The sequence below is a fragment of the Anaerotruncus sp. 80 genome (assembly GCF_009936115.1).
Taxonomy (GTDB): Bacteria; Bacillota; Clostridia; order Peptostreptococcales; family Anaerovoracaceae; genus Senimuribacter; species Senimuribacter intestinalis.
In genome coordinates, this window is record NZ_QWES01000014.1 from 1 (window position 1) to 110125 (window position 110125).

Genomic DNA, 110125 nt, shown 5'->3' on the forward strand with positions numbered 1-110125 from the left:
AAAGTACAACAACTTTCCTATGCGTCCATTAAAGTGGCTTTCTCCTAAAGATACTTTATTTAATTTTTTGCATGACGCTGTAACATATGTTTGACAAACCTTCATATTTAGGAGAGACTGAGGAGTTTGGCTATTTCCACATGCTGCCTGCATAAAACTTACATGATAATCTCTCGCCCACGAACGGCGTTTTAGTAAACAGACTTCCATTTTATATAATTGCCTTCTATTACAATCTCCATCTTCTCTGCCTCATGGAGATAGGTCAGCATGGCCTTCACTGTAGTTCCGTTGAGTACATACTGCCCCAAATCAAAACAAAGGTTATATTTCTCAAAGAGGACCGCCATGATATCATCGAAAATCAACGCCTTGTTGGAGCAAAGATTCAGAATGTCGTCCATGATTTCCATAGCGTTATCAATATTTACCTGGGCAAGAGGTACGATATCCTCACAGGCTGCGCCGTGGGCTGGCACAAAGACTTTGGCAGAGATCCCTTTGACCATTTCCAATGTCTCCAGATATCTTCCCATATCAAATATATAAGAAATTCGGTATTTATCCAAAGTTTCCTGGCCTACAAGACAATCTGCCAGAAAGACTACATCATCGCAGGTTCTAAGTCCAAACTGCGCATCGGAATGACCAGGAAGTTCTATCATAGATAAACCTTCTGGAAGTAGTTCCTCTGTCAGTTCTGTAACCACACTTTCCTTTGCCATCAAAAATTTGTTCTGCAGTTCGTGCGGCGGACAGGAGCCGAAGAGAAACGCCGGCTCCAGCAGCGGCCGCGCCACGAAGGCGCGGTCGCTGCCACGGCTGCACACGGTGCAGCCGGTCCGCTGCTGTAGCAGTTGATTTCCACCAATGTGATCTGCATGAAAATGGGTATTGATTACCATCTTCAGCTTCCAGCCCTGCCCCTCGATGATGCGCAGGGCTTTTTTTGCGGCATCCTTATCATTGCCGCTGTCAATGAGACAAACCTCTTCTTGATTAATCCTGAAGAGTCCCATTTTTGCAGGGCACTCTATGTAATAAGTCCGTTCACCTACCTGTATCAACTCGTACATCTTAATCCCTTTCCTCGTTTATCAGCAGAGAAAATTTAACCTGTAATTTGATTATGGCTAAAAAATGTATAAAAATTTCTCAAGTTTGCGCAAAGTCCCTGCATTCAACTCTTAAAATCCTCTAAATCAACCCTGCATTTAAACAATTTTTACAAAATCCACACTGCTGCACAATCTTTCTTATACACTTTTCCCTATTTTTTTCATTTTCGGTTAAGATTTGCCGATTTCCTTATACATTTTCTCGCGATTTTATCGTTATAGGTTAAAAGCTTTGTTATTTTACCACCTTATACAACTCATCCGGCTCTGGCGGCGTGATTTCAGACCGCTCACCGTCTGCTCCAATCAGCACAAGCCCTGCCTCCTTGGCGCAAATCCGCCCAATACAGCAAACCGGCACACCTACCGCTGTAATCGCCTCCAGCAGCGCCTCCTTCTTCTCCGGCGCTGCAATGATCATCATACAGCCGCTGGAAATCAGCCGCAGCGGATTGATTCCAAAGTGGTCTGCGATTTTTCTTGTAACCGGCTGCACCGGAATGGCTTCTTCCCAAAGCTCTACACCAAGGTCTGCGATATGACACATCTCCCAGACTGCTCCCAGAATGCCGCCCTCAGTTACATCGTGCATACCGCCAGTTCCAATCTTTCCGGCAGCAGTGCCCTCTTTCACGACGCTTACATCGTCTAATAGCGATTTTGCATGTATTAGCTCGGATTTTGTCAGCACATCTGCCAGTTCTGCTTCAAAATCGCCTGCAATAATGCCAGTGCCCTCAAGCCCCGCCCATTTTGTCAGAAGCACATAATCGCCCGGGCGCATATCGCCCGCTGACTGGCAGCTGCCTGAAACTGCCCGACCAAAAGCAGTAGAGACGATAACCGGCTGATTCACCGCCGGCGTCACTTCGGTATGACCGCCGATAATCTCAACACCAGAAGCTTCTGCCGCTTCTCCCGCCTGCTCCATGATCGTTGCTACATCTTCAATGGTTGTTCCTACAGGCAGCATGACTGCCAGGGTAATGCCAAGGGGTTCTATACCGTTGCTGGCAATATCGTTGCAGGAAATATGAATCGCCAGCCGGCCAATTTCAGAAACAGCTGCTGTAATTGGATCAGTGGAAATTACACAATCATATGATCCGAAGTCGATAACGGCACAATCTTCTCCCACACCTGCACGAGTTTTCACTTCAGGTCTGCGGTAGGTAATCCTGTCCAGTACAATTTCCTGCAGTACATCGCTGTCCAACTTGCCGACTTTCAGTGGAGCAAGGGCCTGCGTTCCGCCAGATGCTAACTCTGCTTCCAGCGGCGATGCCTCTGCACACCTCGTCATTTTTTTAGCCGACCTCGCCAATTCGTCTTCCTTACACATCTTCTATCACCCCTGTTTCAATCCAAGTCTTGATTGTTTCTTCATCTATAATAGGAATACCAAGTTCCTTTGCTTTCTTGTTTTTTCCGGAAGTGGACTGCAGATCATTATTAATCAGATATGCGGTCTTTGCGCTGACAGAGCCTGCTACCTTGCCGCCAGCCCGCTGAATTTCTGCTTTCAGTGCATCCCGATTCTCATAGTGCTGCAAAGAACCTGTAATAACAAATGTCTTTCCTTCCAGAAAGTCTGCCGTTTCTTCTTCCGTCTCATCGAGACGCACCATGGCACGCACATCTTCCGCTTCCTTTCGCTTCGCCTCATCGTCAAAATACGATACATAGGCGTCTGCCATAATTTCGCCAATTCCATCGATTTCAATCAGTTCTTCACGGGTCAGTGCTGCAGCTTTGTCCCACTTGCGGCCGCAGGCTTTGATAATTACCTTGGCATTGGCAACACCGATGCCCGGAATACCCAAACTGTAAAGGAGCCGTTCCGGCGTCGTATCTCTCGCTTTTTCTATGGATGATGCCAAATTCTCAAAGGATTTTTCTCCAAAACCCTCCATTGCTGTGATTTGTTCCCGATACTGTTCCAGCGCAAACAGGTCCGCTAACTCACGAATCAGCCCTTTTGCAATCAGTTTTTCGATGGTCGCCTCTGACAAACCGTCTATATTCATTGCGTCGCGAGAAACAAACAATGTAAACCGTTTAATCTGCTTTGCGAGACATGCCTCGTTGGTGCAGTACAAGGTTTCTACGCCATTGTCGTTTTTCACTGTAGTTTTCTCTCCGCAGACCGGACAACTCTCCGGCACTTCTATATCATTACTTCCCGTCAGATTCTCTGCAATCTGCGGAATAATCATGTTTGCCTTGTACACCGTAATGGTATCGCCAAGTCCCAGTTTCAGATCCCGCATCACGCTGATATTGTGCACCGATGCCCTGCTCACTGTGGTTCCTTCCAGTTCTACCGGTTCAAAGATTGCCACCGGATTAATCAGACCAGTTCTCGATGCGCTCCATTCAATCTCCTTTAAAGTCGTCTCCGCAACCTGATCCTGCCACTTAAATGCAATGGAATCCCTTGGAAACTTTGCAGTAGTCCCCAGACTGCGGCTATAATCGATGTCATCCAGACTCAGAACCAGCCCGTCCGACGGCAGATCGTTATCTGCCACTGCTGCTTCAAAATATCCAACGGCATCTACCACATTTTCTGCGTCTACCATCCTGTATTCCACAACATCAAAGCCCTGGTCACAAAGCCACATCATCTGCTTTTGCCGGCTGCCCGCAAAATCTACGCCTGCAGCTTCCACCAGACTAAAAGCGAAGAAATTGACGTTTCGCTCAGCGGTAATGCGGTTATTCAGCTGACGTACAGAGCCGCTGCACAAGTTTCTCGGATTTTTATATTTAGCATCGGCATTCCCGATAGAAGCATTGATCTTCTCAAAATCGCTGTACTTGATTACTGCTTCTCCACGCAGAACCAGTCTGCCTTTATGCGGAATTTCCACAGGCACATTGGCAAAGACGCGGGCGTTGTTTGTAATCACTTCGCCAACATCTCCGTTTCCACGAGTCAGCGCCTTAACCAGCTTTCCTTCCTCGTAAGTCAGTACAATGGTAAGTCCATCCAGTTTCCAGGACAAAAGCCCCTTCTGTCCTGCAAGCCATTCTGCCAGCGCCTGTCTGTCCTTTGTCTTATCCAGCGACAACATTCTCTCCGGATGCCGCTCCTTCGGCAGATCCGAAAGCACCTCATATCCCACATTCTGCGTAGGACTGCCTGCCAGAATCATGCCGGTTTCCGCCTCTAAAGCTGCCAACTCATCGTAAAGCTTATCGTACTCAAAGTTGGACATCATCTCCTCAGCATCCTGATAGTACGCCTTGCTGGCTCTATTCAAAATCTCTATTTTCTCTTTCATTAAAGACTTTTTGTCTTCCATGGTCATTTTATCTCCTAAATTTTCTTTAGCGGAGCGATACCCTTCGCCATTTTTTTCTGTCCAGCAGCATCGAAAATAACAGTCATCGTCTTGTCATCCTGATCGATGACGAGTCCCTCTCCAAATTTAGCATGGCGCACTCTGTCTCCGATAGCAAAATCTTCACCGCCTGCCGCAGCGCTTACATTGGCACGGGTGGCTGCTTTTGCAAAGCGCAGCGCATCGTAAGGTTTCGGGCTTTCCTTTGCTGCATAACCGTCGATAGATCCGGTGGATACACCTAGACCGCTATCTCTTGACTTTCTGACATACACAGCGTCTCCCTCAAGGAGTCTCTTATCAACCTCCCGCAAAAACTGGGACTCTCTGGTATAGTCCGTCCGTCCGTAGAGTGTTCGCATAGCTGCGCTGCACAAGATTAGCGTTTCCTTTGCACGGGTCATGCCTACATAGCAAAGCCTGCGTTCCTCCTCCATACCTGTCGGCGTATCAAAGGCTTTGTGCCCCGGAAAAAGACCGTCCTCAAGTCCCGGCAAAAATACGACCGGAAATTCCAATCCCTTTGCGCTGTGCATGGTCATGAGCACTACTGCATCCTGACTCTCATCGTGGTTGTCGACTTCTGCCATCAGAGTGATCTTCTCCATAAACTCTTCGATGGTCGGATTCTCGGCTTCATCTTCGTAATCGTAAATAACCGATTTAAATTCCATCAAGTTTTCGATACGTCCCTCTGCCTCTACAGTATTTGCATCTTCCAGGGCTTTCATGTATCCGGTTTTTACAAGGAGGTTGTCATAAATGTCAGACACCCTAAGGTTCTCCCTCTCGGCTCTGCAAAGGTTGATACATTCTACCATCGCCTTGACGCCGGCGTACGCTTTTCCCGGAAGGGTGGAAAGCACCTCTTCATCAGACAAAGCCTGCAGCAGACTTTCCCCTCTGACCTTGGCAAATGCCTCAACCTTTTCCACTGACTTATCTCCCATGCCCCGCTTCGGCTCGTTGACTACTCGCTTAAAGGAAAGGTCGTCGTACGGATTTACTACAAGGCGCATGTATGCCATCACATCCTTGATTTCTTTTCTGTCGTAGTAACGCAGCCCCGACAGTACTCTGTATGGGATGTCTCTTGCAGTCAGTGCCTCTTCAAAATGTCTGGACTGAGCGTTGGTCCTGTAAAGAATGGCAAAATCACTGAACTTCCGCTCTCTGGTTTTCATCAGGTCGATCTGCTGCGCCACAAAACGCGCCTCGTCCTTTTCCGTGTCGGCGCGGTAATATTTGATCTTATCGCCAGCTTCCTTTTCGGTCCACAGCTTCTTACCTTTTCTGCCGTGGTTGTTTTCGATCACGGAATGGGCTGCCGCCAAAATGTTGCCTACGGAGCGATAGTTCTGCTCCAGCTTGACCACCTTTGCCTCAGGAAAGTCCTTTTCAAAATCTAAAATATTCCTGATATCCGCACCTCTCCACTGATAGATGCACTGGTCGTCATCACCTACTACGCAAAGATTGTGATGGCCCTCAGCAAGCATCTTTATCAGCTTATACTGAATATGGTTCGTATCCTGATATTCATCTACCATGATATAACGAAACCGATTCTGATACTTGAGCAAAATCGCCTCGTCCGCTTCAAAAAGTCTGACTGTGTTTAAGAGCAGGTCGTCAAAGTCCATGGCGTTGTTCTTCCTAAGTTCCTCCTCGTATGCCTTAAACACGTTATAAATAATCTTCGTCTTGAAGTTATCCTCCATGGTCTTTCGGTAACCCTCTGCGTCCACAGCTTTTTCCTTAAAAGAACTGATAATGCTGAGAAGATACGGCGCACCGAACTCCTTATCGTTGATATTCTGTGCCTTGATGATATTCTTGACGATAGTTTTCTGATCTGTGCTGTCATAGATGACAAAGTTATGATCATAGCCGATGATCTCACAGTGATACCGCAAAATCCGAAGACACATAGAATGGAATGTCATGATCCACATGTCCCTGCAGCTGCCTACTAAATCCTCTACTCTGCTCCTCATCTCAGCTGCCGCCTTATTGGTAAAGGTTACAGCCAGAAGGTGATAAGGGGATATCCCCTGCTCTATCATATAAGCGATACGCTCTGTCATGGTGCTGGTCTTGCCGGATCCGGCGCCAGCCAGAATGAGCAGCGGTCCTTCGATCATCATAGCTGCCTGTCTCTGTTTGTCGTTCAATCTGTCTAAACTCATCTATGTAAACTCTCCTTATTTTAAATGTTCTTTTATTCTACCACAAACAAACGTTCTATGCACGAAAATATTGACAAAGCCATGCAGCACTTTCCGCACACTGCCTGCTTTCAATGGTCATGGTTACATCTTGCCCGCAGTGCCTTGCTATTTCCTGCAAAACTTTTTTCATATCCATAGCCCCCTGATGAACAGGTCCATGGGAATCTGCCATTCCATCATTGTTATGCAGATGAAAATGCCCGATATAAGGTCCCAGCACGGAAAGCCAGTCAAAGATATCGTATTCCGGCAGGGTGCAGACATTGGCATGGCCTACATCAAGACAAATGCGTGCCCGCGGGTCGTCAAGTTCCTCTAACAGCTGCTTCATCATATACGGTTCATCTTCAAAAACATTTTCGATGTATATGGTAAAATCCTCCGGCTTATCTTCCAGAAACTTTTTCCAAAAATAGAGAGATTTCTCATGATGCCATTCCTTAAAATATAAAAGGGGCTGATATCCGCTGTGCACCACCATTCGATTTACCCCCAGCCTCCTGCACATGCTGTACGCCTCTTCAAGCCTGGTTAATCCTAACTCCACCGCCCTATGGTCGATAGATGCCGGAATAATCTCCGTAAAAGGGCCGTGCATAATTACAGTTTTTGCCTGCGAGTCAGATATTTCCTTTTTCATTGACGATATGGTATTTTCTTCCTGTTCTGCATCCAGTGCCTCCGATATACAAATGTCGTTGAGTTCTATGCCAAGACCGTATTTGGCAATAACCGCTGCAGCGTTTTCCGAAAATGTCGCAATACAAATTTTATCCTTCATCTCTTCTATGTTCCTTTCAAAAAATAGCTGAGGCAGGCTGACGATACCTGCCTCAATCCGTATGAAAAAAGAATGAAAAGCCGGTCATCCACGCTTCAAAAAAAGGGCTGTGGATAACCCACAGCCCGTATTTGCTGTACTCTTCGCGGAACTTCGGTTCACCGCCGAATCCGGAAATTCATCTCATGCAGGTCTCCTGACTTGGGGCTCAGCATTTCTTCTGCCTTCCCGGAAAACTCCAGTGGCACCTTAGAAGAAACTCCTCCCTTACAGTGGCGGGACCGTACAGGAATTGCACCTGTTTCCCTCTTAGCCTCCTGCGCATCGGAATCTATCGCAGAAGGAACATGAGATTGTGTTGAATTACAGTTTTATTATAGTGTATTTATGATGAAAAGTCAACGTAAAAACAGATTTACTTATCCCAAGCAGCCCTAAGCGGCTCTGCCGTCACAGCAGCTTAACCTATAATACACTTTTTATAAAAAAATGTATAAGACGATGGCGAAGTCTTAACCGAGAATAAAGAAATACGAAAAAAATGTATAACCTATTTAAACGCATTCGGTGCAAGTCTTCCCCTATACGCAAACTGCGTCGCAGCTGCCACTGATTTTACCGCAATCTATTACATTTTACGTAAGATTTTTTCAGTTTTTCTAGATATCTTGCATAAAACGCAAGATATTTAAAATCCCAAAGCAAAACTCTTATCTGCACTTATACACTTTTTACGCAAAATCAAGATTTAGGTTAAGTTTTCTCTCTGTTTTTCTCTCCGCATAATCCACATACTGGCACGATACATCAAGTCCTTCTCTATTCCACCACAACCTGATCGGTCTCGCAGATAAAAGAAGTCACCACTTTCACCAATTCTGACAGCGGCAGCTGGTGGCTGACGATTTCGTAGTGAACCCCCTCCATTGTAAAGGTCGCCACATATAAATCATAGGTGCCTGCCGGCGCATGGGTTTTCTCATCATAAGGCCCGTACTCCATAGCCCGATAGCCAAAGGTTACTTCTGTATCTCCAATGATGGAAACTTCCAGCCGGTCATCCTCACTGATCCACAGATAATCTCTGGTGAGCCCCCTTCTCCATGCGGTCAGCGTAAAGCCTTTCTCGGCGGCAGCATCTTCCGTCCACATCGGCATTCCGTCTGCGTAAAAGCCGTGATAAAAGTCCAGTGAAACTTCATCTAAATATGGTTTTTCTCCCAGCATAAACACTGTCTTCTTATCGTTGTTAGGCGATTCTTTTAATCCTTCTGGAATATATGCCGGCTGCAGATTCCTTCCAAAGTATGCGGCAACAGCCTCTCTATCCCAGACCTCTTCTATACAGTGATTGGGAAGATGAATCTTTCGATCGCCGCCAAGACCGTCAATTTCGTTGAGTGCTATGGCAGACAGCTGCACGTGCATCATTTCCGTCTCCGGCGAGACAACACTTCCTTTTCCGTGCAAAAACACGCCGATCACCGCGATGCAGATGCAGGCTGCCAGAACCCCTATACCTTTCAAAGACCTCGGCGGTTTCCTTTTGGCGTTGCGCTCCCATGTAAAAAGTTCCGCAACGCTTTCCTCTTCCAAATAACTCATCGCTGTAAGCAAATCTTTTCCGTTCATATTGATATCCCCTCTTCTTCCAAATAGCTGCGCAGTGCCTTCCGCATGCGGTGAAGCCCCGTCTTCACTTTACTCTGACTGCATCCCATAAGTTCCGCAATTTCTTCAATAGACTGCCCCAGCCAGTACCTGCGCAAAAACATCTGCCTTTTCGCAAGGGGCAACTGCCTTACAAAGGAATTCAGCAAAGCGCCAATCTCCTGACCTGTAATCCGGCGCTGTACAGCGCCGTCGGGAATGCACGCTTCCAGCTCCGCTGATAACTCTATCACTGTCATGTTTCGTTTCTTTGCCTGATTCCAGTCCAGTCTGTCAAAACATGCAAATCTGCAAATCTTGGCAAGGTAAGCAAAGAGATTGTCCGGCTTTTTCGGCGGTATGGCATTCCAGGCTTTCAAATAGGTGTCGCTGATACACTCCTCTGCGTCCTGATGATTATGCAAAATATTTTCTGCCAGATGCAGAAGTTTCTCTCCGTAAAGCGCCTCTGTCTGTGCAATAGCGCCTTGGTTCCTCTGCCAATATAGCTTTACGATTTCTTCCTCTGTCACAGTCTGCACCTCCCTTCACTTCTATAGACGTGAAAAAAAATTTCAGGTTACACAGATTCTATAAAATTATATCTCAAAGAACACGCTCTTTCTATATCAATCTTACAACAAACTTTTTAATATCCCTTGACAAAGGAAAAAAGTGGAGCTATAATATTATCATAATTTACCTACCGGTTTAATATGTTTTGCCAAGTTTTGAGGAGGGAATATAATATGAAGAAATTGTTACTGTTGTATCTGGATTTTTGCACAAGAAAAAGTGAAGATTTAGTAAACAATTATTTGACTCTGAAAACAGTAAGAACTTGGGATGACTTACTCGCAGATCTTTATAGCGGCGAATTTTCTTCCCTGTAACAGGTTCATTCCGATAGCTGCTGTGCACACAAAACCCGCTTTCATGCGTCTGTGCCAGCAGCTATTTTTCTATTGTAATATTTGATTTTGTCTCTTACACTGTCCTTCAAGAAAATCATATAAAATTTCTCAATTTCTTCTTGAAATCACCACAAAAATAAGTTATAGTTAAAGAGTCAAAAGTTAATGGTTTGCACACTTTTGAACGTTCTTTCTTAATTAAATACTAAATATCGCAAGTGAAAGACTCTGCCGCCACGCAGAGTCTTTTGCTTTCTAAAAGCCACAGAGGAAGGACTGGGTTCTCATGAGCGGCATGTATACATAAAAAACAGTAAACGACCCGCACATGCGGGTCGCTTCATTGAGCCGACTAAGTTTACCCTGCTCGCTATTTTGCCATTTTTATGATGCAGCCTTTCTTGTACAGGGCGATGCCGTATTTTAATATCGGTCGGTAGCCGTCTGCGGCAAGGGGCGCTGCATAATCCTGCGCCTCTATCTGCGCAAGAGCCTCTTCGCACTTTGCTTCCATCTCCGCAAATGTCCTTGCGGCTTTCAGCTCTATAATCATCGCTCTCCCCATAAACTTCTTTTCTTTCAGAATCAAGTCCGGTCTGCCCGTTCCGCTTTCCCTGTTGGAAAGAATCGAATAGCGCCCATTGTTTTTCAGAAGTCCTGTCAGAAATCCGTGATAGTAGCTCTCCGCATAGTCGAAGTAACTGATGGTGTCCATCAGCTGGGCAGAGATAAAGCCCGCGGCAGCCTCACAGTCGCCCTCCTCCAAGGCTTTGATGAGGGGGCTTCTATCAACACTTTCAATCTTCCTATCAAACCATTCTCTGATGCTTCTCTCATAAATTGTCGCGATTTCCTCATTTGGAATGGACATTTCGATGTAGATATCCCGGTTTTCTATCCTCTGACTTTTCATCTTCAGATATCCTGTAAAGAACAGAAAGTTCCACAGATTATCTCTGGAGGAATGTATATCGCCATAGGTAATTTCCTCGTGGACCGGTTTTTCGATGGTTCCTCCGTCCATAAGAATTTCCAGTTCTTCTCTGGTAATATCGTCGGCGTCCTCTATCAGTTCTCGCACGATACCGTTGCCGGAGGTATTGGACCAGTAAGGCTTTGTCGCAATCTCATTACCGGACCGGACACTCTTCGCATAGCTGAGAATGCTCCATGGGTTATAGATTTCTGTTTCTCCAAACAAATATCCATCGTACCACGCTTTTGCTTCTTCAAAGCTGTCCGACAGGCCGTAATATGCCAGCATATCCCGCACTTCCGCATCGGTAAAGCCAAAACAGCTGCTGTAATCCTTGCCGATAATGGAATTAATTTCCAGATTGTTCAGCCCTGTAAAGATGCTCTCTTTGCTGATTCTAAGACAACCTGTCACTACGCCCAGTTTCAGGTACGGATTGGTTTTCAGCGCTGACTCAAAGAGAGAACGGATAAATCCAATCATCTCATCGTAGAATCCTTCAAAATACGCATTTTCTAGCGGCACATCGTATTCGTCGATGAGTATGACCGCTTCTTTTCCGTGATAGTGATACAGGCACTGAGACAGAAAGCGCAGTGCATCGAGATAAAGCTGTTCGTCTTCCGTTCCGCTCATCAGAGCACAGAAATTACTCCGTTCTTCTTCCGTAAGTACATCTTCCTTGAGCACATACTGATGCCGGTTAAACTCCTCTTTAATGCGTTTTCTAAGCTCTCCGTATGCCAGCCGGTATTCCTTCTGCTTCCCTGATTTCAGCGACAAGGAAATCACCGGATACTGTTCCATATGGACAAGATATTTTTCTCCCGCGTCCATAATGGCAAGTCCTTCAAATATACTGCGGTTGTCGATTTTCTCACCTTCCGGTGTTCTTTCATCTTCAAAGAAGCGGCGAATCATGGAAAGGTTCAAGGTTTTTCCGAAACGGCGCGGTCTTGTAAGCAGAGTCACTTTACTGCCATCTAGTATTTCCTGTATCATCTGTGTTTTATCTACAAAGTACAGATTATTTTCTCTAATTTCTTTAAAATCCTCAAATCCAATGGGAATTCTTTTCTTATCCATCTTCGCCTCACCTCGTTTCTTCGTAGCTATAGTATACGTGAAAAACGGGAAAATCACAAGTAAGTTTTCTTTCTGCTGCATAGCCAAAAAGAGAACATCCCCTCGGACATTCTCTTTCCTTTTTCTTTCTTATTTCACTTTCACTTTTTTTACAGTACAGTACGCGCCATAGAGCTTTCCTCCCCCGCCATTATCTTTATAGGCGCGGATTTTTACATAATAGGTTTTTCCTTTTTTCAGGCTCTTGATGGTTTTCTGCACACTGGAAGCGGAAGCTGTTACGGTCTTCTTTCCCGTTGTGAACTTGCTGTTTGTAGCATAAACAATTTCATAGCCCTTTACCCCGGAAACCTTTTTCCACTTGATAGTCATCTGTTTGGTTTTCAGCGACTTCAGCGAGGAAATCGCCGTCGTTACCGGTCGCGCAATGGTCTTTCCGTCCTGCATATTGTAGAGGGAATTTTTCCCATCTAAAAACCTGCTGTATGCCGTCAGCCCATAATATCCCTGCGCCGTCGCAAGGCCATTGACAACCGGCTCATAGCCTACAGTGGATTTATTTACATGACGGAATCCGCCGCCAGTTGCATAATAGGTAAGCAGCGCATCCAGAACAGACTTACCGTTTTTAACAAAACGTGTGTCCTTGCATGGATCAATTCCCAGAGAGGTCAGAGCCACAATTACCTGTACACTGCTTTCCGCATTGGGAGTATTCAGCGTCTGAAACCCACCATCTGCCATCTGTTTTTCAGAAAGCACGGCAACAGCACGGTCGATGGCTGCGCCCACATCGGCCTGCGCCCGATACGGTGCCAACGCGGTCAATACCATAGCGGTAATATCCACATCAGCAGCATCGCCAGTCAGAGCAAAACCGCCGCCTTCCTTTTCCTGAGACAAGATGGTTTTAATCAAAAGTTCTCTGCTGGTCACCTGAGTAATTCCTTCAACTTTTGGAATTTCATAGTTTCCGCAGTCCAGCGCAAGCAGTGCCCAGACCGGTCCGTTGATTCCCTGCTTCTTTACCATTTCAAAATCCGCTACTTTCTCAAAGAGATTGTAGCCGCCGATATTGGTCGGATCTTTTCCCATAGCAGTCAGGGTTAGAATTACTTTGGAATACTCGCTGTATTTGCGGGCGTCCAGTACGCCTTTCTTATCTGCTAAAACCTGCGCAAGATTTTTACAGTATTTGTTATAGGTAGCATCTGTAACCGCCGCACCATTTCTGAGAAGCCCGATTAGTGCCCATTCGTCACCGTAAGTCGGATTGGTCAGTTTCTTTGTCATATAGCTTTCTGTCTTAGTCATGGCAGTCTTCCAGCTGACACTTGCCCCGTGGACAAAAGCCGCCTGAGAAAGCACCAAAGTGCATACCAGAGTCAAAGATAAAAGCATACTTAACAATTTTTTCATCATTGTCACTTTCTATCACTTTCTATTATTTCGCCACTGCGGAAACAGTATCGGACCAGTTTGTATAAACTGTCTTTCCGTCTACAGCTCTGTAGCCTCTGACTTTGTAATAGTAACGAGTGCCTTTCTTCAGGGATTTGGTGTTCTTATAGGATTTTGCTTTTGTAGTAAACATCTTTGTGAATCCACTGGACTTCTTAGTTGAACGATATACCTGATATCCGTCCACCTTGTAACCTACGCTCTTTTTCCACGCTAACGCAACCTTACCCTTGGAAGCAGTTGCTTTTACGCTAGTGATTTTAGTAGCCTTTACGCCTGCTGCAATCTTGCTCTGTACAGTTACTTTGCAAACCGGCGCAATGGTCGGCGCATCCACGTCAAAAGTTTCCCCTGTATTCCAGTCACTTGCAGTAGTCGGCACGATTCCCTTTGCGGAAATCACATAAGTCTTACCTACCTCAAACTGCGCTGGATCCATTTTAATGACAGCATTTCCTGCATCATCGGTCACAACACCCTCCAGTGCCACAAAGCCTTTGTCAGTGACAACACCAAGCTGTACATTTGCAATAGCTGCTGCCTCTCCGCCCATCATGCCGGAATATCCTTTCAGCGTCAGAGAAAGGTCTTCGCCTGTGGTAATATCAGCTTTCTTCTGGCTGAAATAAGTGTAATAGTCAGAGAAATGATCACCATCAGCGTTGATGGAAGCGACGATTCTGTCGCCATCTTTAATCTTTACGTTAGGAATGGTTTCTACCAATGCCGTATCGTTGACAAAGAATAACGTGTTGGTCGTTTCAACACCCCAAAGTTTGGAAACAAAAGGCCCCCAGTTTCCTTCTTCCATCTTGTAGCCGTCTTTACAATACGCATCATGGAATGCTTTCATAACTTCATCCACCGTTGCGTCAGCCGCAACCTTTACAGCTACGTCTGCCATAGGTTCTCCGTTTTCTGTAACAGCAACGTCACCGCAGTTGCTGACGGTCACATAAACGGTAGCGGTTTTCTCTGCTGCCCAGGACACGCAGCTCATTGCAGCTGCAGAAGACACTACCAATGTCAAAACCAGCAGCAAAGATACTAATTTTCTTTTCATTTCTTTTTCCTCCTCAGTGATATAAAAATTTACATTAACATTTTATAGACAAATTTATTTCGGCATACTGTCTCCAATATCCTGCCCAAGGTTACAGGTATACGCCCATACAATGGAATCACCATCTTTTAAAACGTACTCAGAACTTCCATAATTTGGGTACCATCCGTTTACCCTGTATTCCCATCCACTGGTGCTTCCGCCGTCAAACTCGTAGAGATAGTTGATTCCCTCCACATAGTAGGAGCCAAATGCCGGCGTATAAGAAGTTTCCAAGTGGATTTTCTTATCACGGCAGACTTTGTTCAACACATCAAATACGGTGCTTCCCTCTTTTACGGTCACCTTTGTGGTGGCTAAAATAGTGCCGTCTGCCGGTACATATGCTTCAAGTGCAGGATTTTCCAGCTTGGATAAATCCTCAGCTAAAGTATCGCAGCGAATTTCGATAGATACTGTAATGTCCTTTGCCTCAGGCTTTTTAGAAGGATTATCGCCGGAAGTATTTCCGCCGTTATTAGATGTATTTCCGTCGCTCTTCTTACTGCCGTTGCCGTCCTTACTGTCAGCGTCTTTCTGCGCTTCTTCCTCCAGTTCCTCGATATCTAAAGTCTTTTTCTTATCATCCTTGTGCATTTTTTTAGTAACGACTACGTAATCGCCTCCCTCAGAAACGCTGAATGCCGCCGTCTGGCTTTCTTTGTCCAGCTTAGCATCGGAAGTGTATTCTAAAGTGCCCTTTTCCAAATCCACTTTATAGGCATAAGCCTTTGTCTCCTTTTCCAGATACATCGGTGCGGTCACGCTGATTTTTCCGCCGAAGCTGCCGTCCTGATAGAAGGAAACCACCTGTCCCTGCAGTGAAAGTTCCGCAAGAATCTCAGAGATTTCACCGTAGTAAGGGCCTTCCTCCCGGGCGGTTAGATTCATGGTTACCGGCTTTTTCAAATCAGCCCCTGCAATGTTGTAGACCAGCTCTTTCTCCTCTTCAAATGCAACGCTGCGGGTTTCCGTGCCCTTTTCCTTTGCCAGCTTTTTCGCATCGTCAGCAGAGATCACATCGCTGTTTTCCGCCTTTTTAAAAGCCTTGACGTCCTCTTTCAGCTGCTCATAAGCGTCCTTTTCCGCATTGTATTCGCTGGCTTCATCGTCCGCTACTGCTTTAGCTTTTTCAATCTGCTGCGCAAATGCGAGCAGTGTATACGGCGCGTACTGCCCCTCTTCATTTCCTGCATTTGCCTTCTGCTCATCATAAAGGCTCTGCGCTGTCTCTATCTGCTCCTGCAAAGAATCGCCGTAGTCGGCTTTCTCCACGTCCATGTCTAAAACCAGATACGCAATGACCGCAATGACGATGACTGCCACTGCCGCCGCTCTGATTCGTTTCATTTTGACTTTTTTCTCAAATTCTTTATCCATATTATTTCACTTTAACCTTCTTCACCGTGCTGTAGCTTCCATAAATCTTGTTGCCTTTGGCGTCAGTTCTATATGCTCTGACTTTCACATAATATGTCTTGGCAGATTTCAGGCTCTTCACTGTCTTGGACAAAGCCGTCTTTGAAACAGACGCTGTTTTACTTGCTGTAAACTTACTGCTGGTCGAATAAACAATCTGATATCCGCTTGCATTTGTGACTTTTTTCCACTTCACAACGAAAGTCTTTGCCTTAGAAGACTTCAGTGAAGAAATCACCGCCTTTGCCGGCTTTGCCAGCGGCTTTTCGCCGTCTGTCATATCGTAAAGCGTGTTCTTTTTGTTTACAAATCTATCATAGGCGACCAGTCCGTAAAAGCCTTGCTCTGTTGCCATACCGTTAATAACCGGCTGATAGCCGTCCACCGCAGTATTTACATGTCTGAATCCGCCCTGCGGGTCATAGAAAGTCATCAGACCATCGATGGCGCTTTTTCCGTTCTTTACAAAACGTTCATCTTTTCCGGGATCAATGCCGAGAGCTGTCATCGCTATGATAACCTGTACGGTGCTTTCCGCATTTACAGTCCCCCACGAGCCAAAAGCACCCGTATCCTGCTGTAATCCTGACAGACACTGCACTGCTTTATCTACCGCCTTCTTTACTTCACTGCGACCGGTATACGGTGCCAGTGCCTGCAAAGCCATAGCTGTAATATCTACATCGGCCTTCTCTCCAGAAAGCGCAAATCCGCCGTCTGCAAGCTGCTGACGCAGAATTTCTTCAATCAGCTTATCTCTGGTAGTCTGCACCTTTACGCCTTTTACTTTTGGAATCTCGTAATTTTTGCAGTCCAGTGCAATCAGCGCCCAAATGGTGCCGTTGATGCCCTGCCATGTCACCTGATTGAAATCCGCCAGCTTTTCCAGCAGATTATAGCCGCCTACATTTCTCGGATCTTTTCCGATGGCGCTGAGCGCTAAAATCGTTCTGGAATACGCGGTATACTTCCTGTTGTGGAGCACGCCTTTGCATTCCTTTACGGTTTTCACGACATCATTGTAATAGTCGCCAAACAGCTTATCATTGAGATCCGCGCCGGAACGGGCCAGGCCCAGAATCATCCATTCCGTCCCGTAGGTAGCGCCTTTTTCAGCAAGCTGCTTTGTAATATACGTTTTTGTTTTTTCCAGTGCCTCATTATAAGGTGTATCACTGTCCGCCGCAAAGGCCAGACCTGTCATCTGCGACAATAGCAGACAAAAAGCAACCAATAAAGTTAAAAGTTTTCGTTTCATGATTTCCTCCATTATACGACTCAATTACTTATATATCCCGTACTTTATTTTAATTCTCTCCAGCTTCTTTATGATGCTGTTTCCAAACAGGAACACACACAGAGCCGCTGTGCTGGCGTGATAGAAATCGTAGGGCACACCGGAGATGTAAAGCACTCTCATTCGCTCGATGGAAAGCTCTGCGCCCGGAGCCCCTGCCGATGTTACCAGCGCGCATATATTCATAATTCCGCCGTAAATAACAAAGGTCGTGATAAAAGTAAATATCGCCAAAGTCACTCCGTCCACCGGCAGCCTCTTTCGCTGCAGTAAAATGCCGGCAAACAGCCCTAAAAATCCGAAAACATAAAGCCGCCAGCCAAAGAATGTTTCATCTGTGCCCGGCCAAATCTGATAGCACACATATGCTGCCAGTATGCCGAATATTACGCACAGTACCGGCCCCATCACCACCTTGAAGTGACGGGATTTCAGTTCATCCAAATCCACTTTGTTAAATGCCAGACCTGCCAAAAACCCCAGAATTCCCCAGCAGAACATCTGCCATGGCAGCCAGGGGCCCTGCCCCAAATAGAAGTTGCAGACAAATCTTGCCACAGCGCCGATGAGAAATCCCGCCTCCGGCCCTAGAGAAATTCCCGATATGATAATCATGGCCGTACCGATTTGCAGGGGCAGTGTAATGTGACAAAACAGCTGCAGCACCACGGTCAGCGCCGACATCATGGCGATTAGAACGATTTCCCTCGCTTTAGGTTTTCTCTTTTCAAAAACCATAAAGAAAGGCAGCATAGTATAGACCAGCAGAATCATGCTGACTACCATATATTTACTCTTTCCGAACTGCATTCCAATCAGGATGGTCAGCGGCATTGCAAGAAAAATCAGGGCAGCCGACACCAGCGTCCGTTTGCGGTGTGCTGCTTCCACCTGGGTTATATTGTAGCTTTTAGCCATGCAGCCACCTCCTCACAGGTGATACCGTCCGGCTTCCACTGACGAATAATCTTGTTTGCCGTCGTCGTGTAAAAACTATTGCCGGAGAAGAAGGTTTTCGGGTCTCCCATGGATACGATGTCGCCGTCGAAAAACATAGCGCATTGATCCGCATATTCCGCGCAAAATTCCACATCGTGGGAAACCATGAAAATCGTCACGCCGCTTTCCACCAGCTTCCGCAGAATCTCCGCCAAAGTCCGCTTAAAAAACGGATCCAACCCCTTGGTCGGTTCATCCAGCAGAAGAATTTTCGGCTCTAACAGAAGAATTTTTCCAAGCGCCAGCCTCTGCTGTTCTCCTCCTGACAAATCGTAAGGATTTGCTTTTCGCAGGTGCTCTATTTCCATCAGCTGCAGCATGGAGTTGACACGCTCTACTCTGCTGCTGTCAGATATTTTCATATAGTGCAGGGCTTCCAGCAGCTCCTCTTCCACGGTAATTTCCGTGAAGAGCGCCTGCGGATTCTGCGGCAGCATGGACATGACGTTTCTGTCAGTCTTCACCGTACCCCGCTGGGCTTTCAAAATCCCGGCAATCATTTTCAGTGTCGTGCTCTTGCCGGTTCCGTTTCCGCCAAGAAGGCAGTACCACTGATTTTCCTCTACAGAAAGATTCAGTCCCCGCAGCACCTCTCCGCTCTCTTTACTGTATTTAAACCAGAGGTCTTTCACTGTGATAACTTCTTTCCCCTTTGGTGCCGCCGGTGTCTCCTGCGGCGGTGCTGCTTCCACAGCGGCCTTTCCTTCCAGCAGTTCTACCGCCTTAAGCCTGCCCTCTCTGATGGTCAGCGGACTCTTCTCATCCGGCAGAACGCTTGAAAAAATCCTCATTACTGCCGGAAGTCCGTAGAACATCGGATGTCTTTCTGCCTCAGATTCTCCTGAAAGGAATTCTCCGATTCGTCCCGGCTGGTCAAAGGCGATTACATTGCCCTGATCCATGACCATAACCTTATCTGCCATAGGAAAGATTTCCTCAAGACGATGTTCTGATATGATGATGGTCGTACCAAGGTCTCTGTTGATTTTATAAATCGTAGATAAAAATTCCGAAGCAGCAATGGGATCCAGCTGGGAAGTCGGTTCATCCAAAATCAAAAGTTTCGGCTGCATCGCCATGATAGACGCCAGATTGAGCAGCTGCTTCTGTCCGCCGGAAAGCTCACTGACATTCTTGCGGAACCAGCCCTGAATATCAAAATAACTTGCCATTTCCGCAACCCGGCGTTTAATGGACGCATTGTCCATACCCAGACTTTCAAGGCCGAAAGCCAGCTCATGCCAAACCTTGTCGGTGACAATCTGATTGTCCGGATTCTGCTGCACAAAACCGATTTCTGTCACGCTGCGACGGTCTTCAAGGTCCGCTACAGGCTCTCCGCAGTACAGTACTTTTCCTTCCAGATTGCCGTAAGGAATCAAATTTTTCTTCAATTGTTTCAAAAGCGTACTCTTTCCGCACCCCGACTTTCCGCACAGCACAATAAATTCGCTGGGCTGTATGGTAAAGCTCACATCATTCAGGGCATTGCCTTCCGCAAGGGGATAGGAAAAAGTCACATGTTCAAGTCTAATTGTTTCCATTTATATTCTCCTATGATGTCGATAATCATTGGTGACGCCGCTAAAATTACATAACTAAGTAAAACAAGTGCTGTTGTCAAATCCAGCTGCGGAAATACCAGTTTCGGATAAAAGTACATATTGGTAACGCCCAGATAAGCGCCGATCAGCACAGGCGCTGCCGTCACCGCCATCAGTATCAGCATGGCGATATCTCTTCTGGAAAATTTGAAGAGATGAAAACTGGTTCTTCCTTTCAGCCCGTATCCTCTGGCTTCCATGGAGTCTGCACTTTCGATAGAGGCCTCTAAGGACCATGCAATCAAAATGGATACCTCTTTCAAAAGCTGTCTGGCGCGTCTGATTAAATTTCCCTCAGCGTGACTGCGTTTCATGCACTTCTGCCCCAGGGTAATTTCCGCAAAGCGGTTTTTGAGCAGAGGAATGAACCTGAAAATCATGGACAGAGTCAGCCCCAGCACAGGCGCGACTTTGCCGAAAAGATAAATCAGTTTATCCGCTGTAATAATCACATTGAAACAGGAAAACCACACCACAACGGCGATGAGCATAATCGCAGAAGCAAAGCCATAAGCGATGGATTCCGCCGTAATCCGGTTGGTGTTGATGTAAAACAGCACCGTTTCCCCGTTATTGTTAAAAAACATATTGATAATCACCATGATAAGAAGCATTGCCAGAGACACCGAAAGGTTCAGTTTCAGGCTTTTGAAACCTTTCAGCACAAAGGCGTAGCTCCAGGAGAACACCAGGGTCACCGCCAAAAAGTACGGTGAAATGGAGAACATGGTAATACCTATCACCAATGCAAAATATGTGATGTTGACCAGGGGGTGATAAGAGCAGAATTCTGCGGTTTCACCGAGCCCTTTATTCTCCATGGGCCTTCGCCTCCTTTAAGATTTTATAGTATTCTTCCGGCTTGATGTCAATCTGATACAGCGCATTGACCCAGGACCCGCAGACTTTGTGCAATCTGCTGCGTATTTCTTTCGGCAGTTCCCTTGACAGCGGCGGTCTTCCGATTTCCCGGTATAAAGCGCTCAGCTCCGCAAACATCGCTTTATCCTCGTCATGCAAGTTCAATACTTTGTAAAGACATCCCTGAGTTCCCGCCGTATGGCTGTGACGGTTCTCAGATTTTCTGTAATCAATATAGATGTTTTGAAAAGGGTTCTTCGCTGCAACAGGTCGAAGACCGATTTGAAATAAGGCATTCCGCCAGGAACCGCAGCGTGTGATCAGCGCTTTCTTTAATGACGGCTCCACGTCTCCATGAGCAGGACTTCTGCCCAGCTTATATGCACATGCTTTTACCTCTTCCAGCATAGCAAGATATTCCGGCTCTAAATCTTCAATTTTATATACGCACTTTTCGTTGAGCAATTGTGGGGTGACGCCAGCTGCCTTTAGTACCTCGGCCCAAAGCTTGTAATGTTTCTTCAAATCAGCGCAGACCTGCGGCATATCTCCCGGATGCGGAAATCTACCAAGCTGAATCGCCTTCTCTCGTACCTGCTGCAGAAGCGCATTCTTATGTGCCTCTGCAGCATCCTGTGCTTCCATAGATGCGCCGCCCTTTCCTGCTGCTGTAGAAAGCCCCGCTAATCTGAGTGCATAAGGCCACTTGCCGAATCTGCGCTTAATATATTCGCGCATAACCCAGAACACTTCCTTCTGCGAGGGTGTATGATTCAGTTCTCTTGCAATATCACGCAGAAACTGCAGTAATTCCTCCTCACTGAAACTTTCGTAAAGCATTTTTCCGTCTTTACTGCCCAGCGCATAATGCTGCCAGACAGAAGAATCTCGATTTCCCATATGATATTTTTTATCAGGCTGTCTGCAAAGCACCGTCAGCAAGTACTGCTTATATTGCGTTGTTTCTCTTTCAGCAATCAACTTACCTTCCTCCATATCACAAAATCGAAAAAAGCTGTAACACAAAAGTGTTACAGCCCGTTTTTCTGTAGGTTTTATTTGCTTGGCCAATAACCGTCAGCCTCTTCAATATTCCATGCAGGTCTTCTGGCTCAGAAATCATCACACTACTATCCTTCCCAACGTTTTACTACAAAACGCCAGTGGTTTCTTAGCAGCACTCCTTCCATACAGCGACGGCAACCGCGCAGGACTCACACCTGCTTCCCTCTTAGCTGACAACTCGTCAGAACATGAAATGGTTTCATTCAGTTGTTTCAAATAATTCATCTATAGTATAGCACAAGCGGAAAACTTTGTACAGTATAAAACGTTCCCTCCAAATCAGGTTACCATTTTTACAAAGTATTTTCTCAAAACGGACCTGACAACACGTTTCTCCATTGAGGCTGCCGTATGGCAAATTCATCACAGGTATATAAAATCGATTTTATCATAACTCTACTAAATGTCACTACCTCTGGCATTGCAAACTGTTTTATAAAAACTGACCATGATACCATTCACTATGAAATTACGCTCGTACGAAAACCCAAAGATTGCCCTTTCTGCGGCGGCTTGATGATTGAACACGGTCATAAAGTAAAGATAATCAATCATCCTGCTCTTAGAAACACAAGCGGCGTCATTGTCTACCGTGCAGACAGATATCTTTGCAAAGACTGCAAAAGAACTTCTTTCCAGGAAAAGGATTAACGAACAGAAAAAGAGCACTCTAGGCTGCCATTTCAGCTTGAAGTGCTCTTGATTTTTCAGTCTGCTGCCCATACGATAGTTTAGACTACCATAATGTTAAAGTGATAGCTCTTTTCTCATACAGAAAGACCGAAATTACTTCTTCCAGATTCTGTTCGCATATTTACACTGCTTCAGCGCAGTCTTCGCAACCAGTTTGCCGTCCTTATCATAGACTCTCAGCTGCGCTTTGTAATAGTACATCTGTCCCTTCTTACCAATAGTGTTGGTATAGGTCTTTGCGCTCTTTGTCAGTATGCTCTTGTATCCTGACGCTTTCTTTGTGGAACGGAAATAGGTGTATTTTACAGTGTATCCCATTTCTTTCAGTTCTTTGATTGCCTCTGTCGTTGCTTTATCTGCTTTTACAGTAACTTTTACGTTTTTCTTAGAGGTTCTTGCTGAACGTGCGGTCAGCTTTATCTTGGAGACGAGGCCTTTGACAGCTTCAGTCCCCGGATCCAGCGGTGTGTCCGGATCGTCAATGTCTGTATCTCCTGGATTTTCCGGATCCACAACCGGCGGTTCCCATTTAGAAGCATCCTCTTCCCTAGTATAATCATCTGTGTAATGTAAAACTATTACATTTCCGTTCTCCAGATACTGTTCGCTTACTCCGAATTCCGGATGTTTTCCGTTTATGGTATACATCCAGCCTGAATTCCTGCCGTTATCCATTTCTGCAAGAGTCAGGCTGCCCTTTGTTACAGCGGAAATATAATTGCCGCTCGGAATGGTAAAGCTGATATCTGTTCCCTCTACTGCTTTCTGAAGTGCATCCCAGACAGTTGCATTATTGCTCACACTGATTGTCTTTGTATCCAGCCATACTGACAGGTTATTCTGAGACAGGGTGTGTGTATCTCCCGCCTCTCCGTGGAGTGTATCGCCCAGAATTTTCACGCTGACAGTAATATCGCTGCCTGCAGGATTCATCACAGTTACGTTAATCACTGCGCTGACACCCTCGTATACCAGTTTCACTTCCTGGCTGCCTCTTCTTGATGAATTGAAGTTTTCTACTTTGACGTCACTTGGCTTCAGTTCCTTTGTTTCACCGGTGTGATATGTAGCAGTAATTGTCATGCCGTTAAAGGAGAATGTTTCACCAACAAAATACTCAGTTTTGTATTCGCCGGAAATCTTTAAATCAATTACAATCGGCTCCTTCTGGTCATCAGAATAAGTCAATCTTACAGCATCTGCGCCCAGCGGGTCATCAGTTCTATTGTGATTAGGCTTTGTAAATCCGGAAATGTTCGGTTTCTCGACAGATGTATCGACGTAAGTCGCACCGCTTTCTGTCTCATGTGTCTTGCAACTGGTATCTACGTACTGAACAAAACCGATGCCCTTTTCCGCGCCGCAATCACCAGCATAGTAATTTCCGGCAATGTTGTCGTATTTATTCAGGCTTGTCAGATAGCCGATTACACCGCCGACATAAGCATTTTCTTCCGTTGCGGAAACCGTTCCGGTAAATTTGTTCAATTTAAAGGTTCCGGTTTCCCAGTTCTGATTTACATAATAGTCTGCGCCCATGATACCGCCGACATAGTTCTTACCTGTAACGGTTCCGGAAGAAACGTTTCCTTCCACATAGATTCTTTTGCCGTTTGGTGCTGTTTCATTTACATATCCACCCCCGATAATACCGCCAGCCTGATTGCCGGAAGCAATCACAGTGCCGTCGAAGGTACAGTTCTTTACTACGCACGCGCCCATGGCATTATCTCTTGAGCCGACGATACCGCCGACATAGTTTTTACCCTTGACGGTTCCATGGTTGACACAGTTTTCAACGGTCCCCTGTAATCTACCTGCAAAGGCTCCTATGTTAGACTGATCTTCGGCATATCCGATGACAACATCTTTCTCAATGATACAATTTTTAATGGTCGCTACAAATCCAGCTGTGCATCCCGCAAAGCCGTTGGTCGTAATGTTTGCACCAAGGAGACCGGACTTCAATGTCTTGGTTCCTTCCACCAAAGTAACGTTATCGATTACGATGGCACTTCCCGATAAGCCAACGCCCTCGAAGTTATTTACAAGGCCATAGCCCTCAATTCTGCTTCCGTAAATCTTCAGATTGCTGACTTCTGCTTCCTGAACATAGCCGAGAAGTGGCAGACCGCCTTCCGGTACTGTGATCTGATGATTCTTGCCATCCAGCTTACCGCTGAACGGATACAGATTTACGCCATTCTGGATGTCATTTTTTCCATCCTTGGTTACACCCATTGGTTTCCAGTCAGCAGGCAGGGTAATATCCTTTTCCAGTGACAGATACTTATCTTTAAATGCGTATCCGATATTGACAAGTTCCTGTACAGCCTTCATCTGCGCCGCACTTTCAATCTGATAAGGATCTTCTTTAGTGCCTGCGCCTTTGATGCCTGCCTCCTCAAATTTCTCATCAACAACCTTCTGCATATCTTTCACAACGAATTTCGCAACGTCTGAAGCTGTTTCAGAAACATGCCCCTGCAGCAGATTCGCTGCGACACAGTAATAATAGAAAGTGCCGTCTTTGTCCGTAGGCGCATTGTACCAACTCTTAGTGGCTCCTTCTATCGGTGTGCCGCCTTCATTTTTATTCTCTGTATTCACATACCACTGATAGGTTAATTTTCCATAGTCATCTTTCTTTACGGATACACTGACTCTCCCTTTTGAAGCAGCATCTCCGACTCTCAAAGATTCGTTACCCTTCGGCTGCTTAGTAAACACTGGTTTTGCCGCAGAGTCTACCTTGATAAAGACGTAAACACCCGTTATATCTTTTCCTGCCGCATTCTTCTCTCCGGTTGTCGCATAAGATTCGTATTTTTTTCCCTTAAAGGTGCATGTGATTTCACAGGACCAGTAACTACCTAAATCATCTGCATATTTCGCATCCGTAAACGGCTGAATTTCCGTCACGTCTTTCGGTCCGAAGCTGCCGCCTGTTTTCGACTCTGCACCGGCTGTGGCGAAATTTCTATACCATTGATAACTGTACACTGCTCCCTCTACCGGATTTTCAAGCTTAACGGAAATTTTTTCCGCTTCAGCCCCCGGTGCGTACACAAAACCTTTATGAAAAGCATAGGAGTAATCATCTCCCAACTCATTACCAAAATTTTCCAATGTCGCTTTTGGTGTCGGATCAGCACTAACTACAATTTTTATGATATTGGAAATAGCAGTATTTTCCTTATTTTTTTCATTGGTAAACTGACAATAGTAGTAAGTTGTACCGATTTCTTCTGTAGATGGTGTATATTCCCTATCCTGTGCTCCTTCAATAGCAGTCGCACCTTCTGTAGAATTGATACTGTTCTTGTACCACTGATAACGCACTGCTCCGCTTGCGCTGGCTTTCGCTGTCAGCGCTGCCGCTTTATTTCCCTGGATGTAATCCGCAGATTTTGGCTGTTCTACAACGGTAGGCACATCCGTTTCAGGCTCTTTTTCATAACAAATCTGATAGATTGTTTCTGCATAGCGGTCAGAGGAAACTGTAATTTCTACATTCATGCGGCCGGATTCATCCCACTTTACAGGAATTTCACTTTCCTCTCCATTTGAAACTTCTATTCCATTTGCTTTAATCATGTATGACTTATTGTACCCAGTTGCTTTAATCTTAGTCGTTTCCGCATCCTTGTCAATATACGTATGATACTGCGTTTCATCCTGATTGAAGGCTTTATCCATTATACCTTCTACCGCCAGTTCTTTCAGGGTAGCATTAAGATTTGCTTTTATACTGTACTGCGCAACGATCCCCATGCTTCCCTTATAACGAACATGAAAGCATCCTTGATACAGCTTTGAGCGGTTTCCGGAGATCATACCAGACTCTCCCCGTACAGTTTTATTCAGCGCTTCGCCTGCAAATTCGTTGGTCGGCGCCTGCGGATCAGAAGAGAAGCTGCTATAGATATATACGCCTTTATTGCCGAGATAATCCGGTATGTCCACTTCATATCCGTCTTTTTTGCCATCCTGCAATGCAGGAGTCATTGTAAGCGGATTTTTACGTTCGCTAAAATCTTCCTCACTTCTATAAAGTTCCAAGACTTTCAAGGAAGGAGCATTCAGCAATTGTACGTTTATGAATGGCATGATAATATCTGCTTTCGGATTATATGCCGTTAGCCAGCAGGAATCCTCTGTCTGATTTAAAGTTACATTTTTGACTACTGCTTTACTACTTGCCGCAGCTCCACCAACCGGCGCAACTTCACCATTAGAGTCAATTACCCCCAGCTGCAGTCCTTCCATGCCCACGCCGTTAAGCATCCGCTGAGATTCTTCCTTTGCGCCAAACTGCGCCACATTGAATCCCCAGCAATGGATATCGAAAGGAACGTCTCTGAGCCTGCTCAGTGTATACACCGGCTTCCAATGTATCCCATTATTTCCTGATGTAGCATAGCTAGCGGAAACCCCTGTATACATATCCTTCTTTTCAGCAGAAGCATAGCGGAAAAATTCCAAACAGTCTCCTTCCTTGATTGCTGTGACTGCCGGCGTCTCACAAAGCTGTCTGTTGATCATAACACCGCTGTCTGTGGTTTTCTCACCAAAATAACGGGTTACATTGCCGTTCTCGTCTATCTCCAGCTTATCAGCTGCTGTCTCTTTAGTAAATTCTTCTCCATATTTCTCCATATGCGCTTTTACCAGCGCATCCAATACAGAAACTTCATCCTTCACGCTGTCGGCATAGCCGTAGGTCTCAGCAAGATCCGCATCTACCTGGGTATTCACCAGCGGCGCATGGAAAAACTTCTGATTCGCCTGTGAAGTAATAGTTACCTTACAGGATTTCTCTGCTTCCGCTTCGGTTCCATCACCTGTATCCGCAAATGCCATAGATGGCATCATGCTGAAAACAATGAGAAAGCTGAGAAGCAGCACAAGAGTTTTCTTCAAGTTTTGCTTTTGTTCTTTCATGTGTTTTTTCCTTTCTTGTCTTAGTTACCGCCTACAGCTTCCTGCTTTTTACAACAAAAAAGACTATAGGCATTTGCCTACAGTCCGAATTTACTGTATCTTAACCATGGATTCTTACGGTTACCTCGCCGCAAATCCTCATTTCATGCAGGTCTCCTGGCTCATGGATTATCGTCTCAATCTCCCTTCCCAGGTTTCCCCAGTGGTTGACTATTTCCAGTCTCAATCAAAACAATCCAACTACAGTGGCGGGTCCGCGCAGGACTTTCACCTGCTTCCCTCTTAGCTTTCTCATTGACATCTCCTGATAAACAAGGTGCGATTCCAATGGAAAGAACACAAAACGTTGTTTTTTATTTTAGTTTTTAATTATTGTTTGGAATTTCTTCCAATTGTATTATAGCCCTCTCCGAACAAATTTGCAATATCATTTTTTATTACTACATTATATAGATATTAATCTTTCCCTGCTGCGCCACTTTTTCTCAAAATTATACGCTTTCAGGTTGCAAGGTCTTCATACTACCTCAAATACAGCAAAGTCTACTAAAGAAATCACAGTATAACCATAAAACCCTGCAGGGCTTACCATGCAGGGTTTTCATGTTTTATCTTAAGCTGATGATTATACTAATTCTAAGAACACTACTTCAGCGCAATCGCCTCTTCTAGGTCCCAGCTTCAGAATTCTTGTATATCCACCGTTTCTGTCAGCATACTTTGGTGCAATTTCATCAAACAGCTTGCTTACTACGCTTTCGTCGTAGATGTATGCCAGCGCCTGTCTTCTTGCGTGAAGGTCGCCGCGCTTTGCAAGTGTAATCAGCTTTTCTGCTTCTCTTCTAGCTTCCTTAGCTCTGCAGTCAGTAGTAGAAATTCTACCTTCTCTGAGCAGATCAGTTACCAGATTTCTCAGCATAGCTTTTCTGTGAGCAGTAGGTCTGCCCAGTTTTCTATATCCTGGCATATCAATTCTCCTTTCACTTCGTTATTGTCTGTCTATGCAAATGATTAATCGTCGCTTGGTTTGAGACCAAGTCCTAATTCTTCTAATTTTGCTTTCACTTCGTCGAGGGACTTCTTACCAAGGTTTCTAACCTTCATCATATCCTCTTCGGTGCGTTCGGTTAATTCTTCAACAGTGTTGATTGCAGCTCTCTTCAGGCAGTTGAAAGAACGAACGGAAAGTTCCAATTCATCAATTGTCATTTCCAGCGCTTTTTCTTTCTGGTCTTCTTCTTTTGCAACCATGATTTCCATACCGTCGGTAGAATCATCCAGCTGAATGAAGAGATTCAGGTGTTCCTGCATAATCTTCGCTCCTATGGATACGCCTTCTTCCGGCGTGATGGAACCATCTGTCCAAATTTCCAGAATCAATCTGTCAAAGTCAGTGACCTGACCAACTCTTGTGTTCTCTACTGTATAGTTGACTTTTCTAACAGGTGTGTAGATAGAGTCAACTGGAATCACTGAAATCGGTGTGCTTTCTGTCTTGTTCTGGTCAGCAGGTACATAGCCTCTGCCTCTTGCGAGATTGATTTCCATTACAAGTGTAGCATTTTCTTCCAGTGTTGCAATATGCAGCTCAGGATTGAAAATTTCCATTTCGGAATCGCCAATGATGTCCGCAGCCGTTACAACTTTTGGACCAACCGCATTGATGATTACACGCTTTGTATTATCGCCGTTCAGTCTTACAGCAAGTTTCTTTAAGTTTAAGATGATTTCTGTTACGTCTTCTTTGACACCTGGTATCGTTGAAAACTCGTGAAGTATTCCGTCGATTTTTACAGAAGTTACAGCAGCACCCGGAAGCGAACTCAAGAGAATTCTTCTCATGCAGTTTCCCAGTGTTGTACCATAACCTCTTTCAAGAGGTTCTACGACAAATTTGCCGTAAGTACCGTCTTCGTCCACAAACTTAGTGATTGTTGGTTTTTCGATTTCTATCACTAAAAACCCTCCTTCTTATTCCAAGTAATACCGGTTTTATGCCGCTTGTTTACTTGGAGTACAATTCGACGATTAAGTGCTCTGCAACCGGAGTATCGATATCTTCTCTTGTTGGCATAGCAACAACTTTACCTTCTAATTTCTCAACGTCTACTGCCATCCATGAAGGTACAGTGATTGACATTTCTTTGATTTCCTTAAATTTAGGGGAGCTTGTGCTCTTTTCCTTAACTTTAATGACATCACCAGCTTTCAGCTGCATAGATGGAGCTGTAGCTTTCTTGCCATTTACTGTGAAATGTCCGTGAACAACCAGCTGTCTTGCTTCTTTTCGGGAAGATGCAAAACCTAATCTATATACTGCGTTATCCAATCTGGTTTCTAATAAGATCAGTAAGTTTTCACCTGTCTTACCCTGTTTTCTAGCAGCTTTATCAAATAAATTTCTAAACTGCTTTTCCTGCATTCCGTAGAATCTCTTAGCTTTCTGCTTTTCGCGGAGCTGCAGTCCATAGTCAGAAGTCTTCTTTCTGGACTGACCGTGCTGTCCGGGAGCGTAATTTCTCTTCTCAATTGCGCATTTGCCGCTATAGCATCTTTCACCCTTCAAGAAAAGCTTCTGGCCTTCTCTTCTGCATAATCTGCAGTTAGCGTCTGTATATCTTGCCATGTTATATTACTCCTCCCTTCAATTAGACTCTTCTTCTCTTTGGCGGTCTGCATCCGTTGTGCGGAATCGGTGTGATATCCTTAATCATAGTGATTTCAAGACCAGCTGCCTGCAGTGCTCTGATAGCAGCTTCTCTTCCGGATCCTGGACCCTTTACGTAAACTTCAACTGTTTTTAAGCCGTGTTCCAGTGCACCTTTAGTTGCTTCTTCAGCAGCCATCTGTGCAGCGTATGGAGTAGACTTTCTGGAACCCTTAAAACCCAGGGACCCTGCGCTGGACCAGGAAAGTGCATTTCCGTCCATATCTGTAAGAGTGACTAAAGTATTGTTAAAGGTGGATTGGATATGTGCCTGGCCTTTTTCAATGTTCTTACGTTCTCTTTTCTTTTTTCTAACTACCTTTTTAGCAGTTTTAGCCATTGTTTCCTACCTCCTTCTTATTTCTTCTTTCTGCCTACAGTCTTTTTAGGACCTTTGCGAGTTCTAGCGTTTGTCTTTGTTTTCTGACCTCTAACAGGCAGACCTCTTCTATGTCTGATACCTCTGTAGCTGCCGATTTCCATCAGTCTCTTGATATTCAGAGAAACTTCTCTTCTCAGGTCACCTTCTACAAGGTATTCTTCATCGATGATCTTTCTGATTTTACCAGCTTCATCTTCAGTCAGGTCTTTTACCCTTGTATCAGGATTTACGCCTGCTTTTTCAAGGATTACATTTGAGGTTTTTCTTCCGATACCGTAAATGTAAGTTAAACCAATTTCTACTCTTTTGTCTCTTGGTAAGTCGACACCGGCTATACGAGCCATACGTTTCCTCCTTCTCCTATCTTCCGTCACCTTCCAGGGGTGATACAGACAGGGGTTCTAATAACAATAAATTTTATCTTCCCTGCGGTCCTGGTCCTCGCAGGGGATTTAACGAATTTAATTAACCTTGTCTCTGTTTGTGCTTCGGATTTTCACAGATTACCATTACTCGTCCGTTTCTTTTGATTACTTTGCACTTTTCACAGATTGGTTTTACGGAAGCTCTAACTTTCATTTTAATTCCTCCTCCATATCTATGCGATTTTCTATAATTCCTGAGCGAAGTCGAGGGAATTTCAAACAAGATTTCCTTACAGCGAAGCTGCGAAAGATTTTATCTTGTCTATAATTCCCAGGGCGAAGTCGAGGGAATTATTTATCTCTCCAGATAATTCTTCCGCGAGTCAGGTCATAAGGGGAAAGTTCCACTTTCACTTTATCTCCCGGAAGGATTCTTATATAATTCATTCTGATTTTTCCTGAAATGTGTGCGAGTACTTCAAAACCGTTTTCAAGCTTCACCTTGAACATAGCGTTTGGCTGTGCGTCTACAACGGTTCCCATTGCTTCGATGACGTCTTTTTTCGCCATAAATACACCTCTCTCTTTACTATAAGGTAAGCAGTTCAGGCTCACCATCATTAATAACAACAGTATTTTCATAATGCGCTGCAAGCTTTCCGTCAGCTGTAACCACTGTCCAGTCATTGAGCAACGTTTCTACTTCGTAGCCGCCCTGACAAATCATCGGTTCAATAGCAAATACCATACCGCTGACCAGTCTCGGTCCTTTTCCCGCCTTGCCATAGTTAGGAATCTGCGGATCTTCGTGCATATCTCTTCCTACGCCGTGTCCTACAAAGTCACGAATCACAGAAAATCCTGCACCCTCCGCATGTACCTGAATGGCATGAGAGATATCTGACAGTCTGTTTCCCGCTCTTGCAAACTTGATGCCTTCGAAAAAGCTTTCTCTGGTAACATCAATCAGCCTTTGTGCTTCAGGTTCAACCTTGCCGATAGCGTAAGTTCTTGCTGCGTCACTGACATAGCCTTTGTAGGTCGAACCCACATCTACGCTGACAATATCGCCTTCCTGAATGATTCGATGTTTGTCGGGAATGCCATGCACGACCTCTTCGTTAATGGACACACATGCGCTACCAGGAAAACCACCGTAGCCTTTAAATGAGGGAATCATTTTGTTCTTACGGATGGTTTCCTCTACATAGCGGTCGATGTCCATAGTGGACATGCCCGGTTTAATAAAGTCTTCCAGCGTTTTTAGAATATAGCCGGTAACTTTTCCGGACTCACGCATTAAATCAATTTCCTGTTTGGATTTGATGATGATCATACTATTCACCTAAAGCTTTTACAATTTCAGCAAATACAGTGTCGAGAGGAAGCGCTCCATCGATAGTAACGACATTGCCTGCCTTTGTGTAGTAATCCACCAAAGGCTTGGTCTTTTCGTTGTATTCTGCGACTCTGGTTTCAACAGCATCAACCGTGTCGTCCGCTCTCTGGAACAGCTCGCCTCCGCAGAGGTCACAAATGCCTTCTTTTTTAGGAGGAATGTTTACGACATGGAAGGAAGCGCCGCAAGCCTTGCAGACTCTTCTTCCGGTAATTCTTGTAACCAGTTCTTCCTTTTCCACTTCGATATCAATCACAGTGTCAAGTTTCTGACCGTGCGCTTCTAAGAATTCATCCAGCTTTTCAGCCTGATAAACAGTTCTAGGGAAGCCGTCGAGCAGGAATCCATTCCTGCAGTCATCTGCAAGAAGTCTGTCCGTTGCTAAATCGATTACCAACTCATCTGGAACCAATTCACCTTTGTTCATATATTCCTGTGCTTTCTTACCAAGCTCTGTTCCGTTTTTGATGTTTTCTCTGAAAATATCTCCAGTTGAAATGTGTGGGATATTGTACTTCTCCACAATTTTCACTGCCTGTGTGCCCTTTCCGGCGCCCGGAGGGCCTAACAATACTGTTCTCAGCATTTGCTCATCTCCTCTTATTTCAGGAATCCCTGATAGTTTCTCATAACCATCTGGTTTTCCAGTTGTTTCATTGTATCAAGCGCAACGCCTACTGCGATAAGCAGAGAAGTTCCACCGAAGTGCATTCCCTTCAATGCTGGAACAAGTACGCCTAAGATTGTCGGCAGCGTTGCGATTACTGCCAGGAAAATAGCGCCTACAAATGAAAGTCTTGACATTACTTTGTTCAGATATTCAACTGTTGCTTTTCCCGGTCTGATACCCGGAATAAATCCGCCGTTTGCTTTCATGTTCTGTGCTACTTCCACAGGGTTAAAGCTAACTGCTGTATAGAAGTAGTTGAAGAATATAATCAGCAATACGTTAAATACTGCATATACCCATACACCCGGATTCCCCGCAGGTGACAGCCACTTAGTTACAAACTCAGTAAAAGCAGTGCCTGGGAAGAAGTATGTGATTGTCAGTGGGAACTGCAGGATGGACAGCGCGAAAATTACCGGAATTACCCCTGCCTGGTTAACCTTTAGAGGGATATGGGTGGATTGTCCGCCGTACATCTTTCTTCCTACAACTCTCTTCGCATACTGTACAGGAATTCTTCTGGTACCCTGCTGAATTTCAATAACGCCCAGAATAACTGCAACTGCAAATACTACGAACACCAGCAGTGTTACGATGGAAAGCGCTCCATCGTTATACTGGGTCCACAGACTGCGAAGTCCGCTCGGAATTCTTGCAACGATACCGCCGAAGATAATCAGCGAGATACCATTACCGATTCCATTCTCGTTAATCTGCTCACCCAGCCACATCAGGAATGCAGTACCTGCTGTGAGAACCAGAATAATTACTGCGAAAGAGAACCATGTCTGGTCGGTGATTGCTCTTCTGAACAGACCTACTGTCAAGCCAAGCGCCTGAATCAGCGCAAGGACGATGGTCAGATAACGAGTAATCTGCGCCATCTTCTTTCTTCCTTCCTGTCCTTCCTTTGCCAGTCTTTCAAAATAAGGGAAAGCCATGGTCAAAAGCTGGATAATGATGGAAGCCGTAATGTATGGTGTAATACTTAAAGCAAATATGGTGAACTGGCTGAAGGATCCGCCGGAAAACAGGTCGAACAAGTCGAACAATCCGGTTTCACCTGTAAACATCTGTGCCAGCGTACCTCTGTTAATGCCCGGTACAGGAATGTTGGATCCGATTCTAAAAACGACCAGCATTAACAGCGTGAAAATCATTTTGCTTCTTATTTCAGCGACTTTAAATGCCTGTGAAATAGTCTTAAGCATCTCCATCTTAAATCACCTCTGCCTTTCCTCCAGCAGCTTCGATTTTTTCAATTGCGCTCTTAGTAAATTTGTGTGCCTTTACTGTGATACCGATGTTCAAAGTTCCATTTCCAAGAATCTTGATTCCGTCTTTCACCTGTTTTACCATGCCTAATTCTTTCAACAGCTCAGGTGTAACTTCAGTACCAGCTTCAAATCTATTAAGATCTTCTACATTAACAATTGTATACTCTGTTCCAAAGATGTTGGTGAATCCTCTCTTTGGAAGACGTCTGTAAAGTGGCATCTGTCCGCCTTCGAAGCCAAGTCTGACTCCGCCGCCGCTTCTGGACTTCTGACCGTTCATACCTCTGCCGCCGGTTTTACCCTGGCCGGTAGCAGTACCACGACCTCTTCTTTTGCGGTTTTTAGTGGAACCTTCTGCCGCTCTTAACTCATGCAGTTTCATTTTACCTTGCACCCCCTATCTTACAGTTCTTCTACAGTAACAAGATGTGCTACTTTTGCTACAGCACCGCGAGTTGCAGGTGTGTCAGCTAATTCGACACTTCTATGCATCTTCTTCAGTCCTAACGCTTCGACAACTTTTCTCTGTTTAGGGGAAGCGCCAATTGTGCTCTTTGTCAATGTGATTTTTAACATAGCCATGAAACGTTCCTCCTTATCCTAAAATTTCTTCAGGAGCTTTGCCTCTCAGCTTAGCAACTTTTTCTACAGTCATCAGGCTCTTCAGACCTTCCAAAGTTGCATAAGCCATGTTTCCAGTGTTGCTGGAGCCGATGGACTTAGCTCTCACGTCTTTGATACCTGCAGCTTCCAGTACGGTACGTACAGAGGAACCTGCGATAACTCCGGTACCCTGTGCAGCAGGCATCAGTAAAACTTTACCTGCGCCGAAAATACCAACGTTTCTATGTGGGATAGTTGTTCCAACTGTAGGAACATATATTAAATTCTTCTTAGCATCTTCTGTTGCTTTTCTTACAGCTTCAGGAATTTCCTGTGCTTTACCAAGACCAACGCCTACATAGCCATTGCCGTCGCCGACTACTACAGTTACGCTGAATCTCATGTTTCTACCGCCTTTAACAGTCTTAGCTACACGTCTGATATTAACGATAGTTTCTTTTAAGTCAAGCTTGGATGCATCAATGATATTACGCATTCCTTATCTCCTCCTGTTAGAATTTTAATCCGCCTTCGCGAGCGCCATCAGCCAGTTCCTTCACTCTTCCGTGATAGAGGAAACCGCCTCTGTCAAAAGCAACAACTTCGATTCCTTTTGCCAGTGCTCTCTTTGCGATGGCTTCACCGACTTTCTTTGCAGCTTCCTTGTTTCCACCGTAACCGATTTCGGCTTTCAGTTCCTTATCAAGGGAAGATGCAGAAGCTAAAGTAACTTTGTTTACGTCGTCGATAATCTGGCAAGAAATGTTCTTGTTAGACTTGAAAACGCAAAGTCTAGGCTTCTCAGGAGTTCCGGATAAATTCTTTCTGACTCTTTCGTGTCTCTTAACACGTCTGTCGTTTCTGCTTTCTTTTGCCATTTTTCTTCACTCCTTTCCTTATTTAGCTCCAGCTTTTCCTTCTTTTCTGCGGATAACTTCGTCCTCGTACTTGATACCCTTTCCTTTGTACGGTTCAGGCATTCTCCAAGCTCTGATGTTTGCCGCATAGTTTCCGATAACTGCTTTGTCGATACCCTTTACTACTACAGTGGTAGCATCAGGAACTTCTGTTGTGATTCCTTCAGGGTCTTTCATTTCTACAGGATGAGAATATCCAAGGTTCATAACCAGTGTGTCACCTTTTTTCTCTGCTCTGTAACCAACACCGATCAACTGGAGTTTCTTCTGGTAACCTTCAGTTACGCCAACTACCATGTTGTTTACCAGTGTTCTTGCCAGACCGTGCTGAGATCTGTACTCTCTAGCATCGGAAGGTCTGGTAAATAAAATTTCGTTTTCTTTTACTTCTACGCTGATTAATTTGCTTACCTGTTCCTGCAGCTGACCTTTCGGTCCTTTTACTGTTACAAGATTGTTTGCATCTACAGTAACTTCTACGCCGGCAGGAAGTGCAACAGGTCTATTACCTATTCTAGACATAATTAATTACCTCCTACCATACATAACAGATGACTTCGCCGCCAACGCCAAGCTGTCTTGCTTTCTTGTCACTGATTACACCTTTAGATGTGGAAACGATTGCGATTCCCAGACCGCCCAGTACCTTAGGTACTTCGTTAGCCTTTGCGTAAACTTTCAGACCAGGCTTTGAAATCTTCTTAATTCCTGTGATAACTCTTTCTTTGCCGGCACCGTACTTCATCTGTACTTTGATGATGCCCTGCTTGTTATCGTCTATAACTTCGAATCCATTAATGTAGCCTTCTTCCAGTAAAATCTCTGCGATAGATTTTTTGATTCTTGATGCAGGGATTTCAACTGTTTCATGACCTACAGTATTGGCATTTCTGATTCTTGTTAGCATATCTGCTATTGGATCTGTCATTGTCATTACAGTATATCTCCTTTACTCTTGCGCGGTTCGAAGCGTCTAATCCTTTCTTTTTGCTGAGATCGGGGCGGTAAAATTCACCAAATCGGAGATTTGGGAATTTCTCGCACAAGACCTACCAGCGATTTCTTTCAGAAATCGGGTTAGGGCTTCGCCTTCGCACTGATTTAACGAATTCTTACCAGCTAGCTTTTCTTACGCCAGGGATTTCACCTTTATAAGCAAGCTCTCTGAAGCAGATACGGCAGATGCCGTATTTCTTTAATACAGAGTGAGGTCTTCCACAAAGTCTGCATCTTGTATAAGCGCGAGTGGAGTACTTCGGTTTTCTCTGCTGTTTTACTTTTAGAGATGTCTTAGCCATCTTAACCTCCTATTGCTTTTCGAACGGCATGCCCAGAAGCTCAAGCAGTGCTGCTGCTTCTTCGTCAGTCTTAGCCGTCGTCGTAAATACAATGTTCATACCTTTGATTGTGTCAACATCATCATAGTTAATTTCAGGGAAGATTAACTGTTCCTTGATACCCATGGAATAGTTTCCTCTGCCATCAAAAGAGTTTTTGCTAACACCCTTGAAGTCTCTTACTCTAGGAAGAGAGATGTTGAAGAACTTATCAATAAATTCATACATGTTATCCCCTCTCAGAGTAACTTTTGCTCCAACCGGCATGCCCTGTCTCACTTTGAAGTTAGCGATGGACTTTTTAGCCTTTGTTACAACCGGTCTCTGACCTGTGATCAGTCCGATTTCTTTTACGGCTGTTTCCAGAATCTTAGCATTTTCTTTTGCTTCGCCAAGACCCATATTTATAGTAACTTTCTCCAGCTTAGGTACTTCCATTACATTTTTGTACTGGAACTTTTCCTGCAGTGCTGGGAATACTTTTTCTTTATAAGTTTCTCTTAATCTTGCTGTCAAAATCGTCTCCTCCTTTCTTAGTCGATTACAGCTCCGGTCTTTCTGTTGACTCTAACTTTTTTGTCGCCATCAACTTTGTAACCAATCTTTACTGCTGCTTTTGCTTTTGTATCGTAGAACATTACGTTAGAAGCGTCGATTGGACCTTCTACATGTTTGATTTCAGCCTTAGCAGTTCTTGTCTGCTTCTGGTGCTTAGTCTGAATGTTTACGCCTTCTACGATGACTCTGTTTTCTTTCGGCATAGCTTTCAGGACTTTGCCTGTTTTGCCCTTATCTTTACCAGTAATCACAATTACTGTGTCGTCTTTTTTAATACGCATCTGTCAACACCTCCTTACAGTACTTCTGGTGCCAATGACACAATCTTCATAAAGCCCTTATCTCTGAGCTCTCTTGCAACAGGTCCGAAGATACGTGTTCCCACTGGGCTCTTGTCTTCTTTATCTTTAATGATTACTGCAGCGTTCTGGTCAAACTTTACATAGCTGCCGTCTGCTCTTCTGGCACCTTTCTTAGTTCTAACCACTACAGCCTTGACAACGTCACCTTTTTTAACGACGCCGCCTGGTGTTGCTTCTTTAACAGCACAAACGATTACATCACCGATATTCGCATACTGACGGGAAGTACCGCCCAGAATACGGATACATAAAAGTTCTTTTGCACCTGAATTGTCAGCAACTCTTAATCTAGTTTCAGTCTGAATCATGATTTGGTGCCTCCTTATTTAACTTTCTCTACGATGTTCACAAGTCTCCATCTCTTGTCTTTGGACAGAGGTCTTGTTTCCATAATTCTAACTTTATCGCCAATCTGGCATTCGTTGTTTTCATCGTGAGCCTTCACCTTCTTGGTTCTTTTTACAGCTTTGCCGTAAAGGGAATGTCTTACGAAGTCTTCGATTGCAACAACTACAGTCTTATCCATCTTATCGCTTACTACGATGCCGACTTTAGTCTTTCTTCTGTTTCTTTCAACTGCCATAATTTACATCCTCCTTTCTTAAGCCTGAACCTTTTCCAGTTCTTTTTCTCTTATGATAGTTTTCACTCTAGCGATGTTTCTCTTTACTTCTCTCATTTTAACAGGGTTTTCAAGCTGGCCTGTTACGTGCTGGAATCTCAAGTTGAACAGTTCTTTTTTCATCTTTTCCAGCTCAGCTGCGAGCTCGATTTCTGTCATTTCTCTCATTTTCTTTAATTCCATTATGCTTCACCACCCTCTGCTGCGTTTTCCTTGATGGCAAACTTACATTTAACAGGTAACTTGTGCATAGCAAGTCTCATAGCTTCTCTTGCCTGTTCTTCAGTTACCCCCTCAATCTCAAACATGACTCTGCCAGGTTTTACAACTGCTACCCAGTACTCAGGTGCACCTTTACCGGAACCCATACGTACTTCAGCAGGTTTCTTTGTTACTGACTTGTGTGGGAAAATCTTGATATATACTTTACCACCTCTTTTGATAGATCTTGTCATGGCAATACGAGCTGCCTCGATCTGATTGGAGGTGATCCATCCACATTCCTGTGATACCAGGCCATATGCACCGTAGGTAATTGTGTTGCCCTTGGTTGCTACGCCCTTCATTCTACCTCTATGAACTCTTCTGTGTTTAACGCGCTTTGGCATTAACATGGCTTTGTTCCTCCTTTCTTCAGTGCTTATTCTTCAGTAGCTTCTGCAGTTTCCACTGCTGCTTCTACCTGTGGTTCTTCTACTTTTTCTACCTTCGGAGTCTTTCTAACTCTTGGGTTTACAGCTTTCGGCGCTTCGTGTCTGTCGTTTCTGTCGCCGCGATCATTTCTCTTTCTGTCGCCACGTCTATCGTTTCTTCTTCTGTCGCCGTCTTTCTTGCCTCTTCTGTCTCTCTTTTCACGCTTTTCTTCGCGAACCGGGCTCTGTAATCCCTTGTCGAGGATTTCTCCGTGGTTAATCCATACTTTGATACCGATCTTACCATAAGTGGTGTCTGCTTCCGCAAACCCATAATCGATATCAGCTCGAAGAGTGTGGAGAGGAACGTTACCTTCGCTGTACTTTTCACTTCTAGCGATTTCAGCACCGCCCAGTCTTCCGGAGCAGAGAACTTTGATTCCCTTTGCGCCAGCTTTCATGGTTCTGCCCATTGCCTGTTTCATGGCTCTTCTGAAAGATACACGTCTTTCTAATGCCTGTGCGATGGACTCAGCTGTCAGCTGTGCATCGAGTTCAGATCTTCTAACTTCTTCGATGGAAATCTCTACTTCTTTCTTTGTCATTTTAACCAGTGCAGCCTTCAGTTCTTCAACGCCGTTGCCGGAACGTCCAATTACCATACCAGGTCTTGCAGTTAAAACGATGACTCTGATTTTGTTTTCTGCAGCTCTTTCAATTAACACTTTAGAAACGCCTGCAGCATATAATTTTTTCTTTACGTATTCTCTGACTTTGTTATCTTCAACCAGCATGTCTGCAAAGTTGTGCTTGTTTGCATACCATTTGGAATTCCAGTCTTTGATTACGCCCACTCTCAATCCATGTGGACTTACTTTCTGACCCATTCAATGAACCTCCTATCTTAGTCTCTTTCCTTCAGAGTCACGCCAACGTGGCTTGATCTCTTCAGAATGATTGATGCTCTACCTTGTGAACCGGCTCTCCATCTCTTCATTGTAGGGCCCTGATGAGCATATACCTCAGCAACGTATAAATTGTCCGGATTCATATCGAAATTGTTTTCAGCGTTTGCTGCTGCTGACTGAACAACTTTTTCAACGATTTCAGCACCTTTACCCGGTGTGAATTTCAGGATTGTTAATGCCTCCGCTAAGTCTTTGCCTCTAACCAGATCAGTTACCGGTTTCAGCTTGATAGGAGACATTCTTACGTATTTTGCAACTGCTTTTGCTTCCATTTCTTATCTCCTTTTCTTATCTAACCTTTGATGACTTATCTGCAGCATGACCTCTGTAAGTTCTGGTTGGAGCAAATTCTCCAAGCTTATGTCCTACCATGTCTTCTGTAACATATACAGGCACATGTTTTCTTCCATCATGGACTGCAATTGTGTGACCCACCATCTGTGGGAAGATTGTAGATGGTCTAGACCAAGTCTTGATAACTTTCTTTTCGTTCGCTTCGTTCATTGCTTCGATAGCTTTCAGAAGCTTCACGTCTACGAAAGGACCTTTTTTAAGTGATCTACTCATTTATCTATGCTCCTTCCTTATTTCTCATTTCTTCTCTTTACGATATACTGATTAGAAGCTTTGTTCTTCTTTCTGGTCTTATAGCCAAGAGCAGGTTTACCCCAAGGAGTAACAGGACCTTTACGTCCGATAGGCGCTCTACCTTCACCACCGCCGTGTGGGTGATCGTTCGGGTTCATAACAGAACCTCTAACGGTAGGTCTGATACCCATGTGTCTTTTTCTTCCTGCTTTACCAATCTGGATGTTGGAATGATCTGCATTTCCAACTTCACCGATGGTTGCTCTGCACTGAATCAGAACTTTTCTAACTTCTCCGGAAGGCAGTCTTACCTGCGCATATTTGTCTTCTTTTGCCATCAGCTGCGCGGCATTACCTGCTGATCTTGCCATCTGACCACCTTTGCCAGGCTTCAGTTCGATGTTGTGAATCATTGTACCAACTGGAATGTTAGCGATTGGAAGTGCGTTTCCAACCTTGATATCAGCTTCAGGACCGGAATAGATTACATCGCCTACCTTTAATTTTTCAGGTGCGATGATATATCTCTTTTCACCGTCTGCGTATACGATTAAAGCGATGTTTGCGCTTCTGTTTGGATCGTATTCGATTGTCTTAACAGTTCCCGGAATATCGTCTTTTCTTCTCTTGAAGTCGATGATTCTGTATTTTGGTCTTGTACCGCCACCTCTGTGTCTAACGGTAATCTTACCTCTAACGTTTCTTCCTGCATGTTTTTTCAGAGTTACTGTCAAAGATTTCTCAGGAGTTTTCGCTGTGATTTCTTCGAAAGTAGAAACGGTCATACCTCTCTGTCCAGGAGTCGTTGGTTTATATTTTTTAATTCCCATTCGTAGTTACCTCCTATATTACAGACCCTGGAAGAACTCGATTTCTTTGCTGGCTTCTGTCAAGGTTACAATCGCCTTCTTGTAAGCAGCTCTTCTTCCCATGGTTCTTCCCATTCTCTTTAATTTTCCGTCATAGTTCATAATGTTGACTTTTTTAACTTCAACACCAAAGATTTCTTCAACAGCCAGTTTTACCTGGGTCTTGTTAGCGTCTGTTGCAACTTTGAATGTGTACTTCTTTTCCTGTGCCTGGTCCATACTCTGTTCGGAGATAACCGGCTTGATAATTACGTCGTATGCGCTTCTCATTATAAGTACACCTCCTCAATTTTTTCGATTGCTTCCTTTGTTACGATGAAGCTTGTGTGGTTTACGATTTCGTAAACGTTCATGGTTCCTACCTGGGCAGTTTTTACGCCAGGGATGTTTGCTGCGGATCTAACAACGTTTTCGTCTTTTTCGGCAGTGATGATCAGTGCCTTTCTTGCAGCTTTGACATTCTCTAAAACCTTAACCATTTCCTTAGTCTTAGGAGCATCAAATTTCAGTTCATCGAGTACGATGATTTCTTTATCTAATACCTTTGCGGAAAGAGCGGACTTCAGTGCCAGTCTCTTTAACTTCTTAGGTACTTTATAGCTGTAATCTCTTGGCTTCGGTGCGAAAGCGATACCGCCTCCTACCTGTGAAGGGTCAGTTGTGGAACCCTGTCTGTGACGACCGGTACCTTTCTGTCTGAAAGGCTTTCTGCCGCCTCCTCTGACTTCGCCTCTAGTCTTTGCGGACTGTGTGCCCTGTCTCTGGTTTGCCAGATAATTTACAACAACTGCGTGAACAGCGTTAGCATTTGGTTCGATACCAAAGATTTCGTCTTTAAGCTCAATTGTTCCGGCTTCAGTTCCGGCCATGTTAAGCATTGTTACTTTTGCCATTTTATGCTTCCTCCTTTCTGAAGTCTATTCTATTTGTCCTGACCTTTGACAGCGTACTGGACTTTTACCAGACTTCCTTTGCCGCCAGGTACTGCGCCCTTAACCAGCATCAGGTTTCTGTCAGTGTCAACTTTTACTAAAACTACGTTCTGAACGGTAACAGTTTCGCGTCCCATTCTACCAGGTCCGGCATTACCCTTGAATACTCTGGAAGGATAAGTACCAGCAGCCAGTGCGCCGGCTAATCTCTTGTGCTTAGAACCGTGGGTCATCGGACCTCTGTGATGTCCGTGTCTCTTGATGTTACCCTGCGTGCCTTTACCTTTGGAAGTACCGGTGATGTCCAGTTTGCTTCCTTCTTCGAAATCAGCAACAGTGATAACCTGTCCTAATTCGTAAGTTTCGCCTTCTTCTACTCTGAATTCAGTCAGATGTTTCTTCAGAGGAGCACCGCTCTTTGCAAAGTGACCTGTCATAGGTTTGTTCACTCTGTGTGCTTTCTGATCTTCGAATGCAACCTGTACTGCGTTGTAACCGTCAGTTTCTACTGTCTTAACCTGTGTTACAACTTCAGGACCAGCTTCGATAACTGTTACAGGAATTACTTCTCCTGTTTCTGCGAAAATCTGGGTCATACCGATTTTCTTGCCTAAAATAGCTTTCATATTGTTTCTCCTTTTCACTTACATTGGATTGCTCTGGTGTGCAACTTGCCGCAGCGGCGCCGCATCTTGCGCCTGGGCTCTCACAGGTGAGCCTTTGGCAGCTTTTCCCTCTCATGCAATCTTACTAAGGGAAGGTCCCTTACTTTACTTGTCTTTTTCCGGCATTGCTGCGTTGCTGCTCCTTCTCTGCGATACTCACGCACTTAAGTGCGCTCCGTTTCTCGAAACTCACACGCCTTGCACTCCCGAAAAAATCCTGCGTAACTTTACTATTACACCTTAGCTGACTACAGCTTGATTTCGATGTCTACGCCAGCAGGTAAATCCAGCTTAGTTAAAGCGTCTGTAGTCTGCAGTGTAGCATTGGTGATATCGATCAATCTCTTGTGTGTTCTCTGTTCGAACTGCTCTCTGCTGTCCTTATATTTGTGAACAGCTCTCAGGATTGTCACGATTTCTTTCTCTGTCGGAAGCGGAATCGGTCCGGAAACGTCTGCGCCAGTTTTCTTGGCAGTTTCCACGATCTTCGCTGCGGACTGGTCTAATAACGCATGGTCATAGGCCTTAAGCTTAATTCTGATTTTCTGTAATTCGCTCATTTTTTCCTCCTAAAATTTTTTGTACTGTTTTCGCTATGCTTGTACAGGGGTTCTTTTCTGACCAGATGTTCTGTGCCTCGCGAATCTGCGCAGAACCCAGTCAAATGCCCACTTCTGTAACGTGTGCGGTGGAATTGCTTACTTTGCACACGGCTCCGTGCGTTTCTTTATTTTTCGCACAAAGCAAAAGTCGGCGAACACCTTCGCCCCCATCTGGTGGGGACAATTCTCTGTAGAAATTACCGGATAGCTCCGCAACTTCCTACTTCATCGCCTTAAGCAAGCCTTTTAATTATATATGAGGTTGGTAAAGATTGCAACCCTTTTTTAAAAAAACTTTTCACGATTTTTGAAGTTTTTTCATGATATGACACAGTGATTTCAACTGCTTAAACCCCATATCATTATACACTGATCCTGGCGTTTCTATTATGACAACAACCATCTTAGAATTCATTTTACCTGTGCTGCACTATTTTCCCTAAAAACACCCTGGAAGGTGAACTTTTTCCAAGTGAAAAAGCGGCATCCGCACCATGACCCTTGATTCAGCGTTATATGGTGCAGCATCAAGACTACACAAGCGCAGAAACGCAACATTGCCTTACATTTGCCTTAAAATGGTGGAGATTTTTACATTCCTAATTCGAGATTCTCTGCATGTATATCCGATGACTGCACTGCGCCATCGACTTAAACCCTGAAAATCCGCATCAAAAACTCACCTCCCGGTAGCGCCCGCAACTCTGCCGGACTTACAGCTTTCATGCGCAGAACCAAAACACTGTATGCCGCCATGCTGAGTAGGATACTGCATAAAACGCCCAAAGCGTTTCCCGCCCATGCGAAGACTATATTATAGGAGCCATACGCGCACAGACCCATAATCATAGCTGCCAGCATAGGCTTTACAAAGGTTTGCACAAAAGGAAAGTGTACACCAGTTTCCTTTTTTATTTCATGCAAGTTTAAAATCAGTGCAATCAAATATGCGCCACTTGTTCCCAAAGCAGCTCCCCTCACATGAATAGTGGGAATACCCACCAGCACATAGGTCAGCACCGTTTTCAGCACAGCGCCGACAGCCATATTGCGCACCGGTTTCATCTGTTTACCTACGGACTGCAGCGCTCCAGTTGTGGTCTGCACGATGGCAAGGAGTATCACGCCGATGGTCATAACCTGCAGAGTCGGCACAGCCTGCAGCGCATTTTCCCTCTGGTTAAAATACAGCAAAAGAAGAATTGGTTTGGCAAGAACAAAAAGACCTACAGCGCAAGGACACGCTAAAAGCATAGTCATACGCATACTAATTCGGATGTTTTCCTGCACTTTATCTTTTCTTCCCTGCCAAAAAAATGCTGCAATGGAGGGCACCAGGCTCACCGCAATTGCCTGCGTAAAAGTCTGGGGCAGTGAAATCAGTGTATCGCAATAAGCACCGTACTGATTATACAGGTTCAACGCCTCACTCGCTTCCCAGCCTGTATCTTTTAACCTTGAAACCACCAGTGTCGTATCAATGGCTGACATCAAAGGCATGATTTCTGCCCCGATTACGATAGGTACTGCAATCCAGGCAATTTTCTTCAGAATTTCTACAGTCGATTCCGACCTTAAACCGGCTTCGCCTGTAAGGCGTTCGGGAGCTTTTCCAAATTGTCTGCATCGTCTCCAGTAAATCGCACCTATTACGCACATGCCTGCCATGGCCCCCGCGACAGCGCCAAAAGTAGCGCCAGCAGCGGCGATATCCAAGCCCTCATCATATAAATAAAATCCCAGTCCAAGTCCTGCGGCTACTCGCACCACCTGCTCGAAAACTTCTGAAACCGCTGTAGGGCGCATATCCTGCTGTCCCTGAAAATATCCCCGAAAGGCAGCAAGCAGCGGTACGATACACAGCGCTGGCGCTATGGCCCTCAGAGAATTTTGAGAGCCGGGAATATCAATTACAAAGGCGATTAAATCTGCTCCGAAAAAACAAATGGCAAAAGCGGCTGCTCCGATTACCGCCATCAGTTTCAACGCTGTAAGAAAGACTTTTCTTGCGCCAGACCGATTCCCTACCGCAGTGCGCTCCGACACCATGCGCGAAACTGCAACCGGTATCCCCGCCGTTGCCAGCACTAAAAAAATGGCATATATCGTATATGCTACATTATAGTATGCCATACCCTCGCCCAGCTTGTTGGCAATAGGAATTCTAAGCGCTGCTCCCAGCAGTTTCACTAAAATTCCTGATATGCTCAAAATCACTGCGCCTCTTATAAAATCTCTCTTTCCATCCATGTTTTCTCCCAACCCTTTTATAGCTTTCTATTTAGTATATCAGAATAGACCATTTATTTGAACTGATATTTTATAGAAAGATAACAAAAGAAAAAGGACGTGATTCTCAAATTCAGCGAACCCCGTCCTATCTTTTTAATAATATTCCACTTTTGCCTGAAAGCGAGCCTTTGTATGTGTACATACCGGTCACTCACCCGGTGCTTCTATTCTATATTCTGTCGTATACTTTTTCCATAGATATCTCCGGATTTACTGCCGTCTTCGCTTCCATAGCAATAGATGCACAGGCGATGCCCATCTGCGCCGCTTCTCTGGCTGACATGCCTTTCACATGCCCCAGCAAAATCGCTGCAGAAAAAGCATCGCCGGCTCCAGTGGCGCTTAATACCCTCACCGACTTTGTCGCTGCGATCCCCTCGCAAGCGCCTTCTCTGTAATAAGCACCCTTTTCGCCAAGACTGATAAAGACCCTTTTTACACCCTGTCTGCAAAACCATTCTCCTGCTCTTGACAGAGAAATCTCATCAGTGATCTTAATACCGCTTAACAGTTCTGCCTCAATGCGATTGGGTTTTATGGTGTGAAAAGCTCCGATAATCGGCTTTACCCGTTCCGCCTTTGAAGCAGATACCGGATCCAGAAACAGAGGTACTCTGGCATGCTCCGTGATGTAGTCCAAACTCTCCCTCTGTAGATTGCAATCCACACCAACGATTTTCGAGCGATTCAAAAACTCCATCTTATCTTCCAGAAATGCCGGTGTAATCCGCTCCAAAATATCCATGTTGCAAATGGCAAGTTCCATATCATTTCTATGATTGAGAATAGACAAATACACCCCCGTGCTTTCACCCTGAATATGGTAAATATGATCTGTACCCACACCCAGACTTTCAAGCTGTTTTCTAGCACTTTCTCCCATAAAGTCATCACCTGTCAAAGAAAGCATGGCTGCATCGCCGCCCATTCTTGCGATATTCTCTACGATATTTCGCCCTACGCCTCCAAAGGACTGATTCACAAGCCCTGGATTGGAATCCGCCGTGCGAAGAGGCTGATAGGGAATCCCCTCAATATCAATATTGATTCCTCCGACTACAGTTATCTCTGCCATTTTCTTGCTGCATCCTTTCTGGTATACCTCTTATCAATCTGTAAAAATACTTCCGCCAATAAACTCTCTGATAATCGAGTTATTGACGATGATACTGTCATCCTCTATGGTTTTAAAGAAACGCAGGAATTTCAGCATGCGCACTGCATCTGCATATTCTGCTTCCTGGGGGCTTATTTCCTTCAGCAGCGGCTCTGCGTATTTCTTCAGAACTGCAATCTCATAAACATGATACGAATTAAACAGCACATCTGCCTCTCCGCTGTATGGAAAAATATTCTTGTCCTCACCCGCACGGACCTTTGGCCAACTTGCAATAGTGCTCTGCGCGTTGTGTCCTCTATACAGATTATCGCGCACCATACGCCGCAGCATTCGTTCATCAGTCGTTGGGATTCTGTTATGTGCATCGATATTAAGCTGCGTCAGCGGACTGATATAAACCTTAAACTTTTCTTCCTTCGGAATATAGGCAGTCAATTCTTCGTTGAGCGCATGGATGCCTTCAATGACGATAGGCTGATTTGCCTTGATCGATGTAATTCTTCTCCCGTATTCTTTATGTCCAGTCATAAAGTTGAAAGTCGGCAAATCCACCTTTTCGCCTGCCAGCAGGTCATTCATATTGCTGTTGAACAATTCAATATCCAGCGCCTGCAAATTTTCATAATCCCTCTCGCCGTGCTCATCGAGCGGCGTCTGCTCCCGCTCAACAAAATAGTCGTCAGTTCCCATATAAATCGGATCCAGACCATTCACCTTCAGCTGAATGCAGAGTCTGCGCGCAAAAGTGGTCTTGCCTGATGAAGACGGTCCGGCAATGAGAACAATCCGTTTATTCTGCTGTTTTATCATATCGGCAATCTCTGCAATTTTCTTCTCGTGCAGCGCCTCAGAAAGCTGAATCAGCTCTCTGTACTGACCATTTTCAATTTTCTCATTCAAATCCGCCACGTAGTTGACGCCCAGCAGTTTGTCCCATCTGGTTTGTTCTCCAAATGCCTGATACATCTTCGTTTCATCCACATAAGGCGGAATCTCTCCCGGATTCGATGGGTGCGGAAAACGCAGCAACACGCCGCGGCGATATTTCATCAGCTGAAAGAACTGAATATATCCTGTAGACGGCGCCATCAGCCCATAGAAAAAATCTCTGACATTGCCGAGGGAGTAGAACTTTACGTCCTTTAAATTAAGAGAAGCACCCATAATCTTCTGTTTGTCTCTGCGCCCTTCTCTTTCAAAAATCTCCATGGCTTTTTCTCTGGAGACAACCTCTTTCACAAAAGGCATATCGGCATCTACGATTTCCCGCATTCGCTTTTCGATCTGCGCAACCTGCGCCTCAGTCACAACTTCTGCTGTCTTAATTTCTGTATAGACTCCTTTATTTAAAGAGTTCTGTATTTCAACACGCACATTGCCCAGACAATCTGACACGGCTTTCAGATAGATTAAAGACAAGCTGTACTGATAAATCAGATTAGCAGCCTGCGTCCTTATATCCAAAAGTTCCACACGGCATTCTGTATCCAGCGCATAAGTCAGATCCTCAAATTTATTGTCTACCTTCGCCGCTATAATCGTATAAGGCAAGTCCTTCTCATAGCTTCGATAAATTTCCTCTATTGTAATCCCCTGTTCCAGTTCCAACATTTCCCACGGACCCCTTGGAACTGTTCTAAGATAAACCTTCATATTTAATCTCCTTCCTTGCGGCAGTACCGCAATCCTTCTGAGGTTATTATATCACACTCGCCTTTTATGTAAAAGCAAAAACACAAAGAGAGGGATTTCTCCCTCTCTCATCTGCTGAAATTAGCAACATGTAGGTTCGCATGTGTCGCCGCAGCTGCCACATCCGAAAGCGCCCGGATTGCAGAACAGCAGAACCAGTAATAAGAAAAAGAATAACAGACTATCGTCCATACCTCTTCTATTATTAAAACATGACATAATACATACCTCCTGTTTTAGTCGTTTGCTATATATTATGTGGTCTGCTTGTCATTGGTTCATGAAAAATCGACACGATCTGTAAGCTTAAAACGGAGTTGCATCGCTGACCTGCACAGGCGTCAAATCCACAGACTCTTGCTCTGTCTCAGTATCAGCTCTAGACTCCTCCACCTCTTCAGCTGAACACTGACACGGTTTCTGAGATGCGCATGACAAATCCTCACCTTCTGCGACTTCCGGTTCAGGCGGAAGTGCTGCTTCATAGCTTTCGGCATCAACAGCCTCTGCAATCGCACCTCTAGCCTCGGCACTCTGCTCAAACTGTTCTCGCTGACGATCTCTGCGCTGTTTCTCAAGCCTTCTGCCTTCTTCCACTGCCTTTCTCGTGTTATTGTTCAGATACAAATCCACCAGCTTTCGCATTTCTGCAGCATGAAGGGTAATGCCCTTACGCATGCGTTCATGATGAGGATCCCAATCGCGAAGATCATATTTAGCGGTAGCGCCATTCCAACTGATGATATTCAGCTCACGATTCCATCCGCTTTCAAATCTGGTGATAACTCCTAAATGTTCTTTAATTTCAAATGTGATATTTTTCTCTGACATTTCCATCTCTCTTTCCATGCCAGTTCGCCCATGTATATGCTACCATATTTTACATTTACTGTCAACTTCTTTGTCAGCATTTTATTTTCCTCTGCACACAAGCTTAGAAAATCAAATACTACTATTGCTGCGACTCAACTTGAATTACCACAATCTCTGGTCTATTGAACACTCTGAACGGGAAGGTACTGTTGCCCAGCCCCCTGCTGATTACCATAGTACTATTCCCCGATTGATGCATACCACTTGTCAGCTTCGGTAAAATTCCCTGCCCAGGCGCAAACAGTCCCTGTGTGAAAGGCAGTCGAATCTGTCCGCCGTGCGCATGCCCTGCAAAAATCAGATTGATACCAGGTACAGCATACACTTCCAAAAACTGCGGCTCATGAACCAGCAATAGTGTAAAAGCATTCTCACCTTCCCCCGCATCTGTCAGAAGCGCCGCAATACACTCCCGCACCAGCTGCCTATCAATTTCCGTATCAGAAACCTTCTCTCTACTGCACTTTTCTCCTTCACGTAAAGCGCCGCCGCTAATCTTCGCACGATAAATCGTTTCCTCTGACAGCCCTAAAAGCCGCATCTGCGGCGCACCACTTTTTGTAAAGGTTGTCGCTCTGTCCCTGAGCAGGACAACTCCCATTCCTTCTAACACATCGTACATCTGCGATATTTCCTCTGCAGGTAGCGCCAGCTCGTGATTTCCATCAACATAGTAAACCGGCGCAATCCTCACAAGCCCCTCCATCAATGTGATTCCCGCCTGATAGTCCGTATGATTTCGATCTGTCAAATCCCCTGTAAACACAATCAAATCCGGCGAAGCAGCCCTTGTTTTTTCTAAAATCCGTCTCTGTGCTTTGCCGAAATACTCACTCTGTAAGTCCGACAGATGTACAATTCGAAGTCCGTCAAGGGCAGAAGGCAGCGCCTTGTTCCAGTAAAAATATCTCGTTGTTTTTATGCTCTTTCTGCCCCACCAAAGAAAACCTCCGAGGAGCAAAAGCAACACTGTCATCACAATCATCTCAATCAAATCCTTTTTTCCTTATAAACAGCATTATACAAGAAAATAGATTTTGCCGCAACATCCGCACATAATACACAGCAAATCTCTTGTATACAATCCACATGCTTTATGATATACTGGTATTCACGTATTACAAACAAGGAGGGCAAAAGTATGCAGCAGTTACAACAGAACAATCATCCGAAACGTCTGAAGCTCATCGGGGACAGAGCGTTTTATAAGAAAGTGCTTCTTATTGCCGTCCCGATTATGCTACAGAACGGCATTACCAACTTTGTCAATATGCTGGATAATATCATGGTAGGACAGGTGGGTACAGAGCAGATGTCCGGCGTTTCCATCGCCAACCAGCTGACGCTGGTCTTTAACATGGCAGTGTTTGGTGCTGTGGCAGGTGCCGGTATTCTGGGCGCCCAGTTTTTCGGCAGCAAAAATAACGACGGGCTGCGTCATACCATGCGTTTTAAAATACTCTGCGGTGTGATTCTGACCCTACTTGCCGCATTGATTCTAATTCCCTTTGGCGGCACGCTAATCGAAGCGTTTCTCCATCAGGGAGAAAGCCATGGCGATCTTGCTGCCACGTTAACCTATGGCAGAAACTATCTTTTAATTATGCTGATTGGCATGCTGCCCAGCGCCCTGTCTCAGGTTTATTCCAGTACACTCCGCGAAACCGGGCAAACTATCGTGCCGATGATCAGCGGTATCGTTGCTGTCCTTGTTGACCTGGTCTTCAATTACATTTTGATTTTTGGAAAATTTGGTGCGCCTGCTCTGGGTGTAGAAGGGGCTGCTATCGCCACTGTCCTCTCGCGCTTTGTCGAGCTTGCTATTATCGTAGTATGGACACATCAACATACGGAGCAACTTCCTTTCATCAAAGATCTCTACCGCAGTCTCCATGTGCCGGCAAGACTTGTCAAACAGCTGCTGCGCGTCGCTACGCCGCTGTTTTTCAACGAACTACTCTGGTCGCTGGCGCTGGCTTTCCTGGCGCAGTGCTATTCCATGCTGGGGCTTGACGTCATAGCCGCAGAAAACATCGCCAATACCTTGAGTAATGTTACCAACGTAGTCTTCGCTTCTCTGGGCGGCTCTGTTGGCATCATCGTGGGGCAACTGCTTGGGGCGGGAGAACTGGAAAAAGCCCGGGAGGAAGACAATCAGCTCATCGCCTTTTCCATGTTCTGCAGCGTGATTACAGGAATTCTTCTCATCCTCATCGCGCCTCTGTTTCCGCAGCTCTATAATACTGCCCCGGAAATCCAGCATATCGCCATGCGGTTCATCCAGATTCAAGGACTGTCCGCGCCGCTGTTGGGATTTATCAACGCGTCCTACTTCACCCTGCGTTCCGGCGGAAAAACCATCATCACCTTCCTCTTTGACAGTATGTTCCTGTGGGTCTGCACCATTCCTGCGGTCACCATCATGGTTCGCTTTACCAGCCTGCCTGTGGTGCTGGTCTTCCTGATCGACCATTCGCTGGATTTGATCAAATGCGCCATCGGATTCGTCTTGGTCAAAAAGGGCGTCTGGCTGCAGAACCTGACCGGCGAGCAGGGCGAAAATCAGAATGAAAGTGAAAGTTGTGCAGACTAACCATAATCGCCATCGATTTGCACAACCCATCGCAAAACAATAAGTTCAAAGTTATGCAAATACTTGCTTGAATTCATCCCTTTGCACAACTTTATGCCAGTCAAATACCTTGAAGTGGTGCAGAACATGCTAATCTCTCGTAAATTGCACAACTATAGAAGGAAAAAAGGGTAAAAGTTTTGCAAATGAATGCTGCATCATAAAATCTGCACAACTGTATGATAACCAAAGCCCTTAAAGTTGTGCAAATCGGGTAGTTACCTTCTATTCCTGCACAACCACCTATCAAAAAACATAAAGCAACACAAAAGGCACAGCCCCAGCGGTGGTTCAAAATCCCACTAAAGGCTATGCCTTAATTTTTTCCTATTTCCGTACGTCAATTCCTTTCAAACTGTATCCTCTACAGCTCTATTTCCAGCTCCACTGGGCAGTGGTCGCTACCAAAGATGTCCGTATGAATCTTTGCATCCACAATTTTGTCTGCAATGCGCTCACTGACGAGAAAATAGTCGATTCTCCACCCCGCGTTGTTCTTGCGAGCGTTGAAACGGTAGGACCACCAGCTGTACACGCCTTCCAAATCGGGATATAGATAACGGAACGTGTCCACAAAACCTGCCGCCTGCAGTTTGCGCATTTTGTCCCGCTCCTGGTCGGAAAATCCGGCGTTGCCCCGATTAGTCTTTGGATTCTTCAGGTCAATTTCCTCCTTAGCAACATTCATATCGCCGCAGATGATGACCGGCTTCTTCTCATCCAGTTCCAGCACAAACGCCCTGAAATCATCTTCCCACTCCATACGGTAGTCGATTCGCTTCAGCTGATCCTGCGCATTGGGCACATAAACATTGACCAAAAAGAACTTCTCATATTCCAAAATCACAGCCCTACCCTCATCAGTATGCTTACCGAAATTAATCTGCACAGACTGCGGCGCTTCCTTTGCAAAAATAGCCGTGCCGGAATAGCCCTTCTTTTCAGCGCTGCTGAAAAATTCCAGATAATCGGGCAGATCTACTTCCGCCTGCCCTTCCTGCATCTTCGTCTCCTGAATGCAGATAAAATCCGGCGTAAGCGCCGTCATAGATTCTACGAATCCCTTGCCGAGACATGCCCTCAGCCCATTAACATTCCACGAAATTAGTTTCATCTCTTTGCTCCTTTATAATGTGCAAAGAGCACAAGCAATCTGGGCTGCAACCTTTGCATTGTTGTAAACAAGCTGAATATTCGCCTCAAGGCTTTCTCCGTCTGTAATTTCCTTTACCTTCGCCAGCAGGAACGGCGTCGTCTCTTTGCCGCTGATATTCTTTTCAGCGGCCTCTGCAATCGCCTCGTCAATAGCGCGGTTAATCGTATCTGCATCCATGGAAAACTCTTCCGGAATCGGGTTAGCAACCAACATGCCCGTATGCAGTCCACATTTTCGCTGTGCATCAAAGGCTTCCGCAACCGCTAGCGGCGTATCCAGTCTATAATCTACGGCAAATCCGCTCTTTCGGGTATAGAATGCCGGCAGTTCTTCCGTCCCGTAGCCGATAACAGGAACGCCTTTGGTCTCCAAGTATTCCAAGGTCAAACCCAAATCCAAAATCGCCTTTGCGCCAGCACAAACTACCATAACTGGAGTGTTAGCCAGTTCCTCCAGGTCTGCTGAAATATCCATGGTAGTTTCTGCGCCTCTATGCACCCCGCCGATTCCACCGGTTGCAAAAATTTTAACGTCTGCCATGTTGGCAATCATCATAGTCGTTGCCACGGTCGTCGCTCCGTCAATCTTTTGGGACAGCACTACAGGCACGTCTCTTCTTGAAGTCTTTACAATTTCAGCGCCTTTCTTACCCAAATATTCGATTTCGTCTTTAGAAAGACCGCACTTGAGTCTGCCACCGAGAATGGCAATCGTTGCAGGTACTGCACCATTATCTCTAATAATCTGCTCCACAGCAAGAGCCGTCTCTACATTCTTCGGATACGGCATGCCGTGAGAAATGATGGTAGATTCCAGCGCAACCACTGGTCTGTTACTTTCCAGCGCCTCTCTTACCTCTGGCGCAATATCTAAATACTTGTTCATTAAAACCCCCTGTTTATTATATTATCACAAGAATTTTTTCCTATTTTAAATTATAGACGCTTCTCCCTTTTTTTACAAGTTAATATTAGTATGAATCCTGCCGGAAGTGGTGATACTAAATGCAGGAGGTGAAGAACATGCGCCAAGCAGAAAAGAAAAAAGGAAAAGACAAAGTTGCTGCGGTTTTAATGCTTTGTTTCTGTCTCATCGCTCTCGTCTCGATTTTCACCATAAAGTCCAGCATAGACAAGATTGCAAAAAGTGCAGGTGATGTGCCGACAGCGACAGAAACACCGACAAAACCACAACTAGATGAGCAGACTGATTCCCCAACGGAAGAAGCACTCGATGAAAATGAAAATTCGGAAGAAACTGCTTCCAACATTCCAACAGTTGACAGCCAGAAACAGACAAAGAAGAAAACATCTTTTGCTAGTCCTATTGACATGTCAACAGCAAAAATTTCCAAGGAATACTCCATGGATATGGTGATCTACAACCTGACCTTAGACCAGTACATGACCCACCCCGGCCTTGATTTTGAGGCGCCGCAGGGTTCCGGCGTAAAAGCTGTGGCTGACGGCACCATCACGGAGGTTTACACCGACGACGCCTATGGCATTACCATCGAAATCACCCATCAGGGCGGTTACATTTCCCGCTACTGCAATCTGGCAACAGACAAGCTATGCGAGAAAGGCGATACCGTAAAGAAGGGGCAGGTCATCAGCAACATCGGCAAATCTGCGCTGTACGAATCCATGGACAAAGCTCATCTGCACTTTGAGCTTTTGAAAAACGGAAAAGTCTGCGATCCGACCAAAGTCATTTCTAACTAATCGCAGTCGAAAGAAAAAGAGCCATCTCAGGCTCTTATCTTTACATAGTTGATATTTTTCCCCGTCTTTGCGAATTTATCTTCGTATTCAGTGGTAATATTTTCTGCCGCAAACTCCGAAGCGTGAAGATCTCTGCTCATCTCTAAAATTTCCAGATTTTCCTCTTCAATCTGTTCCAGGGTAAATGTAAACAACCCTTCGTTGTCTGTTTTGAAACAAATGCTGCCACCGGCACAAATAATCTGCCGATACTGCTGCAGCCTTTTTCCGTAGGTAAGCCGCCTCTTTGCATGGCGATCCTTCGGCCACGGGTCACTGAAATTCAGATACACCCCCGCAAGTTCTCCATCCGCAAAGAATTCTCTAATGTCTTTTACATATTCCAAAACAAATCGTACATTGGCGATTTGATCTGCGTCCGCTTTTTCAAAGGCTCTAAGTACCACACTTTGGTGTCCCTCGATTGCCACGAAGTTTCTGTCCGGATACTTCTTCGCCATTTCTGTGATAAACTGACCTTTGCCACAGCCAATTTCCAGATAGATGGGGTTATGGTTTCCAAAAATTTCCTGCCATTTTCCCTTATTCGCAGCTGGGATTGGTACCGTAAACGCCCCATAAGCTGCCAGTTTATTGTCAATATCTTTAATCTTTCTCTGTCTCATATATCCTCTAATAAATCTTCATCAAAACAATGGCTGCCAGAAACAGCGCCATCAAAACCATCGCAGTATAATCTCTGCCCTGCATCTTCATGGCATGCATGCGCGTTCTGCCTTTGCCGCCTCGATAACACCTTGCTTCCATGGCCATTGCTAAATCCTGCGCAATGCGAAATGCGCTGATAAACAGCGGTACTAAGATTGGAATCAGCGCCTTTGCTCTGTTCAAAATATTGCCGCTCTCAAAATCCGCCCCTCTCGCCTGCTGCGCTTTCATAATCTTATCCGTTTCTTCAAGAAGCGTCGGAATAAAACGGAGTGCAATAGACATCATCATCGCAATTTCATGAGCGGGCACGCCGACATGCGAAAGAGGTCCTAAAAGCCGCTCTATACCGTCAGTTAGACCGATTGGTTTTGTCGTCAAAGTCAAAAGGGATGAGCCGATAATCAAAAGTACCAGACGCAGCGCCATAAATGCCGCCATATAAAGACCTTCTTTGGTGATTTTCAAAAATCCCCACTGCCACAGCACCTGCCCGCTTGTCATGAAGATGTTGAGACAAAAGGTAAAAATGATAATCAAAAGTATCGGCTTCAGTCCGCGCATAATAAAGGAAAGCGGTACTTTGCTGACCGCCACCACGGTGCCCAGCGCTGCAATACTGACCGCAAATCCGACAAAGCTGTCCACCAAAAACAATTCTACGATAAACAAAATCGTCGCAATAATTTTGATTCTCGGGTCTAATCTATGAATGGGGGATTCCACCCCGTAATACTGTCCAAGCGTAATATCTCTAATCATGATTTCCTCTGCAAATACTCATATATTGATTCTGTCGCCTCCTTGAGACTCAGAATGTTTTCTTCCACAGGAACGCCCTTTTCTTTGAGCTGGCACATCAGTTCCGTCACCGGCGGTACAGAAAGTCCGATTCCAGCCAGCCTGTCTCTCTGCGCGAAAATTTCCTTCGGTGTACCCGCCATGACCAGCTTTCCTTCGTCCATGACCAGCACTTTGTCCGACAGCGCTGCCACGTCCGCCATATTGTGGGAAACGAAAAGAATGATATTGTTCTGCGATTCATGCACCTGCTCAATCATAGAAAGTATATCCTTATGCGCCCCCGGATCAAGTCCCGCAGTAGGCTCATCCAAAATCAGCACATGGGGCTTCATGGCGATAACGCCTGCAATAGCTACCCGCCGTTTCTGCCCGCCGGAAAGCTCAAAAGGGGATCGATCTTTGATGTCCTCGTAGGAAAGTCCCACAAGCTCCAGTCCTTCCTTAACTCTGCTGTCAATTTCCTCCGGGGAAAGCCCCAGATTCTTCGGTCCAAATGCCACATCCAGCGCTACGGTTTCTTCAAAAAGCTGATACTCTGGATACTGGAACACCAACCCTACTTTTTTTCTAATATCCCTCATGCTGACACCGGGCTTCGTAATATCGATGCCGTCAATTTCGATGGAGCCGCTGTCCGCTTTCAAAAGTCCATTGAGGTGCTGCAGCAGGGTCGATTTTCCGGAGCCGGTATGTCCGATGACGCCGACAATTTCGCCGTCGTATATGTTAAAGTTAATATTGTCCAGCGCCTTCTGCTCGTCCGGCATACCTTTGGAATAAATATGGGATAAATTTCTTACTTGTATTGACATATGAATTCCACCAATCCTTCAGCGGTAATGATTTCCTTTGGAATTTTGATTCCGCGTTTTCTCAGCTTCTGGGCAAGTTCCACCGCAAGAGGCAAATCCAGGCTCGCTTCTCTAATCGTTTCTTCCTGTGCAAAGACTTCCTCCGGCGTGCCGTCAAGCAGCACATGTCCTCTATCCATAATAATGATTCGGTCAGCCTGCACCGCTTCGTCCATAAAGTGGGTAATCAGCACTACAGTAATACCCTCATCGTGGAGCTGTCTGATAATCTCCATGATTTCTTCTCTGCCTTTTGGATCCAGCATAGCAGTCGGCTCATCGAAAATGATGCATTCTGGTTTCATCGCTACTACTCCGGCAATAGCAATTCTCTGTTTTTGTCCTCCGGAAAGCATATGGGGAGATTTTTTCTTATATTTTCCCATATTGACTGCTGTCAACGCATCATCCACCCGTCTTCGGATTTCGACAGGGTCTATGCCCAGATTCTCAGGTCCAAAGGCCACATCATCCTCAACGATGGAGGAAACCAGCTGGTTGTCAGGATTCTGAAAGACCATCCCGGCGCTCTGCCGCACATCCCAGATGTGGTTGTCATCGCTGGTATCCCAACCTCTTACGAAAATCCTGCCGCCGCTTGGAAGAAGAAGTCCGTTCAGGTTCTTTGCCAATGTCGACTTGCCGGAGCCGTTTCTGCCGATAATCGCAGTAAAACTGCCCCGCTCGATAGAAAGCGACACATCGTCAATAGCGCGGACCTTTTCGTCATCCTCTCCCGTCATATATTCAAAGATTAAATTCTCAATGCGAATGATATTTTCCATATACGCCTCTTGGTAATTATTGTTTAACAATTTATTTTACCACAATTACAAAAAATTTGCCATACTATAATTAGGAGGTGATAAAGTATGGAATTCAACAAGTTTGCGGCGATTTCTCCAAGTGAGATGAAAATCATCGATGACGCTGAAAGAAAGCTCTCTGACCAGTGCGGTTGCCAAGTGGCTTTGATTGCTTATGATGTGAAGAGGGACTAATTTCACAAAAAGAAGTCCCTAGAAAAAGACGGTAACCTGCTTCCAGATTACCGTCTTTTTTCAATTGGTGTATTTATTATTGCTAGCTTACCGTTTCTGTGCTACTTTGTCAGACCATGGTGTATATACTGTGTGACCGTCAATTTTCTTGTAGCCTCTTACTTTGTAATAGTAAGTTTTTCCCTTTGTTGTGCTCTTGTTGAGCGCAGAGAGTTTCTTTGTTGTAACGATTTTCTTATAAGTTCCGTTCTTTTTCGTTGCTCTGTATACCTGATAGCCATCTACTGCGCTTCCTGTCTTTTTCCAGGAAATCGTAATTCCGCTGGTTCCAGTCTTTGTAGAAACTTTAACCTTGACTGCTTTCACCGCATCTTTTGCAGCATAGTACTGTTTTGCATATTCAATCAGCATGGTACTCTTTTCGTAACGCTCAGCTGTGCCTTCTGCCCCGAAAATTACAGAAACAATATTCTGAGTTTTACCCTCGATTGTCACAGGCACTGCAGTAACCATGTTTGCACCGGATCTGTTAGTTGTTCCGGTTTTCAGTCCGATTGCACCCAGATTGTAAATCAGCGTTCCATAAGTTGAAGTTGCAACAACACCTTCTCCAAAGGTTGGAAGTTCAATTTGTGTCTGTCCTGTAAATGCAGTCAGTTCCTTCTGATAGTTCTTCAGCAAATAGGATGCCAGTTTGAACATATCTTTTGCACTCATGGAATTCTGACGCTTTGCAGTTACTGCGCTGCTGTCATAGTTTGGAAGACCATGTACATTGTAAAATACAGCTGAGGAAAGCCCCAGTGCTTTTGCTCTTTTGTTCATCAGTTTTACAAATGCCTCTTCGGATCCGCTGACAGCTTCAGCCAGCGCAGTTCCACACTCATTAGCAGACGGCAACAAGAATCCTGCCAAAAGATCACGAACAGAAACTTCTTTTCCAAGTTCAAAATTATTTCTGCAAATACCGGTGCTGTCTTCGGAGTTTGCTTCCTCCATCACTGCTTCAGAAATTTTTACTTTCGTATCCAGTGAAATTTTACCTTTGTCAATTGCTTCCTGCACCAGCAGATAAGTCATCAATTTTGTAGTGGACGCCAGCTGGGTCTGTACATTTTCGTTACTTGCGTAAAGGATTTCTCCCGTGTCAGCGTTGCCGACAATCGCACCGTGCAGAAAACTGAAATAACCATTTTTGTCAAGCTGATCGATGTCGATGCTGAAGTTCTTCTTCGTATTCACCGACAATGCATTTTTCCCAGTCAGCTTAGTTTCCAGACCAAAGGCAAATCCCAGATCTAAAATTTTCATGTAGATATCGTCTCCAGCTTTATACACGCTGTAGCCATAAGGCTTTCCGTCGATCTCCATGTTGGTCGGCGTTGTCATTCCCGGCGTGCTCAGGCTAATATCGTCCTGCCCTTCTTTTGGATTCTGGCTATATGTTACATCAAATGCTGCATTCTCTCCACCGACAGCTTCATAGGCTTTTCCCGTGGTGAAGATGTACTTGCCACTTTCTTCATCGTATTTAAAATTCATCTGCTTCTCGCTTCCACTCAAAGCGCTGCATAGATCTTTGACAGAAACATACATGTTATACGCATAGGACGCATTGTACGCTTTTACGGTCACAGGTTCATTTCCATCTACGCTGACTGCCAGATTGACTCTCTGCATCTGATCTCCTGCATAGACGGTTCCCATCGCGCCAAAACACATCGTCATGACGACAGATAAAACCAGGATTACACTGATTAGCTTTTTCTTCATTTGATCATCTCCTTTTCTTTTGTGATATCTCACACTAGAAAGGACATGCAAATGTTGTGCCAGAAAAAGGTTATTCTGAAAACTCTTTTATTTTAGGAGATTCGGATTTTTTCTGCTGCTTTCTCCTCATCTTTTCGTCCGAAATTCCGTTTAAAGAATCCGAATTTTAGAACATGCGTCCGCTGTGTACTTTAATATTAAAATTCTATGTTTTTCAAAGTCCCGCTTTCTAATCCATCATATAAATGCCAAAGAACCCCACCTTATCCTTCCCATGATCCCAGGAAAGTCCGCAGGTTTTACATAATTCTGCCACATTGATTCCGTAAGCAGAAAGGCAGGAAGCTCTCTTCTCCGGAAATCTACATGGCTCACCGCTCACCTTTGCACAAGGGCTGCAAGCGCTGCATGGTCCTGCCATAATTGCCATACCTTTAATGCCCTTCGCCTCAAGTTCATTGATAAAAATTCTGATTTTTGCGTTATGTCTTTTCTTCAGCGAACCGGTCTCTGCGGAATCGGTGATGTCTCCTACCGGCTGAATGGTCTGCAAAACCAAGGCACGGCTGTATTTCATCACCTTGTCCTTCATTTCGGCAGGGGTACCGCAATCCGGCGGACAGCCATAATTTTTCCCAAAATTACCGCATTGGTTCATCTCGCAGTATTTACGAAATTCAAATTCAAAGACCAAATCCTTCGCATTCATAAATGCGCTGTTTTCAATACCTACCTCTTTAGCAATCCGTAAAATTTCCTGTTCTGTCATAATTGTACCTCATTCAAATATGTTTCCACTGCGGTAATTATACCACAATCTCCCCAAAGAAAAAAGGAATCTTCCCCGCTGAAGATTCCTCTGTCCGTCGCAATTTATTTATAAGCAAAGAATTTTTTCGCCGGTGTTTTGCAAAGGGCGCTTGCTAATATGCAAGCAAGGACCATGCCCACTGCAAACTGCCCGATATTCCACGGCACACCCGAAAGCGGCGCAATGAAATTCCCATACATGACAGCTTCGGTCACATAATAGCCTGCCGTCATTTCAAGACCTGCGATGACCATTCCGATAACTTCCCCCACAGAAATTCTACCCTCTTGCTGGTTTTTCCCTGACTTTTCCATTCTCTCCACAAAACTTCCCAAAATCCATGCCATAACCAGCTTAATCAGCAGCGTCCACGGCGCCCAAAAAGCATAACCGCCGATGATGTCACCCAAAGCCGAGCCGGCGCCTGCTGCCAGTGCACCACTTTTTTTGCCAAGAATCAAAACGGCCAGAAAAATCATGGAGTCCCCCAAATGAACGTACCCCTGGGTAAACGGAATCGGCACTTTGATAAACATGGTCGCAATCATCACAAGGCACATCATCAAGGCCGTCATTACCATCGTCGCTATTTGATTTCTATTTTCATTTCTAATCATAATTTCACCTGTTTCTATTGACTTTCTCTCTGTCAGTATTATAATAGCACTAAAGTGTTCTTAAAGAAACAGTCAGAATATATTATTTTTATATATACACTTTGGAGGTTTTTGCGAAATGAAGCCGATTACAATAGAGTTCAAAGACAGTTCTAAAACGCCTTTATACATACAGTTGTACAGACACATAAAAAGTGAAATTACCTGCGGCAATATGACCGCCGGAGAGAAACTGCCTTCACTCCGCAGACTTTCTGCAGATTTGTCCATCAGCATTACCACCACCGAGCAGGCGTACAACCAGCTTTTGGTAGAAGGCTACATCATCAGCAAGCCGCAGTCCGGCTACTATGTTGCCAATGTGGCTGGCGGCAGTTCAGACAGAGGACTAACCCCAGAGACTGGTCTTGACCTCTCCTCTTATGCGGTACAGGAATCCCCTTACAAACAAGATTTGTCCTGCTTTGACTTTGGAAAATGGAAAAAATGCATGGCCCGTGTGCTTAACGACTACTCCCGTCTGCTGCTCTTTGAAAGCGACCCGCAGGGAGAAGGCGCCTTGCGCTTTGAGATTTCAAAGTACATCTATAACTCTCGCGGTGTTATCGCAAACCCGGAGCAGATTGTCATAGGCGCGGGTACCCAGCAACTGACCAGTCACCTTTGCCGGATTCTGCGCAAAATCAGCGTAGACCATATCGCAACCGAGGATCCCGGTTATCTTCCAGTGCAAAACATTTTCCGCGACCACGGTTTTAGTATTACGAAAATTCCTGTATCAGACGACGGAATCCATATAGAAAAACTGCCGACCAATATTCCTTCGGCAGTCTACGTCAGCCCCTCTAATCAGTTCCCTACAGGCTCCGTTATGCCGGTGGGCAGACGCTACCGGCTTTTAGAGTGGGCAAAAGAAAATCACAGTTTTATATTAGAGGACGATTACGACAGCGAACTGCGTTACTTCGGAAAACCTGTGCCGGCGCTACAGGGTCTTGACGACAGCGGCAGGGTTGTCTACCTGGGCTCTTTTTCGTCCACTTTATTTCCCGCAGTCAAAATCAGCTACATGGTGCTGCCGGAATCAATGATGGAAATTTTCAACACCATTAAAACCGACTACACCCAGACCTGTTCCAAAACAGAGCAGCTAACCCTCGCCCTCTTTATGGAAGATGGGCTTTACTACACCAATATCAAAAAATTGCGCAAGCTTTACGGTCAAAAACTACAGATTGCACTTACCGCTTTTGCGTGTTTTGGCGTCGGCTTCGTCACACCGACCAATACCAACTCAGGAATCAACATCATCTTAAAAGTCCGCACAAAAAAATCCCCTGCGATCCTTTCTGAAATGGCTCGCTCCATCGGACTCAATGTACAGCCGGCTGCCAGCCTGACTGACCAAGATACCGCCGCCCTCATCTTTTATTATAATCAGATTCCACTCGGCGAAATGGAATCCAGCATTGCGGCTATGATCACATTGTGGAAAAGCTGCTGATGTATCGCTTCGATTTTGCTAAATAGCTGCGAAACAAACAAAAAAGAAAATAAAAAAGGGGAGCAGTTCTTAACGGTTATTTCCATTAATGCACAGCTCCACTTTCTATATCCACTAATCTTTAAATTGCATTCGCTTTCTTCACAGCTTTATCCACAGAGGTCATAACCGCAGAAGCAAAGCCTTCATCTACCAGAGATTTGTAACCCTCGATGGTGACGCCGCCCGGTGAACACATTTCGTTGACCCTTTCCTTCGGCTCATCGCCGGTCTCATCGAGAATCATAGCAACGCCCAGCATGTTTTTGATGACCATTTTCTTCGCGTCGCTTCTGCTAAATCCCGCATAGACACCGGCATCAACCAAAGCGTCCGCCATCTGGTACAGCCACATCGGTCCCGAACAACTGAAAGCTGTAAATTCACCAAACATGGACTCCGGCAAAATAATCGTCTGCCCCAGTGCGCCTAAAAATTCCAGTGCATAAGCTTTATCTTCTTCATTAATATTGGCATTAAGGCAAACTGCACTGTGCCCATTGCCGGACTGTCCCAAGGTATTTGGCATCACGCGGATTACCTTTCTATCTGCGCCCAGCACCTCCTCAATAGAGGCAATCTTTACACCAGCTGCAATGGACAGCACCACCGCATCCTCTTTCACGACGCCAACCAGCGACTGCAATACCACCGGCACAATTTTAGGCAGTACCGCTATGACAATCATATCCGCTGTTTTCATCGCCGCGCTGGCATCCACCAGCGCTTCCACGCCGTAAGTTTCTTTTAGATAATCACAGCGCTGCGGGTTTAGTTCGCTCACCGTAATATCACCGGCTTTTGCAATTTCTCTTTGCAAAAGGCTTCTGATAACGCCTTCCGCCATGTTGCCGCCGCCGCAAAATACGATCTTTTTACTCATTTTGTTCCTCCGTATGATAGGTCTACGCAAGTTCCAAAGTTGCCTTTACAAACTGCGCATCCGTCTTTGTTTCTTCTGCCAGATATGCAATATCCTCAGCAGTGAGATTTTCAGGGGCTACACCCGCCTCTTTGCAAGCTCTCTTAATCATTGACTGTCTAAATCTGTTGATGTCAGCCACCTGATGTTTAATCAGACCGGGATTTTCCGGCAGCACGATATTCACACCCGGCTTGTCTTCTGCCTGAGGATTTCCAAACTTAATCTCAATTCCATTGTCTCTTGCAAAATCAAGCTGCGGCTGAATATGTTTTCCAGCACCTGTATACTCGGTTTCACTGATAACGATAATCGCATCTCCCGGCATTTCCTGTGCCAGAGAAAAGGCTGCTGCAAGGGCAGTATTTCCTGCTGGTCCTCTTTCGAGACCTTCTAAATTGGCAAGAGCTTCTGTCATGTACATAACTTCTCCCTGCTTTACTGTAACATATTTATCGGCATAACGCAAAATTCTTGCTGCGCTGCGCGGTGTGTCGGAGTGGTCAGGTCCTGTTGCATGAGGCACGCCAAAGCCAGTGTGTCCTGTAGTGCAGGATTTTTTGTTAAACTGGGTGTCTGATGCCATGTGCAGTCCCGTCAAGTCAATGGAAGCTGCGATAATCTCTGTATCCGCAGAACCTGCCTTGATCAATCCTCTTGCGGTTCCTGTAATCATTCCGCCGCCTGCTGTAGTGCAGACAACTGCATCAGGATTTTTCCCTGTCATCTCTCTGCACTGCTCAGCAATTTCGTATCCAAGAGTTTCTACCCCTGCAATACCGAACGGCGAATACAAAGAAGCGTTGAAGTAACCAGTGTCTTCTAAGATAGAAAGGAATGAATAGAAGAGCTCTGGCCCTACGGTCAGCTGTACAACTTCTGCGCCATAGGCTTCACACTTTCTTGCTTTCTCTACAATTTCAGGCTGCCCGATGCCTTTTGAGTCATAGCACTCCTGCACGACAATGCACTTTAATCCCTGCATCGCTGCCTGAGATGCTACAGCAGCACCATAATTTCCTGAAGTTGCAGCCATTACGCCCTTGTAGCCCAGCTTCTTTGCGTGTGCCACTGCGCAGGCTGCTCTCCTTGCCTTAAAGGATCCGGAAGCGTTTGCTGCTTCGTCCTTTGCAAAAATTCTAGCACCATATCCCGGCTTCGCATATTTTCTTGCAAGCTCTGTCAGGTTTCTAAGCTCAATGAGCGGCGTATTTCCTACTGCAGTCTTTGCCTGAATCTTTGCTACTTCTTCTACTGTATATCCGGTCTTTGCCATGAGTCCTTCATAGTCGAAAGCGACAGAGCCCGATTCAAATTCGTTATAGTCGATTCCCAGAGCTTTCAGGTTGATTTCTGCAGATCTTGCCATTACGGAATCGTAATCTTTTGGTAATGCCATTATTTCTCACCTCCGAACATGATTTCTCTCAGCTGTTTATCAATGTCTATAATTTCCGGCACAAATTTGCCATAGCTGTGGGTATAGTAAGGTCCCTCTTCAATCAAGGTGCCCTTTACCATTCTGCCCACCGCAGTTTTTACCGTAACTTCATCTCCTACTTCCGCAGCTTCTTCCTGCAAAAATCCCTTTGTCCACTGCTGCAAATCACATCTCTGTGTATCTTCTGGAATCTTAGCAGTTCTTTCAGCGGCCTTCAGCACGATTGCGTGAATGCGCACCCAGTCTCCTCTTTTTGCCATGTTACTTTTCTCCTTGTACTATTTATAAACTCTTCTGTAATGTTCTTGCAATAATGTTATCCTGAATATCCTTTTCCAGATCTACGAAGTAAGCGGAATATCCTGCAACTCTTACCAGAATGTTGCGGTACTTCTGCGGATCCTTCTGCGCTGCCAGCAGGGTTTCATCATCCACAACGTTGAGCTGAATGTGCTGTCCATGCTGATCATCAAAATAGGTCTTTACAACAGTTTCGATGATTTCAAGACCTTTTTCACCCTTTACAATCGCCGGGTCAAACCGCTGATTTACCAGTACGCCGCTCTGTGCAAGCAGCGGATCAATTCTGCCAAGAGATTTTACCACAGCAGTCGGTCCGTTCACATCCATACCGATCATCGGGGAAGCGTTGTCAGCAAGCGCTGTGTACGCTTTTCTTCCATCAGGCAGGGCGCCGATGAGCTGACCCAATACTACGTTGTAGGACTGGGTGGAAATTACCATGGTATACTTTGCGTCACGGCCGTCGGTGTGCTTCGTAATCTGGTCGTTGCAAAGCTTTGACAGCCAGTGGGCGTAGCAGTCCACCTCTTCAATATCGTTGCCGTATTTCGGCGCTTTGTTTATGAGCAGCTGACGCAGGTTTTCCTTACCCTCAAAGTCCGTTTCCAGAAGATCCATCAGTTCCCCCATAGACAGATACTGCTTGTTGAATACACATTCCTCAATCGCTGCCAGAGAGTCTGCAATGTTTGCAATACCAGTGATGGCAACAGCGGAATATCTATGCTCTGCGCCTCTTCTCTGCAGCACAGTTCCCTTTTCGATACAGCCGTGTGTGAAGCAGGAGCCTGTAATCGTCGGCGCTGTCCATGCGTGGCAGGATACGATTCTGTCAAAGAGTTCCACAAACTTGTTCATGAAGAAATCCTGCTGAATTTCGTAAGCGTCCATAATCTGCTTCACAGAAGTAAAGGTTCTCACATCTCCTGTCTTAGGTCCAATCTGCTTTCCTGAAATCGGATCCACGCCGTTGTTCAGGGTAATCTCAAAAACCTTGCTTGGATTAAAATATCCCGCATTTGACTGGAAATCGGTAATACCCGGTACGCTCGGTTCGATACAGCCGCAGATACCCCAGTTTCTTGCATCTTCCAGAGAATGCCCCAGAGAAAGCAAGTGGGAAATGTTGGTGCCGTCGTTAAAGAATGCCGGATGGCTTCCTCCCTTTCTCGCTACAGCCAGCGCCAAGCGGAAAGTTTCTTCGTCAACGCCATCATGGTAACGGAAGGATACGCAAGGCTCTTTGGTCTGCAGATCTTCCATGCAGTGTAGAATCAGTCTGGTCAGATCGTTGCAGCCGTCGCTGCCGTCAGGCAAAACGCCGCCGATCATCATGTGAATCCAGAGTGGGCAGCCCGGATATGCGATAGATTCTCTGGTGGTGCGAACCTCCCAAAGTTCTGCAATTTTTAGCTTAAATTCGTGTACTAAGTCAGCGATAAATGCTTCTTCCACGCCGTCAGCTAAATCCTGTTTATAGAACGGATACATGTACTGGTCAAATCTGCCCAAGCAGTTATCGTTGCTGTTATATTCCATCTGCAATGCAAGATGGGTAAACCATACCAGCTGGGCTGCCTGGTGGAAGTTCTTCGGTGCATTTTCCGGCACAACGCGGCAGTTTTCAGCAATAGTCAAAAGCTGCGTTTTCCTTTCTGCGTCGGTGCAGTCTGCCGCCATGACTTCAGCCAGCTTTGCATATCTGTGAGCGAAACGAATGATAGCCTCCATAACAATAATCATCGCTTCCCATGTATAGCGCTTTTCCATCTGTTCGATGTTCATCTTTTCAATGCCGGCGATATTTGCCTTGCACTGATCGATATAGAAGCGGTAGCCCTTTGTTACCAGTTCATCGTAAAAAGGCGCATGGTTCATGGTGGACTTATTTGAAACGCCCTTTGTAAAAATACCCAGGTTTACCATTTCGTCCATGTCAGGGTCTGCTAAAGCCGCGGTCAAATCGCCAAAAGCTCTGCCTTCCCACTTCTTCACAATCTTTCTCAGCTCTTCCTTTTCACCTGGCATAAACTTCAGATTATCAGACTCTCTGGTGTCCAGTTCCTCTAAATCATCACGAAGCCAAGCGGTCATATCAGGATACAGCGGCGTACCGTGAAGGCGAGAAGCCAAATGACCTGCAAGTACAGAATCTTCATCGATAAAAATCTTCTTATTATCCAGCACATAGGCAAAAGACTTTGCCCTTCTGATCATAAACGGCTCCATGGACGGCTGACTGTAAAAGTCCGTAATCAGTCTTGCACGGTCCAGACAAATTGTAACCGGTGTATCTCTTACCTTCTCACTCAATCTTACAATTCTTTCAGAAATCATTTTACTACCTCCTTATTATTGTTTTTCATCCAAAAACACTCTTTTCCATATTTATTTAACACTTCGTTCGCGCATTTTACTCGTGCCCGCATTTCCTCATCACTTGGCGTTCCGATATCAGAAAGGGCATAGCTTCGCCCCAGTGCCTTGTACTTCGGCGTTCCGAAATCGTGGTAAGCAAGCAATTCATACTCTTTTGCTGTAGGCAAGTTCCCCACAAATTCTGCAATTGCCCTGATATTTTCCTCGCTGTCTGTACAACCGGGTACCACCGGCGTTCTGATGGTAAGGGGAATGCCGAAAGCGGAAATCTTTCTGATGTTGTCAAGAATCAACTCGTTGCTCACGCCTGTCAGTTCCTCGTGCACGCCGAGATCCATATGCTTCACATCCATGAACATGCCATCGATATAAGGCAAAGCCTCCTCAAACTCTTCATAGACCCCAAAGCCGCAGCTTTCCACCATGACGTGGATTCCTTTCTCCTTGCAGCGTTTTGCAATATCCCGCAAATAACCGCCCTGCATCAGTGGTTCTCCTCCGGAAAAGGTCACGCCGCCTCCAAACCTGGCATAAAAAGGTTTATCTTTTTCAATTTCCTTATATAATGCCTCCACCGTATATGCTTTTCCGCTGATCTTCTTCGCCTCAGCATAACAAATATCGGTGCACTGCATGCAGTTTGTACAAAGACTGCGATCTATTGTACCGTCATCGCAGATTGCATTTTCCGGGCAGACTTTTCTGCAAAGACCGCACCCCACGCATTTAACGCGGGATTCCATAATCTCCGTCTCAAAGTTTTGAGACTCCGGATTTGCGCACCATTTACATCGAAGTGGACATCCTTTGAAAAACACCAGCGTTCTCAGACCCGCTCCATCGTGAATGGAACATCTCTGTATGTTAAAAATCATGCAGTGTACTCCTTTTCATTCTTTATGCACTTTATATAAAAGCAAATTCCGTGCCAAATAAAATCATTGAGAAAGACCAGTCTTTCGTGTAAAATGATAAAAAAACATGGTGTTCAGCCGGATTTTTTTAGTCAAAACGGCGAAAAAATCCGCAGTCTGTACTATTTTCGTTACAGTTTTTTGCTGCTATTTTGCTGTATAATTGACTTTCTCATAAAAATACTGTGTTTTGTACTATTTTTGACACAATATTTTCAAGAGCTGCTCAATTACAGAGACACCTTCCCCTTTTTATGGCTTTTTTCCCTATAAAAACCACTGGCATATTTTTTGCTTGTATATATAAATGAAATAAAATCGTCATAAAGATAGAAAGGACCCGTAATAATGAAAGCGAAAAAACTTTTTAGAACAATCGAAACCCACACCTTAGGACAACCTACCCGAAATGTCGTCAGCGGATTTCGTAAAATTCCTGGAAATACCATGCAGGAAAAATTTGAATATATGAGAGATAAAGAAGACTGGTTCCGCAAGGTTTTGATGTTCGAGCCAAGAGGCAGCGAAATCATGTCCGGCACTTTGATTACAGAGCCCTGTACGCCCGGCACCGATGTAGGTGTGCTTTACTTTGAAGCCAGCTGCTGGCTGCCGATGTGCGGTCACGACACCATGGGCGTCACAGTCGCCCTTATCGAAACAGGTCTTGTCGATGTGCAGGAACCGGTTACCACCATCAAATTGGATACTCCTGCCGGTGTCATCACCGTAAACGCAAAGATAAATGACGGCATCGTAGAAGAGGTTTCATTCCTCAATGCGCCGGCGCTGGTTCTAAAGCAAGATGTAACCGTGCAGACCGAAGCCTTCGGCCCATTGACCTTGGATATTTCCTGGGGCGGCAATGTGTACGCAATTCTGCCTGCTGAAAAGGTTGGTCTTGACATCAATCCGTCAAATTGTGGCAAATTCATCGAAATTGCCCAGTCGCTGGCAGCAGACATCAACGAACAGGTGGAGATTCATCACCCAACCCTGCCGTTTGTAGACAGAGTTACCCATGTTGAATTTGCAGGTCCTGCAAAGAGCGAAGACGCAGATATTCAGAACATCGTTGTAGCTCTGCCTAAGGTTATAGACCGTTCCCCTTGCGGTACAGGTACTTCCGCAAAAGCTGCTCTACTTTACGCTGAGGGCAAGCTGAAAGCCGGCGAAAGTTTCGTTCATGAAAGCGTAATCGGCTCTAAATTCAAATGCGAAGTCGTAGAAGAAACTACTGTAGAAGGCATTCCTGCCATTATTCCAAGAATCACCGGGAATGCATGCATCACCGGTTTTGCAACCTGGATTCTTGATCCAAAAGACCCGTTCCAGGAAGGATTTTTGCTGGATGTATAAGAATAAACGACTGCTTAATCTAAGGTATAAAGGTCTCCATGCTTTTTACTGGATGCTCTACTGCTTGTCTACTGCTTTTATTACAGTGTTTCTGCTGGCGCAAGGGCTTTCTGCTGCAAGTATCGGCGTCATCGTGGCGCTAAGCAATATTCTTGCAGCGGCAGGTCAGCTGGTGGTAGGCAATGTAACAGACAAATACAAAAAAGTCACTTGGCGAAATGCCATTTTAGGAATCGGTGTGCTGCAGCTTGCTTGCCTCTTTCTGCTGATTATTTGCAGCGGCAGCTTTTTGATAAACGTGGGAGTTTACCTACTGTTTACCATTTTGGTATATTTTCAGATGCCCCTTGTCAATTCCGCTGCCTTTGCCTACGAGGCAAGCGGAATCTCTGTAGATTTTGGCAGCGCCAGAGGCATGGGCTCTGTGGCATATGCGCTGATTTCCTATATTGCCGGGCAAATGATTTCTGCAACTAGTGAGCAAGCTATCATTTATTTGAGCATGGCAGTTCTCATCGGTCTTCTTCTGGTGACAGGCTCCATGCCCAGCGGCAGTCATACCGCTTCAGAATGTACTGCAGACGCAACAGCGCACCAGGACCACAAAAGCGGCATGGTGCAGTTTGCCCGAAAATATCCGACCTTCATGGTAACGCTCTTTGGCATCGTTTTATTGATGTCATTTCATAACATCGTACATACTTATATGATACAGATGATGGAACCTCTCGGCGGAGACAGTGCGGCTATGGGTACCGCCTTTTCCATCGAAGCCTTGATGGAGCTTCCAGTTATGTTCGGATTTTACAAGCTAATTCAACGGTTTTCCCCAAGCACACTGATTGCCTTTGCAGGCGCAGCCTTTATTCTGAAAGCGCTGGCCTATATCATCGCTGGCAGCGTCACCGGTATCTATCTGGCGCAATCCCTGCAAATGCTCAGCTATGCGATTTTTATCTCTGCCTCGGTGTACTACGCCAACGAAAAAATGGAAACAAGCGACCAGGTGACCGGTCAAAGCTATATGACCGCATCTATCTCTATCGGCGCCGTAGTCGGCAACTTAACCGGCGGAATTGTGCTCAGCACTGCCGGCGTCGACGCTCTGCTTTACTTCGCCTTAGGACTGAGCGTTGCTGGTGCAGCCATTACTGGACTTGGCGTTCGGAAGAAGTAAATAGAAAAAACAGCCACGCGTCCAACGCGTGGTTTTCGCTTATACAAAGAGACCACATAATTTTCACGTGCTGTCTCCGTATATAAAACTTCTCTTACTCGTTTCACATACGGAAAGCACACTTAAATAAAAGGTGATTCCGCAAGGCAAAAATCTGTTTTGCAGAAAAAAGCATAAATATCTTTAAAAAAGCAAAAGAAACACTTTTGCTTTTGCTACTTTTGCTATTTTAGGTCACATTCCCCTATTTTCAACTGTTATATGTATAGAGAACTTCTTTTTCTTGATGATTATCATTTGATTTGATATAATAAGCCTAATAATACTATATTGTTGAGAGGACAAAGCAGATGTGTGAAGATGCTAGAAATGTAATAATCAAGGAAATCGACAAGAAGTATGGCAGACTTATTAGAAAGGTGGCTTATGAGGTTTTGCATGACAGTCATGAAGTGGAGGATATCATACAAAGCGTACTTTGGAATTTGATTTCCAGACATATGGATAAACTGGGAGAAAAAAGTTTTAGAGGCTATTTGTGTACAGCTGTGCGTAATGCCGCAATCAATGAATATCGCAGACGTGAGAAGGCGGCGGTCAGTGTAGATCCGTTTGATTTGTCAAAGCTGACAGAGCAGCAGATAGATACAAAAGCTTTTTGCAATAATCAGGGATTCGGCGTGGAACTTGAGGAAGTACTGAATCAGCTTGATTATATTGATAAGGACATCATTTGCTTGCATTATGGCGATGGATATACATATGCGGAGATTGCGCCGGTCGTGGGAATGAGCGACAGCGCGGTACGCAAACGCGCTGAACGTGCCTTGAAAAAGTTGGAAGTTATGCTGTTGGATAGAGAGGTAAAAAATGATAAATAAAGAGGGAAAATTTGAGAAAGAAGCAGAGAGAATTCTCAGTGCATATGCAAAGGAGCTGCAGAAAAGTCGTAATGCTTACTTAGATGCATTGGAGCAGGAAGAAGTACCGAATCCGACACTTTTTGTTGAAGAGCCGTACCCAAAAGTGTCGGTGCAGGGTCATCGTAAAATTAGATTAAAAAGGGTACTGGTTCTGGTTGCAGTGCTGGTACTTTTGATGGGGCTTGCGGTTGTATCATCGGAAGGCGCAAGGAAACAGTTTTTTGGATTTCTGCAAAACGATAAGGAAGGACATACAGAACTAAAATTTGTTGGCGATGAAGAAAATGCGTCGGGACTTCCGGATTTTGAACTGGGATATGTGCCAGAAGGGTTTGAACTGTATGATGCAACCGATGACGGGGTATGTAAAGAAATTGCCTACTTGGGAGAAGAGAAAGGCGAAAGAATTTGTTGTTCCATTCAAAAAAGTAGTGTTTACAGCGCAGGTTTTGATACGGAGACCCATGAAAGAAAGGAAGTAATGGTAAATACCAGCCAGGGCCTACTTTTCTATGGAGAAAGCGATTGCATGCTGGTATGGCAAGTCGGTGACTATACTTTTGATTTACTTACATCATTTTCAGAAAAAGAAACTTTGGAGGTTGCAAGAAGCATAACTTTGAAAAGATAAGAGTGTAGGAAGTCGTACTGCAAGTTGAAATTTTTAAAAAATTTAAAAATTATTGTCACGAGGTTCTTTTCTCTATTGTTATATTAGATGAGAAGATAAATCAAGGAGGATATTAATGATGAGAAAATTAATGTTAGTAATGATGACAATTGCTTGCATAATGTGCACGTTGGTAATACCAGCATGGGCAAATGCACAGCAGACAACAAAGCAGGAACCCGACGCCGAACTGCAGTATACATATGTTGAACGAATTTCTTTAGGTTTTACAATTACTGGTGAAAAGGCCAAATGTTCTATGAAAATGCCGCTTAAAACAGGGAAAGAAGTTGACTATGCACAGGTTACGATGACGATTAAAAAAAGTTCTGGAACAACGATAAAAACTTTTACAAAAAAAGTATATCCAGATGAGATAGGACGTATTTCATGGGCAGATTCACATAATTTGGAAGATAGAGGAACTTACTACTTACATGCCAATGTAAAGCTGTACAAGAATAGCAAGCTGGTAGAAACAGTGACGGGAGACTCTTTGAGCCAAAAGTATTAATTCGCTTATCAGGTGGTATTGGGGATAGAGAAATCAGTAGGAAGGAGGTAAAGAAAGCGGATAGGCAAATAAAAATCTGCAAAGAAAAAGAGTTTTCTAAAATAGCAAGTTGGATAGGAGCCCAATTTAAGTTATTTAGGAAAACTCTATGAGAACATTATACTAATGAATTTGGATAAAATCAAGATGTAGGGGCGTTTTGATTGAAAGGTGGAGAAAAATGGCAAAAAGAAAGACTTATATGATGCTTGCTATTGTAGTCGTATTCACGTTAGTAATTCAGAGTGGATTTTGCTTTGGATTAGAAGAAAAATCCACTAGAGAAAGTAAGAAATTCTATGGTGGATATAATACGGATTTTGGGGCTCAAATCTGGGATATAACTACAACGATGAGTGTAAAATACAATAAGACAAGCAGCAAAAAAACATTAGTACGGTATGAACTACATGCGTTTGGGAAAAAGCATTTACCACATATTTCAGAGGGAACTTATACTTTTCCAGATGGGGTCAAAACATACCGTAACGGGACCGTAGTTGGAATAGATAGAAAATCTTCATTTTCTGGAGTTGCAACAATTTCTGATCCCAATGCAACACATTACTATTGGGCGATAAAAAAGGATGTTTCATATAGTTTTCCAGATGGTATGTCAGGAAAAGTAGAAGCTGAGTGCATGTTTAGTGTATCCGGATGGACTCCTGTTCCAGGAACAAGCTGGTGGCAGACTGTGACGGTGAAGGTATGAGAAAGGAGTAGATAAAGATGAAAAGAACATGGATATGTGTAGCAATCTTACTGATGTTGATTAGCAGCAGCGTTCTAGTTTTGGCTAGTGCTTCGGAAAACAAAATCGTTTATGAATTAGAGTCTGCCGAAAAAGTAAACTCAAAAATCAGCACGGAGGACAAAAAGCTGGTTGTCGCAGAAGTTGATGGAATGCCGATTTATTACAATGAATTACTTGAACGATATAGCAAAGCTGTCGCTAGTGGAGAGAGTAATCCATATGATGAGTCACTAGAAAGCATTGCAAGAATTAAAGCAGAATATCGTTTTCTAGAGGAGAAAGGACTGGCGGTATCAGAAAAAGAGGTCAAGCAATACACTTTGGATCAGAAAAATTTGTATGATAATGAAATTCCAGCAGACTTAAAAGAAGGAATAAAACAAATTATTGCGGCACTAAATCTTACGGAAGACGAGTACTGGCTAGAATATAAGTTAAAGGAAAATCGAGATTTTTTAACTCATTTAAAGGCTGAGGAGTATTTGGAAGCACATTCAATGAGTTTACCAGAATTGACGGTTTCTGACGTAACTATTTTAGAAAATAGTTTTCAGAGAGGAAACATAGAAAATTTGTTGAAATAATTATTTGCATTCTATGTCTTAACCTTAAGAGATGAACTGGCAAAGTCGAAGCAGAGAAAGGCATCGAGTAAAGTAGTATGTCTTTCTCTATTTTTCATATCTTGTGAGTCAATTATTATACATTGGAGGGATGAAGTCAATGGAGAAACTGTTGTTATTAAAAGAAAGCAAATTGTTAGTTCTTATGCTCGTTTTAAGCATGATATTGTTTGCATCATGCGGTGAAAATGCTGATGAAAAAAATAAGGCAAATGAAGAGAACTACAAATGGGATGTTACGCGGCTGGATATGCAAAACGAGGAACCGAGTAACGAAGAACAGGCGAGGCGAATGAAAGTGTTTGGTCAGATGTTTCGTTCCATATTCTTTGATGATTCAAAGGAAGCAGAGCGAGTCATCGGTACGATTGACGGAAAGGATATTACTGCTAGAGACTTTGAGCTGCGTGCTTTGAAAATCAGAGAGGGAGGAGCAGAATATCCTTACAAGACAGCCTGGGAAACAATGAAACAGGAGGCTGCTGAATTACAGTACATAAAAAAACAGAATTGTTATGATGATTTCCTTGACCTGGCAAATCAGGTGTTTCGTGAAACAAGAACTGCCTATTCGGAAGATAAACAGTTTCGCGAGTATTGTGATGAACAAAAAAAGTTGTTGGGTCTGACAGATGAGAAATACTGGGCGTTTATGGAGGAGGCAAATCAGAGAATACAATTTCATCTACTGGTGCAGGACTATATAAAGCAAAATGATTATCCCGCTATAGATGTAAAAACAATAGAAGACAGCCTTCAGGACGAGGAGTACAAGGATAAGGTATTCAACAAAAAATAATTAAAACTATAAATGTTTTTATGTCTGGTTACTTCAAAAGAAATCTCATACCAACATTTCTCATTTTCAAACAAAATTCTAACGTAAACCAAGTGTTATCCAACGAATATTCTTCAATTTCAGGTTGAATTACACCTATCCACAGTCAAGTTCTATGTCGGTTACTATAAATTTTCCTTTTTTTGTGTCCACAAAGGGTAAAGTTCTGCAAAAGAAAAATCAGGTTCAAAAACCTCACTTCCGATTCACAACCACAATCCCTGCGCTGACAAGAAGCAGCGCCAGTGCAGTAGCAGGCGTCATCACTTTCTCACCGAGGAAAATTGCCGACAGCATAACGCCAAACACCGGAATGGTGAAGCCATAAATAGTAATTTTACTTACCGGGTTATATTTCAGCAGATTCGCCCAAATACAAAAGGTCACCATGGAAGTAACCGACAGATAAAGCAGCAGCAACGCCGATACCAAGGTAAACCCACTCACCCTGCCGCCCATGCAAAGGCCCATTGCAATCAGAAGAATGCTTCCAAAGAGAAGCTGATAGGCCGTAATTGCGCCGGGGCTTTCTCTGTGCGAAATCATCTTCAAAGTCACCGAGCTGACTCCGTAAGCCGCTGAGCAGAGCAGCACCATGCCCTCTCCCATAAAAGTAACGCCGCCTCCAAAGCCGTCGCCACCCAGATTTACGATGACAATTCCCGCAAAACCCACCGCACAGCCCAAGGCTTTTCGCCGGTTCATTTTCTCATCTCTTGTCATAAAATGCGCTGCGATAATACTGAAAAATCCGTTTGCTCCGTTAATCACAGAACCCTTTGTTCCGGTCGTATTAGAAAGTCCTATGTAAAAGCAGATGTACTGCACCGTCGTTTGCAGAAAGCCTTGCAGCATAATATAGGGAATGGAACTCTTCTGAATGGACAAAAGCCTTCGCTCTTTAACACTGAAAAAAGCAAACGTCAGCACGCCTGCCGCAAAAAAGCGATATCCCGCAAAGAGAATTTTGCTGCCAGAATCTTCAATTGCAAGCAATGCAAATCCCTCTTTAATGGCAGGAAAAGCGCTACCCCACAGAGCACAAGTCAGCAAAGCCAGCAGCACGATTGCCGCTGGCTTTGTGAAGATGTTAGTTGAGGTACTTTTATCTTTCATCTTCTATGCGCCTTTCTTACTGAAACGACGCGATGGTTTCTACAATAGTATCAAGGTTGTTATCTGCATTAACACCCATAGCTGTTAGTTTGTCAGTCACATCAATCGGAACATCACTTCCATCCATGGCTTCGTTGAGTCGTCCACCCATGAGCACGTGGGTATCTTCCATGCCTGTACGCTTCAGCTCTTCCATTAAGTCCTTCGCAAAGCTGTATGCCATACCGTTATAGGTACTCATGCAAAGAACCTTACTGCCGGTTTCAACCAGGGTATCTGCAATTTCTCCGATGGAAACGGATACACCCAGGTCGAAGACCTTTGCCCCCGCTTTGCGAAGATAATTTCTGATGACTTCTTTTCCGAACTCGTGCACGTCGGTGGAGCCTACGACAACAGCAACACCGGACAGGGGACCGTCGCCCTCAAAGCTCTGTTTTGCCAGAGCCTCGTCCTGAATTTTATTGATTGTCTGCACAATGCTGGTTGGCATAACCGGAACTCTTGTGCGCATTGCCTCTTCATCTTTCCTTCCTGCACCGAAAGCGATTTCAAGCTGCTCCGGTCCGATGGCTTTCAGCACCGATACAATTTCTCCGCCGTGCTCAATATCAACACCCAAATCATCCAGCGCATTCATGACCCGTTCAAAGAACTGATTTGCACCAACCACTAACTTTTCTGCATCGGCATTGACCTTTTCCCAGTTGATGTAACGTGCATAGTACGGTGCTTTTTCGATGACCATATCCATGGTCAGCTGGGCTTCGATAATTTCCTTCGGCTCCGGAATTCTGATTGCCTCTGTGAAAGGCACCGGCGCAACCGCATAGCCGGACGGATACATCAGCTGGCAGGCAACATCAGGCAGTGCATAAGCGCAAAGAGCCGCATAATTCCTCGGCAGGCAGAATCCGTAGTCGATGGTATTTCCGTTTACAAAAGTGCCCGGCGTGCCATACTTGTTAATCATGCTCAGCGCTCTGTTGAATACGATACGAAGGAATGAGTCACTGAACAGATTTCCGTAGCAGTGAGCCAGTCTGCCGCCCATCAAATCCTCTGCCACGTAGCGTTCCAGCTTTGCCCAGCCTAAAAGATTTGCCACATCGTGGAACTGTGCGCCGTAGCCGTCGTCCAGATTACAGTGCATGCAAACACCCTGGTCTTTAAACTCGCCCATAATCGCCATGGCTTTGATATAATCTTCGGTACGGTAATCTTCCATTTCAAGACTCGGATATTCGTAAGTAAAATACTGGGCAAGGTTACCAATAGAGGTTACCCCCGCATTTAAGGCATTGGTTACATTTTCAACACCGTTGAGAGAGCCAATCATATGATCGCCAAGGTGCGGGTGCACAGGTACTACCTGTCCCAAACGGCTCCATTCCTCCGGCGTATTTAAAATCAAGCTGCCGCTTGCCTGAAACCTGTCTCTGTACTGCTCAGGCACGCCCATAATCCAGTCGCAGCAAATGCCTAGACGGTCGATACCAGAGCCGGCTTCTTTCAGCCCGTTATATACTGCGCGAATACCGTCTTCCGTCACGTCCCATGAATTCCAGCCGATGACGGAGTGCTTCATGATTTTGCCGGCTTCCATCATTTTCTGCTTATATTCCACTTCCGATTTTACGCCGTACTCCTTCATAAACAGGGTTTCCCCGATGGTAATTTTCGACGCAATTTTCTTCGCATCGGAACGAATTGTCTTCATATCCGGCAATTCTTTTTCGTTATATCTTCTCTTGATTTCAATATCCATTCAGCTTCTCCTCTCACTTTCTGCCGATGCTTTCTTTCATAATCGCAAGGGCCGTATCCTCATCGTATGCTCGCAAAAGTCCCGCCGCAAAGAAAATGTAATCCTCATCAACCAGCGCTTCAAGACGCTCCGGCAACAGAACTGTATTTTTTTCCTTCTCGCAAAGCTCCGCGTTTTTCAAAATCTTCTCGGCTGCTGCTTTCCCATTATTGACGAGAATGCCTCCAGTTCCAATAATCTTTCGGATTTCCGACAGATTCTTTCCCCGCTGCACCAGATTGCAGCCGCCGTAAAACTCTTTCGTGCAGGTGCCGGCGTGACGTCTTGCAGAAATGCCTACGGCATTTGCTGCGATTTCAAGATCAATTTTTCTTTCCGCCTCCGAATCTGCCACGTATTCCCGAACTTTGGTTCTTTTCTCTATGGCCTCTTCTACTTCCAAAACAGACATTCCGCATTTTCCCGCAAAAGTCTCTGCTCCCACTTCCTGCAAAAGACACGAAGAAGACTCTCTCATGCCCATGTCACCCTCCACCGTTCTCTTGGCAAAAGGCTCCGGCGCGCCGACCTTCTTTGCGCCCGAGTAGCTTTCGTTTTCTGCAAAAGAATAAATATCAGTGGTTGCACCGCCAATATCAGCCAGCATGTAAGGACCGATTCCCTCTTCTCGTTCTGTGCCTCTACAAAGAAGTTCCCCTGCCGCCAGCACCGCCGCTGGCGTCGGCACGATAGGTCCGTCAACGACTTTCTTCACCACGCCGACACCCTTCATATTGGTAATTCTGCTCATAAACAAATCGCGTATAATGGAAACCGCAGAGTCAATGTTCAACTTACCAATATCAGGTATCATATTCTCCGCAAGGAAACACTCCTTACCATGGCTTTGAAACATTTGCCGCACAGTCTTTGCCGCCTCGGAATTGCCCGCATAAATGACAGGAATGTGCAGCATGCTCTCACTGAGCAGCTTTGCATTTTCCAGCACCAAGGCGCTGTTGCCGCCTTCGTAGCCGCCGCACAAAAGCAGAATTTCTGCATCCGCCGCAAGGACTGCAGCAAGGTCAGATTCCGTAAGTCTTCCGGTGCACGTCTGTACCACCTTGCCGCCTGCTCCAAAGCTAGCGTTTCTGCCGGCTTTCATACTGAGAGATTCCGTCAGACCGCAGACTGCAATCCGAAGACCTCCTGCCGCACTGCTTGTAGAAAGCTTCAGCGCATTTTTCAGGTTCTCCTTTCCCAGCACAGACTCCGCCGCACTAAGGCACTTGTTCAGTGCAATCCCTGCGTCCTCATGAACCGTAGACGGGTATTTGTCCGATAAAACCACCCGCCTTGCATTAAGATCCACACAGACTACCTTTGTATATGTGCTTCCAAAATCTAACAAAACTGCAAAGTTCAAGTTTCTCTCCTTTAGTTATCATCCATAGATTTTTCGTCATTATGGCATATAAAGCAATTAAAGCAATGTTCATGCCAATTTCTAATACCGGCTTAAAATCCCCATTTTCAGCCATTCTTTCTGATTTCAACTGCATTCTATATCAAACATTCTACCATGTTTGTGTTCTTTTTGATACACCCTGCCACTACGACAATTTTTCGTACCAAACGTGACACACTTTCCTGTCGATTTTGCCGCTCCTTCTTTTGACACTGCGCAATTTATGTTACAATAAGGCTATATTGCAGGTGTATTCACAGAAAAGGAGTTCCTATGGCTGATTCAATCCATACCATTCAGGTCATTGAAAACTTGGTATCCAAACAAAAACCCCAGAAAATCCTCGGCAAGCACGCCTATGTACAGCAGCTGTTTCAAACCCTGCACGAGCAGATCAAACTGCCCTGCAGCTTTGCTCTTTTTTGCACTGCGGACGGTCTGATTCTAAACGTCCTACAGGAAAATTCGGCTGATTCGCAGAATTCGGGCATTCATCCAGGACTCAGGCTGCCTCTGGATTTCCTGCCTGCTGCATGTCCTGATACGATTTACTACGACACAGTTTCAGGTTACGTTCTCATCACCTTAACCGCACCAGAGGAAGAGACAGGGGTTAAAGCTTTCCTTTCAAAGATTTGCACCTATATGCAAATCTTTGATGACTATGTAAAGGAAAATCGCCAGCTTTGGGACAGCCTGGACGCTGTGAAAAAATCAATTTCCATTTACGATAAAGACGCTACCCTGCTCTACGCCAATCAGTATTTTTGCAATTATCTTCACATCGCCAATAGAGAACAGGTCATCGGACGCTCCATCGAGGATGTTATCAAAAGCGCTGGCACCAAGGTTCATTCCATCGATACCAACACCAACAGGTTAAAAATGCACGACGTTTTACGCAAGGGCGAGGAGGTCATCGACTGGGAGGTTCGCATCTTATCGTCAAAAGGCGATACACAAATCGCAGGCAACGACATGTACCCGGTTCTCGATGAAAACGGAACTGTTACGGGTATGGTGGAAATCACCCATTCCAGACAGCAGTCCCTCGACAGCGCAAAAAAACTGGTAGGTCTTTCCGCCGAATACACCTTTGAAAATATCATCGGAACAAGCACCCCCATGCGTGAAAGCATCCGCACCGCAAAGGACTACGCCAACAGTCCTCTTAGCCTTTTGATTACCGGCGAAAGCGGCGTCGGCAAGGAGCTCTTTGCCCAAGCTGTTCATAATTACAGTGACCGTAGAAAAGGACCATTTGTTGCCCTAAACTGCGCCAGCTTTCCAGAAAACCTCATCGAGAGCGAACTCTTCGGCTATGTAGGCGGCGCATTTACCGGCGCTTCTAAAAACGGACAAATCGGTAAATTTGAGTTAGCAGACGGCGGCACGCTGTTTTTAGATGAAGTCGGCGAACTTCCTTTTCACTTCCAGTCTAAGCTGCTTCGCGTGCTGGAAACATGGACCATTACCAGAATCGGCAGCACAAAACCATTTCCTGTAAATGTGCGCCTTATCGCAGCTACCAACCGCAATCTGGAAAAAATGGTCGAGGAAGGACTTTTCCGTCAGGATTTGTACTATCGACTGCAGATTCTCAACATCATCATTCCTCCCCTCCGCAGTCGACGAGAGGATATTCTGCAGATTTCCGAGGAACTTCTTCGTCAGGGAAGAGCCCCAGGCAGCTTGCAGGAAAAAACCTTGACCGAAGACGCAAAACAGATTCTGCTGAGTTATGACTGGCCCGGCAATGTGCGCGAACTTAGAAATGTGCTTTCGCGTGCAGCCCTTCTTTCCAAATCCAGCTTCATTACCAAAGACGTACTGACTGCCTCCATCTTTGCAAGCGGCTCAGATGCACGACTTTCCTACGAGCAAAGCCTTCCGGACAGCACTCTGTCCGCCGAAGCAAGACTGGCGCAAAGGCAACAGGAGGTCGAAGCTGCAGGCGCAAATCTTCTAAAGGAAGCCATCAGCATAGCGGGAGGAAACAAGTCCAAGGCTGCAGCCCTTTTAGATATGTCCCGCAATACTTTTTACCGTATGTTAAAAAAATACAATCTTGAATAGCACGCAAAAGGGAGATGCTTCAAAACAGAATGAAGCATCTCCCTTTTTATCTGTTGTAATATAATTTACATGACCCGAATCAACACCATATAGCAAATCGTACCTGCCAGAATCGACAGAATGGTACTGTGTTTCCATTTATGCAGGATGGCTACTAGCGCCACAGAAATCATCTCTGGAATTCCGTGGGTGCCGTCAAGAAAATCTATTCCCTTTAGACAGTAGACCACCAACATTCCCATGACTGCATAAGGCAGCACGTCTCCCAAATAGAGAATTATTTTCGGCGTTCCTTTTGAAAACAGCACAAAAGGCAGAAAGCGAAGGAGCATGGTGCCAAGGGTCATCACTGCAATAAGCCCCAGGGCATGAGATGTACTAATCATGCTGTGCCCTCCTCTCCAGTGGCTTCTTTGCAAGAAGAAGCGCTGTCGTAATCAAAATCATGGCAGGAATGAGGAAGTAATCCGCTCCAAACACAAGAAGACACACGACGGAAATTCCAAGACCCGATAGAGCCGGAATGTGTTCTCGCTTTCCCTCCCACTGTTCTACAAAGATGACCACAAACAGCGCCGTCATGGAAAAATCAATTCCCGTGCTGTCAAAAGACAAGGCATTTCCAAGAAAAGCACCCAAAATACTGCCAAATACCCAGTAGCTCTGGTTCATCATGGACACCAAGAAATAGTACCATTTTTCGTCAACATGCTCCGGCACCTTGGTGCTGCACACCAGCGAATAAGTCTCGTCTGTCAGCGCAAAAATCACATATAGCTTCTTGATTCCTCCCAGCTTTTCATAGCGTTTCAGCATGGACACCCCATAAAAGAGATGTCTGGCATTTACCATCAACGTCATCAGCCCTGCTGAAATCAGCGACGCACCGCCGCTAAGAAGCCCCACTCCCACATACTGCAAGGAGCCTGCATAAATGAGGACGCTCATCAAAATTGCCCACAAAGAGCTGTACCCCTTGTCCGCAAGGAGCACCCCAAAGCCGATTCCAAGAACGATATATCCCGCCATGACCGGCAGCGACGAAATAAAGCTATATTTTACCGTCTCCCGATTCAAAGTCTGTTTCCTCCAATTTCCTGCAATTACTCAAATCCCGGCGCCCGCACTTGCCGCCTGCAAAGCATGGGTAAATGCGCCGGATAACTTTTTACATTTTATCACATTCTTTGATTTTTGCATAGCGGGCAGAGGGAATAGTCAGATAGACAAGGTGTCGCAAGCTAATGCCATGCACGGTTCACTTAAGCACAAGAGAAAAACTGCAGTGCCTAAACGAAACATTTTCTTGCTTTGCAGATTTTTTCAATATATCCTTTAAAAAAAGGAAAACGCCCACTGCATATGATGAACTCTTGAAAAAGTCCGTTGAAAAGAAGGATTTTATTGGCTCTATTCCCAATAAAATCCTTCTTTATATTCCAAAAATCTAGTGTAATACCTCGCTAAAAGCTTTTTCACTTCGCAGACAGTTTATTTTTTCCTTTTTTTGATGCAACAAAGGGTATAGTTCTGCAAAGACAATTATTGTTTCGGAAAGCTCTCCCTCCTCCAGCAAAATCCGACAGAAAAAGGTTAAAATACACCATTTCTAAAAAAGCTACAAAGTGTATACTAAAAGGTAACGAAAGGAGCAAATTTATGAAAAATCAAACCTTAGAGATTATCTTTAACCGATCATCCTGCCGGAATTTTTCAGAAAGAAAAGTCAGTCAAAATGATTTGGAGGAAATGATCGCCGCAGGACTCAGCGCCCCCTCCTCCGGAAATTTCCAGGCATATTCTATCATTCATGTGACAGATGCCGAAAAAAAAGCCAGGCTGGCACAGCTTTCCTATAATCAAAAATTTATTGAAAAAGCGCCTGTTGTTCTTCTTTTCTGCATTGATTTTCGCCGAATGAAACAGCTGGCAAGCAAGTACCCTTTTCCCCTTCGCAATGCAGACTCCTTTACCGAATTATGGTTCATTCTTATGGAAATCGGCATGGTTATGCAGAATATGTGTATTGCAGCGGAATCAAAAGGAATGAAATCAATCTGCGTAGGAAATCCTATCAGTTACATGGAAGAATTATCAAAACTTTGCCAGCTGCCTTCCTATGTATGCCCTGCACTAATTTTATGTATAGGCTACCCTGCTCAAGAAAAGAAACCTATGAATAAGTATGCCGGAAGTTTGCTGGTTCATGAGAATGTATATCGTGACGTTTTGAATCAAGACCTGGAAGCTTCTTTTCAGGAACATTTCAAAAACTGGAAAAAACCATTGAGCGAAGAAAGTCTGCAGGCATTTTCTGAAAGCTGCAAAGCCTGGAGTGGAGAATCCTTTGAAAACTATGCTGTGAATCAGATTCGAAAACAAGGATATTTCAACTACTACCAATACTTTATCAGCATTTTCTACAGAGAAACTCCTGATATGATGACAAATACAGATTATCACAAATATTTTAAAAATCAGGGCTTCAACTGGCTGGAAACAGATTCCCCAAACCGCAAAATCTGACATATACACATTAAAAAGTTGCATTGTACTAAATTTTCAGACAGATATAATGGAGACAGGAGGTAACAAACATGAATTATGATTTACGAATCAAAAATGGACAAGTTATTACAGAAGATGGTCTGCAGCGAGTAGACTTATCTATCAAAGACGGAAAAATCGCGCAGATTGGCAAAACACTCAAATCTGATACCGCTTCCCGCGAAATTGACGCGCAGGGGCAGTACGTGCTGCCGGGATTTGTCGATCCCCATGTACATCTCAACGATCCCGGTCTGACCAACAGCGAAGATTTCTATACGGGAACCTGCGCTGCTGCGGCAGGAGGAATCACCACAGTTTTAGAGCATCCCCTGACCTTTCCTCTTCCGGATAACTTGAAAGCTTTTGAAGAAAAAAAAGAAATCGGAAAGCAAAAAGCAATTGTAAATTTTGGACTCTTTGGAGCCTGCTCTGCAAGCAACGAGGACGAAATGGAAAAAATGCTTGAAAGTGGTGCTGTTGCTTTTAAAACGTTCCTGACCTATTCCCCGGAAATCCCAAAGCTAGACGACGGACAGCTCTTAGAACGCATGAAATTTCTGGCAGACTACCCTACCGTCCTTGCAATCCACTGCGAAAACAACGATATTGTAGAATACTGTACCGCACGGCTTCAGGCAGAAGGAAAAACAAAGCCGGAAGACTATCCAGACGGCAGACCGGAAATTGCTGAGCTTGAAGCAGTTTCCAGAATGTGCCTGCTGGCAAAGGCGACCGGCTGCAGCGTCAATATCGCTCACTGTACCTTAAAAGAGGCCGTAGACATCGTTTGCGAAACGAAAAAACAAGGCGCTGACCTGTCAGTAGAAACCTGTCCGCACTATTTGGTACTGAACCGCTCCATGCTTCCTGCGCTCGGTGTATTTGGCATCTGCAATCCGCCTCTTCGCCAAGAAGAGCGGGTTGAAGAGCTTTGGAATTGTATCTTTGACGACAAAATTGACTGGATTTGCAGCGACCATGCCACCTACACCATCGAAGAAAAGATGGCAGGTAAAGAGAACGCCTTTCTTGCGCCTGCCGGTGTCACAAGTCTGGAACTGTGCTATCAGCTTTTTTTCAGCGAAGGCGTTATCAAAAGAGGGCTATCTCTGGAAAAATTTGTCGCGCTGACCAGTACTAATGCCGCGAAGCGTTATCATCTATATCCGCGCAAAGGTCGAATCGCCGTAGGCGCAGATGCGGATCTTGCGATTTTGGATCCAAATCTGATGTGGACGGTCAACGATGAAAATTTGAAACAGATGATAAAGTGGAGTCCTTATCACGGCATGCAGGTGAATGGGAAAATTACCCATACTATTGTTGCCGGCACAGAGGTGTATAACGGGACTGACATTCTCGCAGAAAAAGGCAGCGGAACCTTTATCGCGCCAGAGGGAAAGGTGGACTAAATGAAGATTTTACTGGTAAACCCCAATTCCTCTGCTATCGTAACGGAAACCTTAAGAGTTGCCATAACTCCTTTGCAGACGGAAAAACTGCAAATTGATGTTGTTCACTGCTCTAATGTACCAAAGGCGATTGTAACTTCTCACGATGAGCTGAAAGCGGGTCTGTCTGTAACAGATTTGCTTATCAGGGAAGAACCAAACTTCGACGCTGCTATCATCGGCTGTTTTGCCGATCCAGGCCTTCGCGCCGCCAGGGAACTTATCAGAAAGCCTGTAGTCGGCCTTTACGAAAGCAGCGCCATTTTCGCCAGGTTATCTGGCCGCAGATATTCCATTATTGCCTCCGGCGATGAGTCGGATATTTCCCCCTGGATTGGAAGTGTTCGGGATTTAGGTGATACAGAAAATCTGGCTTCCATCCGTTATATCAATTCCACAGTGGAAGATTCCGTAACTGCATCCGATGAGCGAATCTATCAGATCATTGACCAATGCCGAAAGCAAGATGGTGCCGACGCTGTAATTCTAGGCTGTGCCGCTTTTGCAGGAAAAGGAAAACGATTATCGGAAGCTGCAGGAATTCCCGTCATCGACGGCATCTGCGAATCAGTTCAAATGGCAGAAATGATGGTATCTTACAGGAGGAAACAGCAATGAATGAAGAGTTAAAATGGATTGAAAATGCTATAAAAAGTCTTGCGAAGACCGCTGTAAAAGATGGATTTTACTGGAGAGCCTCTTATACGCCCGAAGACTGCAGCGGCGTAGCTCTGTTACAGAAGTGGATGGAAGATGCGGGCTTTCAGACTCGCTTTGACCAAGTAGGCAATCTATATGGACGAATTCAGGGAAAAACCGATACCGTTTTTCTGACAGGTTCCCACAGAGATACGGTTGCTGGCGGCGGTCACTATGATGGGGCTCTGGGTATCATCACTGCTATCGCCGCTGGCGGCGCACTATACCGCGCCTACGGAACACCGGAAATGACACTTGAGGTTGTTGCACTCTGTGAAGAAGAAGGCAGCAGATTTTTAAGCGGCTACGTAGGAAGCCGGGCAATTTCAGGTATGCTAAGTGACTCAGATTTGCAGGAGCAGGACGCCGATGGTATTTCCCTGCGCGATGCGCTGAGCGCTTGCGGTTATTACAACGGCGAACTCCCAATGCCCCGCAAAGATGTAAGCCAGTTTCTGGAACTGCATATTGAACAGGGCGGCATCTTAGAAAAAACGAAGCAGCAAATCGGCATCGTAACAACAATCGTCGGACTTTTAGTAGGAGATATTATATTTCATGGGTTGCAAAATCACGCGGGTACCACACCAATGAGTCTGCGCTGCGACCCAGTTCCTGCTGCCGCCTCATTCATCGAGATTTTGAACCATTGGGCTCTTTCCAAGGGCAGCGATTTGGTCTGCACCATTGGAAATATCACTGTCGAACCAGGAAAAAGCAATGTAATCGCGGGCAAGGTTACCTTAACCTTTGATATTCGTTCAGGCGATCAGCTTTTGCTGGATGAAGCAAAGGAAATGCTGCAATCGCTCTTAGAAAAGTTTCCTGCGTATAAGCCGGAGCTTGTCTACGCTTGCCAGGAACCACCTGCCCCGATGGATACAGAAGGAATTGACACTCTGGCAACACTCGCCGAAAAACAGAATGCTGCCTGGACGAAAATTGCCAGCGGTGCGGGACATGATTCACAGATTATCGCACCGAAGATAAAAACCAATATGATTTTCGTACCCAGCAAAGACGGAATCAGCCATTCGCCCGATGAATTTACATCCCTTAAGGATATCGCGCCGGGCTATGCACTGATGAAAGCCTATATGAAAGAGGTCGTTTGGCAGAGAAAGGAAAAATAAGATGAAGGCACAAAATAAATATGATATACTGGAAATAAAGGATATCGATCAGAAAAGCAGCGTATTGACCGGAAAAGATATCCTTCCATGTCCTTATGATAAGAGAACCGTTACACCAAATAAGCTGATTGCGATTTGGTTCGCCATGGCAATCGAAGTAACCATTTTTATGTCAGCGGCACAGCTATACCAAATGATTCCTGCCTGGGAGGTTCTGCTTGCCTGTCTTGTAGGCCATTTACTGCTATTCATTATTTTATTCTTTACGCAGGATATCGGCATAAAATACGGGATTCCATTTGCTGTTTCGTTAAGACCGTCCTTTGGATATGCTGGCGCCATTATCATTCCTTATTTCAGAGCTGTTCCCGCCATGTTCTGGTTCGGTTTTCAGACATGGGTAGCCGCGTCTGCCATGAACGAAATCATTCATGTAGGATTCGGATATGATAACCTGACCCTGTGGATTATCATCGTAGGTCTAATACAGATTCTGCATACAACATTAGGCATCAAAGCAGTAACCAGATTGAGTCAAGTGGCCGTTCCAATGCTGATTGCCGTAGGCATTTACATTGCCTATGTCGCGTTTACCGATTTTGGTCTTTCTTTTGCAAAGATCTGGACCATGTCCGGTTCGACCGAAAAAGAATGCTCTTTCATGTTTGCGGCGCTGAGCTTTACAGGCGGCTGGACAACCATGAGTATTTCGATTATGGATATTACCCGTGACTGCACCATTTCGCCAGAGGAAGTATCTACACTTGGAAAAGTCACGCGAAAGTATCTGCCGTCACAGTTAATCGGCATCATTCCAGCAGTATTATTCTACACCTTCATTGGGATTGTCGGTGTTGTCACAACAGGCTACAGCGATCCGGCTAAAATCCTAGTGGCAATCAACGCTGGAAGAAGTGATCTGGCGCTGATCATCTGTCTGCTATTTATCCTTGTCTCGACTTGGTGTACCAATGATACTGCCAATCTGTTTCCAGCGGCGTACACCATTACCAACACCGCTCCCAAAAAGATTTCTTTCGCAATGGGTGTAGTGATTGCAGGTCTCATCGGTCTAGCAATGCGTCCGTGGTCTGCTGCAGAATCTATGACCAACGTTCTGGTCATCATAGGAAACCTTCTCGCGCCTGTTGCAGGCATCATGATCAGCGACTATTATTTTCTCAGAAAGAGAAAAATCAACGTGGAAGATTTATATGACTTGAACGGTCAATACAAATATTTCAAAAATATAAATCCGGCGGCAATCATCTCGCTTGTTGCAACAACAGTCATCTGTTGGAATTTGGGTGACGCGCAATTCTTTGCCAATCTGTTTCTCTCAGGAATTTTATATATTATTCTGATGAAGACATGGATTATCAAAAAATATCCACAAGCAGAAATAAACTAGAATCTTATGTGCAAAAACACGCTGCTGCAGTGTAATTAGGGAAATTAATAAAGAGGATTCATATGTTAAACTATCCAGGTATATGCAAACTGGGAATCGCCTCCATCAGTCAGATTCCTTTTCATATCTGTAAAAAACTGACCTTAATCTATATTGTGTCAGGACGATTACAATTTTCAACTGTAGCAGGCAAGCAGACCTTGTATGAAGGACAGCTTGAAATTCTCAACGTGAAAGAACCTGTTATGATGGAGGCAGAAAACGATTCCTGCAGAGTTCTATATTTTTGCTTTGATGATAAGCTTCTGCAGTGCACCAATATGAATTTTGAATGGGTTACCTACAACTGCAACATCTGCAATTTCTTTGGCGCCGCTGCGAGAAAAGAGCATATAGACTCACTCGCCGCACTGCTGCTATATTTTGCCTTGGATGCGCACAAAGGTATTTCATCTGCTGATGCCCATGAAAAAGCGTTGAATCTGCTGCATTATATTATGGAGCATTTCGACGATGTAGGACATATCTTTTCTGAAAACCAGCAGGAAAATATCAGCAAAGAACGATTTCAGCGCATCAGCTCCTATATGATTGCCAACGTAACAAACAAAATTTCACTTAAAGATATCGCGCAAAGCGAATATCTGAGTATCCCTTATTTGTCCAGGGAGTTTACCGCAAAGCTGGAGAAAAACTTTCACACAATCGTTAACTATTACAGAACGATTAATGCTGTCATTCAGCTTCTAGATACAGATTATACGCTGACCTATATCGCCGAAACCAGTGGTTTTTCCTCTATAAGATACTATAATCAGGTATTTTCCAGTTTTCTCGGCTGTCCGCCATCAAAGTTTCGATCGGTGTATAAAGGCAAACCACAGGAGGTAACGGAGGAAAATTGGGATATCGAAGAGCTGCAGAAAATTGTATCTTCTCTTGGAAAACAGACTGGACAAACGAATATTAAAATCTCGCTTGCCCAGGATGGACAGCAAATCAAACGATTTACGTATCACGGCTACCACGAAGATGCCAAAACCTATACCTTCACCCTCGAAGGTGCATCTGGTTTGGAAAAAGGTGTCATTTTATACATTGATGACAGTCTGAACCAGCATGTAGAAAGTATGGCTGCGGCAGCGCTTTTAAAACAGTCCCCTTATCTGCAGAAGCTGATTGGCACCAGACGCGAAGTTTGGCACCTAACCGCCGCAGAATCAGAAGTAAAAGCCGTTGTCTGCGGAAAATGGACCATCGAGCTGTATGTTATCCTGTAAAAACATCAACAAACCATCCCCGTGTGAAACACGGGGTTTTCGCTTATACAAAAAAGGGCAGTCCATTGCAGACTGCCCTTTCTTAGTAACTATGTTTCGATTATTTTTCAACAATAACAGTAGTTCCCATACCGCCGCCGATACACAGAGTAGCAAGACCATATTTAGCGTCTTCTCTCTTCTGCATTTCGTAAATCAGGGAAATCAGGATTCTAGCGCCGGAAGCTCCGATTGGGTGACCTAAAGCGATTGCGCCGCCGTTTACGTTGGTCTTTTCAGGATCTAATCCTAAATCTTTTCTAACTGCTAAGGACTGAGTAGCAAAAGCTTCATTTGCTTCTACCAGGTCGATATCTTCAATCTTCAGACCAGCCTTTTCCAGAGCTTTCTTGGACGCAGGAACAGGACCAACACCCATGATAGATGGATCTACACCGCCGGAAGCATAGGATTTGATTGTGCACAGAGGCTTAATTCCTAATTCGTCAGCTTTTTCCTTGGACATAACAACAAGAGCAGCACCAGCATCGTTGATACCAGAAGCGTTAGCAGCAGTTACGATACCGTCCTTCTTGAAAGCCGGTTTCAGCTTTGCCATCTTTTCGATGGAAGCGCCGAACTTAGGATATTCGTCAGTATCGAATACGATTGGATCGCCTTTTCTCTGCGGAATTTCAACAGGAACGATTTCGTCCTTGAATTTGCCTTCTTTGATAGCAGCTTCTGCTCTCTGCTGAGAAATCACAGCAAACTCATCCAGTTCTTCTCTGGTGATGCCCCACTGCTCTGCAACGTTTTCAGCAGTGATACCCATGTGATATCCGTTGAAAGCATCCCACAGACCATCGTTAACCATCATGTCAACCATCTGTGTATTGTTCATTCTTGCGCCCCATCTAGCAGCCGGCATAGCATAAGCTGTAGCAGACATATTTTCTGCACCACCAGCAATTACGATATCAGCATCGCCTGCTTTGATAATCTGAGCAGCAAGTTCTACTGCACGCAGACCGGAACCGCAAACTTTATTGATTGTCATTGTAGGAACTTCATTAGGAAGACCTGCATCTAAAGCCATCTGACGGGACACGTTCTGACCTAAGCCGCCCTGTAATACACAGCCCATAATTACTTCATCAACCTGTTCAGGTTTGATTCCAGCTCTTTCTACTGCAGCTTTGATTGCGATTGCACCCAGCTGTCTGGTAGGAACGCCTTTCAGACTGCCGCCAAAACTTCCGATTGGAGTTCTAGCTGCACTAGCAATTACTACTTCTCTCATTGATATGTACCTCCTTAAAATAAACGCCATCTCTGGCTATCGTTAACATTTTAACGTTTGAACGTTAATGTTTTAACATTTGTTAAATTATTCACATTCTAATAGTACCATATCCGCCTACAAAAAGCAAGCTGTATATTTCTCTTCCATGTGGTCAGGCTTAAGCGCTTCCTTGGCATGGCGGAGGTTTTCAAGACCCATATCTTCCTCTCGATTCACATACACGACTTCCTCCGGCAGACTTTTACAAAATTCACTGCAGACAAGTTGATAGAGCCCTCGAAATTTGTCGTTTGCCTTTTCAAAATGTTCTACAGCGGTATTTTGAGAAAGCCTCTCTCCTATCGCGAATGCTTCTATTTTTCCATCGATGAAAACCGCAGTTCCATAAACGCTTTCATCTTCAGCAAACTTCAGCACCTCGCCGATTGCTTCTTCCTCCATATGAAGGCTCTCAAGCTCGTCTGCATCATAATCCCTGCCCGCTTTCACGCTGCGAACCAATTCCATAATCTCGGCGGTCATAGTGCGGTCAATAGGCTTTGCCTCGTAGCTGTAGGTTTTCAAAAAATAATTGAGATGGTTCTTTTTCTTGTGCAGCGCCCGTCCACTGAGAGAAATCAGCTTGTCCTTCAAATAGACATATTCATCGGAATCTCTATCGTGTTCGAAGGATAATTCCTCCGGAAACGCCTCTTCCAGATACTGCCGCATATGCGCAGGTACCAGCACAATCGAGAAAGGAATTTTTCGCTTCTCAAAACGGCTGCGTGCCTCCAGTACAGCCTCACGCAGCTTTTGGGGTTCATACACCCCGTTCTTTGTCATAGGCATGGAAATCACCGCACTAGGCTCTCCAATCATGCAGTCTGCGCCAGCCAGAAACAGGTAGTCTCCGATGACCTCCCAGCAAAGGCAGTGGGTATTTCTCCAAATGTAGTTAGCTAGGAAGGTATACCCTGCTCCACGATAGTCAAATCCATGAAAATACTCTTTTAAAATACGTATATCTTCTCCTGTCATATCTTCAAAACAATGTTTGAAAATGTTCATAAACTAAGGCTCCATTTCTTTATTTGCTCTAAACTCTCGTAGTCTGTAAAGTCCATCTGCAGCGGCGTGATAACCGCATAGTTTTCAGCCACGGCGGAAAGGTCGTTCTCCTCACCCGGCTTTACATAGTCACCCGGCTGTCCTGACAAGGTATATCTGCTGCCCTCCACCAGATGAAATTTATCGTCATAATATCTTGTGTTTCCAAGAGGAACGTATTTTATTCCCCGAATCTGTTCTTTCGGTAAATTTGGCACATTGATGCTCAGTACCACCGACTTGTCCAGTTTACCGTATACCAGGTCGATCGCCTCTTTCGCCAGGCAACAAGCTACATCAAAGTAAACCGCGTCATGGTCGTCTACCGAAACCGCCACCGCATGAACACCGCTGAGCGCCGCTTCTGCCGCCGCGCCAATAGTTCCCGAATACAGGGTGTCTCTGCCAAGATTGCTTCCCATGTTGATGCCGGAATAAACAATATCAATTGGTGCTCCCGCCTCTGCAAAAAACTGCAGCCCGATTTTAGTGCAGTCCGCCGGCGTTCCGCTGATCTTATAAGCAGCCTTTGCTCCAGGAAACTCCGTTTTTTCGATGATTACATCCTGCCCTAGGGTGATAGAGTGGCTCCTTGCACTGCGCTGACTTTCCGGTGCGCACACGTACACATCCGCTACTTCAGACAGCGCCTTCACCAGTGCCGCAAAACCTGCAGCCTCAATCCCGTCATCATTTACTACTAAAATATTCATGCCCAATCCATTACCTTTCCAATCGAATCGTAAATCACCAGATTTGCTCTCCCATCATAAGGAGTTTCTGATTTGTTAATCAACACCAAGTTCTTTCCCCGGAAATAGTTAATCAGTCCCGCCGCCGGATATACTACCAGAGATGTGCCTCCGATAATCAGGGTATCCGCTTCGGAAATCGCCGCAACTGCACCGTTGATGCAGTCATCATCCAGCATTTCCTCGTAAAGGACGACGTCCGGTTTCATGATACCACCGCAGCTGCACCTGGGAATACCATCCTCACAGTTAACATCGTCCAGCATATAGTCCATATCGTGGAAAGCGCCGCACTTTTCGCAGTAGTTGCGAAGAACGCTGCCGTGAAGTTCGTAAACCTTCTTGCTGCCCGCTTTCTGGTGAAGCCCGTCGATGTTCTGAGTCACCACAGCCTTCAGCTTACCCATCTCCTCCAGCTTCGCCAAAGTCAGATGCGCCTGATTTGGCTGCGCCTTTGGATAAAGAAGATTTTCCCTATAATATGCAAAAAACTCCTTTGTATGATTTCTATAAAATGAATGCGACAGCATCGTTTCCGGAGAATACCCGTATTTCTGCTGCGCATGATAAAGCCCACTTTCGGAGCGAAAATCCGGAATGTTGCTTTCTGTGGACACCCCTGCTCCTCCAAAAAATACGATGTTCTCACTTTCGTCAATAACTTTCTTTAATCTTTCATCCATTATGGTTACCTCCAAAGCTTTCAAAGGCGAAATGCAGTCAGGTTTCAGCTGTGCTTAAACCACACTATTAAAAACGTGCTGGCATTACCTTAACTGTATAATTATACCACAAAACCCACAGAAAAAACAGGTTAGATTCTGTACTATTTCTCGTATCCCGCTTCGATTTCCTTTACTCTTTGGTATACCATTTCCGTAGTCGGAACCGCAATGCCGTGCTTTCTCGCCTTTGCAATAAGCGCACCGTTAAAAAGTTCTACCTCAGAGTAACGCTTTGCCAGCCCGTCCTGCCGCATAGACGGCATGCCCTGCGGATTAAGTGAATCCAGCAGATTAATATATTCCTGTAAATCTGTCTCATTCAAATCCACGCCTTCTGCATTGGCAACAGGAATTACCTCGCTCATAGCTTCTACCGCCAGCTGATGACCACTGCCGCCGGTCTGCAGCGTGCCAAAAGTGCCTTCCAGAATCATCGCTGTCGGATTGCAGCCTATATTGAGCATCCACTTGCTCCAAATCCTGCGCAAAATATCATCTTCCTTCGTATAAGGAAACTGCACCCCGTCAAACAGCTGACAAATCCGCTGCAAGTGCTGCCGCTGCTTTTGGCATGCAGCGCCTTCCCCTTTCGGTACACCAATCCTAAGCTCACCCATGTGACTGTAAATCAGATGGTTGCCTTCCCTGGTTGCGTCCATACCCTGTGCCACCGTGTACACGATGTGTTCCTCGCCAAAAGCTTCGCTCAAAACCTCTTCACTGGAAATACCATTGAGAAGAGAAATAATCGTTGTATCCTCACCAACAGAGTCCTTTGCAAGTTCTACCGCCTCAGAAAGCGCTGTGCCCTTTACCGCAAAAACCAGCAGATCCGCCACCTCCTGTTTTCCAGCCTCTATCATAGAAAAACTGCAGGGCTTTTCGTTGCAGTACGCACCCTCTTTTTCAAAGCGCTCCGTACGCCTTTTATCTCCCACAAAGGCCACCGCCCCTGCGCCCATCTTCCCTGCCAGAAAATCACCAAACATAATGCCCAGCGCTCCCATGCCGATAAACTGTATCTTTTCAATCCGTTTCATGCTGTCTCGTCCTTTCGAGTTTCTTTTCCATCATATACTATATCGTTTTTTGCCGGGCGTGGCAAGATGGAGACGCGATACATCGAAAAAATCCCCAAGCCTTAGGCCTGGGGATTTTCAATTCTATAAACTCAGCTTTTTCATTTACACTGACTCCGAACCTTCTTTTTCGAGGTCTTCAAGCTTAGTGCTCTTGCCAATCAGTCTTACAATAACTGCCAAAGCTACAATGCCCAGTGGAAGAATAATCAGCGGAGATAATCCTGCTGCCGCAAGGATAAATCCGAGAATTGCCACAACTGCTACTGTCATTGCATACGGGATCTGTGTTTTTACGTGATCCATCAGGTCAGCTGCAGAGCCCATGGAACTCATGATTGTCGTATCAGAGATCGGCGAGCAGTGGTCGCCGAAGACAGCGCCGCAAGTTACTGCTGCGATAGTCACGATAGCAAGGGATCCGACTTCTCCGCCAGACATTCCAACAGCAATCGGAAAAGCAATCGGAATCATGATTCCGCTGGTTCCATAAGAGGTTCCTGTGGAGAATGCCATCACGCAAGCGATTACAAACAGAAGTGCCGGAAGCAGAAGTGCCGGAATTGCAGTTCCTACCAGTCCGGAAATGTATGCGCCTGTTCCCAGCTCACTCATGACGCTGCCTGTAGACCAAGCCAGCATGAGAATTGTGATGGTGAACAGTAGCTCTTTGCAGCCGCCAAGCCAAACATCGATGGCTTCTCTTAAAGTCATGATTTTCTGCGCTACTGCCATAATAATGCACAAAATGGATGTAAAGATAACCGAATACAGAATACTGGAAGCTGCATCGGTATTACCAAATGCAGTTGCAATGCCTTCCAAGGTGAAGCCCGCATCCATACCGCCGCCTGTGTACCACAGTGCCGCAACAGTCACAAAGATGAATACCAAAATTGGAATTGCCGCATTGTAAATGCGAAGCGGTGCGCCTTCTGCTACATTCATAGCATCCAGTTCCTTACTCATCATCGGTTTTGCGTTATCTGCGTAAAGCTTTCCAGTCAGTCTTGCACGCTTTTCTGCCTTGTACATCGGACCGTAGTCTCTCTGCATGAGCACTACAATAATAACCATTGCGATTGCAAAAATGTTGTAAAATCTGTACGGAATGGTCTGCAGAAAAATTCCGTATACGTTGGCGGCCTCCATGCTGATGGATGTAAATGCCAGTGTAATCATACCAATTTCGTGGGCAACCCATGAAGAAATTGGTGCCATATCGGTTACAGGACCTGCCGTAGAGTCGATGACATACGACAGCTTTTCTCTGGAAACCTTTGCCTCGTCAGCAACAGGACGCATGGTCGGACCTACAATCAGGGAGTTTGCAATATCTTCAAAGAAAATAATCAATCCCAAAATCCAAGTCATGATCAACACATTTTTGGTACCCTGTGCTTTTTTCGCCATGGCAACAGCCATAGCCTGCATTCCTCCCATTCTGCTCATAACGGCAATCATCCCGCCTACAGCCAGAATAAACAACATCAAAGACGCATTCCAAGAATCCGCTACAGTACCTACAAAGTATGTGTCACAGGTGCGCAGAAAGCCCTCAAAAATATTTCCTCCATTGATGATAGTTGCACCTGCAAATACTGCTGCTGCCAGCGACAACACAACCTGTTTGGTGATAAACGATAAAACAATTGCAATAAACGGCGTAATAAGAGAAAGCGCGCCAAAATACTGCGTTTCCTCTCCGTCTTCCCCAAAGGCAAACTGGGTCAATACCAGCATGCCGATGAGGAAAGCTGCCGCAAGAAACCATCTCCGATTAGAGATACTTTTTCCTTTCATTGCCTTTCCTCCTTTTTATTATTTTGTCTTCAGTATGCCACGCTGTATCAGCTCTTTGGAGTAATACATTGCATCATAAACCATGTGTTTTACGCGCAGAATCTGCGTTTCCCACAGGTAATATTCGTGAGAACCTTCCTCTGCCCTGTTGTATTTTGCAAGAGCGTGCGCCAAGGCCGGTATTGGATTTTCTGTCTGCAGCGCGCAGCAGGAGTCCTGTCCGTAGCGGCCCGAGTAGCAGCGCAGCATTGCAGTCTGTCTCTCGCAAAGCAGCGCCAGACGGTCGTATTCCTCTGCGAATCCCTCCTGATTGCGTAAATCCCAGAGGGCTTCCAGCGCCTTTGCATATTCCTCAACAGTTTCACCCAGTTCAGAGATTAAATCCGCACCACGGCCGCTAAGCACCTTAATCTGGCTCCACTGCTCTCTGGCGTCATCTGCCAACGCCTTTAAATCGTAAGGAACACGGTCTGCATTGACCATGCCTTCGATGATATACGCAAAATATTTTCCGTGTCCCAAAAGCAGGTCTCTGTCCAATTTGTCAATGGTATCAGAGTCGCTGTGCAGCCATGGACTGTAAAATGCGTAGTTCAGTTCTACCAGCTTTTCTTCTGTGTACTCTGTTGCAAAGGAGCAGTACGGAACGCCTACACCGAAGAAAGAGGAGTCACCGCCGCCTTTGTACGCCCGATGCCACTCTCCTTCCTGACCCCAGATTTCCTTGATTGCGCCGGTCAGATAGTCTTTCAGTTCGGGCTGTCCTTCCACGCCTGGAATGGTAGTTCCCTTAATTGCCAGATTGTCGATGTTGATATACGCCAGACAGTTTTCGTTCATATCCTTCCAGTAATTGTCTGCATACCAGGCGGAACCGCCGCCCTCTGCGATTTCGTGGCCGTCCCAGAATACAAATACTACGTCGCGGTTCAGTTCATCTTTATGTTTCTGAAAAAGCCTTGCGAGTTCTAAATTCAGCGCATTGCCGGACGCATTGCAGATTGCCGATTTTCCCCATGCGTCCACATGGCTTCCCACAAGTACGTACTGGCCGCTACTCTTTCCGCCGTAAACTCTGCCAATTGGCTGGTCTGCAGTAATCCACTCTCTGGTCGCTTCCGCCGTCAGATGGACGCTGACTTCGCCCTTTTCACAAAGTCCTGCAAGATATTCACCGTCGGCTCTGGAAATGCTGATTACAGTCAAATCCACAATATCCTTTTCTGTGTCCGGTGTCGGATTTCCCCACTGGGCCTTAACTGCACCCATCTGAATCAGGCCGTCTTCTGCCTTACCCCAGTTCATGATAATCAGAGCTTTTGCTCCCATTTCCCAGGCAATCCTTGCCTTTTCAGGTCTGCCCGGACTCCAGTTCATGTCGGTCAGAACGATTTTGCCAGTCACGTCCTTTCCTTCATAGTCCTCGTAGGCACCGCTTCCCAAATAAACAAGTTCCCCGCTGAGCCCTTCTGCTGAAGTGGATTTAATATGACATACAGGTCTTGCCGGAATTTCCTTTTTCTCCGGCGCAAGAAGTGTCAAAGTTGCTTCTTTCGGATAGCTCTGGTACATTGGGAAGTGGTCGATGTGCGCTTCCACACCGTACTCCTTTAATTTTCCACAGATGAATTCCGTCGCTTTACGCATTTGCGGCGAACCGGAAAGTCTCTCTCCGACTTCATCCACCAGATAAGTCATATTTTCATACATTCTGTCCAGTGACAGTTCTTCTGCCAGCTTTTCATAAATACTCATATTACTTCTCCTTACCCTCTCTTTAAGAATGCAGTACAACAGTGAATTGCACCGAATCCTTTCATAACTTCATCAAACTCAACCGGAATAACTTCGATTCCATTTTTCTCAAGAAGCTCTTGGCTTCTAGGATTTCCCGCCGGCATTACAATCTGTCCCGGTTTCAGGGCTACAAAGTTAATTGCAAAGCTTTCCTTTGCTTCAGTCTGGGACGGGCACTCCAGCAGCTTTATGCCTTTTTTCTTCAAAGCATCGCACACATCGTAAGGCACCTGTGACGCATGAATCATTGCAACATCGTGGCTTGCAAAGTTGAGATTTCCATCGATATGGGCGTGACCGTAAGGTACCTGCATGTGCAGAATTTCTGTTACACCCATGCGCTTTAGTTCGTATTCCACCATTTCATAGCCGCTTCTGTTGGTCCTGACGCCGCTTGCCAAAATTGCAGTGTGGCGATCAACCCACATCACCATCGCTCCCTCAAAGGTTGCGTCGCCGCAAATGGTTCTGATGATTGGAACTCCAAGGTCTGCAAGAGTCTTTGCAGCATATCTTTCCTCGCCGCGTCTTGCTTCCATAGCAGGTCTTGTTACGATAGCCCCTTCCGGTGTCATCAGTACCAGGTCTCTGCAAAACAGCGCGTTAGGTTTATCCTCTCTCTGCTCTTCGATGTAGTGAACGTTGACGCCGTGAGCTCTGTAAATGTCTGCAAGACCGTCATGCTGGGCACGAAATTTTTCCGGATCGATTGCCGCTTTAAAGCGAGCTTCCTGCCAATCAAAGTTTTCAATTTCCCGCCCCGGACGACGCATCAAAACCGCCTTCAGCTGGTCAACCTCGGAGCATACACCCCAGTCACCCCACAAGTCCTTCATATCATCAATGATAGTAGATTCCTTCGGGAACCATCTTTCCCCTGCAATTGCGTCGATATCACGTTTCTTATCTGTCATGCTAAATACCTCTCCTTATCCTCTCTTCAAAAATGCGGTTATGCAGTGCAGCGCACCTCTGCCCTTCATAATCTCTGAAATATCTACAGTAATTACCTTGATTCCGTTGTCTTCAAGCAGCGACTGACATCTCGGATTTCCCTTCGGCATTACAATCAGTCCCGGCTCCAATGCTACAAAGTTGCATCCAAAGCTTTCGCGCACCTCTGTTGTAGATGGTGCTTCCAAAATCTTGTATCCTTTCTTTTTCAAAACGTCCAGCACGTCATAAGGTACCTGTGACGCATGAACCATCACAACATCGTTGCTGGCAGCGTTCATCAGACCATCGATATGAATATTGCTGTAAGGCTGCTGCATGTGAATGATTTCTGTTACACCCATTCTTCTCAGTTCTGTTTCCACCTGGTCGTATCCGCTTCTGTTGCAGCGGCTTCCCGTGGAGATAACCACAGTTTTTCTGTCCACCCACATTGCATTTGCACCTTCAAACATGCCGTCTCCGTTGATAGTTCTTACAATAGGCACACCGATATCCGAAAGGGCTTTTGCTATATAGCGTTCTTCTCCGCGTCTTGCTGCCATACCAGGTCTTGTGATAATCGCACCTTCCGGTGTCATAAACATCAAATCCCTGCAAAAAATTGCATTCGGTCGGTCCTCTCTCTGTTCCTCTACGTAGTAAACCTTGACACCATGCTCCCGATAAATATCCGCAACTTGGTCATGCTGTTTTCTCATTAATTCGATATCAACCGGTTCATCAGAAAATCTGTACTCTGCTGCATCAAAGTTTTCTACTTCTTTGCCGGGTCTGCGAAGAAGCACCGCACGCAGCTTTTCAACTTCAGACGCAACGCCCCAGTCTCCCCAGTAAAGATTCATATCCTCCTCAAAGGTTGTCTCTTTCGGAAACCATCGTTCCCCCGGAATTGCGTCAATATCAAATTTCTTAAGTTCCTGACTCATGTCAACCTCCTCATTTATTCCTACTTCTTTCTCGTTGCACAACTTGTATTTATAAACCGCAATTATTATGCCAATTTATAAAAAAATAAAAACCGCTGAAATTAGCGGTTTCCATCGTTCTATGGCTTTAGCCTATCGCAAGTAGTAAAAAAAACTTTACTATTTTGTAAAGTTTTTCGTACCATCAGCGATTGATGTCATATTTATTCATTTTATAGTTCAGCGCCTGCTTGGATATTTTCAGCTTTTTTGCGGCATCACTCATAGTACCGGTCTGAGCCAGCGCTTTCTCAATGAGACTGACCTCAAAATCAGCCAAGGCTTTGTCGATGGAAAAATCCGGATTGTTCAGGTCGACAGCAGGTTTGCCCGATGTCATATAGTCCGGCTCTCTTCTCGCCGCAGTAAACATATATTCCGGCAAGTCTTTCAGCTGAATAAATGCAGCGTTGGTCACGTTAAACGCCCCTTCGATGATATTTTTCAGTTCGCGCACGTTGCCCGGCCAAGGATATCTTCTAAAAAGTTGTTCCACTTCTTCATCAATACCCAAAATCTTCCTGTGCATTTTCTCATTATATATAGAGATAAAATGGCTGACCAGAAAAAACAGGTCATTCAGCCGCTCACGCAGCGGCGGCAGTGAAAGCTGCACCACACTGAGTCTGTAAAACAAATCCTCTCTCAGCTTTCCGGTTCTGATGCACTCCATAGGCTGCTGATTGATTGCGGAAATAATCTTTACATCGATGGGAATCGGAGAAAGCCCTCCGACTCTGGTAATCTGCTTTTCTTCGATGGCTTTGAGAAGCTTTGCCTGCACGCTGCACTCCATAGAATTAATTTCATCCAGAAACAAAGTGCCTCCCGCTGCCATTTCAAAGAGTCCGGGTCTGTTCTCAGCGCCAGTATAGCTGCCCTTTACAGTTCCAAACAGGATGCTTTCCAGCAGGTTTTCCGGGATAGACGCGCAGTTTTGTGATACAAACCGGCGGTTTTTTCGCTTGCTGCTAGTATGAATAGACTGCGCCACCAGTTCCTTTCCTGTGCCGGTTTCGCCGTAGATGAGCACAGATGAGTCGGTGTCGGCAATCATGCCGATTCGCTCTTTGATAATCTCCATCTGCATGGACGAAGTGACGATATCGTCGATGGTATACATGGTCTTCACATCGTCGGCTTCTTTTATCTGTAACACGATGTCCTGCCGCTCGATATCAGAATCAATGTATCGTGACACATCCACCACCCCTACGATGGTATCTCCTTCTTTGATAGGCAAGGTAGTATTAACCGCCCGAAGGTTCTGTCCATCATAGGTGCTCAAAACCTGATACTCATTGAAAATCGGTTTACCCGTGCGAAGAACGCGGATAATGCTGCTGTTCTCCTCCGTCAGACTGGGATAAATGTCCAAAAGATAACGCCCGATTAAATTCTGCTCCTTCAGAAGATTGACGTCAGGTCGATATGTAATAAAATATTCAACCTTTGCGTCTGCATTGACAATCATCATTCCGTCAATGAAGTTGTACAGATTCAAAATCTGCTCTGCATATCTTCTCAGCATGTTATCCATCTCCCTCTGCAGTCTTTTTATTTTTGATTATACAGCGGTGTAAAGCAAATCGTCAATATGTAAATCGATGCTATGATAGATACAGGCGGCACCTCCGCTCCGTGTCTGCTCGTCCACGGTCGTCTTCGGTCGCGGTGCATAAATTTCAAAAAACTCCCTAAAATATGCACACTGGCATACGTAAATTTTCAAAAATCAATTAAAATATGCACGTCCGCGGCCAATTTACCGTTAAAAATCGCATGGCACACTATAAGATATACGTATTTACGCTAATTTCTTCAAATATATGCACAGATTCTCCTCTAAACGTGCATATATTGAGAAAAACGTCGAATTATATGCACAACCCGGTTTTGTTAGCTGCGTGCGGCGCGTTGGCCAAACAAAAACCAAGGAATGCTAACTCGCAAACCTTGGTTCTTAATAATTTGGTGATTTGTGGCAGGCTCGAACTGCCGACCTCTTGGTTGTCACCCAAGTGCTCTCCCAGCTGAGCTAACAAATCACAGCTAAATTGCTTTCTCAGTATAACATACGCCAGTGCAGTTAGGCAACTCTAATCTGCCGCTGCACTGGCTTCCCGTATCCGGTTATTTACAGAACTTGCGCCTGTTCCTCTCCTGCAAGCACCCGGTGAATACCCTTTGCCAGCGCTTCCATCTCGTAGGTTCCTGCGCTGACAGAAACCGGTGCGATAAAGCTGACTCTTTTTTCCATTTCTGCAGTCAAATAGGAAGAATATGCCATGCCGCCTGTCAAGATAATTTTATCCACCTTGCCGCACACTACAGGAGCTAAACTTGCAATATCTTTGGAAAGCTGCATAATCATAGCGTCGTATACAAGCTTCGCCTCTTCGTTTCCTTCTTCAAAGGCCATGCGCTCTACATCTCTGGCGTCGTTGACTCCAAGGTAAGCGGTAAGCCCTCCCTGACCCTTCAGCTTTTTCTGCACTTGTTTTTCGGAAAGTCCGCTCCTGAAACAGAACTTTACAAGTTCTCTGCAAGGCACACCGCCAGAACGTTCCGGCGAAAAGCCTCCTTCATCATCTCCGACAAAATCCAACACTTTTCCACCTTTAATCAGATTGCTGGTAACACCTCCGCCCAAATGACAAACGATATAAGTAGTGTCTTCTAATTTCATGCCGTCTTTCTTCGCCTGCTCGATACTAACAGCGCGGCTGTTGAGCACATGAGTAAAAAAGGGTTTCTTGATTTCCGGCACACCGGTATAGGTAAAAATCGGATCCGGCACGCCGCAGCCGCAAACTGCGTCATAAGCATAGCCGCAAATACCAGTTCCCGCCTCCTCTGCGATTTCATAGGCAATAATCGGCGAAAGATTAGCAGGGTGCGGAATCTGGGAAGTTCTGCACGCATTTACAAAGGTCTCGTCGATGAGATACGCCCCGCTTTCCAGCTGTCCGATAGCGCCGGCTCTTGCAGCAATTCCAGCCAGATCAGACGGCTTCAGCGATTGGCTTTCCAAATATTTCATCACGGCAACTTTTCTGAAAGGCAGCTGCTCATTGATATCCACAAACTTTTTCAACTCTTCCGCCGGATGGTCGATGTTCATGGAGTGCAGTTCCTTTTCGCCGTCAAAGACAGCAACCTTCGTAGAAGTAGAACCCGGGTTAATTACCAGAATATATTCAGCCATTTATTTGTCTCCTTTCGCACACGCCGCAGCCAGAAGCAGCGACTGTCTCTTTTCCTTCTCTGTAGCGCCTCTTGAAGTCAGAGCGATGGGCACCTTTGCTCCGACAATCAGCCCCGCCATATCAGCACCCGCCGAGAAGAGAAGTGCCTTTCCGAGAATATTGCCGCACGGCATATCAGGCACGACCAGCACATCAGCGTCGCCTACCAGTTCACTGTCAAACCCCTTCTTGTGTGCCGACTGCCTGCTCATCAAAATATCATAAGAAAGAGGCCCCTCCACAATACATCCTGTGATTTCTCCATTTTTATACATTTCGGTCAAAGCGGCCGCATCCACAGTCTCCGGCTGCTTGGGATTGACCTTCTCTATCGCTGCCAATAGTCCGACCTTTGGCGTATCATATCCCATATTACAAAGATTTTCAACAGCATTTTCGATAATTTCCTTCTTCTGTTCCAGGGTCGGATAAAGAACCATGCCGCTGTCGGTCAGTACAATCAACTTGTGGTAATTTGGAATTTTCAAAAATGCCAGATGGCTCATCAGCTTTCCTGTACGCAGACCATTCTCCTCTTTTACAACGGCCTTCAAAAGAATCCCCGTATCAATTTTGCCCTTTAGAATGAAGTCCGCCTTTCCATCTCTGACACACTGGCAAGTCTTCTGCGCAGCTTCCTCCAAAGTCTTAGCATCGATGATTTCACAATCGTCAAAGTCACCGTCAAAAGCTTTGATTTCTTCACGAATCAGAGCCTCATCACCAATTAAAATGGCATCAACTAAACCTTCCTTTCTGCACTGTCTCACCGCAGTTAAAGCAGATTTGTCCTGCGCTGCCGCCACTGCAACGGTCTTCTTTCCCGCTGCGTGAAAGCTCTTTTCTAATTCCTCAAAATCTTTAAATGCCATAGTCTTTTCCTCCCGCCGTACGGATTGCATATTGCATGTAATTTATCTTATGTTAAGCATATCACATTTACTGTACCTGGTCAAATTATTTTTTTGACCTCCTAACTTTTTGTTTGGCATCTTGCGAAAACGCAAAAAAATTGGTATAATAAAGTATATTTTTGAACAAAGCTTAAAGGAGAGTGTTGCTGTATGGTTAATAATTTCGACCAGCTGAAACAGATTGCAGATTTAGTTGCCGCTCAGTTCGGCTCTGCTGCAGAAGTAGTTATACACGACTTTACCGGAGAGCTGGATCATACCATCGTCTATATAGTCAACGGCCACGTGACCGGCAGAACCATCGGCGATGCACCGACACAGTCTTTCCTAAAATACATGAACGTTAATCATCCCAGAAAATCCATTGAAAAGGTTCGTCACATTTCCCACCTTCCAAACGGGCGGATTATTCGTTCTTCAACCGCCAATTTTTTTGATGAGGACGGCACACTGAACAGTTCTCTGTGTATCAACCAGGATATTACCGATTTGGTTGCACTGGAAAATGCCGTAAAAGGTCTTTCTGAATCAGGCCAGTTCGAAACCAGCGTATTGTCTACCAACGGTAATGAATTCGACCTGCAGCCGTCATCCATTCACGGCATGATGGACAATATCATCACAGAAGCGCTGGCATTTATCGGCACGCCGCCGGACAAAATGAATAAAGACGCAAAGATTAAACTGCTTCAATTCCTCGACGAGCGCGGCGTCTTTATGATTCAAAAATCCGGTCAGAAAGTCTGCGAACTTCTCGGGATTTCAAAATTCACCCTTTACAATTATCTTGAGGAAGCTCGCGGAAAAGAAAAATAAGGCTTTCTTTTCTTTGGCGAATTTGTTATAATAGCCTTTGGGTACAGACAGCAGCAGATTGCTTGTCTGTTTACCACCTTTGTGTGAACTAAAATATCTAAAGATTTGAGGTGAAAAGATGCGTAACATTTCTTGCTAGTTTAATCATGCATGAAGAAGTTTATTTTAAGACGGTAGTCACCTGCCGCTTTGTTTCTCATGCAGTCTGCGAGAAAGTTACCCATCTTTGAGAATAAATATATGCTGCCCTTACAAGGAACTATCGGTGCTACCTTTGCGCCGTGTTCCTGAGCCTTGCAATATTTATAAGCTGTGAGATACTTTCTTGCAGCTTATTTTATTGTATGAATACCAGGAGGTGCATATTTATGTCTTTAATAAGTATAAACAATTTAACTTTCGCCTACGATGGCAGTTACGATACGATTTTTAAAAATGTCAGTTTTCAGATAGATACGGACTGGAAACTGGGATTTACCGGTCGAAATGGCAGAGGAAAGACCACGTTCTTAAATCTGCTGCTGGGGAAATATTCTTATGAGGGTCAAATTTCTTCCAAAGTAATTTTCAGCTATTTTCCCTTTACGCCTCAGACTGCCGATGACACAAACCGCCTGACGCTGGACATCGTCGATCAGATTGTGCCAAATTATGAATACTGGCAGCTTTCCCGCGAGCTCAACTATCTGAAAACTTCCGACGATATTCTATATCGCCCGTATACTTCTCTGTCCGGCGGCGAAAAAGCCAAAGTGCAGCTAGCTGCTTTGTTTCTAAGGGAGGACGGCTTTCTTCTCATCGACGAACCGACCAACCACCTGGACATGCATGGCAGAGAAATCCTTGCCAAATATCTGCAGAAAAAGCGGGGCTTCATTCTGGTTTCCCATGACCGTCTTTTTTTAGACGCCTGCGTGGACCACATTCTGTCCATCAACAAAACAAATATCGAAATTCAAAAAGGAAATTTCTCCTCATGGCTCTACAATAAGGAGCTGCAGGACAGCTACGAAATGGCTGAAAACGAAAAGCTAACCAGACAGATAAAATCTATGGAAGCCGCCGCACGCCGCACTGCTGCCTGGTCTGATACTATTGAAAAGCGAAAAACCGGCGGTACCGGCGGTCAGGCAGGTGTCAAACCTGACAAAGGTCACATCGGCGCCCAGTCCGCTAAAATGATGAAACGTTCCAAGGCGGCAGCGATAAGAAAGGAAGCAGCTATCAATTCAAAATCTTCTCTTTTGAAAAATATTGAGCGCGCAGACGACCTGAAAATCCATCCTCTAACCTATCACACGGATGTACTGGTTACCTTAGATCACGTAAGCGGGTTTTACCTGGACTCTGCGGATTCAACAGCGTTCCCAGTTTTTAACAAGAAATCTTTTACTGTCAAACGCGGCGACAGAATTGCACTGCAGGGACCTAACGGCTGTGGCAAGTCCAGCATTTTGAAGCTGATTTTGCAAGCTGCAGAAAGCACCTTTGCTGCTGTAACAGACGAAGCGCCTGTCAGTCTCCCCGAATTCACCGGGAATCTGCACGTCGGCAGCAGACTTGTCATTTCCTATGTACCGCAGACCACAGCAGGTCTTTGCGGTACGCTGGATACTTATGCCTCACGCCGCAGCATTGATATTACTCTGCTGAAAACTATTCTGCGAAAACTCGACTTCAGCAGACTTCAATTTGAGAAAAATATAGAGGACTACAGTGAAGGCCAGAAGAAAAAAGTCCTTCTCGCCGCAAGTCTCTGCGAAAACGCTCATCTGTACATCTGGGACGAACCGCTCAACTACATCGACGTTTTATCCCGCATGCAGATAGAAAATCTGCTTCTGCAATTTCAGCCGACAATGATTTTTGTCGAGCATGATAAAGCGTTCTGCGATAATGTGGCGACGGAAACAGTGCTTCTGTAATTTTCTTTTCCGGCATTACTACTTTGAGAGTTCCGCATTTTAACTAACCCCAGTTAAAATGCGGAACTATTCAAAATAATGATCCAGCATTTTGTTGATGCTGAAGGTGTCAATACTGCCGTCCACATCATCAAAGGTATAGAAAATATCCCGCCACGGTAAATATCCATGTGCCTGGTATTGCTGCATCTTCCAAATAAAGCTTCGAATATAGCGCTCATTCTCTATCATGGTACAGTGTTCTAAAAACTTGAACCGGTTCTCACTGCGCACCAGAACTTTGAAATCCGGTACAACAGTTTTATCGCCCAGCAGCAGCCTTTCTTCATAGTGATATGGGATTCCTCGCTCATATAAAATGTCCGCAATAAGAGCTTCTGACTTTGAACGTACAAATTCTCCTTTTTGCGTTTTATGAGTCAAATGCTCCGGATGAAAATTAGATTTGTTGTAATCAGCAAATTCCCACTGCTTCGGATTCAGTATCCCCTCTGCCCAGTACGTATCATACCTCTGATACGCCTTCGGCAGTGACTGCATGACCTCATGAGGCTCGGTCGGACGATATTGATCCAAATACTGCTCCATCAAGCCCTGATTATACTCTATATTCCGAATTGTAACTTCCAAAAATCGTCTTTCCTGCAATTTCTGCACTTCTTCTTTTGCACCGTTTCCTAAATACTGTTTCTGTCCATCTTTGAGCCGCATGTAATACGGTCTGCCATTAGAGGCGCAGAGTTTCAAATAGCCCTGCGGTAATTGCTCCAGTCTTTCCTGATAACGCCGTTTTGTCGTTAACAATCTCTTTAGTTCATACGCTACATGAGTTTTACTGTTATACAAAAAATCCCCTCCTTTGTTTTACAACATGTCTACATTTTATATCACTTGTGCGCAATATTCAAATATCTCTTTGCATAAATGTATATTTCTTCCTAATCAGATGAGGTCTTGCAAAGTAACTGGTGCCGAAACAAAGCAAAGCACGCAAGTATGTATACACTCCATCGCGTACTAAAAAAGCAAAAAAGTAAAAAGCCCAGGCGCATCTATAACAATGGCATTAAGTTAAGAAAATCTCACATCACAGAAAATGTGGTGTGGGATTTTTTTGAGAATAAGTATTGTGAGAAAATGATTCTTTCGTTATTGACAATGGAGGGAGCATCTTTATCAAATGAACTTTTACGGCAGTTTGGCTATGGCTTAAATACAGCAACATCATCTGCTTTTGTCCAGCAGCGTAAGAACATACTTCCTAAAGCATTTGCGTCGCTTTTCCATGATTTTACAGCAGCAACTTATAGTAATGATAATTATAAAGGATATAAACTCTTGGCTGTTGATGGTTCAGATATTCAAATCGCAACTAATCTAAAC

At 45.1% G+C, this 110125-nt stretch carries 109 protein-coding genes, 1 tRNA gene, 2 pseudogenes and 3 riboswitches; of the genes and pseudogenes, 24 read left to right on the plus strand and 88 right to left on the minus strand.

Annotated elements, in window-relative coordinates; genetic code table 11:
• Positions 1 to 191: 191 nt before the first annotated feature.
• The 7 genes from D1155_RS08260 to D1155_RS08290 all read right to left on the minus strand — a co-directional run bounded on the left by D1155_RS08260 (position 192) and on the right by D1155_RS08290 (position 9660).
• Positions 192 to 1076, minus strand: coding sequence for an MBL fold metallo-hydrolase (locus D1155_RS08260; RefSeq protein ID WP_160201925.1), 885 nt, complete (start codon positions 1074 to 1076; stop codon positions 192 to 194).
• A 277-nt stretch (positions 1077 to 1353) separates the two neighbouring features.
• The gene (locus tag D1155_RS08265) at positions 1354 to 2460 is read right to left on the minus strand and encodes an AIR synthase family protein (RefSeq protein WP_243151054.1); all 1107 of its coding nucleotides are present in this window, start codon (positions 2458 to 2460) and stop codon (positions 1354 to 1356) included.
• Entirely contained in the window at positions 2453 to 4426 is a 1974-nt protein-coding gene (gene ligA, locus D1155_RS08270; RefSeq protein WP_160201926.1) for an NAD-dependent DNA ligase LigA, read from the minus strand. The genes D1155_RS08265 and ligA overlap by 8 nt, the downstream gene beginning before the upstream one ends.
• Before the next feature lie 14 nt (positions 4427 to 4440).
• Positions 4441 to 6654, minus strand: a complete 2214-nt coding sequence (locus D1155_RS08275; protein WP_160201927.1) for a UvrD-helicase domain-containing protein — start codon at positions 6652 to 6654, stop codon at positions 4441 to 4443.
• Between the two features lie 55 nt (positions 6655 to 6709).
• The gene (locus tag D1155_RS08280; protein WP_160201928.1) at positions 6710 to 7477 is read right to left on the minus strand and encodes a sugar phosphate isomerase/epimerase; all 768 of its coding nucleotides are present in this window, start codon (positions 7475 to 7477) and stop codon (positions 6710 to 6712) included.
• A 168-nt stretch (positions 7478 to 7645) separates the two neighbouring features.
• Positions 7646 to 7843: riboswitch (cobalamin riboswitch) on the minus strand.
• A gap of 453 nt (positions 7844 to 8296) precedes the next feature.
• Positions 8297 to 9109 carry a hypothetical protein gene (locus D1155_RS08285; protein ID WP_160201929.1) on the minus strand — a complete coding sequence of 271 codons (813 nt, stop codon included), beginning with the start codon at positions 9107 to 9109 and terminating at the stop codon, positions 8297 to 8299.
• Complete coding sequence (locus D1155_RS08290) at positions 9106 to 9660, minus strand: RNA polymerase sigma factor (protein WP_160201930.1); 555 nt, start codon at positions 9658 to 9660, stop codon at positions 9106 to 9108. The genes D1155_RS08285 and D1155_RS08290 overlap by 4 nt, the downstream gene beginning before the upstream one ends.
• A 216-nt stretch (positions 9661 to 9876) precedes the next feature.
• Here D1155_RS08290 and D1155_RS08295 point away from each other — a divergent pair, with 216 nt between their 5' ends.
• Complete coding sequence (locus D1155_RS08295) at positions 9877 to 10020, plus strand: hypothetical protein (RefSeq protein ID WP_160201931.1); 144 nt, start codon at positions 9877 to 9879, stop codon at positions 10018 to 10020.
• Between the two features lie 391 nt (positions 10021 to 10411).
• Here the strand turns inward: D1155_RS08295 and D1155_RS08300 are convergent, their stop codons facing one another.
• From D1155_RS08300 to D1155_RS08340, 9 genes are all read right to left on the minus strand, one after another.
• The gene (locus D1155_RS08300; RefSeq protein ID WP_160201932.1) at positions 10412 to 12103 is read right to left on the minus strand and encodes an AAA family ATPase; all 1692 of its coding nucleotides are present in this window, start codon (positions 12101 to 12103) and stop codon (positions 10412 to 10414) included.
• A gap of 129 nt (positions 12104 to 12232) precedes the next feature.
• Positions 12233 to 13525, minus strand: coding sequence for a fibronectin type III domain-containing protein (locus tag D1155_RS08305; protein WP_160201933.1), 1293 nt, complete (start codon positions 13523 to 13525; stop codon positions 12233 to 12235).
• A gap of 22 nt (positions 13526 to 13547) precedes the next feature.
• Positions 13548 to 14627 (minus strand): DUF4430 domain-containing protein, encoded by a 1080-nt coding sequence (locus D1155_RS08310; protein ID WP_160201934.1) that lies wholly within the window; start codon positions 14625 to 14627, stop codon positions 13548 to 13550.
• Between the two features lie 54 nt (positions 14628 to 14681).
• Positions 14682 to 16046: a DUF4430 domain-containing protein gene (locus D1155_RS15820; protein WP_243151055.1), complete on the minus strand. Its 1365-nt coding sequence runs from the start codon at positions 16044 to 16046 to the stop codon at positions 14682 to 14684.
• A 1-nt stretch (position 16047) separates the two neighbouring features.
• Positions 16048 to 17343 carry a fibronectin type III domain-containing protein gene (locus D1155_RS08320; RefSeq protein ID WP_160201935.1) on the minus strand — a complete coding sequence of 432 codons (1296 nt, stop codon included), beginning with the start codon at positions 17341 to 17343 and terminating at the stop codon, positions 16048 to 16050.
• Positions 17344 to 17367: 24 nt separating this feature from the next.
• A complete protein-coding gene (locus D1155_RS08325) occupies positions 17368 to 18300 on the minus strand; it encodes an ECF transporter S component (RefSeq protein ID WP_160201936.1) in 933 nt (310 codons plus the stop codon).
• Positions 18279 to 19925: an ABC transporter ATP-binding protein gene (locus D1155_RS08330; protein WP_160201937.1), complete on the minus strand. Its 1647-nt coding sequence runs from the start codon at positions 19923 to 19925 to the stop codon at positions 18279 to 18281. The genes D1155_RS08325 and D1155_RS08330 overlap by 22 nt, the downstream gene beginning before the upstream one ends.
• Positions 19898 to 20806: an energy-coupling factor transporter transmembrane component T gene (locus D1155_RS08335; RefSeq protein ID WP_160201938.1), complete on the minus strand. Its 909-nt coding sequence runs from the start codon at positions 20804 to 20806 to the stop codon at positions 19898 to 19900. Before D1155_RS08335 ends, D1155_RS08330 begins: the two co-directional genes overlap by 28 nt.
• Positions 20796 to 21842 carry a hypothetical protein gene (locus D1155_RS08340; RefSeq protein ID WP_160201939.1) on the minus strand — a complete coding sequence of 349 codons (1047 nt, stop codon included), beginning with the start codon at positions 21840 to 21842 and terminating at the stop codon, positions 20796 to 20798. Before D1155_RS08340 ends, D1155_RS08335 begins: the two co-directional genes overlap by 11 nt.
• A gap of 83 nt (positions 21843 to 21925) precedes the next feature.
• Positions 21926 to 22118: riboswitch (cobalamin riboswitch) on the minus strand.
• A gap of 144 nt (positions 22119 to 22262) precedes the next feature.
• Here D1155_RS08340 and D1155_RS08345 point away from each other — a divergent pair.
• On the plus strand, positions 22263 to 22562 hold the full coding sequence (locus D1155_RS08345; protein WP_160201940.1) for a hypothetical protein: 300 nt from the start codon (positions 22263 to 22265) through the stop codon (positions 22560 to 22562).
• A gap of 135 nt (positions 22563 to 22697) precedes the next feature.
• On the opposite strand, the gene D1155_RS08350 is transcribed toward D1155_RS08345, so the two are convergent.
• The 38 genes and pseudogenes from D1155_RS08350 to D1155_RS08535 form a co-directional block, all read right to left on the minus strand.
• On the minus strand, positions 22698 to 27548 hold the full coding sequence (locus D1155_RS08350) for a bacterial Ig-like domain-containing protein (protein WP_160201941.1): 4851 nt from the start codon (positions 27546 to 27548) through the stop codon (positions 22698 to 22700).
• Between the two features lie 128 nt (positions 27549 to 27676).
• Positions 27677 to 27905, minus strand: a riboswitch (cobalamin riboswitch).
• A 268-nt stretch (positions 27906 to 28173) separates the two neighbouring features.
• A complete protein-coding gene (gene rplQ, locus D1155_RS08355; RefSeq protein ID WP_160201942.1) occupies positions 28174 to 28515 on the minus strand; it encodes a 50S ribosomal protein L17 in 342 nt (113 codons plus the stop codon).
• A gap of 44 nt (positions 28516 to 28559) precedes the next feature.
• Positions 28560 to 29504, minus strand: coding sequence for a DNA-directed RNA polymerase subunit alpha (locus tag D1155_RS08360; RefSeq protein ID WP_160201943.1), 945 nt, complete (start codon positions 29502 to 29504; stop codon positions 28560 to 28562).
• 49 nt (positions 29505 to 29553) lie between these two features.
• The gene (gene rpsD, locus D1155_RS08365) at positions 29554 to 30174 is read right to left on the minus strand and encodes a 30S ribosomal protein S4 (protein WP_160201944.1); all 621 of its coding nucleotides are present in this window, start codon (positions 30172 to 30174) and stop codon (positions 29554 to 29556) included.
• Between the two features lie 22 nt (positions 30175 to 30196).
• The gene (gene rpsK / locus D1155_RS08370) at positions 30197 to 30595 is read right to left on the minus strand and encodes a 30S ribosomal protein S11 (RefSeq protein WP_160201945.1); all 399 of its coding nucleotides are present in this window, start codon (positions 30593 to 30595) and stop codon (positions 30197 to 30199) included.
• A gap of 17 nt (positions 30596 to 30612) precedes the next feature.
• Positions 30613 to 30981 (minus strand): 30S ribosomal protein S13, encoded by a 369-nt coding sequence (rpsM, locus tag D1155_RS08375; RefSeq protein ID WP_160201946.1) that lies wholly within the window; start codon positions 30979 to 30981, stop codon positions 30613 to 30615.
• 121 nt (positions 30982 to 31102) lie between these two features.
• Positions 31103 to 31216 (minus strand): 50S ribosomal protein L36, encoded by a 114-nt coding sequence (rpmJ, locus tag D1155_RS08380; RefSeq protein WP_050738992.1) that lies wholly within the window; start codon positions 31214 to 31216, stop codon positions 31103 to 31105.
• A gap of 137 nt (positions 31217 to 31353) precedes the next feature.
• Entirely contained in the window at positions 31354 to 31572 is a 219-nt protein-coding gene (gene infA / locus D1155_RS08385; RefSeq protein ID WP_067532786.1) for a translation initiation factor IF-1, read from the minus strand.
• Between the two features lie 19 nt (positions 31573 to 31591).
• Positions 31592 to 32338, minus strand: coding sequence for a type I methionyl aminopeptidase (gene map / locus D1155_RS08390; protein WP_160201947.1), 747 nt, complete (start codon positions 32336 to 32338; stop codon positions 31592 to 31594).
• 1 nt (position 32339) lies between these two features.
• Complete coding sequence (locus D1155_RS08395) at positions 32340 to 32984, minus strand: adenylate kinase (protein WP_161880235.1); 645 nt, start codon at positions 32982 to 32984, stop codon at positions 32340 to 32342.
• 17 nt (positions 32985 to 33001) lie between these two features.
• A complete protein-coding gene (gene secY / locus D1155_RS08400) occupies positions 33002 to 34288 on the minus strand; it encodes a preprotein translocase subunit SecY (protein WP_330588301.1) in 1287 nt (428 codons plus the stop codon).
• Position 34289: 1 nt separating this feature from the next.
• Positions 34290 to 34730 (minus strand): 50S ribosomal protein L15, encoded by a 441-nt coding sequence (rplO, locus tag D1155_RS08405; protein ID WP_160201949.1) that lies wholly within the window; start codon positions 34728 to 34730, stop codon positions 34290 to 34292.
• Positions 34731 to 34750: 20 nt separating this feature from the next.
• Positions 34751 to 34930 (minus strand): 50S ribosomal protein L30, encoded by a 180-nt coding sequence (rpmD, locus tag D1155_RS08410; protein WP_160201950.1) that lies wholly within the window; start codon positions 34928 to 34930, stop codon positions 34751 to 34753.
• Positions 34931 to 34943: 13 nt separating this feature from the next.
• A complete protein-coding gene (gene rpsE, locus D1155_RS08415) occupies positions 34944 to 35447 on the minus strand; it encodes a 30S ribosomal protein S5 (protein WP_160201951.1) in 504 nt (167 codons plus the stop codon).
• Between the two features lie 16 nt (positions 35448 to 35463).
• Entirely contained in the window at positions 35464 to 35829 is a 366-nt protein-coding gene (gene rplR / locus D1155_RS08420; protein ID WP_160201952.1) for a 50S ribosomal protein L18, read from the minus strand.
• Between the two features lie 18 nt (positions 35830 to 35847).
• Positions 35848 to 36390 (minus strand): 50S ribosomal protein L6, encoded by a 543-nt coding sequence (gene rplF, locus D1155_RS08425; protein WP_160201953.1) that lies wholly within the window; start codon positions 36388 to 36390, stop codon positions 35848 to 35850.
• Between the two features lie 13 nt (positions 36391 to 36403).
• Positions 36404 to 36802 carry a 30S ribosomal protein S8 gene (gene rpsH / locus D1155_RS08430; RefSeq protein WP_160201954.1) on the minus strand — a complete coding sequence of 133 codons (399 nt, stop codon included), beginning with the start codon at positions 36800 to 36802 and terminating at the stop codon, positions 36404 to 36406.
• A 178-nt stretch (positions 36803 to 36980) separates the two neighbouring features.
• Positions 36981 to 37166, minus strand: a complete 186-nt coding sequence (locus D1155_RS08435) for a type Z 30S ribosomal protein S14 (RefSeq protein ID WP_160201955.1) — start codon at positions 37164 to 37166, stop codon at positions 36981 to 36983.
• Positions 37167 to 37175: 9 nt separating this feature from the next.
• The gene (rplE, locus tag D1155_RS08440) at positions 37176 to 37721 is read right to left on the minus strand and encodes a 50S ribosomal protein L5 (protein ID WP_160201956.1); all 546 of its coding nucleotides are present in this window, start codon (positions 37719 to 37721) and stop codon (positions 37176 to 37178) included.
• A gap of 17 nt (positions 37722 to 37738) precedes the next feature.
• Complete coding sequence (gene rplX, locus D1155_RS08445; protein WP_160201957.1) at positions 37739 to 38044, minus strand: 50S ribosomal protein L24; 306 nt, start codon at positions 38042 to 38044, stop codon at positions 37739 to 37741.
• A gap of 14 nt (positions 38045 to 38058) precedes the next feature.
• Complete coding sequence (gene rplN / locus D1155_RS08450; protein ID WP_160201958.1) at positions 38059 to 38433, minus strand: 50S ribosomal protein L14; 375 nt, start codon at positions 38431 to 38433, stop codon at positions 38059 to 38061.
• A gap of 14 nt (positions 38434 to 38447) precedes the next feature.
• Positions 38448 to 38708, minus strand: a complete 261-nt coding sequence (rpsQ, locus tag D1155_RS08455) for a 30S ribosomal protein S17 (RefSeq protein ID WP_160201959.1) — start codon at positions 38706 to 38708, stop codon at positions 38448 to 38450.
• An 18-nt stretch (positions 38709 to 38726) separates the two neighbouring features.
• Positions 38727 to 38930: a 50S ribosomal protein L29 gene (rpmC, locus tag D1155_RS08460; RefSeq protein ID WP_160201960.1), complete on the minus strand. Its 204-nt coding sequence runs from the start codon at positions 38928 to 38930 to the stop codon at positions 38727 to 38729.
• Positions 38930 to 39361 carry a 50S ribosomal protein L16 gene (rplP, locus tag D1155_RS08465; protein ID WP_160201961.1) on the minus strand — a complete coding sequence of 144 codons (432 nt, stop codon included), beginning with the start codon at positions 39359 to 39361 and terminating at the stop codon, positions 38930 to 38932. The genes rpmC and rplP overlap by 1 nt, the downstream gene beginning before the upstream one ends.
• 26 nt (positions 39362 to 39387) lie before the next feature.
• A complete protein-coding gene (rpsC, locus tag D1155_RS08470; RefSeq protein ID WP_160201962.1) occupies positions 39388 to 40266 on the minus strand; it encodes a 30S ribosomal protein S3 in 879 nt (292 codons plus the stop codon).
• Between the two features lie 17 nt (positions 40267 to 40283).
• Positions 40284 to 40619 (minus strand): 50S ribosomal protein L22, encoded by a 336-nt coding sequence (gene rplV / locus D1155_RS08475; RefSeq protein ID WP_160201963.1) that lies wholly within the window; start codon positions 40617 to 40619, stop codon positions 40284 to 40286.
• A 16-nt stretch (positions 40620 to 40635) separates the two neighbouring features.
• The gene (rpsS, locus tag D1155_RS08480) at positions 40636 to 40914 is read right to left on the minus strand and encodes a 30S ribosomal protein S19 (RefSeq protein WP_160201964.1); all 279 of its coding nucleotides are present in this window, start codon (positions 40912 to 40914) and stop codon (positions 40636 to 40638) included.
• 17 nt (positions 40915 to 40931) lie between these two features.
• Complete coding sequence (rplB, locus tag D1155_RS08485; protein WP_160201965.1) at positions 40932 to 41765, minus strand: 50S ribosomal protein L2; 834 nt, start codon at positions 41763 to 41765, stop codon at positions 40932 to 40934.
• Between the two features lie 18 nt (positions 41766 to 41783).
• Positions 41784 to 42074: a 50S ribosomal protein L23 gene (gene rplW / locus D1155_RS08490; RefSeq protein ID WP_160201966.1), complete on the minus strand. Its 291-nt coding sequence runs from the start codon at positions 42072 to 42074 to the stop codon at positions 41784 to 41786.
• The gene (gene rplD, locus D1155_RS08495; RefSeq protein WP_160201967.1) at positions 42074 to 42697 is read right to left on the minus strand and encodes a 50S ribosomal protein L4; all 624 of its coding nucleotides are present in this window, start codon (positions 42695 to 42697) and stop codon (positions 42074 to 42076) included. Before rplD ends, rplW begins: the two co-directional genes overlap by 1 nt.
• A gap of 29 nt (positions 42698 to 42726) precedes the next feature.
• Positions 42727 to 43362 carry a 50S ribosomal protein L3 gene (gene rplC / locus D1155_RS08500; RefSeq protein ID WP_160201968.1) on the minus strand — a complete coding sequence of 212 codons (636 nt, stop codon included), beginning with the start codon at positions 43360 to 43362 and terminating at the stop codon, positions 42727 to 42729.
• A 287-nt stretch (positions 43363 to 43649) separates the two neighbouring features.
• Entirely contained in the window at positions 43650 to 43961 is a 312-nt protein-coding gene (rpsJ, locus tag D1155_RS08505) for a 30S ribosomal protein S10 (RefSeq protein WP_160201969.1), read from the minus strand.
• 693 nt (positions 43962 to 44654) lie between these two features.
• The gene (locus D1155_RS08510) at positions 44655 to 46253 is read right to left on the minus strand and encodes a polysaccharide biosynthesis protein (RefSeq protein WP_160201970.1); all 1599 of its coding nucleotides are present in this window, start codon (positions 46251 to 46253) and stop codon (positions 44655 to 44657) included.
• A 211-nt stretch (positions 46254 to 46464) separates the two neighbouring features.
• Positions 46465 to 47370, minus strand: coding sequence for a carbohydrate kinase family protein (locus tag D1155_RS08515; protein WP_160201971.1), 906 nt, complete (start codon positions 47368 to 47370; stop codon positions 46465 to 46467).
• A 33-nt stretch (positions 47371 to 47403) separates the two neighbouring features.
• Entirely contained in the window at positions 47404 to 49068 is a 1665-nt protein-coding gene (locus D1155_RS08520) for a nucleoside kinase (RefSeq protein ID WP_160201972.1), read from the minus strand.
• A 120-nt stretch (positions 49069 to 49188) separates the two neighbouring features.
• Positions 49189 to 49326, minus strand: a complete 138-nt coding sequence (locus tag D1155_RS08525) for a hypothetical protein (protein WP_160201973.1) — start codon at positions 49324 to 49326, stop codon at positions 49189 to 49191.
• A 393-nt stretch (positions 49327 to 49719) separates the two neighbouring features.
• Positions 49720 to 49938, minus strand: a pseudogene (locus D1155_RS15825) (PC4/YdbC family ssDNA-binding protein); the annotation flags it as partial.
• 121 nt (positions 49939 to 50059) lie between these two features.
• A complete protein-coding gene (locus D1155_RS08535; protein WP_243151057.1) occupies positions 50060 to 50965 on the minus strand; it encodes a metallophosphoesterase in 906 nt (301 codons plus the stop codon).
• 156 nt (positions 50966 to 51121) lie between these two features.
• On the opposite strand from D1155_RS08535, the gene D1155_RS08540 reads away from it, so the two are divergent.
• Entirely contained in the window at positions 51122 to 52573 is a 1452-nt protein-coding gene (locus tag D1155_RS08540; RefSeq protein ID WP_160201976.1) for an MATE family efflux transporter, read from the plus strand.
• A gap of 403 nt (positions 52574 to 52976) precedes the next feature.
• Here D1155_RS08540 and D1155_RS08545 read toward each other — a convergent pair whose 3' ends face one another.
• Both D1155_RS08545 and D1155_RS08550 read right to left on the minus strand, forming a co-directional pair.
• The gene (locus D1155_RS08545) at positions 52977 to 53726 is read right to left on the minus strand and encodes an exodeoxyribonuclease III (protein ID WP_160201977.1); all 750 of its coding nucleotides are present in this window, start codon (positions 53724 to 53726) and stop codon (positions 52977 to 52979) included.
• A 12-nt stretch (positions 53727 to 53738) separates the two neighbouring features.
• Positions 53739 to 54653, minus strand: coding sequence for a pseudouridine-5'-phosphate glycosidase (locus D1155_RS08550; protein WP_160201978.1), 915 nt, complete (start codon positions 54651 to 54653; stop codon positions 53739 to 53741).
• A 137-nt stretch (positions 54654 to 54790) separates the two neighbouring features.
• On the opposite strand from D1155_RS08550, the gene D1155_RS08555 reads away from it, so the two are divergent.
• Positions 54791 to 55492: a M23 family metallopeptidase gene (locus D1155_RS08555; RefSeq protein WP_160201979.1), complete on the plus strand. Its 702-nt coding sequence runs from the start codon at positions 54791 to 54793 to the stop codon at positions 55490 to 55492.
• A 26-nt stretch (positions 55493 to 55518) separates the two neighbouring features.
• On the opposite strand, the gene trmB is transcribed toward D1155_RS08555, so the two are convergent.
• Genes trmB through D1155_RS08575 form a run of 4 tightly spaced genes read right to left on the minus strand, consistent with a single transcriptional unit; the run spans position 55519 to position 58640 of the window.
• Positions 55519 to 56157, minus strand: a complete 639-nt coding sequence (gene trmB / locus D1155_RS08560; protein WP_160201980.1) for a tRNA (guanosine(46)-N7)-methyltransferase TrmB — start codon at positions 56155 to 56157, stop codon at positions 55519 to 55521.
• 7 nt (positions 56158 to 56164) lie between these two features.
• Positions 56165 to 56962 (minus strand): energy-coupling factor transporter transmembrane component T, encoded by a 798-nt coding sequence (locus D1155_RS08565; protein ID WP_160201981.1) that lies wholly within the window; start codon positions 56960 to 56962, stop codon positions 56165 to 56167.
• Complete coding sequence (locus D1155_RS08570; RefSeq protein ID WP_160201982.1) at positions 56959 to 57816, minus strand: energy-coupling factor transporter ATPase; 858 nt, start codon at positions 57814 to 57816, stop codon at positions 56959 to 56961. The genes D1155_RS08565 and D1155_RS08570 overlap by 4 nt, the downstream gene beginning before the upstream one ends.
• Positions 57801 to 58640 (minus strand): energy-coupling factor transporter ATPase, encoded by an 840-nt coding sequence (locus D1155_RS08575; RefSeq protein WP_160201983.1) that lies wholly within the window; start codon positions 58638 to 58640, stop codon positions 57801 to 57803. Before D1155_RS08575 ends, D1155_RS08570 begins: the two co-directional genes overlap by 16 nt.
• Positions 58641 to 58727: 87 nt before the next feature.
• Here D1155_RS08575 and D1155_RS15990 point away from each other — a divergent pair, with 87 nt between their 5' ends.
• A complete protein-coding gene (locus tag D1155_RS15990; protein ID WP_275557599.1) occupies positions 58728 to 58856 on the plus strand; it encodes a hypothetical protein in 129 nt (42 codons plus the stop codon).
• Positions 58857 to 58943: 87 nt separating this feature from the next.
• Here D1155_RS15990 and D1155_RS08580 read toward each other — a convergent pair whose 3' ends face one another.
• From D1155_RS08580 to D1155_RS08590, 3 genes are all read right to left on the minus strand, one after another.
• A complete protein-coding gene (locus D1155_RS08580; protein ID WP_160201984.1) occupies positions 58944 to 60629 on the minus strand; it encodes a serine hydrolase in 1686 nt (561 codons plus the stop codon).
• Between the two features lie 229 nt (positions 60630 to 60858).
• Positions 60859 to 61398 (minus strand): DUF2284 domain-containing protein, encoded by a 540-nt coding sequence (locus D1155_RS08585; protein ID WP_160201985.1) that lies wholly within the window; start codon positions 61396 to 61398, stop codon positions 60859 to 60861.
• Between the two features lie 104 nt (positions 61399 to 61502).
• The gene (locus D1155_RS08590) at positions 61503 to 62057 is read right to left on the minus strand and encodes an ECF transporter S component (protein ID WP_160201986.1); all 555 of its coding nucleotides are present in this window, start codon (positions 62055 to 62057) and stop codon (positions 61503 to 61505) included.
• Positions 62058 to 62175: 118 nt separating this feature from the next.
• Here D1155_RS08590 and D1155_RS08595 point away from each other — a divergent pair, with 118 nt between their 5' ends.
• Positions 62176 to 63561: a PLP-dependent aminotransferase family protein gene (locus tag D1155_RS08595; RefSeq protein WP_160201987.1), complete on the plus strand. Its 1386-nt coding sequence runs from the start codon at positions 62176 to 62178 to the stop codon at positions 63559 to 63561.
• 121 nt (positions 63562 to 63682) lie between these two features.
• Here D1155_RS08595 and proC read toward each other — a convergent pair whose 3' ends face one another.
• The 5 genes from proC to D1155_RS08620 are packed head-to-tail and all read right to left on the minus strand — an operon-like array spanning position 63683 to position 69520.
• The gene (gene proC / locus D1155_RS08600; protein ID WP_160201988.1) at positions 63683 to 64483 is read right to left on the minus strand and encodes a pyrroline-5-carboxylate reductase; all 801 of its coding nucleotides are present in this window, start codon (positions 64481 to 64483) and stop codon (positions 63683 to 63685) included.
• 22 nt (positions 64484 to 64505) lie between these two features.
• A complete protein-coding gene (ortB, locus tag D1155_RS08605; RefSeq protein WP_160201989.1) occupies positions 64506 to 65921 on the minus strand; it encodes a 2-amino-4-oxopentanoate thiolase subunit OrtB in 1416 nt (471 codons plus the stop codon).
• Entirely contained in the window at positions 65921 to 66223 is a 303-nt protein-coding gene (ortA, locus tag D1155_RS08610; protein ID WP_160201990.1) for a 2-amino-4-oxopentanoate thiolase subunit OrtA, read from the minus strand. Before ortA ends, ortB begins: the two co-directional genes overlap by 1 nt.
• Before the next feature lie 22 nt (positions 66224 to 66245).
• Entirely contained in the window at positions 66246 to 68603 is a 2358-nt protein-coding gene (locus D1155_RS08615; protein WP_160201991.1) for a pyruvate formate lyase family protein, read from the minus strand.
• On the minus strand, positions 68600 to 69520 hold the full coding sequence (locus tag D1155_RS08620) for a glycyl-radical enzyme activating protein (protein WP_160201992.1): 921 nt from the start codon (positions 69518 to 69520) through the stop codon (positions 68600 to 68602). The genes D1155_RS08615 and D1155_RS08620 overlap by 4 nt, the downstream gene beginning before the upstream one ends.
• A gap of 387 nt (positions 69521 to 69907) precedes the next feature.
• Between D1155_RS08620 and D1155_RS08625 the strand changes: the two genes are divergently transcribed.
• From D1155_RS08625 to D1155_RS08660, 8 genes are all read left to right on the plus strand, one after another.
• The gene (locus tag D1155_RS08625; RefSeq protein WP_160201993.1) at positions 69908 to 70918 is read left to right on the plus strand and encodes a proline racemase family protein; all 1011 of its coding nucleotides are present in this window, start codon (positions 69908 to 69910) and stop codon (positions 70916 to 70918) included.
• Positions 70911 to 72095, plus strand: coding sequence for an MFS transporter (locus D1155_RS08630; protein WP_160201994.1), 1185 nt, complete (start codon positions 70911 to 70913; stop codon positions 72093 to 72095). The genes D1155_RS08625 and D1155_RS08630 overlap by 8 nt, the downstream gene beginning before the upstream one ends.
• Positions 72096 to 72445: 350 nt before the next feature.
• The gene (locus tag D1155_RS08635; protein WP_160201995.1) at positions 72446 to 72976 is read left to right on the plus strand and encodes a sigma-70 family RNA polymerase sigma factor; all 531 of its coding nucleotides are present in this window, start codon (positions 72446 to 72448) and stop codon (positions 72974 to 72976) included.
• On the plus strand, positions 72966 to 73649 hold the full coding sequence (locus D1155_RS08640; RefSeq protein ID WP_160201996.1) for a DUF4367 domain-containing protein: 684 nt from the start codon (positions 72966 to 72968) through the stop codon (positions 73647 to 73649). The genes D1155_RS08635 and D1155_RS08640 overlap by 11 nt, the downstream gene beginning before the upstream one ends.
• A gap of 115 nt (positions 73650 to 73764) precedes the next feature.
• Positions 73765 to 74202: a hypothetical protein gene (locus D1155_RS08645; RefSeq protein WP_160201997.1), complete on the plus strand. Its 438-nt coding sequence runs from the start codon at positions 73765 to 73767 to the stop codon at positions 74200 to 74202.
• Between the two features lie 220 nt (positions 74203 to 74422).
• Positions 74423 to 74953 (plus strand): hypothetical protein, encoded by a 531-nt coding sequence (locus tag D1155_RS08650; RefSeq protein WP_160201998.1) that lies wholly within the window; start codon positions 74423 to 74425, stop codon positions 74951 to 74953.
• 17 nt (positions 74954 to 74970) lie between these two features.
• On the plus strand, positions 74971 to 75579 hold the full coding sequence (locus tag D1155_RS08655) for a hypothetical protein (RefSeq protein ID WP_160201999.1): 609 nt from the start codon (positions 74971 to 74973) through the stop codon (positions 75577 to 75579).
• Between the two features lie 139 nt (positions 75580 to 75718).
• Entirely contained in the window at positions 75719 to 76417 is a 699-nt protein-coding gene (locus D1155_RS08660; RefSeq protein ID WP_161880234.1) for a hypothetical protein, read from the plus strand.
• A gap of 234 nt (positions 76418 to 76651) precedes the next feature.
• On the opposite strand, the gene D1155_RS08665 is transcribed toward D1155_RS08660, so the two are convergent.
• From D1155_RS08665 to D1155_RS08675, 3 genes are read right to left on the minus strand one after another with little or no spacing between them, the layout of a single operon-like run.
• Positions 76652 to 77572 carry a DMT family transporter gene (locus D1155_RS08665; RefSeq protein WP_160202001.1) on the minus strand — a complete coding sequence of 307 codons (921 nt, stop codon included), beginning with the start codon at positions 77570 to 77572 and terminating at the stop codon, positions 76652 to 76654.
• 16 nt (positions 77573 to 77588) lie between these two features.
• Complete coding sequence (locus D1155_RS08670) at positions 77589 to 79340, minus strand: cobalamin-dependent protein (RefSeq protein WP_160202002.1); 1752 nt, start codon at positions 79338 to 79340, stop codon at positions 77589 to 77591.
• Between the two features lie 13 nt (positions 79341 to 79353).
• A complete protein-coding gene (locus D1155_RS08675) occupies positions 79354 to 80745 on the minus strand; it encodes a glutamate mutase L (RefSeq protein WP_160202003.1) in 1392 nt (463 codons plus the stop codon).
• A 315-nt stretch (positions 80746 to 81060) separates the two neighbouring features.
• On the opposite strand from D1155_RS08675, the gene D1155_RS08680 reads away from it, so the two are divergent.
• Complete coding sequence (locus tag D1155_RS08680; protein ID WP_160202004.1) at positions 81061 to 82863, plus strand: sigma 54-interacting transcriptional regulator; 1803 nt, start codon at positions 81061 to 81063, stop codon at positions 82861 to 82863.
• A gap of 65 nt (positions 82864 to 82928) precedes the next feature.
• Here the strand turns inward: D1155_RS08680 and D1155_RS08685 are convergent, their stop codons facing one another.
• Together D1155_RS08685 and D1155_RS08690 are read right to left on the minus strand one after the other, a co-directional pair.
• The gene (locus D1155_RS08685; RefSeq protein ID WP_160202005.1) at positions 82929 to 83249 is read right to left on the minus strand and encodes an AzlD domain-containing protein; all 321 of its coding nucleotides are present in this window, start codon (positions 83247 to 83249) and stop codon (positions 82929 to 82931) included.
• Positions 83242 to 83940 carry an AzlC family ABC transporter permease gene (locus D1155_RS08690; RefSeq protein WP_160202006.1) on the minus strand — a complete coding sequence of 233 codons (699 nt, stop codon included), beginning with the start codon at positions 83938 to 83940 and terminating at the stop codon, positions 83242 to 83244. The genes D1155_RS08685 and D1155_RS08690 overlap by 8 nt, the downstream gene beginning before the upstream one ends.
• Before the next feature lie 582 nt (positions 83941 to 84522).
• Here D1155_RS08690 and D1155_RS08695 point away from each other — a divergent pair.
• The 6 genes from D1155_RS08695 (at position 84523) to D1155_RS08720 (ending at position 91387) form a co-directional block, all read left to right on the plus strand.
• On the plus strand, positions 84523 to 85389 hold the full coding sequence (locus D1155_RS08695; RefSeq protein ID WP_160202007.1) for a nitroreductase family protein: 867 nt from the start codon (positions 84523 to 84525) through the stop codon (positions 85387 to 85389).
• A 71-nt stretch (positions 85390 to 85460) separates the two neighbouring features.
• Positions 85461 to 86825, plus strand: coding sequence for an allantoinase AllB (allB, locus tag D1155_RS08700; RefSeq protein WP_160202008.1), 1365 nt, complete (start codon positions 85461 to 85463; stop codon positions 86823 to 86825).
• Positions 86826 to 87482, plus strand: coding sequence for an aspartate/glutamate racemase family protein (locus D1155_RS08705; protein WP_160202009.1), 657 nt, complete (start codon positions 86826 to 86828; stop codon positions 87480 to 87482).
• Positions 87479 to 88696, plus strand: a complete 1218-nt coding sequence (locus D1155_RS08710; protein ID WP_160202010.1) for a M20 family metallo-hydrolase — start codon at positions 87479 to 87481, stop codon at positions 88694 to 88696. The genes D1155_RS08705 and D1155_RS08710 overlap by 4 nt, the downstream gene beginning before the upstream one ends.
• Position 88697: 1 nt before the next feature.
• A complete protein-coding gene (locus D1155_RS08715) occupies positions 88698 to 90107 on the plus strand; it encodes a cytosine permease (protein ID WP_160202011.1) in 1410 nt (469 codons plus the stop codon).
• A gap of 62 nt (positions 90108 to 90169) precedes the next feature.
• A complete protein-coding gene (locus tag D1155_RS08720) occupies positions 90170 to 91387 on the plus strand; it encodes an AraC family transcriptional regulator (RefSeq protein WP_160202012.1) in 1218 nt (405 codons plus the stop codon).
• A gap of 100 nt (positions 91388 to 91487) precedes the next feature.
• Here D1155_RS08720 and D1155_RS08725 read toward each other — a convergent pair whose 3' ends face one another.
• From D1155_RS08725 to D1155_RS08785, 14 genes are all read right to left on the minus strand, one after another.
• Positions 91488 to 92669, minus strand: a complete 1182-nt coding sequence (locus D1155_RS08725) for an acetyl-CoA C-acetyltransferase (protein ID WP_160202013.1) — start codon at positions 92667 to 92669, stop codon at positions 91488 to 91490.
• Between the two features lie 117 nt (positions 92670 to 92786).
• A complete protein-coding gene (locus D1155_RS08730; protein WP_160202014.1) occupies positions 92787 to 93722 on the minus strand; it encodes a phosphatidylglycerol lysyltransferase domain-containing protein in 936 nt (311 codons plus the stop codon).
• Positions 93719 to 94474 (minus strand): 5'/3'-nucleotidase SurE, encoded by a 756-nt coding sequence (surE, locus tag D1155_RS08735; RefSeq protein ID WP_160202015.1) that lies wholly within the window; start codon positions 94472 to 94474, stop codon positions 93719 to 93721. The genes D1155_RS08730 and surE overlap by 4 nt, the downstream gene beginning before the upstream one ends.
• Positions 94471 to 95196, minus strand: a complete 726-nt coding sequence (locus D1155_RS08740; protein WP_160202016.1) for an NAD-dependent protein deacylase — start codon at positions 95194 to 95196, stop codon at positions 94471 to 94473. The genes surE and D1155_RS08740 overlap by 4 nt, the downstream gene beginning before the upstream one ends.
• A gap of 143 nt (positions 95197 to 95339) precedes the next feature.
• The gene (locus D1155_RS08745) at positions 95340 to 96278 is read right to left on the minus strand and encodes a 2-dehydropantoate 2-reductase (RefSeq protein WP_160202017.1); all 939 of its coding nucleotides are present in this window, start codon (positions 96276 to 96278) and stop codon (positions 95340 to 95342) included.
• 144 nt (positions 96279 to 96422) lie between these two features.
• Positions 96423 to 98120 (minus strand): Na+/H+ antiporter NhaC family protein, encoded by a 1698-nt coding sequence (locus tag D1155_RS08750; RefSeq protein WP_160202018.1) that lies wholly within the window; start codon positions 98118 to 98120, stop codon positions 96423 to 96425.
• Between the two features lie 18 nt (positions 98121 to 98138).
• A complete protein-coding gene (locus tag D1155_RS08755; RefSeq protein WP_160202019.1) occupies positions 98139 to 99875 on the minus strand; it encodes a M28 family peptidase in 1737 nt (578 codons plus the stop codon).
• An 11-nt stretch (positions 99876 to 99886) separates the two neighbouring features.
• Positions 99887 to 100831: an arginine deiminase family protein gene (locus D1155_RS08760; RefSeq protein ID WP_160202020.1), complete on the minus strand. Its 945-nt coding sequence runs from the start codon at positions 100829 to 100831 to the stop codon at positions 99887 to 99889.
• A gap of 15 nt (positions 100832 to 100846) precedes the next feature.
• Positions 100847 to 101800, minus strand: coding sequence for an arginine deiminase family protein (locus D1155_RS08765; protein ID WP_160202021.1), 954 nt, complete (start codon positions 101798 to 101800; stop codon positions 100847 to 100849).
• 184 nt (positions 101801 to 101984) lie between these two features.
• The gene (locus D1155_RS08770; RefSeq protein ID WP_160202022.1) at positions 101985 to 103370 is read right to left on the minus strand and encodes a sigma 54-interacting transcriptional regulator; all 1386 of its coding nucleotides are present in this window, start codon (positions 103368 to 103370) and stop codon (positions 101985 to 101987) included.
• Between the two features lie 36 nt (positions 103371 to 103406).
• Entirely contained in the window at positions 103407 to 103571 is a 165-nt protein-coding gene (locus D1155_RS15655) for a hypothetical protein (RefSeq protein WP_207709520.1), read from the minus strand.
• A 240-nt stretch (positions 103572 to 103811) separates the two neighbouring features.
• A tRNA-Val gene (locus D1155_RS08775) sits at positions 103812 to 103887 on the minus strand.
• Positions 103888 to 103976: 89 nt separating this feature from the next.
• Positions 103977 to 105047 (minus strand): butyrate kinase, encoded by a 1071-nt coding sequence (buk, locus tag D1155_RS08780; RefSeq protein WP_160202023.1) that lies wholly within the window; start codon positions 105045 to 105047, stop codon positions 103977 to 103979.
• Positions 105048 to 105959, minus strand: a complete 912-nt coding sequence (locus tag D1155_RS08785; protein WP_160202024.1) for a bifunctional enoyl-CoA hydratase/phosphate acetyltransferase — start codon at positions 105957 to 105959, stop codon at positions 105048 to 105050.
• 192 nt (positions 105960 to 106151) lie between these two features.
• Between D1155_RS08785 and D1155_RS08790 the strand changes: the two genes are divergently transcribed.
• Both D1155_RS08790 and abc-f read left to right on the plus strand, forming a co-directional pair.
• Complete coding sequence (locus tag D1155_RS08790; protein ID WP_160202025.1) at positions 106152 to 106817, plus strand: helix-turn-helix transcriptional regulator; 666 nt, start codon at positions 106152 to 106154, stop codon at positions 106815 to 106817.
• A 368-nt stretch (positions 106818 to 107185) separates the two neighbouring features.
• A complete protein-coding gene (gene abc-f / locus D1155_RS08795) occupies positions 107186 to 108742 on the plus strand; it encodes a ribosomal protection-like ABC-F family protein (protein ID WP_160202026.1) in 1557 nt (518 codons plus the stop codon).
• Between the two features lie 66 nt (positions 108743 to 108808).
• Here the strand turns inward: abc-f and D1155_RS08800 are convergent, their stop codons facing one another.
• Positions 108809 to 109588: a hypothetical protein gene (locus D1155_RS08800; RefSeq protein WP_160202027.1), complete on the minus strand. Its 780-nt coding sequence runs from the start codon at positions 109586 to 109588 to the stop codon at positions 108809 to 108811.
• Between the two features lie 312 nt (positions 109589 to 109900).
• Between D1155_RS08800 and D1155_RS15660 the strand changes: the two are divergent.
• Positions 109901 to 110125, plus strand: a pseudogene (locus tag D1155_RS15660) (IS4/IS5 family transposase); the annotation flags it as partial.

Excerpts from the sequence above, each read along its gene's own strand:
- D1155_RS08260 (WP_160201925.1), bottom strand. The coding sequence starts at position 1,076 with ATGTACGAGTTGATACAGGTAGGTGAACGGACTTATTACATAGAGTGC.
- D1155_RS08265 (WP_243151054.1), bottom strand. The coding sequence starts at position 2,460 with ATGTGTAAGGAAGACGAATTGGCGAGGTCGGCTAAAAAAATGACGAGG.
- ligA (WP_160201926.1), bottom strand. The coding sequence starts at position 4,426 with ATGGAAGACAAAAAGTCTTTAATGAAAGAGAAAATAGAGATTTTGAAT.
- D1155_RS08275 (WP_160201927.1), bottom strand. The coding sequence starts at position 6,654 with ATGAGTTTAGACAGATTGAACGACAAACAGAGACAGGCAGCTATGATG.
- D1155_RS08280 (WP_160201928.1), bottom strand. The coding sequence starts at position 7,477 with ATGAAGGATAAAATTTGTATTGCGACATTTTCGGAAAACGCTGCAGCG.
- D1155_RS08285 (WP_160201929.1), bottom strand. The coding sequence starts at position 9,109 with ATGAACGGAAAAGATTTGCTTACAGCGATGAGTTATTTGGAAGAGGAA.
- D1155_RS08295 (WP_160201931.1), top strand. The coding sequence starts at position 9,877 with ATGAAGAAATTGTTACTGTTGTATCTGGATTTTTGCACAAGAAAAAGT.
- D1155_RS08300 (WP_160201932.1), bottom strand. The coding sequence starts at position 12,103 with ATGGATAAGAAAAGAATTCCCATTGGATTTGAGGATTTTAAAGAAATT.
- D1155_RS08305 (WP_160201933.1), bottom strand. The coding sequence starts at position 13,525 with ATGATGAAAAAATTGTTAAGTATGCTTTTATCTTTGACTCTGGTATGC.
- D1155_RS08310 (WP_160201934.1), bottom strand. The coding sequence starts at position 14,627 with ATGAAAAGAAAATTAGTATCTTTGCTGCTGGTTTTGACATTGGTAGTG.
- D1155_RS15820 (WP_243151055.1), bottom strand. The coding sequence starts at position 16,046 with ATGGATAAAGAATTTGAGAAAAAAGTCAAAATGAAACGAATCAGAGCG.
- D1155_RS08320 (WP_160201935.1), bottom strand. The coding sequence starts at position 17,343 with ATGAAACGAAAACTTTTAACTTTATTGGTTGCTTTTTGTCTGCTATTG.
- D1155_RS08325 (WP_160201936.1), bottom strand. The coding sequence starts at position 18,300 with ATGGCTAAAAGCTACAATATAACCCAGGTGGAAGCAGCACACCGCAAA.
- D1155_RS08330 (WP_160201937.1), bottom strand. The coding sequence starts at position 19,925 with ATGGAAACAATTAGACTTGAACATGTGACTTTTTCCTATCCCCTTGCG.
- D1155_RS08335 (WP_160201938.1), bottom strand. The coding sequence starts at position 20,806 with ATGGAGAATAAAGGGCTCGGTGAAACCGCAGAATTCTGCTCTTATCAC.
- D1155_RS08340 (WP_160201939.1), bottom strand. The coding sequence starts at position 21,842 with ATGGAGGAAGGTAAGTTGATTGCTGAAAGAGAAACAACGCAATATAAG.
- D1155_RS08345 (WP_160201940.1), top strand. The coding sequence starts at position 22,263 with ATGGCAAATTCATCACAGGTATATAAAATCGATTTTATCATAACTCTA.
- D1155_RS08350 (WP_160201941.1), bottom strand. The coding sequence starts at position 27,548 with ATGAAAGAACAAAAGCAAAACTTGAAGAAAACTCTTGTGCTGCTTCTC.
- rplQ (WP_160201942.1), bottom strand. The coding sequence starts at position 28,515 with ATGCCAGGATATAGAAAACTGGGCAGACCTACTGCTCACAGAAAAGCT.
- rpsD (WP_160201944.1), bottom strand. The coding sequence starts at position 30,174 with ATGGCAAGATATACAGACGCTAACTGCAGATTATGCAGAAGAGAAGGC.
- rpsK (WP_160201945.1), bottom strand. The coding sequence starts at position 30,595 with ATGGCTAAAACTGCTAAAAAGGTAGTTAGAAAAAAGAAAAGAGAACGT.
- rpsM (WP_160201946.1), bottom strand. The coding sequence starts at position 30,981 with ATGGCTCGTATAGCCGGTGTCGACTTACCAAGAGACAAAAGAGTAGAA.
- rpmJ (WP_050738992.1), bottom strand. The coding sequence starts at position 31,216 with ATGAAAGTTAGAGCTTCCGTAAAACCAATCTGTGAAAAGTGCAAAGTA.
- infA (WP_067532786.1), bottom strand. The coding sequence starts at position 31,572 with ATGGCGAAAAAAGACGTCATCGAAGCAATGGGAACCGTTGTAGACGCA.
- map (WP_160201947.1), bottom strand. The coding sequence starts at position 32,338 with ATGATCATCATCAAATCCAAACAGGAAATTGATTTAATGCGTGAGTCC.
- secY (WP_330588301.1), bottom strand. The coding sequence starts at position 34,288 with ATGGAGATGCTTAAGACTATTTCACAGGCATTTAAAGTCGCTGAAATA.
- rplO (WP_160201949.1), bottom strand. The coding sequence starts at position 34,730 with ATGAAACTGCATGAGTTAAGAGCGGCAGAAGGTTCCACTAAAAACCGC.
- rpmD (WP_160201950.1), bottom strand. The coding sequence starts at position 34,930 with ATGGCTATGTTAAAAATCACATTGACAAAGAGCACAATTGGCGCTTCC.
- rpsE (WP_160201951.1), bottom strand. The coding sequence starts at position 35,447 with ATGCGTAATATCATTGATGCATCCAAGCTTGACTTAAAAGAAACTATC.
- rplR (WP_160201952.1), bottom strand. The coding sequence starts at position 35,829 with ATGGCAAAAGAAAGCAGAAACGACAGACGTGTTAAGAGACACGAAAGA.
- rplF (WP_160201953.1), bottom strand. The coding sequence starts at position 36,390 with ATGTCTAGAATAGGTAATAGACCTGTTGCACTTCCTGCCGGCGTAGAA.
- rpsH (WP_160201954.1), bottom strand. The coding sequence starts at position 36,802 with ATGACAATGACAGATCCAATAGCAGATATGCTAACAAGAATCAGAAAT.
- D1155_RS08435 (WP_160201955.1), bottom strand. The coding sequence starts at position 37,166 with ATGGCTAAGACATCTCTAAAAGTAAAACAGCAGAGAAAACCGAAGTAC.
- rplX (WP_160201957.1), bottom strand. The coding sequence starts at position 38,044 with ATGCGTATTAAAAAAGACGACACAGTAATTGTGATTACTGGTAAAGAT.
- rplN (WP_160201958.1), bottom strand. The coding sequence starts at position 38,433 with ATGATTCAGACTGAAACTAGATTAAGAGTTGCTGACAATTCAGGTGCA.
- rpsQ (WP_160201959.1), bottom strand. The coding sequence starts at position 38,708 with ATGGCAGTTGAAAGAAACAGAAGAAAGACTAAAGTCGGCATCGTAGTA.
- rpmC (WP_160201960.1), bottom strand. The coding sequence starts at position 38,930 with ATGGAATTAAAGAAAATGAGAGAAATGACAGAAATCGAGCTCGCAGCT.
- rplP (WP_160201961.1), bottom strand. The coding sequence starts at position 39,361 with ATGTTAATGCCAAAGCGCGTTAAACACAGAAGAGTTCATAGAGGTAGA.
- rpsC (WP_160201962.1), bottom strand. The coding sequence starts at position 40,266 with ATGGGTCAGAAAGTAAGTCCACATGGATTGAGAGTGGGCGTAATCAAA.
- rplV (WP_160201963.1), bottom strand. The coding sequence starts at position 40,619 with ATGGAAGCAAAAGCAGTTGCAAAATACGTAAGAATGTCTCCTATCAAG.
- rpsS (WP_160201964.1), bottom strand. The coding sequence starts at position 40,914 with ATGAGTAGATCACTTAAAAAAGGTCCTTTCGTAGACGTGAAGCTTCTG.
- rplB (WP_160201965.1), bottom strand. The coding sequence starts at position 41,765 with ATGGGAATTAAAAAATATAAACCAACGACTCCTGGACAGAGAGGTATG.
- rplW (WP_160201966.1), bottom strand. The coding sequence starts at position 42,074 with ATGAGAAGCGCATACGACGTAATTATCAAGCCGGTTATCTCCGAACAG.
- rplD (WP_160201967.1), bottom strand. The coding sequence starts at position 42,697 with ATGGCAAAAGTAACAATGCTTAACATGGCCGGAACTGAAGCCGGAACA.
- rplC (WP_160201968.1), bottom strand. The coding sequence starts at position 43,362 with ATGAAAGCTATTTTAGGCAAGAAAATCGGTATGACCCAGATTTTCGCA.
- rpsJ (WP_160201969.1), bottom strand. The coding sequence starts at position 43,961 with ATGAGCGAATTACAGAAAATCAGAATTAAGCTTAAGGCCTATGACCAT.
- D1155_RS08510 (WP_160201970.1), bottom strand. The coding sequence starts at position 46,253 with ATGGATGGAAAGAGAGATTTTATAAGAGGCGCAGTGATTTTGAGCATA.
- D1155_RS08515 (WP_160201971.1), bottom strand. The coding sequence starts at position 47,370 with ATGGCAGAGATAACTGTAGTCGGAGGAATCAATATTGATATTGAGGGG.
- D1155_RS08520 (WP_160201972.1), bottom strand. The coding sequence starts at position 49,068 with ATGAAGGTTTATCTTAGAACAGTTCCAAGGGGTCCGTGGGAAATGTTG.
- D1155_RS08525 (WP_160201973.1), bottom strand. The coding sequence starts at position 49,326 with ATGTCATGTTTTAATAATAGAAGAGGTATGGACGATAGTCTGTTATTC.
- D1155_RS08535 (WP_243151057.1), bottom strand. The coding sequence starts at position 50,965 with ATGATTGTGATGACAGTGTTGCTTTTGCTCCTCGGAGGTTTTCTTTGG.
- D1155_RS08540 (WP_160201976.1), top strand. The coding sequence starts at position 51,122 with ATGCAGCAGTTACAACAGAACAATCATCCGAAACGTCTGAAGCTCATC.
- D1155_RS08545 (WP_160201977.1), bottom strand. The coding sequence starts at position 53,726 with ATGAAACTAATTTCGTGGAATGTTAATGGGCTGAGGGCATGTCTCGGC.
- D1155_RS08550 (WP_160201978.1), bottom strand. The coding sequence starts at position 54,653 with ATGAACAAGTATTTAGATATTGCGCCAGAGGTAAGAGAGGCGCTGGAA.
- D1155_RS08555 (WP_160201979.1), top strand. The coding sequence starts at position 54,791 with ATGCGCCAAGCAGAAAAGAAAAAAGGAAAAGACAAAGTTGCTGCGGTT.
- trmB (WP_160201980.1), bottom strand. The coding sequence starts at position 56,157 with ATGAGACAGAGAAAGATTAAAGATATTGACAATAAACTGGCAGCTTAT.
- D1155_RS08565 (WP_160201981.1), bottom strand. The coding sequence starts at position 56,962 with ATGATTAGAGATATTACGCTTGGACAGTATTACGGGGTGGAATCCCCC.
- D1155_RS08570 (WP_160201982.1), bottom strand. The coding sequence starts at position 57,816 with ATGTCAATACAAGTAAGAAATTTATCCCATATTTATTCCAAAGGTATG.
- D1155_RS08575 (WP_160201983.1), bottom strand. The coding sequence starts at position 58,640 with ATGGAAAATATCATTCGCATTGAGAATTTAATCTTTGAATATATGACG.
- D1155_RS15990 (WP_275557599.1), top strand. The coding sequence starts at position 58,728 with ATGGAATTCAACAAGTTTGCGGCGATTTCTCCAAGTGAGATGAAAATC.
- D1155_RS08580 (WP_160201984.1), bottom strand. The coding sequence starts at position 60,629 with ATGAAGAAAAAGCTAATCAGTGTAATCCTGGTTTTATCTGTCGTCATG.
- D1155_RS08585 (WP_160201985.1), bottom strand. The coding sequence starts at position 61,398 with ATGACAGAACAGGAAATTTTACGGATTGCTAAAGAGGTAGGTATTGAA.
- D1155_RS08590 (WP_160201986.1), bottom strand. The coding sequence starts at position 62,057 with ATGATTAGAAATGAAAATAGAAATCAAATAGCGACGATGGTAATGACG.
- D1155_RS08595 (WP_160201987.1), top strand. The coding sequence starts at position 62,176 with ATGAAGCCGATTACAATAGAGTTCAAAGACAGTTCTAAAACGCCTTTA.
- proC (WP_160201988.1), bottom strand. The coding sequence starts at position 64,483 with ATGAGTAAAAAGATCGTATTTTGCGGCGGCGGCAACATGGCGGAAGGC.
- ortB (WP_160201989.1), bottom strand. The coding sequence starts at position 65,921 with ATGGCATTACCAAAAGATTACGATTCCGTAATGGCAAGATCTGCAGAA.
- ortA (WP_160201990.1), bottom strand. The coding sequence starts at position 66,223 with ATGGCAAAAAGAGGAGACTGGGTGCGCATTCACGCAATCGTGCTGAAG.
- D1155_RS08615 (WP_160201991.1), bottom strand. The coding sequence starts at position 68,603 with ATGATTTCTGAAAGAATTGTAAGATTGAGTGAGAAGGTAAGAGATACA.
- D1155_RS08620 (WP_160201992.1), bottom strand. The coding sequence starts at position 69,520 with ATGATTTTTAACATACAGAGATGTTCCATTCACGATGGAGCGGGTCTG.
- D1155_RS08625 (WP_160201993.1), top strand. The coding sequence starts at position 69,908 with ATGAAAGCGAAAAAACTTTTTAGAACAATCGAAACCCACACCTTAGGA.
- D1155_RS08630 (WP_160201994.1), top strand. The coding sequence starts at position 70,911 with ATGTATAAGAATAAACGACTGCTTAATCTAAGGTATAAAGGTCTCCAT.
- D1155_RS08635 (WP_160201995.1), top strand. The coding sequence starts at position 72,446 with ATGTGTGAAGATGCTAGAAATGTAATAATCAAGGAAATCGACAAGAAG.
- D1155_RS08640 (WP_160201996.1), top strand. The coding sequence starts at position 72,966 with ATGATAAATAAAGAGGGAAAATTTGAGAAAGAAGCAGAGAGAATTCTC.
- D1155_RS08645 (WP_160201997.1), top strand. The coding sequence starts at position 73,765 with ATGATGAGAAAATTAATGTTAGTAATGATGACAATTGCTTGCATAATG.
- D1155_RS08650 (WP_160201998.1), top strand. The coding sequence starts at position 74,423 with ATGGCAAAAAGAAAGACTTATATGATGCTTGCTATTGTAGTCGTATTC.
- D1155_RS08655 (WP_160201999.1), top strand. The coding sequence starts at position 74,971 with ATGAAAAGAACATGGATATGTGTAGCAATCTTACTGATGTTGATTAGC.
- D1155_RS08660 (WP_161880234.1), top strand. The coding sequence starts at position 75,719 with ATGGAGAAACTGTTGTTATTAAAAGAAAGCAAATTGTTAGTTCTTATG.
- D1155_RS08665 (WP_160202001.1), bottom strand. The coding sequence starts at position 77,572 with ATGAAAGATAAAAGTACCTCAACTAACATCTTCACAAAGCCAGCGGCA.
- D1155_RS08670 (WP_160202002.1), bottom strand. The coding sequence starts at position 79,340 with ATGGATATTGAAATCAAGAGAAGATATAACGAAAAAGAATTGCCGGAT.
- D1155_RS08680 (WP_160202004.1), top strand. The coding sequence starts at position 81,061 with ATGGCTGATTCAATCCATACCATTCAGGTCATTGAAAACTTGGTATCC.
- D1155_RS08685 (WP_160202005.1), bottom strand. The coding sequence starts at position 83,249 with ATGATTAGTACATCTCATGCCCTGGGGCTTATTGCAGTGATGACCCTT.
- D1155_RS08695 (WP_160202007.1), top strand. The coding sequence starts at position 84,523 with ATGAAAAATCAAACCTTAGAGATTATCTTTAACCGATCATCCTGCCGG.
- allB (WP_160202008.1), top strand. The coding sequence starts at position 85,461 with ATGAATTATGATTTACGAATCAAAAATGGACAAGTTATTACAGAAGAT.
- D1155_RS08705 (WP_160202009.1), top strand. The coding sequence starts at position 86,826 with ATGAAGATTTTACTGGTAAACCCCAATTCCTCTGCTATCGTAACGGAA.
- D1155_RS08710 (WP_160202010.1), top strand. The coding sequence starts at position 87,479 with ATGAATGAAGAGTTAAAATGGATTGAAAATGCTATAAAAAGTCTTGCG.
- D1155_RS08715 (WP_160202011.1), top strand. The coding sequence starts at position 88,698 with ATGAAGGCACAAAATAAATATGATATACTGGAAATAAAGGATATCGAT.
- D1155_RS08720 (WP_160202012.1), top strand. The coding sequence starts at position 90,170 with ATGTTAAACTATCCAGGTATATGCAAACTGGGAATCGCCTCCATCAGT.
- D1155_RS08725 (WP_160202013.1), bottom strand. The coding sequence starts at position 92,669 with ATGAGAGAAGTAGTAATTGCTAGTGCAGCTAGAACTCCAATCGGAAGT.
- D1155_RS08730 (WP_160202014.1), bottom strand. The coding sequence starts at position 93,722 with ATGAACATTTTCAAACATTGTTTTGAAGATATGACAGGAGAAGATATA.
- surE (WP_160202015.1), bottom strand. The coding sequence starts at position 94,474 with ATGAATATTTTAGTAGTAAATGATGACGGGATTGAGGCTGCAGGTTTT.
- D1155_RS08740 (WP_160202016.1), bottom strand. The coding sequence starts at position 95,196 with ATGGATGAAAGATTAAAGAAAGTTATTGACGAAAGTGAGAACATCGTA.
- D1155_RS08745 (WP_160202017.1), bottom strand. The coding sequence starts at position 96,278 with ATGAAACGGATTGAAAAGATACAGTTTATCGGCATGGGAGCGCTGGGC.
- D1155_RS08750 (WP_160202018.1), bottom strand. The coding sequence starts at position 98,120 with ATGAAAGGAAAAAGTATCTCTAATCGGAGATGGTTTCTTGCGGCAGCT.
- D1155_RS08755 (WP_160202019.1), bottom strand. The coding sequence starts at position 99,875 with ATGAGTATTTATGAAAAGCTGGCAGAAGAACTGTCACTGGACAGAATG.
- D1155_RS08760 (WP_160202020.1), bottom strand. The coding sequence starts at position 100,831 with ATGACAGATAAGAAACGTGATATCGACGCAATTGCAGGGGAAAGATGG.
- D1155_RS08765 (WP_160202021.1), bottom strand. The coding sequence starts at position 101,800 with ATGAGTCAGGAACTTAAGAAATTTGATATTGACGCAATTCCGGGGGAA.
- D1155_RS08770 (WP_160202022.1), bottom strand. The coding sequence starts at position 103,370 with ATGCTGAGAAGATATGCAGAGCAGATTTTGAATCTGTACAACTTCATT.
- buk (WP_160202023.1), bottom strand. The coding sequence starts at position 105,047 with ATGGCTGAATATATTCTGGTAATTAACCCGGGTTCTACTTCTACGAAG.
- D1155_RS08785 (WP_160202024.1), bottom strand. The coding sequence starts at position 105,959 with ATGGCATTTAAAGATTTTGAGGAATTAGAAAAGAGCTTTCACGCAGCG.
- D1155_RS08790 (WP_160202025.1), top strand. The coding sequence starts at position 106,152 with ATGGTTAATAATTTCGACCAGCTGAAACAGATTGCAGATTTAGTTGCC.
- abc-f (WP_160202026.1), top strand. The coding sequence starts at position 107,186 with ATGTCTTTAATAAGTATAAACAATTTAACTTTCGCCTACGATGGCAGT.